The following is an 88,702-nucleotide window of genomic DNA, read 5'->3' as shown; positions in this document are numbered from 1 at the left end:
GGTCGAACACCTGCGTGCGGGCGAACTCCGCCTGCAGGATGGAGAGTTGAAAAGTGTAGCCGGCGGCATGGTCTTCCGCCGTGAAGGGATCCGGGAGCCGTCCCAACCACTTGGCCACCAGCGCGGCGATCGTCTCCTCGGTCAGGTCATCGAGGATGCGTTGCGCGCGGGCCGGATCGGCGCAGGCGAGCAGCCCGTTGTCCAGGGCCTCGAAGGGGATTCCCGCTTTGGCCAACTGGCGTTTGACGTACTCATGACCGTTCAGGCAGACCCGCGCAGTGTAGGGAAAATAGGAACAGAACGTGATGAACAGGGGGCCGAAGTCCGCGTCGACCAAATAAAAGTAGAAATGGTTGCACATCACCGTCCCGCGGGTGAACCAGGGGTACGGCTGGCCGGTGTGGGTGCTGATCTTCTTGATCATGCGGAAACTCGCAAACCGCTCCCGGGCCTTGCCGATGTACAGGACACCTTCCGGTTGATCAACATCGCGGAGCCGCTCGCGGGTGACGTCGTCTTTGCGCTGTCCCTTGGCGAAGGTCACGATCTCCACGCCCTCGCGTTGCGCAAACCCCTCGATCGCCTTGACGAAGGCGCGGCTGATCGGGGCCATCAGCACCGTGGAGGCGACCTTGGCGCCGCGATGGACCTTGAAGAAGTTGGCCACCCCGCCACCGGTCTGCAGCCGCGGCTGATACAGGTTGAGATACAGCCGATCGATTCCTTCCAGGTCCAGCGTGACCCGATCGTTCAGCAACGCTCCGACAGTTTGGTCTAACATGATGGCAGGCCCCGGTTGGCATCTTGGCCACGCGCCACACGCCGCTACGTGCGGCTACCAACGGAAGTTTAGCCTTCCGTCGCTCAACCGGGGCCGCCCGACACCGGAGCTCACCCCATGGCTCGTCGGTCTGAGGCGAAGCCTCGTGAGAAGTAGAAGCCGATCGTGGTGGCGATCGACGAGACGCCGAAGCCGCGTAAGGGTGTGCGCGCATTCGGGCGAAGGGAATGTCTCGCGAGGCGGTGCGCTCCTCGCGCAGCACGGTGGTGACCTGTTTGGGGCTGGAGTGGATCTGCATGGCGTTGTTGGTGCCCGTGCCTTGGAGCACGCGGCCTTGGGCGATGCCCTTTCTCACCCGCTTGGCACCGTCGAAGCGGGCCGACGAGGCGGCCGGGCGGCGCCACCGCGCACGGACGCGGAGCTGACCATCGGGACGGTTTGGCCGGTGGCGCGCTGGCTGAAGCGACGACGCTGGATCCGGCTCGGCGACGGCAGCGACTCCCGCATCCAGGTGGGTTGGGATGCGCTGGCCGCGCAGGCGACCCTGATCACGCGTCTGCGCCTGGACGCACGCCTGTTCGCCTCTCCCGAGCCGGTGCCCGCCGGACGGCGCGATCCCAAGCCGAAGAAGGGCGGATTTCGCCCTAGCGCCTCGATCGCTTGCTCGAACAGCTCGCAGCGAGCGTCTGGATTGGCCAAAGTCGAGCTTTGAACCGCCACGAACCGTGGGTGAGAAGGCGCCATCAGGTCATCCGAACATTAGCCGCGTTTCGTGCAATTGACCGGCTCTTACCCACCGGATGATTGCGGAAATTACGTTCATTGGATCGGCAGTATCCTCATCTCGATACGGCGATTGAGCAAACGCTGCTCAGGCGTCATCGGACTGAGACCTGGAGATATCAGCGGATCGTCTTCGCCCATGCCAATCGCCTCGAAGCGTTCAGGCGCATGGACTCGTTTCGCGATGTATTGTACCAATGCCGTCGCTCGGCTCAACGAAAGCTGACGGTTGTAATCGGCATTCCCGATGTCGTCGGTATGCCCGATGACTTGGATTCGGACCTGTTGATAACGGTCCAGGATATCGGCCAACCGATCGAGCAATGGAATCGAATCGCTCGGAATCTCGGAGCTGTCAAAACCAAACGGAACTAATTCGCGTAAGTTGAGGAGAGATCCCCCGTCAGCTTCGATCGGGGTCAGGCCGAGGTCTGTGATCTCATCCTTTAGGCTGGTCGGCAGCCCCCCGACATCTTGCTCCTCCGTTCCGGATGGGCTCTCCGGGATCCTCTGGGGCACACCGTAATCAACCGAAGCGGGAACCCCTGGTTTCGGATCGATCGTACTGGATGCCTCGCCAGAAACCTCTCGATGGTCAAGGTTTCCGAAATCGTCTCGTTGCCGCGTATCGCGGCCGTCGTCAGGAACGGCGACCGGGTCCGGGAGACCGTTGTTGGACCCATCGAATCGGGGCAAGCCCGAGTCACCTGTCATGACCGATTCGGTTTGTATGGCCCCATGATCATCGGGGTCGAGCGACTGAGGCGCGGGCGTCATCTCCTCGAACGTCGATGTAGGCGGATCATCGTCCACAAGATCAGGAATCCCCACCGACGCTCGCGGCTCAGCACCCGCTGCGCCTGCAAACCCTGATTCTGCACGCGGGTCGATGTCTTTCGGCCAACTCGACTCAGCGTCGGCTAAACGACCCTGTAACCTGCCGTCATCTCCAGAGTTGATCGCATCAATGGAATCCGGCGACGCCTCGTTTCCGAAAGGCCCGAACCGGTTCCCAAACCAGTCCTGCAGAAGCGCGAATCGATCGGAAAAGGACGCTTGGGGTCCGCCGACGCTCAACAGAAGGATGCCGAGCGTCAGGGACAATAGGAGCCCCGAGACGGTGAGCCCAGAGATCCAGCCGATCTTTCGGGATCGCCGTCCCCGAGACCGGATTGCGGCACCCTCGCCCTCGGGATGGACTCCCGACGCTTTCCGCCGATCGGAGTGCCCCATTCTTGACATTCGGGGGCTGCCTCCGAGGTCGGTTTCGGCTCGGTCGGAATGCGCCTCCACGGCCGGCGTCACATCGAACGAAAAAGGCGGTGGTTCGGATCTGGTGTCGACAGGCGCCGATGCCGATCGAGTCTGCCCTTGGAATAGGGCATGCCGATCCGTCAAGCGTGGGTCCGATCCTCCAGGCTCCGAAAAGATGGCTTCCAAGTTCCGGAAACCATCTCCGGCCACGCTGGGTCTGAATAGCACGGCAACGCCGTCGGCCGACCGATCCAAAGCAGGAGACAAAAGATCCGCAAGCTCGGACGTCAGCGGATCACTTCCGCTGTCCTGCTGTTCCGGGCTGGTTCGTTCGCCGGAAGGCTTGTCGATGTCCGTGATCCCGAACGCCGTGATCGGGGCCGGTTGCTCCGACAATCGGCCATGGTCAATGTCCTCGAGGAGAAGCTCGTGACTCAACTCTCGTAGAACGACGTCGGCGTCCAACCCTCCCAGACGATGCAAGCCCTCAAGACACGCGTGGAGCAAGAGGCGATCCATGAACTTGTTGATCAGCCGGGGTACACCGTGACTTGCACGATGGATAGCATGTACCGCAGCTGCATCGATGACCGGGTCACCAGCCCATCCGGCGCGCTCCAGACGGTAGGCGACATAGTCACGGGTGTCGCCCAGCGGCAATGGCTCGAGATGGCAGGCACAGAGGACGCGCTGATGCAACTGCTCGAGCTTGGGCGATCGAATCAGATCCCGCAGCCCATCCTGCCCCACCAGGAAAATCTGAATCAGGCTTCGTCCATAGGGTCTGAGATTGGTCAGTAGACGCAGCTCCTCCAGAGCTTCCGCCGACAGAATCTGTGCCTCGTCGACGATCAGAAGGGCTCGCTCCCCTTCTTGAGCTCGGCTGTCCAGCTGAAGCTCCAGACGGTGAAGAATGGTCGCCTTGTCGAGACCCGTTGGATCCAGCCCAAAGCCGTACGCGATTCGCCGAACCAGATCGTCCGGCTGCATCTGAGCGCTCTCGATCCGAACCGTCAGGAGCCGCGACTCGGCCAACTCGGCAAGCAGATCGTCGATCAGCATGGTCTTGCCAGTCCCGGGACGACCGGTGACGAGCACAAATCCCTCGCCATGTTCCAGCGCGTACTGGAAGTATGCGCGGGCCTTTGCGAAGCTGCGGTGCTGAAAACAAAACCGAGCGTCCGGCGTCAGCCGGAAAGGTTCCTCCGAGAAGCCGTAGAAATCTTTATACATCATGTGGAATGAGGCTGTCTTCTAAGCATTATCGAGCCATCACGGCCGAGGGGGAACCCAGCCCGAAACAAGCTCGCGACTAGCTCGTATGGATAGCCGAACCGCCGGCTGTCGGGACCCCTCACCTTCTTCCTTAGCGGATTACAGCTCGTTCGAACGACAGCGCAACAGGGCGCGCGTTCGGCGGTTGGCGTTCCACTGGGAACGATCGTCCTTAGTTGCAGTCGTCACAAAATCGCCCCCTACCGGATTCTCGGACAAAACGCACGCTTGATCGTGAGGCTTACCGGAGATCACCGCCCCCGGAGCAAACCCCGCTTCACCGCAATTCCTCGTCGCAGCGGGACGGGCCTCACCCACCGCATCATAACGCAGAAATGAATGAGAATCCGCACTGGATAGTTGAGCGGTCGCCGGAGCACCCGACGCATGGTCTCCAATTCGTCGAGGGTCGCATGAGTCACGGGTTACGGCCACCCGTCCACGCGCCTTCATCGCTCCACGCATGCCGTAGTTCAGCCGCAACCCATTGATCATTCCGATGCTTCATGGCGTCTTTCTCAGGTCTTGTCCCGCTTACGGCCCGAGGCGAGCATGTTTCTCAACGGCAGAGTAATCCTAAGACCACTCTGATACACGAAGGGCCTGGCCCCAAAGATCAGAACCATCCTCATCGATGCAGACACCGGGCTGAGCGCATTAAGTAAATCGCGAGCCTCGGACGCTAAGAGAAAAACCGACTGGATCATTCAACGCCGGGAATACGCTCACACGCTTGAGCGGCAGCCACAGGGATTAGGGTATCCCTCGTTGCGCTTCGAGGTCCCAACGAAACGGGGGCCCGAGGACACCCTTGCTCCCTCTCGCTCCCTCGACCAGCAGCGGATAAACCTCCCAATGATAATCGTAGGCATACTCCCAGTCGGATTGGAAGACACCGACATTGACGTAATAGCGACCAGCAACCAGGTCCAGGCGCTTGATCGAGAGGGTCACCCGACCGCACCCCGAGACCTCGGCGCGATCACCGGTTCCCTCGGTGTTGAGGTCCAAACAAGAGAAGCCGTCATCGGCCCGACTGATGCCGACATTGAAGCGGGGCGCGCGGATGGCCTTTGGGGCGTTGAACTCGATCGCGACGACCAATGCCTCGCCCTGCCGAATCTCGTCACCCGGGGTCAAGCGGACATTCAGGATCTCGACTTCGAGCGACCCGAAGCGGTTGCGATTGACGTCGAGCTCAAGCCCGGATGTGGCCAACGTTGTCGGTCGATGCGGTGTCCGTCGCCGGGTCTCGGAGCGCATCTCGACCTCGTATTGCCCGGTCACGACCTCGGGCAGCCCTGAAACGACGACCTCGCCCCGCTTCAACCAGATCGCGCGATCGCAGAGCTCGTTGATCTGCGACGGGCTATGCGAGATCAGCAGGATCGCACAGCCGCTGGACTTGATCTCCTTGATGCGATTCAGACATTTGGTTTGAAAGGCGAGATCCCCGACCGACAGGAACTCGTCGACAAGCAGCACCTGCGGATCCGTGTGCACCGCCACCGAAAAGCCGAGGCGCATCTGCATCCCGCTGCTGTAGGTGCGCACCGGATTGTCGATCGAATCCTCCAACTCGGCGAAGGATACGATGCGGTCGAATCTGCGGCGCACCTCGCGGATCGTCAAACCCGCCGCAACGCCCGTCACGAAAATGTTCTCGCGTCCGGTCAGATCACCCGAGAAGCCGGCACCCAGATCGAGCAAGGCTCCGATGCGGCCTTGGACCCGGACCGTCCCCTCATCGGGCGCACCGACGCCACCCGTCAACTGCAACAGCGTTGACTTGCCGGCCCCGTTCTGACCGACGATGCCCACCATTTCGCCGGGCGCGACATCCAAGTCGACATGTCTCAGTGCCCAGAACTCCTCTCCTTTACCGCGTGGGCGCCAACCCGAGACGAGCATTTCCTTCAGTGTTCGGGGTCGGACCGCGTGATAGCGACGAAACCGCTTTCCGAGGTTCTCGATACGTATGGCCACTGTCATCAGATCTCCTCGACGAATCGGCGGCTCTGATGTCTGAACAAAAGGACACTGATCGGGAACAAGACGAGGAGCACCGCGACAACCATTAACAGCGAGGTCCAGTCGGGTGCATGACCTTCGATGAGGATGCTGCGATAAGCAGTCACGATCGAGACCATCGGGTTCATGACATAGAACGCCTGAAACTGCTCCGGGATCTGCCGAAGAGAGTAAAAGATAGGTGTCAGGAAAAATAAGGCCTGGACAAAAACCGCCCAGGCATTCTGGATATCGCGAAAGACGACATTGATACCCGCCAGCAGATAAGCCAAAGTCGCCGTCAGAAAAAACTGAATCAGCATGACGAGGGGCAACCACGCCACGGCCAGTGTCATCGGCACTCCGTCGAAGAACAAGAAGACCATCAACACCGGCAACGCCAAGGCGAAATGAATCATCCCGGTCGTGACAACCACCGGCGGCAAGACAGCGACCGGAAAACCGGGCTGCCGAATCAAGGGACGGTTACCGATGATGATGCCGGTCGATTGACTTGTGGTCTTGCTGAACCACTGAAAAACCAAGAGTCCGGTGAAGACGTAAGAGGTGAAGTGTGGAATATCGAACTTGAAGACCGCACGCAGAAAAATGAAGATCAAGAGCTGCAGCAAGGGATTCACCAGCGTCCAAAGGACACCAAGCACCGAGCGCTTGTAAAGCAGCTTGATATCGCGTCCCACGAGGACCCGCACTAGATCGAAGTAGCGCGCGATCCCGCAGACGGAGGCAGGCAAGATCGTCAAGTTGCAGCCCCTCTTGCCGCCGGTCAACCGACTCGGTCCGGCGCAGGCACGTCCCGCCGGACGCGAGAATCCGCACCTGACGTCATGCCGGATGCGGTCGCTGCACTGCGTCCCTCCCGCCACACGCGCCGGTAAGATTGCCAAAGCGCCCATGGCCCCACGAGATTGCCGCGGATCTCGAGCAGGACCAATCCAAAGGGATAACGACTCTTGCCGATCGCCGACATGATCAATCGTCGTAGTTGCGCCTTCGGCAGACCCCAGAGGATCCATCTCAGGCCACGCCAATCGCCGTCCTTGAGCAGTGTCGTTAAGTGGTAGGCCACATGCCCCTTGCTGTAGTTGTAGAGTTGGCGCCGCAAGGCCGTATCCTCTCGACGATGCTTGTGCCAGACATAGGCGTCGGGCGTATAGGCGACCGTATAGTCGGCCTTCAACACCTTGTAGAATACATAGGTATCTTCGCCGACGCCGGACGGCATCCCGGGGCCCAGGGTCTCTTCCATCAGGCCGATTCGCGGATCCGCAAAGAGAGATGCGCGGAAGGCAGCATTTGCGGTCGCGCCGAGCGTCCAGGTCCTGACCGGGGCACGCCGTGTCTTCTCGAACCAGGCACCGGAGCGTTCGAAATGGACATAGCCCCGTCCTAGACCACCATAGTCCTCGAAGGCCTGCTGAGAGGGTGTCATCAACTCCAGGGGAAGAACTTGACCGGTCACCACCATGACATCGGGGCGGTTGAAGGGAGCGAGTAGCTTCTCCAGCCAATCGGGCGGCATCGTGACATCGTCGTCGGTGGCGACCAAGATCGCCCCGCTGGCGGCAAGAAATCCCGCATTCCTAGCATAGGCTAGACCTTGCCGAGGCTCCTGCACAAGGACAACGTTCGGGAACTCGGCGACAACCGGACCTGTCTTGCCCGACTCCGGGTGATTGTCGACGACCAGGACCTCGAGACGGCGAGGCGTCCGCTGCAGTTTCAGTGCCTGCAGACAGTTACGCAGATCGTCCGGACGATCGTAGGTTGCGAGGACGACCGATACATCGATCTCGCGTGGAAGAAAGGGCTGAGCTTCCGGGACCGTGCCGCCGAGCCGGGACGCTAAAGAAGCCAATGCCAAGGACCAACGAAACCCCTTGTCCAGCGAGGGATCCGGACCGATAAGCTGCGGCGCCAAGGCCCGAGAAAGGGCGTCGGCCTGCCGCGTCCGGTTCAGCTCCGGGCCGCGATTCCGTATGGTGACTGTCCCCACCGGACGGTCGGACCAGGTCGCGAAAAGCCTGGCTCCATCGTGCTCTGCGAGATCGCGAAGGGGCGTCAAGGGTAGGCTCAACTCCACCTTGCGAACTGCCAGCGAGGACATACGCGCGCGCGAAACGGTTGTCGCGGTCGTGGTGGATGGGACGACCCGCGGGTGCGCCATGATCTCGGGAATCTGCGGACCGAAGTCGCGCTCGATGGCTTGGGCGTCGCGAACGGCTCTGGAATAGGACGTCAGGCCTGCCAGGCCACCTTGGAGCTCCGCCGTCACGAGATCGCGAGGAAACCGCCTGGGATAGAGATACGAGCCTAGCCAACGTCGCAGATTCCAATGCCACATCCACCAAGCGCCAATCCTCAGACAGGTTCCGCGCTGATCGGGATAACGTCGGAAGATCGAAGTCCAGAGGGCGTACAAGGAGCCATTGCTGGCGATCTGGGTTCTCAGACGGGCATAGTCGCTGCGATGACGATGTCTGATCATCGCCTCCGGCTCGTACATCAGGGTGTGGCCGGCCTTGAGAACGCGAAAGAACATCTCGAGATCCCCGCCTCCCCGAGTAACGGTGCCGACATCCAGCGCCGTGTCGAAGTCGCCGACCTCTTCGAACAGGCGTCGGCGAAAGGCCATGTTGGCACCGGTCCCGAATTGACCGGCGCCCAACCAACGCCAAGGGACTGGCCTTCCGATCGGAACTCGCCACCATTTACGCTCGAAGCCGCGGCCGAACCCACCGTAATGCTCGAAAAGGACCTGGGCCTCGGTCTCGAGCTCGAACGGAACCACCAGTCCGGTGACGCCCATGACCTCCGGATGCTCCATGAAGGCCCGTGCCAGTGCTTTCACCCAGCCGGGATCGACCACGACATCATCGTCCGTGTAGGCGATGATCTCTCCGCGGGCCTCCAGGATGGCCCGATTACGCGCCCAGTCCAGGCCCGGTCGGAGCTCGCGTACATATCGAACGCTCGGGAACCGGTCCGCAACCAGGGTCGCGGTCTCCTCGCTCGAGGGGGCATTGTCGACGACCAAGACATCCAGAGAGGGATAGTCCAAGGCCTGCAGCGCGTCCAGGCAGATCGCCAGGTCGGTCGCCCGGTCACGGGTGCAAACGGCGACCGTCACCATGGGCGCCTCGCCAAGATGGTCTCGCCAGAAGCCGTCGCTGGCCGACGGGAGATCCAACAAGACGTCGACATCGAGACGCGGGGGCGCCGGATCGGCGAGCAATCCCTCCCGGACCAGCGCCGTCAAGATCTCCCAGACACGGTTGTCCAGGATCTTCCGGGCGAGCAGGCCAGGATCGCAGCGCCCGCCGACCACCGGGCAGTCGAGATAGGCAACCGGGACCGCGCGAAGACGCAGGATCGCCCGGACGCCGAAGTATCCCTCCAAGCCATCAACGGCCGGCAAAGGCTGCGTAAGCTCGATATCGACGACTTTGATTGGATGCAGCATCGGAAACTCCAGTTCGTTCGCGCCGCCTGAGTCAAGACAAAGTCCTGGGGCACGCTGCCCGGATCCGCCCCGGCGCCCGGCACCGGCGCAACCACCATCGACCCCGCCACAGGTTAAGACAGGGCGGCTGGGTCCTGTCCTCGGTCGGAATCAGACCGAATAGGCCACTTCATTGTTTGCTGGATATCGAAGACCCGGTCTTCCCTGTGTTGCCTGACTCTGTTCCATAGAGCACCCGAGGGCAGAGTGCGGCGCGTCGAAGCTCGGGGCAGATTGCCCCAGACGTCGGTCGTCGATTGAGCATCCCCGCCCTTCCCTCGACGCGTCGGATTCCTCGCCACCAAAACCCGTGACAGGAGTCGCCACAGCTGTCGATCCAAAACCCGGACGATGTCGGTCGATAAGAGCCTCAGCAGCAAGATGATGGTCAAGCCGCGGCGTCGTGCCGCAGCCGCTCGGTTGGCCATGTAGAAAAGATAGTTGGCACGAGACCACCGAGACACCGACGGAGGCACCGGGACGCCCGAGACGCGCACCTTCGACATTACCCGGACGTATGAGCGCATCATTTGCTCCACGTCTATCGACATACTCCCGTGAACCTGGCGATACCCGATCAAACAGTCGGGCTGGCAATGAAACCGGCACACGCCGGCAATCCGAAGATAGAGATCCCAATCCTCGCAGCCTTGTGCTTTCTGCAGGAAATACTCCTCATCATAGAGACCGACGGCCTGCAAACAATCTTTCTTGATCAATGCCGTACTCGCGTTTCCAAGAAAATTCCCCATGACGAGCTGGAGCCAGACAATGCCCTCGAATCGGCCTCGATCCAAGCAGGAAGAGAGTCTGCGCCCGGATTCGTCGATGGTTATCCAAGGTGAATACACAAGACCAACGTCGCTCGGTGAACCGATCAGACGCCGCAGTTGCCGGGACACTCGCTCCGGATGCCAAAGATCATCGGCGTCCAATGGGGCGATGAAATCGCCCGAAGCGGATCGAATCCCGAGATTGCGGGCAGCGGCAACACCTTTATTCGACTGCCGCAAGATCCTTGCGCGTGATTCCTGTTGCACAAACGTGTTTAAGATATCTCCGGTGCCATCCGTCGACCCGTCGTCGACGATGAGAATCTCCAAGTTTCGATGAGATTGTTCGGCGACGGATTGTAAGGTACGGCCGATATATCGTTCACCGTTATAGACCGGAATAACAACGGATACAAGCTGGTTCGAAATTTCGCTCATGGTATTATCGCCAAGCACTTATCGACCTCAACACCCAATGAGAAAGGGCGATACTCGGCCTATTCGGAAGACTCCAGATTACGGCCAGCAGCAAACACAACGAAAGATCCTTTAATAAACTTTCTCGCCTTCTGCCGAGAGGTGAGCCGACGAAATCAATAAAAGAAATCCGACGTCCGCTACCGGAGACCCGGTTCACCGTCATCTCGATCAGGACATCTCGCCATGAGCGTTTTCGCCGCCGCCATTTCAGTCGATTGGTCGGATAACCACGTTCTTCCATAAAATCTGCAAAATTGTCGATGTTGCGATTCACTTTATTGATGTACTCCCGCATGATCGCGGGCGTCAATATCCGACTGCCATGCGAGTCGTTCTTCCCGTGCACTCGGTATTGCACAACGATCTCGCGTACCGATTCGATCCGGCCATAGAGAGGCGCCAAGTCGTGAAGATAGTTGTCGAGCCAACCCACCGTCGGCAAGGGTAGCAGCTGCTGCAAGTATCCCCGCGACCAAGCATTTCCGGACGTAAATGCGAAGGGCATCGGCAACAAACCGTGATTCAGAGTCAGTTCGAAATAGTCACCGGAAGCTGGAAGCAACTTAGGGATGCAGGTCCCTGTGCCGCGACCGTCACGGTCGACCACGGACATGTAACCCTGCACTTTCACAACATCGGTGCGATCGCGAAAGGGGCGAGTCAAGATCTCGACAGCGTCGGGCAGCAGAGCATCATCGGCATCCAGAAAGATCACGATCTCTCCCGAGCTTCGCCTAAGGCCCTCGAGACAAGCGCCGATCTGTCCCTGATGATTGGCCTGTATGAATTCGATGCGGGGCAGGAAACGTGAGATCTCATCGAAGGAACGATCGGTCGATCCATCGTCCACGACAATCACTTCTATCCGTTGGTAAGTCTGCCCCAACGCGCTCGCAATCGCAGTTCCGACAAAATCCGCATAGTTGAAATTCGCGATGATGACGCTGACCAGGAGAGGATCTATTCCAACACCCGAGCAGACCTGCCCGCATGATGCTATGGCGGACTTGAACATTCCCTTGTCGTCGGACCGAAAACCGCCATCATAACCATCAACGATTCCAGTTCCTCGTCCGATGTGCGGCCGGTTCGCCCGGGATGCAGGCACCGTCTGACGCCGATCGGACGTCATACCCGGATCTCTTACTCGGAGGATCCGACTCGACACGCCCATCATCCGAGAATTGCCCTGCCGCAGACTCTTGCGACGGTCGGATCGTCCAGCCGTCCCGTTGCTAGTACCTGATATCCGTTTGATCACGGGTGGCTCCATTACGCTCGAACCTAAAGTCTAGAAACGACATGTCGAGAACAATCCGAAAAACAACGGTCCTGACATCTCGCTCCGGCGCAATACCCATCGGCACATGTGCGCTCACTTTCGATCCTTGATGGATATCCGATCTGCTGAAACGAATAAACCAAATAGGGGATTCGTAAACAAATGCTTTGGCCATCGACGTTTGGATACGCGACTACCCGCCCGCCCGTACCGTGCACATTTGAGTATACTGTCGGAAATCCGCATTCAGGGTTACAGCATTTATCAAGCCATCACCGCCGCCAAGGATCATTTAGAGGCAGAACAGCATGACCTAACCCAAGCCTTTCGAGACGGACCGCAGGGAACGCGGCCGATCAGGACAATAACGTTCGATCCTGACCTAAATCCACGTCTATCGGAGTAAACATCAAATTGCGTCCCAAGTTTTCCGCCGACCGTTCGACCACAGCGTCGGCGCTCATCCTCGCCTGTAAGCACGGCGACGCGGACACGCGACATCTGCAATGGCGTGCGCTTCTCGACCGGGGAATCGACTGGAATCTCTTCTTGATTCTCGGGGAGCAGCACGACCTGTTGCCTTTGCTGTTTCGAGGGCTTGAGGACCCGTCGATCTCGCGAGTGCCGCAGCACTTGGTGTCGCATCTGAGTGATCATTTTCAGGCCAACTGGCTCCGGAATCGCCTGGCACTCCAATCCTTCCTCAACGTGGAGGCGTCGTTGTCGAAGGCGGACATCCCGACGGTCTTGCTCAAGGGGTTGGCGCTCGCAAACACGGTCTATGAGCATCCAGCCCTTCGGCAATTCGGCGACGTCGACTTCTTGATACCCTGGAACCGGGTCAGCCGAGCCCGCGAAATTCTGGAGAGCGCGGATTATCGCCCAATCTATCCGCCCAACATGCTGTGCGACATCAAGTCTCAGCGACTGACCCGGAATCAGGAGGATACCTATTCAGAGTACTATCATGAGATCACAATGCAAAGCCTCGACAAACTGCTGCAGCTTGACCTGCATTGGAATCTTCTCCCCCGACATTACCCCATCGGTCCGGACGTCGGTTCGATTTGGAAATCCTCCCGCACCGCAATGCTCGTCGGGCACCCCATACGAACCCTTTCTACAGAACACCAGCTCCTGCACACCTGCGTCCACGCAACGAAGGATGGCTGGCGCAAGCTGAAATGGGTGGTCGACGTCGACCGAATCGTTCGCTCGGATGGACAGATTGACTGGGATCGTGTTGCGGATTCGGCAAAGGGTTGGCGATGCGAGCGCATGATTGGAACGGGCATTCAACTCGCGCGCGAGTTGCTTGACACACCGATTCCAATAGGTTCCTCGTGGCCTCCAAGCCGCAAGGCATCCGCGCGCGACGTTTCGACGGTGATCAATGTCTTTCTCCGGCCCGAACGACCTCGATCGCGCGTCCTTAGATGCCTCGGCATCAACGCCACTCTGCTGCGTCTTTTAGATACCCATTCCTGCCGCAGACGGTATGTACAGCAAGCCCTGACGATGCCGAGACCGGAAGACGAAGCGCTCTTTGGGACCCAAACACCCAACCGACCGCTCTGGAACCTTCGGCGCCCTTTTTGGGTGCTGGCGCGTTGCATGGGACGCATCGGGAAACCGGGACTCGAAGAGTAACCTCAAACCATCTTTAACCGCGCCGGCACCGACAGTCGTCGGAGCCGGCGCGGCCAAGCCATCCAACAAATGACGCATACCGCACCGGGCGCGATTTAGAAGGGGGTTCGCGACAGCGAGCACAAGAGCCGACTCACTTTCTTGGCAGTCTCCGCAACATCAGCCGAGGCCAAGAAATAGGAGGGCACTGATCGCGCGAACCGAATCGAAACATCGATACCCATGGATTCGTGGGCCAAGGCGTTGAGAACGTTGGGGTAAAGTCGAGATGCCGCCTCGGCCACGGAAAGTTTCGTCAGGCTCGGGCCAGTGTTGCCGGGCTTGTAGTCGACAAAAACCATGGCGCGTAACAGCGAACACTCAACTGCCGGCGTAGATGGCAGAGCCGCAACTGGAATGTAGAGCGCGCGCGATGTCTCAAGTGTGGACGCGGGAAGGGGGCAGCACTCCGGAGGCCGCGACTTTAGGGTGACCGCAAGCAAAAACGGTAAAACGTCCAGCGATTTCGGGTCAATCGGGGCGAGCTCGTCACTCATGAGCCGGAACCCCTCACCCTCATGCAGCATCGCCCAGCATAAGGTTGATTTTCCGCTGCCGGAAGGCGCCGCCAGTACAAACGCGAACCCGTCGCGCTGAAGAACCGCCGCGTGGACGAAAACGAGGTCGTGTCGAAGGCTTTGAACTGATACCACAATGTCCTGCTGAACGGCGAACAGCAGTTGCGAAATGTCGAGACCCTGAGCGATCAGCCCCCCGTTCCGAGACACGCTATACCAGGTTTGCCCCGGCTCCGAAATCAGCCGATATGATAATGCGACAGAATCGCGTGTTGGGGATCGCGCAAAGCCCCCAAAGGCCGCCGCCACAAACGGTGAAAGGCGTGCGTCATCCCACTCGACCCTGACGAGGCACCCCACTACAACCAGCGTCGCAAGGGTCATCGGCGCTCGGACCACGGAGTCTCCGCGCCGATCGACAGGGCCAGCGACGGTCGATCGAGCTGCAGCTCGATCAGGCTCCCGACTTCCACAATCTGCCGAACAGCGCCTTCATGGCAGCGACTTCGGATTCCGACCGAGTTAAGTGCCAAGAGTGCCGACGCTTGACGTCGAAGTCTGACCGCCGCCGCTTTTCGACGCGACACTGCCCTGCTGCGGCAGATCGCGGGGCGCCCCAAAAACCCTGCCTCCACTTGCCCCGCCGATCTCCCCGGCGGTTCTAGCGCGCACATCATTGCTTGGGCTGGCCGGGGGCTCTATCGACCGGACGCCGGAGTCCGGCGGCCTGGTAACAATGCTAGGGCGTGGCGACGGGACCTGTACGGATCCCGGGCGCGCAAATGAGGGCGCTGCATGAAAACTCATCAGTATCGGCGGCACATAAGCGGCCTTCTTTAGGAAACTTCTTCGCGAATTGTCATTTGGCATGTCTTTGCCTCGTATCCTTAGGTCCAAGCGCTCGGGCGTATCCCCGCGGCCAACGACCAGTCATCAGGGATCGGTCACAATACCTGCCGAGCATTCAACTTCAGCCTTGAGCATCCCGGAATGTAGACGTCGGCCGACGGCTCCCTCTGATCCCGATTCCGAACCTTCTCGGTCGAACTAGAGGTACGGGTCTCCAAGTGGAAGCTTAGCATCTCCAAAGAAAAGCATCCGGAGGACGCTTCTGTGCCCGGACCCCTATTCGATCTGACGTCCGGTACGAGCTAGCATTGCGGCTCCAACAAACCTGCACGCTCCAGCTGCTCGACGAAACCCAAAACATCATGCCTGGCCGTCTCGGGATCCAGATCAAACTCGCCCGATACCCGTGCTTCGATGGCATCGAGCGAAACACCCTCGCTCAAGAGGCTCCAGATCAGCGTTCCCGTGTGGTTTAACTGATGAATATAGCCTGTTGCTGAATCCATGACAATCAACTCGCCATCCAGGTCGCGATATGTTAATCCGTCCTTCATGAAAGTTATCCCTCCTCCGAATCAAGCATGCCCGAGCCCTTCACCACCGGCCCGGTCCCACCAACGTCCAACTAGATCGAACCGCTTCGACAGAATCCGCATGACGCCGACATCGACGGCGATTTGGTTCCTACCAGCTAAGATAAGCATAATCGATGCCAGTTCTTACTCACGACAACTTCGACGAATTCATGCCAAGAGCTCGATAGGCTGTAGGCTGCCCGCCTCAGATGATCGAGGTACAGATGTCGCCGGCCTGAATCGGCTGATCTACCGGGACGAGAATGCGCCCGAATCCAGATCGTCCTGCCCCTTCAAAGTACCCGTAAGATGGATACACCAGTGGCATACGATTCCGTCATTCTTCGCAAGTGACACGGACGGCCAGCCAGAAACGGGGCGATAATGACGTTCTGTGACACGGACGCCATTCGGCTTGATCTCGCGCCGACCGAAAACCTAGGCGAGGGGGATGTGCCTGAAGGATAAACCAGACTGATTTGGTGGGCCGTCTAGGATTTGAACCTAGGACCAAGGGATTATGAGTCCCCTGCTCTAACCGCTGAGCTAACGGCCCGTTTTACGATGGCGTGGATGTTGCCAAAACGGCGCCATCCGTGGCGACTGAAGTCCAGGGCTAGTCGGCGTCGAGGAAGCTGCGGAGCTTGTCCGAACGCGTCGGATGGCGGAGCTTACGCAGCGCCTTCGCCTCGATCTGGCGGATGCGCTCGCGCGTCACGTCAAACTGTTTGCCGACCTCTTCGAGTGTGTGGTCGGTGTTCATGTCGATGCCGAAGCGCATGCGCAGCACCTTCGCCTCGCGCGAGGTCAGGCTGGCGAGCATGTTCTGGGTTGCTTCGCGCAGACCTTCGGCGGTGGCGGAATCGACCGGAGAGATGACGCCCGAGTCTTCGATGAAGTCGCCGAGATGCGAGTCTTCGTCGTCGCCGATCGGCGTTTCCATCGAGATCGGCTCTTTGGCGATCTTCAGGACCTTGCGGACCTTGTCTTCCGGCATGTCCATCCGCTGCGCGAGCTCTTCCGGGGTCGCCTCGCGCCCCATCTCCTGGATCATCTGCCGCGAGATCCGATTGAGCTTGTTGATGGTCTCGATCATGTGGACCGGGATGCGAATCGTGCGCGCCTGATCGGCGATGGAGCGCGTGATCGCTTGGCGAATCCACCAGGTCGCATAGGTCGAGAATTTGTAGCCGCGACGGTACTCGAATTTGTCCACGGCCTTCATGAGGCCGATGTTGCCCTCTTGGATCAGATCCAGGAACTGCAGACCGCGGTTCGTGTATTTCTTGGCGATCGAGATCACCAGGCGGAGGTTCGCCTCGACCATCTCCTTCTTGGCGCGGCGTGCCTTGGCCTCGCCGATCGACATCTTGCGGTTGACGTCCTTGACCTCGCTGATGGTCAGGATGTTTTCCTTCTCCAACTCCTGAAGCTTGCGCTGGGCGCGGCGAACGTCCTGAGCGACCTCCGCGAGACGAGCGGCGTAGGGCTTGCCGCTCGCTAGCTGCTGCTCGAGCCACTGCGGATTGGTCTCGTTCTCCGGGAAGGAATCGATGAAGGCCTTGCGCGGCATGCCGGACTGCTCGACGCACAGGCTCATGATCAGCCGCTCTTGGCCGCGAATCCGTTCAATGGTGTGACGCAGGATCTCGGCCAGCTCCTGAAAGACCGGAGCGACCAGCTTGAACTGGAGAAACACCTCGGAGACGCTCGCCATGGCGCCGCGCGAGCGCTCGTCGTCACGCCCGTATTGTTCCAGCGCCGAGCGGAGCACGGCGAAGTACTCACGCAGCAGTCGTGCGCGCCGCGCCGCGTCTTCGGGATCGGGTCCGGTATCCACGACGGCTGCCTCGTCGTCGTCATCGACGTCGGCATCGGTATCGTCCTTCGCCTTCTCGCTGCCGACGACCTGCGGGGTAGCAACCGGCTCGTCGTCGCCGTCGTTGAAGCCCGAGATGACGTCGGTCAGACGCGTCTCCTCGCGCTCGACGCGATCGAAGATCTCGATCAGCTTTTCGACCGAGCGCGGATAAACCGAAAGCGCGGAGAGGACCTGGTTGAGTCCGTCTTCGATCCGCTTTGCGATCACCAACTCGCCTTCGCGCGTGAGCAGCTCGACCGTGCCCATCTCGCGCATGTACATGCGCACGGGGTCCGTGGTACGGCCGAACTCGCTGTCGACCGTCGCCAAGGCCGCCGCGGCGGCCTCCGCGGCCTCGTCGTCGGAGACAGCCGAGTCGCTCAGGGTGTGATCGACGACATCCGGGGCGGTCTCGTGGACCATGATCCCCATGTCGTTGATCATGCGAACGATGTCTTCGATCTGATCGGTTTCCACAATCCCGGGAGGGAGATGATCGTTGACCTCGCTATAGGTCAAGTAACCTTGTTCTTTGCCCTTGGCGATCAGTTGCTTCAGCTGGGACTGTTGCTGTTCTTGATCCATGGGATACCCTGATTGATACGGCGGATGGCCACTGAAAGGCGAACTTCGTAGTTTAGCATGAAAATCGCGCTGGATCCAGGCTAGCGATTGCGCGTTCGGGCTGCAGCCGCATCCCTCTCGAGCTGAGCGCGGACCTCGTCGCTCCACGCACCTGGGCTGCGTTGATTCAACGGCCTGCTGCGCTCGTCCTTGAGAACCTCTTCGCCGATGCGACTTAGGGCCCCGATCAGCTCTGCGGCCATGCCCTCGGGCGGGATGTCCCGAAGAAAGGGATCGACGCTGAGTTGCTGTAGGTATGCGAAGTACTCTAGCCCCCGCCAACGCTCCACTAATGCAGCCTTATTAATAGTTGGGTGTGCTGCAATGGTTTCAAGAAGTTGCACCAAAATCGCGGCGCCGGGGCTCGGCGAGCGCCGCCAGTCGTCCGGGAGCTGGGCCGCCTCGGCGGCAAGCTCGGGATGATCGAGCAAGAGCGCAATCGCTTGGGCAATCCGAGTCGGTCGGCTTGGACGGGCCGTTTGCACTCGCCCCCTCCGCGCAGCGAGCTTGGTTTTCTGTGGTATCCCGGCCAGGGTGCTCAGCCGGTCGGTCAACAGATCGCGGTAGATCCCCTGAGGCACCCCCTGGATCAGAGGCTGAGCCAAGGCGGCGAGACGCGCGCGCCCGTCGATACTAGCCATGTCGACCTGATCGCAGAGCTGCTCGAACAGAAACTCAGACATCGGCTGAGCCTCCGTCATGCGCGCCCGGAAGGCATCGGCGCCCTCGGTACGGATCAAGGTATCGGGATCCTCGCCGTCAGGCAGAAACAAAAAGCGGATCGACTGGCGGCCGGTTGCCGACGGCAGCGCATTCTCCAATGCCTTCCAAGCCGCGGCGCGCCCGGCGGGATCGCCGTCGAAGCAGAACACGACCTCGGGGGTCGTACGCGAAAGCAGCTGGAGATGCTCGGCGGTTGTCGCCGTGCCGAGGGTCGCGACGACGTTGGTCACCCCGAACTGCGACAAGGCGATGACATCCATGTAACCCTCGACGACGAGAACGGAGTCGAGCTTGCGATTGGCCTTCTGCGCCTCGAACAGTCCGTAAAGCTCGCGGCCCTTGTGGAAGATCGCGGTCTCGGGCGAGTTGAGGTATTTCGGCTTGCCCTCGCCGAGCAGCCGCCCTCCGAAACCGATCACACGGCCGCGTCGATCTCGGATCGGGAAGATGATCCGATCTCGGAAGCGGTCGCGTCGTCGCCCCTCCTCGTCGTAGATCAGCCCGCAGGCCAGCAGGCGCTCGCGCTCCGACGGGCTCGCGCCGAGGCGCGACAGAAGCAGGCGACCCTCAGGCGGTGCAAAACCCAGCCCGTAATGCGCCGCCACCTCGCCGGTGAGACCGCGCCCCTTGAGATAGTCGACGGCGCGCCGGGCGTCCGGATGGACCCGCAACTGCTCCCGATAGAGCTCGGCCGCCTGCTCGTGAAGGGCGTACAGGGGTCCGAGATCTGGGCCGGGCCGACCCGTCTCGACCCCATCGGGCACCGCCAATCCGGCACGCTGCGCCAGCTCGTCGATGGCCTCGCGAAAGTCGAGGCGATCAAATTCCATCAGGAAGCCGATCGCCGTGCCGTGCGCGCCGCACCCGAAGCAGTGATAGAACTGCTTGTCCGGGCTAACGGTGAAGGAAGGGGTTCTCTCGTCGTGGAAGGGGCAGCGGGCTTGATAGTCTTTGCCGGCCCTACGCAGCTGAATCCTCGTGCCGACGAGGTCGACGATGTCGGTTCGCGTCAGAAGCTCATCGATAAACTCGGGGGGAATGCGAACGGCCATGTGCGTCGGCGAACCCTTGAGCGACGACGCCGGAGTCAGCCTCCAAGGCGCTGTTTGACAAGGCCGCTAACGCTGCCCACGTCGGCCCGGCCTTGAATCTGAGGCTTCAACAGGCCCATTACTTTGCCCATATCGCTCATCGCGCTCGCCTGTGTGGACTCCATCGCCGCGTCGATCAGGGACGTCAGCTCGTCGTCGGTGAGGGCGCGCGGGAGATACGACTGGATGACCTCGACCTCGAATCGCTCGACCTCCGCAAGATCTTCACGACCGGCGGCGCTGTATTGGCTGATCGAGTCACGACGCTGTTTGAGCATCTTATCGAGAACGGCCAACGCCTGAGCGTCGTCGAGCTCGATGCGCTCGTCGATCTCGCGCTGCTTGATCGCCGCGAGCATCAGCCGGATCACGCCGAGTCTGGTCTTGTCGCCCGCCTTCATGGCGGTCTTCATATCACCCTGGATTTGAAGCTTGAGCATGGTAAGACGTTGGAGCCGCAGCGGTAGGAAAGAAAGACCTGCGAGATCGTCGCAATGCGAGCAGCGGCCCCGGCGATTGCGGGGCCAACATCGGCGATCTCGGGCTAGTACGGACGCTCCCAGCGACGCGACTCGCGTTGCAGCTTTTTCTGATGCCGCTTCACCGCAGCCGCCTTCTTGCGCTTGCGCTCGGACGTCGGCTTTTCGTAAAACTCGCGGCGACGGACCTCGGCGAGCACGCCTGCTTTTTCGCAGGACCGCTTGAAACGCCGCATTGCGACTTCGAAAGGCTCGTTCTCTTTGACACGCACGCTGGGCATGGATAATCCCTAAAGTTGGCTCCGGACAAGGGCGGATGGTCGAAGTTAAGCGCCGGGAGTGTAGCGGAATCCATCCACCGATTGCAAAGTTTTCCGCGTCATGCTCGAAATCGCTCGGGCGGGGTGGAAACGATCCCGCACCCGCCCTATACTTCGCGGCTTGTTGCCGATGTAGCTCAGTCGGTAGAGCAACGCATTCGTAATGCGTAGGTCCGCGGTTCGAATCCGCGCATCGGCTCCAAAACTCTACGACAACAGCAAAAGCCGGCACGATGCCGGCTTTTGCTGTTTCGGCGATGGCCGCGCGCCGATGCACCGAAACGCCGCGCCGGCGCAGGCTTGCCCTCCTCGCGGCTCCCCGCCCGCAGACTGGCCTCGGGCTCAGGGATGTGGCACGCTTGGCTTCGAATCGCTTGGCGTCAAACATTGTCCCGACGGGACGACTCGGAGTCTCGATCCATATCGCCCGAAGTGTCCTTGTTCTCTGCTCGAGGGTCTACCGTGAACCTGCGTTCCGTCGTTACGATTCTTTGTCTGACAACCGTCGGCGTGCTTCAGGTCGGTTGCGCCGGTAGCCCGAGGACCGGTTCTTTCGACGCTCAACCCGGAGGCTTCGAGGTCGGGGACCGTCCGCAGATGGCGTTCCCCGGCGCAACCCGCTCGGAGGTGAAGGCGTTGGCGATGGGTTCGGCGAGGAGCCGGGCCTGGATCATCACGGAAGCGACGGACGATCGCCTCGTCGCTCGGCGGCCACTCGATCCGAGCTCGTCTCTCGCGCGCGACCTCGGCCCGGCTGCGGCCGCGCCCGGCAGTCTCCTCGAGGTCACCTCCTACTTCATCGAGGACCGCAGCAACGTCAAAGTCGCGTTGGACGCGGCGCTCGTCTCGACGGCGCCGGACGGCCAACCCGCGCGCACCGACGTCACCGAGACCTTTCGCTCGTCATTGGACGAATCCCTTCGCTCGCTCCACGCCACCTGGTCGCGCGATCGCGGCCGGATCGCTCGGGCGGCACCACCCTCGGGGGCTGCACGGGCCGACGACGAGCGCGCCTCCGGCGGCGCAGACGGCGTGGCGCTCGCTGACACCGGCGTGAGCGCTCCGACAGCCTGGGGCGACGAGGTGACGGAAACCGCGCCGGTGGATCCGGCGCTGTCCGGTCAAACCCCCGCGGCAGGGGCTCCCGAGCGGACGGCACCGCCGGCACCGGCACCTGTCGCGAGCACACCCGCGACGCCGACCCCCGAGCCGCGCAGGCCCGCCGGCAGCCCTGCCCCGATCGTCGACAGCAGACCGGCCCTGACGCGGACGCAGCCCGGCCCCGACACCCAGCCGATGTCGCTTCCCGAGCCGCTTGCACAGCCGACCGTCGAGACGATTCCGGACAGCGAGAACATGATGGCGCTCGCACCGTCGTCCGGGAGCATCAGTTGGGCCTACTACGCGGAGCAATATGCGCGGCTGCGCGGCTGCAACGTCGAGCCTAGCGGGTCGATCCTCATCGACTCGCGCAGCGACGGGGAGATCCACAAGGTGCCGTGCGCGGGTGCCGACAGCGTCCTGGTGCAATGTCAAAACGGCGAATGCCGCGGTCTTCTGTAGCCGTTCGATGAGAATCGCTCGCTCGCAGGGTACCGACTGACGGCGTCACGATGGATGGCGAGCGCCCATCGCCCGGACCACCGACCGGACTCAGCACCCGAAGACGAATCCTGCGGTGCGCGACACTGCGATCGCTTCCCGCACTGATGGTCCGAATCGGTCCTGTGGCGCTCGGGATCCTCGCGATCGAGCTCGCCGCCGCAGCGCCTGCGCCCGGCGTCCTCTTATACGGGGCAACCCCGGAGCAGGCCAGGGACTTCGCGATAGACTCGGCATACCGGCGTGGATGGAACGTCCCCGTGGTCGGCGAGACGACGGTCGAGATCGAGCAGATCCTCGAGGAGAGCGACCCCGACGACCCCCTCGCCCCGCGGAGACTGATCCGCATCTCGGCCGTCTTTGTCCCCGAAGGAGCTGGAACACGGGTCCTGTTGCGCGCGCGCGAGGTCCAGACATCGGCGACGGGCGAGGAGTGGTCGACGGATGTGACCGAACGCTATGCCGAGAATCTCGGAAACGCCTTGAGCTCACTCAGGAGCAAGTGGGACGGACACCGCGACACCGGCTCACCGAGGACTCGAGAGCCCGCCCGACCAGCGGCGAGCATCGACGAATCGGCCGACGGGGCCACGGAGGCGGACGCCGGACCGGTCGGCACCTGGACCTACTATGCGGAGCGCTACGCCGAGAGCCGCGGTTGCGTGCTGACGGACGCGAAAACCCACCTCGAAGCTTCGGGGCCCGAGTGGGAGCAGCATCGAGTGAATTGCCGAGACGGCCGTGCGATGCATGTTCATTGCCGCCAAGGCGACTGCACCACCCGCCGATGACGATGCTCGTCCCCGCTGCCTTACGCTTGCCATACCGGCTCGAACCGGATCGGCTCAAAGCCGCACTCCGTTCGCCGCGACCCCGGACGCCGACGGTCAGACCGGCGGCGGATCATCGTCGTTGGACGAGGGACTGTCCCTTCCGGCAAGGAAAAGCGCCGCGACGCCGAGTGCGATCAGCAGCAGCAGGGAGATTGCGATGAGGGTGCCCGCGAGATCCATGGTAAGTGTCATTCCTCAGGTGTCGGAGCATCCCTCTCGGCTGAGGTTTGCGACGTGATTGGCGAGCGTGGCCGAACGATGCGCCCGGGTGCGCAATGAAATTTTTCGCCGTCCAAAAGGTCGTCGGCCTGCTTTTAACGCTGTTCAGCTTCACGATGCTTCCGCCTGTCGTGGTCGGGCTAATCTACCGCGACGGGGAGATTTGGCCTTTCCTAGCCGCCTTTCTGCTGATCCTCGTTGTCGGCTTAACGACCTTTCTCCCGGTCATGCGGGTCCATCAAGAGCTACGCATCCGGGACGGATTCCTTGTCGTCGTGCTGTTTTGGACCGGGCTCGGCTTGGCCGGTTCATTGCCTTTCGTGCTGGCCGAGGTGCCCCGACTCTCGGTGACGGATGCGATCTTCGAGTCGATGTCCGGTCTCACCACGACCGGCGCAACCGTGATCGTCGGGCTCGACGACATGCCCAAAGCCATCCTCTTCTACCGTCAACAGCTCCAATGGTTGGGCGGCATGGGGATCATCGTCCTCGCGGTGGCGGTGTTGCCCATGCTCGGAATCGGCGGCATGCAGCTTTTTCGCGCCGAGATGCCCGGCCCGGTCAAGGACGCCAAGCTCACGCCCAGGATTACCGAGACCGCCAAGGCACTCTGGTACATCTACGTCGCGATGACCGTCGCCTGCACGCTCGCCTATTGGGGTGCCGGCATGACCTTTTTCGATGCCATCAGCCACGCCTTCTCCACCGTTGCCATAGGCGGCTTCTCGACCCATGACGCAAGCATGGGTTATTTCAACAGCAGCCTGATCGAGATGATCGCGGTGCTCTTCATGCTCATGGCGGCCATGAGCTTCGCGTTGCATTTCGTCGCCTTTCATCGACTCGATCTCGGCGTCTATCGGCGTGACAGCGAGCTGCGGTTTTTTCTGTTTATTATGGCGTCGGTGACCGCCGTCACGACGCTGGCCCTTTTCTACACCGACACCTATATCACCTGGGACGACGCCTTCACCCATGGCCTGTTCCAGGCGGTCTCGATCGGGACGACGGCCGGATTCACTACCGCGGAGTTCTTTTACTGGCCGCCGTTCATCGAGATCCTGCTGCTGTTTGCGAGCTTCGTCGGCGGCTGTGCCGGCTCGACCGCCGGCGGCATCAAGGTCATCCGCTTTCTCCTGCTCATCAAGCAGGGGATCCGCGAGATCGAGCGCCTCATCCACCCCAACGCCCAAATCCCCGTGCGCGTCGGCGGCAAGAGCGTCAACCACCGCGTCGTCGATGCCGTCTGGGGATTCTTCTCGCTCTATGTCGCGAGCTTCGTCATCATGTACCTTCTGCTCGCCGCAACCGGCCTGGATTTGCTGACGTCCTTCTCCGCGGTCGCGGCCTGCATCAACAATCTCGGGCCCGGGCTGGCCCAGGTCGGTCCCCATTACGCAGACCTGCACGACCCGGCGAAGTGGATCCTCTGCGTGGCCATGCTGCTGGGGCGATTGGAGATTTTTACGCTCCTGGTCCTCTTGACGCCCGCCTTCTGGCAGCGCTGAGCGGACGCGCGGCGCCACCGTGCACGACTCAGGCGCAGATCGGCAGGTACACACCGACACAGCGGAACGACATATCATGAGCATCGTCGACAACCTTGAAGCCATGCTGCAACGCGGCCAGGATTCGGCCCTGCTGCGTTACAGCCTGGGTGCGGAATATCTCAAGACGGACGAGAACGAGCAGGCACTGGGGCATCTCGGCGAGGCCGTGCTCCTCGACCCCGGCTATTCCGCCGCCTGGAAGCTCTACGGCAAAGCGCTCACGGCGCTCGGGCGCCATGCGGAGGCCATCGATGCGCTCGATCGCGGCATCGAGGTCGCCGAGGCTAAAGGCGACATCCAGGCCGCCAAGGAGATGAGGGTCTTTCGAAAGCGTGCCGAGCGTGCGCTCGCGGACGCCGGCTGAATGGCGTCCGGTAGGGCGCTTGCGTGTCCCTCGTGCCGGGATATAATAATCTCCATAAGCATTCATCGATAGACTTCGGAGAAACACGATGCCCACCTATGATTACCGCTGCGAGACCAACGACCGTGTCCTCGAGGTCAACCACCGAATGAGCGAGAGCCTCGCGAGCTGGGGCGAGTTGTGCGCCCGTACGGGCACCGCGCTCGGCGACACCCCGGCCGACGCGCCCGTGCATCGTCTCGCGACCGGCGGGAACGTCATCTCGAGCAGAAGTCTCGGCAGCGGCAACGCCCCTGCCTGCTCGACCGGGGCATGCTGCCCGGGCGGGATGTGCGGTCTCAACTAAAGTGGTTAGTGGTTAGTGGTTAGTGGTTTGAAACAGATCCGTGAACAGCTTGTAGAACATACAAGGGGCGAATTAGGCGAATTCCGGAAACCTTCATGCCAAGGGCGTAGGTTGTGCCGAGCCGTGCGAGGCACAACCAACCGTCGGCGCAAGTTGTGCTTCCTATCGTCAGCACAACCTACGGGTATGGAAGTTTGCGGAAATCGCCTTAAGTCGCCCCTGGAGTCTTCACAGACCTGAACCGCGTTCGCTGCGACACGCGCGGACGCGCAAATGCCAAGCCGACGTAAACCGTAAAACTCGCACCGGTTGCGGTTCAACCGAGCACCACGTCGACCTCGATCAATTGTCCGTCGCGATAGACCCGCAGGACGACCTTGTCCCCGACCCGATAGGCATCGAGCAGCTCGATCAGCCTCTCGACCGAGTCAACATCCTGCCCGTCCACGGCGACGATTAGATCGGCGGCAACCAGATCCCCGTTCTTGCTCATGATTGCCGCGCGCAGCCCGGCTCGCGCGGCGGGCGAGCCGTCCTGAATCTGCAGGATCACCACCCCCGCGACGCCGACGATCTCGGCAAAACGCCGGCTCAAGTCCCCGTCCGTGATCACCCCGAGCGCAGGCCGCACATAGCGGCCGTAGGCGATCAGGCGTGGCACGACGCGGTTGATGGTATCGACCGGCACGGCAAAGCCGATCCCCGCAAAATTTCCGGACGGGCTGAAGATCGCCGTATTCATGCCGATGACGCGCCCGGCGCTGTCGATCAGGGGGCCACCCGAGTTTCCGGGATTGATCGCCGCGTCCGTCTGGATCAGATGTTCAATCTTGCGCCCCTCATCCGACGGAATCGTCCGATCGAGCGCAGAAATCACCCCGCCGGTCAGGGAATAGTCCAACCCGAAGGGATTGCCGATCGCGAAGACCTTCTGTCCGACCTTCAGGTCGTGACTCGAGCCGATCGCGACCGGCGGAGGCCCACCGGCGCCGCTGTCGATCCGCAACACCGCGATGTCGTGCTCCGGGCTGACGCCGACCAATGCCGCCTCGTAGACGCGCTGATTTGCAAGCCTGACATAGGCCGCCTGCACGTCGGCAACCACATGATAATTCGTGACGACATGACCATGTCGATCCCACATGAACCCGGAGCCCGTACCGCGAGGGACCTCCAAGAGATTGCGCGACAAGAGATCCATGACGCGTCCGGATGTGGTGATGTAGACGACCGAAGGACTGATCGACTCGAAGATTGCGATGGTGGTCTGCTCGTCGGCGGCCAACTCGCCGCGCGCCATGATCGCGCGCGGTTCGGCTTGGTAGCGAATGAAGAGATCCTCGATCCATGGCCGGCTCGCCAATGCGATCAGGAAGAAGATGACGAACCAAAAAAGGAAGCGACTGAGGGCGAAGGCGTGCATGGATGCGCCGTGGCATTGGAGACGCCTGGATTGTACCAGTTGCCCGAAAGAGGCTGCGCTCCGCGTGCGAGCCTCAAGCGAGCGCTGCGCTCTGCTCGTCGGGCGGAATCGGCCAGGCCGTGAGGATGGCTTGGACCAGGGTTGCGAGCGGAATCGCAAAAAACACACCCCAGAAACCCCAGATCCCGCCGAACACTAGAATAGCCACGATGATCGCGACCGGATGCAGATTCACCACCTCGGAGAACAGCAACGGCACCAGGACATTGCCGTCGAGGGCTTGGATGATGAAGTAGGCCACCGCAATCCAGATGAAGGTCGGAGTCCAGCCCCACTGGAACCAGGCCACCAACAGCACCGGCACCGTAACCACGGCTGCCCCGATGTAGGGAATGATGACCGAGAAACCGACCAGCAACGACAAGAGCATCGCATATTTGAGCCCGAAGGCGACGAAGGTGGCATAGCTGACCAGCCAGACGATGAGGATCTCCCAAGCCTTGCCCCTGACGTAATTGGAGATTTGGCGATCGACGTCCTTCCAGATTCCGGTCACGATCGTGCGATGCTTCGGCAGGAACCGGTGAAACCAGCCAACAATCAAATGCTTGTCCTTCATGAAGAAAAACACGAGCAGCGGCATGAGGATGAGATACACCAGGAGGGTGATGACCCCGACGACGCTTGCGAGGGACCAGGAAAGTACACGTTGGCCGAACATGACGGTCTCGGCTCGGATCGCCCCGATCAGCTCGGCGACCTGGGCCTCGGTCACTAGATCCGGGTAGTGCTCCGGCAAATCCAGGAGCGCCGTCGTCGCGACCGAGATCATCGACGGCAACTGCTGCACCAGCTCGGTGACCTGACGCGACACCGAGGGCACGACGCCCACCAACACCAGGGCAACAAACAGCAAAAAGGCGAAATACACCACCAAGACGCTCGCCAACCGCGGTAACCCGCGACGCTCAAGCTGCCCAACCAGGCCCTCCAGCAAATAAGCGATGACAATGCTGGCCAACACGGGCATGAGCATTCGGCCCATGGTAATGACCACGGCAAACAGGATCAGCAGCAGGATGGCCAGGAAGATAATCTGGGGATCGGAGAAATAACGCCGAAACCAGTTCGCAACGATCTTCATGTGGACTGAATTACCCTTCCGCGGGATGTTTGGCTCGGTAATCGTGGTAGTGACGGGCGAACAAGGCTTCGAGATCGTCGATGACCTCGTTTGCCGAACGCCCCTGCAGGACGTGCGCGGACATGAGCGCCGAGGTTTCGTTGAGCATCGGGCCGCGATCGAGCATCTGGTAGGTCTTCGACAAACGCTTGATCGCGGCGACCACGCTTTCCGTGGTCGGACGCGGAACCGGAATCGGTTCGCGTGGCCCGCGATGCGGCTCCGGCGCTGCGGCCCCACGCTGCAGCAGAAACTCGGCGAATGCGAGTAGCGTTTCACGCTCTTCGGCAGCGAGCGCGCGAAACGCGCGCACAAGACGGCGCTCCGGCTCCGATCCTTGAGTTCGTCTCATCACGGGAAGATGCTCAGGGGAGATTCGAGGGTCGAGTCCAGGGACAGCCGCAGCGGATCGGCGACGATGAGGTCGCTCGGGGAAAGGGAGTCAAGGCGTCCATCGGGTTTCCGTGTCAGTCGTTGTGCTTACGGCAGTAGGCCCGCGCAAACTCAAGCAGCTCCTCCATGACGCGCAGTCGAAACTTCTGTTTCTGATGGACGAACGAGAAGGGACGATCCAGAGGCGGATCCAGGTTGAGCGCGACCAGCGTACCCAATTTGAGCTCTTTTTGGATCGTCGCCCCGGACACTACCGACACGCCCATACCGGCCTCCACGGCTCCTTTGACGGCCTCGGGGCTGCCGAGCTCCATCGACACCTTGAGCACGGAATGACTATCTTGTTGCAGGTTCAGGTAATCGTTGATCACCTCTCGCGTTCCCGAGCCCTCTTCACGACAGATGAAGGGGTACTCGAGGAGCTGCTCGAAGGCCACCATTCGGGCTCCGGCAAGCGGGTGGCCCGGGGGTACGATCGCGAAGAGCTGATCGCGCTTGCAGTGCTCCACGACGAGATTCTTGTTCCCGACCGGCGCCTCGACCACCCCGAGATCAATCGCGTTGTTCTCCACCATCGAGACGATCCCGTCGCTGTTGGAGACCTTGAGGTGGATGGTCACCTCCGGATAGCGTTCCTTGAAATCGCCAAGGAGGGTCGGGAGCATATACTCGGCGATGGTCGTGCTCGCGCCGATCGCGAGTGCCCCGCTGATCTCGCCGGTGATCTCGCGAACCGCGTTCTCCATCTCGGCATAGAGCACGAAGATGCGATCCGCCGAACCGAACACCGTTTTACCCGCATCGGTCAGGCTGATCCGGTTATGCGTCCGGTCGAACAGGCGCGTGTTGAAGTGCTCCTCCAACTGACGTACCTGAAAGGTAACGGCCGGCTGCGTCATATGCAGCACTTCTGCCGCCTTGGTGAAGCTCAGCAGCCGAGCGACCGTATGGAAAACCTGTAGTCTGCGATCTGCCATCCGGAGGCCACGTCAAGATGACGACAGCGAAATAAGATCGACTTATATCACAATCACGTGACCTGGGGGTAGCGCTGCGGGGTCGTTAGGATGCCAATCGAAAAGAGACCGAAAACGTGGGCATAGGGGTGATCACGGCCACGAATTTCTTCGCAACAACCTCTGGATTAATGTGGCATCTTCGCCTAAAGTTCGGCGCAGAAAAACAACGGACACCGACACGACGAGGAGCCTCCCGCATGAAACAACAGATCGCTCGTGCGATTGCGACCGCCATCGCCGCCGGCGGCTTTCTCGCTGCCGGCCAATCGCTCGCCGCGGGCTTTTCACTCCCGGAGGCGTCGACTGCCGGCATCGGACTGGCCAACGCCTTAGTCGCGAATCCCGAGGAAACCGGCGCCTTTGCCTACAATCCGGCCGCCATGGGATTCCATGACACATCGAGCGTCTCGCTGGGCGCGCTCCTGATCAGTCCCAGCTTCAGTGTCCGAACCGCCTCGGGGCAACACGACAGCCAAGGTGCCGACTGGACAGCAGCCCCGATGATCCAGGCCGCACTGCGAATCAACGAGGATTGGCGTATCGGTCTGGGGATAACGGCCCCTTTCGGGCTCGAGACCCGCTGGGAGGACGGAACCTTTCCGGCCCTGAGCGGCACCGTACGCGTCCCGGTTCCGCCGCCGCTGGATCCAAACGTTCCGCGCGGCCAACCCACCGCAAGCAAGCTCGAGATCCTCGACTTCTCGCCGACGGTCGCCTATCGCGTCAACGCCAATCTCAGCCTGTCCGGCGGCTTGGATATCTACTGGGTGAAAAACGCCCAGCTCGACTCGACCGCGGGACGACTTAGCGGCGACGGAGCCAATCTCGGATTCAACCTGAGCGCACTGTATCGGTACGAGGCATGGAGCTTGGGCGCCGCCTTTCGCTCCGCCACCACCGTCGGACTCGAAGGGAATTACCAACCCTTGAGCCAAACCCTAGTCGCGATCGGCCGGCTCCCGCCCGCGCAGGACGCAGAGGTGGATGTCGACCTGCCCTGGCGCCTGCAGCTTGGCGCCCGCTATGCCTTCACCGAAGCATTAGCCGTCGAAATCGACTGGACGCGTACAGGCTGGAGCTCCTTCAGTAAGCTTGAGGTCGAAGGCACGGATACGGGGGAAACCATCTTCACCGATACGAACGACTGGAACGACAGCAACGCATACCGACTCGGCGTCACCTATCAAATCCGCCCGGACACCCAGCTTCGATTCGGCTACTCCTACGACGAAACCGGACAGGACGACGCCCATTTCAGTGCGCGCGTCCCGGACAACGACCGCCACCTCTTCGGCATCGGCGTCGCGCATCTTTTCGGCGACGGCCTATCGATCGAAGCGGGATACATGTACGTGAAGTCGAACGATCGCACCATCCGCAGCAGCACACCGTATCGCGGCGGAGACGTCAACGGAACGGATGCGCTCGACGGCGATTACGAGATGGACGCCCACCTCATCGGACTCGGGATCGTCAAGGTCTTCTGAACTGCTAAACCGCGTCGGAGCGGCATGCGCAGTTATTGGATTGAATCGGCTACGGCCGGGACCTCGCTTGCCGGAGCTAACGCGGTTTAGGATGATAAAAAAACAAGAACTCTAAACCGCGTCACCACCAAGATTCCGAGGCCACATCCACCGTTTGACTCACTCGGAGCTTAGCATCTCGCTCTGAACGCGGTTTAACCGAATACCGGGGATAACCTTGACGCACTGGCGGACGCGAAACGTCGCGGACATCCAAGGATGCCGCGACGCAGCCTCGCTCGTAACCCCGGCCACGTCGCTGACCGGATCAGTACGGGGGAAAAGCGCAGCGCATCCACCATCACCGTCGGCCGGGGGCGCCTGCGGCCCGATCGGAGGGGCGCATGGTGGATACGGCGCGGCCGATGTTGTCGTTCAAACGCTGAGGCGAATTCCGGAAACCTTCATGCCAAGGGCGTAGGTTGTGCCGAGCCGTGCGAGGCACAACCAACCGTCGGCGCAAGTTGTGCCTCCTATCGTCAGCACAACCTACGGGTATGTAAGTTTGCGGAAATCGCCTGAGATCCGAGCGCGCGCCTTATCCACCCTACCGACCGGTCTTAGGAACAAGGCCCCGCGACGCCGAGTAGATTCTCGAGAGAACATACGAAGAACGCCGCCCCGAGGGCGGCGTTCTTCGTGACTAACCCGGTGCGACGCAACAGCGCCCCGGACACGCGTCAGACAGGCGTCAAGCAAGACCCGCGCGCGGGGCGCGAGGAACGCTTTAGATGTAGAGACAAATGTCGCTTTCGCCCGCAAACTCGAAGAAGGACGAAGCGCCTGCGTACTCCACCCCGTCGATGAACTCGGAAGGATTCATGTCGAACAGGTCGACCGTCATCTGGCAGGCGATCAGCTTGACCTCGGCCTCTTGGCAAAGATCCCGCAGCTCCTCGACACTGGCCACACCCTTGTCCTTCATCTTCTTCTTCATCATCGCGGTCATCATGCCCTGCATACCGGGCAAGGTCAGACCCAGGACCGGGAACCACTTGTCCATGCCCATCGGCATGGGCATTCCGGGGTTGCCCAACGGGGTCACCTCGAGGGCGAGCTTCTTCTTCAGGAGCTGCAGCCCGTAGAAGGTGAAGAAGATCTGTGTCTCGTAGCCGAGCGCGGATGCGGTCGAAGCCAGGATAAAGGGTGGGTAGGCCCAATCGAGAGAGCCCTTAGTGGCGATAATGGCGAGTTTCTTTTCTTCCATCGTGTCCTCCTCGCGGGTCGATCGGCTCGCGGATTGTTTCGGTTTGGCGAGACGGCTCGGGCCGTCAGCCCTTCTTGATCAGGAAGTGGAATTTCCCGCCATCTTCCTTCGACTCCATCAGCTCGTTGCCGGTCTGCTTGGCGAAGGCGTCGAAGTCCTTGACGGAACCTGGGTCGGTGGCGACAACGTGCAGCACCTGGCCGGAGTCCATCGCGTTCAGGGTCTTCTTCGCACGTAGAATCGGGAGCGGGCAATTCAGGCCGCTGGCGTCGAGCTCTTGGTCAAAATCTGCCATGGAGTACCTCCTGTCGGATGCTGTTTTAGAATATCAGTAGACACAAGAATTCGGTTTTATAGGCGAAATAGGCCGAAAAGGCAAGGCGTCGAGAACTGGACTTGGAGCCGATAGCGACCGGTCCCGGCCGATCTCGACGACCGCCCTGCCCGAGCCCGCACGACTCATGCGATCGGGTAGCCGTGACGGGCCCAGGCGATGATACCGCCCCGCAGATTCAGGACGCGGTTGTAGCCCTGCTGCATCATGTAGGCACAGGCCTGATACGACCGCGCACCGCTGCGGCAGTAAAGCACCACATCCCGATCCTTAGGCAACTCGCTGATCCGAATCGGGATCAGATGCATGGGCAGCCGCATGGCGTCGGGGATAGCGCCTTGCGCGATCTCCGCAGGCGTGCGGATATCCACGAGCAGCACATCCTCGCCGCCCATGATCTTGCCGTGCAGAGATTCGGAGTCGATCTCGTTTATCACATCGCTGTCCTACCACAAACCTAAGTATTTAAGTATATTAAGGACTTTTGACGTGCAACTCAACGATCCTTGTGAGCCATACGAACCGAGATGACCATGGAATTCCTTCCGATCTTTCAAGACATCAGGGATAAACCCTGCCTGGTCGTCGGCGGCGGCGCCACCGCGGCCCGCAAGGTAGGCAGCCTCCTCCGTGCCGGCGCTACGCTCACGGTTGTCGCACCCGAGATTGTCGATGCGCTGAACCACCTGGCGGACGCCGGCGCGATTCGTTATCTCGCGCGGCGCTTCGAGTCCGAAGATATCAAAGGCAACCGCCTCGTGATCGCCGCAACGGACGACCGCGGGGTCAACGGCAAGATCGCCGAGCTCGCGCGCGAGTACGACATTCCCGTCAACGTCATCGACGACCCGGACGCCTGTACCTTTCTCCTGCCCTCGATCGTCGATCGCTCGCCCGTCGTGGTGGCAATCTCGACCGGCAAGGCGTCGCCCGTGCTGGCGCGGCTTCTGCGCACCCGACTCGAATCCATCATCCCGGCCGGCTACGGCCGGCTCGGGGAGCTCTGCGCACGTTATCGTGACCGCGTGAAGGAGCGCTTCAGCGCCCTGCCCGATCGGCGTCGATTCTGGGATCGCGTCCTGGAAGGCGCCGTGGCGGAGCGTATCTTCGCGGGGCAATTTGCCGAGGCCGAGGCGGTCATCGAGCGCGAATTGGCCCACGATGCGCTCGAATCCGATATGGGCGAGGTCTATCTCGTCGGCGCCGGACCGGGTGATCCCGATCTGCTGACCTTCCGCGCGCTGCGCCTGATGCAGCAGGCCGATGTCGTCGTCTACGACCGTTTGGTCGCCGAGCCCATCCTCGCGATGACGCGCCGCGACGCCCGCCGCATCTATGTCGGCAAACAGCGCAACCATCACGCCATGCGGCAGGAAGAGATCAACCAACTGCTTGCCGATCTCGCCAAGGATGGTCATCGTGTGTTGCGCCTGAAGGGCGGCGATCCCTTCATCTTCGGGCGCGGCGGCGAGGAGATCGACACCCTCGCCGCGCAGGGCGTGCCCTTCCAGGTCGTGCCCGGCATCACGGCCGCATCAGGCTGCGCCAGCTACACCGGCATCCCGCTGACCCACCGCGACTACGCCCAATCCGTGACCTTCGTGACCGGCCATCTCAAGGACGGCACCATGAACCTCAACTGGAGCGCACTCGCACAGCCGAGCCAAACGGTGGTCTTCTACATGGGCCTTGCGGGCCTGCCGATCATCGTCGACCAGCTGATCGAACACGGCGTCTCGCCGCAGATGCCCATCGCGCTCATCCAGCAGGGGACGACGCACTTGCAGCGCGTCTACTCGGGCACGCTTGAAACCATCGTGGAGATGGTGGAGGCCGATCCTCCGGAGCCGCCGACCCTCATCATCGTCGGCGAGGTCGTGAAGCTGCGCGAAAAGCTGAGCTGGTTCCGGCCGCCGGACGAGCCGCAGCTCGGCGCCACTACGCGTCTGGTCAGCTAAGGCGATTTCCGCAAACTTCCATACCGTAGGTTGTGCTGACGGTAGGAAGCACAACTTGCGCCGACGGTTGGTTGTGCCTCGCAAGGCTCGGCACAACCTACGCGACTGGTATAAAGGTTCCCAGAATTCGCCTAAACCGCGTCGACTCCAACCTTGAGCACATCGTCCGACGTCGACACAACGCGACGAGCGCACAGATGGCACGGGACGCGGTTTAGCAGCGGTTTAGCGGGTGATGCGGTCTTCCGTGCCCGTGATCAGATTGCGGATATTGCTGCGGTGCCGCCAAAAGAGCAGGCCCGTGATGATGAGCTGCATCCCGATCAAGGCATTGTCGGGCCAGAAGAACCACACGATGACGGGGGCGAGGGCCATGGAGATCAAGGCGGATAGGGAGGAGATCTTGAGCACCTTGGCGACAAACAGCCAGATGGCCGCCACCGAAAGACCGATCGGCCAGAAGAGCCCGATCTGCACGCCTAAGGCGGTGGCCACACCCTTGCCGCCGCGGAACCCGAAGAAGACGGGGTAGAGATGACCGATGAAGGCCGCCAAACCGATGCCTGCCAGCACCGCCGGGCCCGCGGCGACAAGATGACCGACCACCATCGGGATGAGACCCTTTAGACTATCGCCGACCAACGTGATCGCGGCGGCCTTCTTGCCGCCGATGCGCAGCACGTTGGTCGCACCGGGATTGTTGGACCCCTGCGTGCGCGGATCGGGCAGCCCCATCAAACGACAGACGATGATGGCGCTGGAAACCGAGCCCAACAGGTAGGCGGAGATGATGAGGAGCGAGGCTGTAATCATGGGGCGCAATTGGACATGGGAAGCCGGTGCAGGTCAAGCGGACGACAGGCCGCTGCGGCGGCCTCGTTCGCGGTCCTGAAGACAACGAAACCTTCGGATGGAGCTGGTTCCGAATGAAGAAAGACAACATCCTAGACCGCGTTCGCGACACCTGCGTCGGACCCCTCAGGCCCCCAGTCCACCGGGAACCACCACATGCCCCGCCAGACGCGTTCTAGCATGGACACCGTGTTCATTCGCGGCCTGAGGATCGACACCACCATCGGCATCCACGACTGGGAGAAGCGCATTCGGCGCCCCGTCGTTCTGGATCTGGAGATGGCAAGCAACATCTCCCGCGGCGCGGCCAGCGATCGCATCGAAGACGCACTGGACTACGAGGCCGTTACGCGGCGCTTGGAGCAATTCGTCTCGGAGAGCCGATTCGAGTTGGTGGAGACGCTTGCCGAGCGCTGCGCGGCCATCCTGCGCGACGAGCTCGGGATCTCTTGGGTGCGGCTCACTCTGAGCAAGCCAGGCGCCGTCGGCGAAGGCGTGGACGTGGGCGTGGTGATCGAGCGCGGCGATCGGTGTTGAACGGCCCCGGGGGGCGTCCCGCGCGGTGTCCGGCAAAGCGCGACGAGGCGTCGTAGCCGTGGGGTGGACAAGCTCATCTAGGTCGGTTGGGCAAAGCGCAGCGTGCCCAACGGCTCCCAGTGATGCCGGCACGGGTTGGGCACGCTGCGCTTTGCACAACGGCTGATAGCGCACGCATCTGTACACGTTTTTGAACCGTCACTCACCCGGCGGCACGCTTGCGAACCGCACCATTCGAGCTCGGTCGGCGCGGTTCGCTCGCCTTACCCCACTTGGACGCCGAGAGCGCCTCGCGCGCTTCAGGGTGTCTCGACGTCGATGAGGACCTCGTTGCGGCGCAGAAAACCGGGCGTGAAGGGGTCGTTGTAATAGGCATAGACGGCAGGGCCCGCGGCCGTCAGGCCGCGTGCGGCTATCCAGGCGCGCAGCGCCGCCTCCTGCTCCGCGAGCGCGGCATCGGTCGTCGAGCCGCTGAAGCGAACCGTCGCGCGTCGCTGCGCCGGGATCTCGCGCAGACGAACCTCGGAGGTGGCCGGCGCGGGGAGTGCATCCAGGCTGTAGCCCGAGGGCATGATGAAGCGAACCGACCAGGCGTTCTCCCCCGTCGGCGACTGGATCACCGGGGCGGTCATCGCGATCCTTTCCGCCGGAGCATCGGGACGCTGCTGGATGACGGGTGCGGTCATCGCGATCTTCTCCCCCTCACGCTCCTTGGCGAAGATGTAGCGTGCGAGCGGCCCGAACCCGGCGCCGAGCGCTTCGCGACGCGCACCGCTGCGCGTCGTCTCGGCGACCACAAGGGGCGGATAGTCCCGGATCTCAAAGGCGCCGTCGCTCTCCACCGCGACATACTCGGGCGTCTCGACGTTCTGAACCACGAAGACGAAGACAGCCATGGCGACGATGCCGAGCACCGCCACCGCACCGACGATCAAGAGAAGCGTCTTCATCCCTCGCCTCGCGAAGCCAGACCGCCAATGCGCAGTAGTTGAGTAACCAGCTCGCCGGTATCGTCCGCCTGATCGGCTCGGTCGGCCGGTGTCCAGGAATAATCCGTCTCGAGCCGATAGGATCCCAAAAACTCATAAGGGACCGCGCCGCCCCACTCGGCCGGCGCGAGCATCGAGAAGAAGGGCCCGCCGACCGCCTTGCGATACAGGTGATAGGTTCGGCCCGGGATGCGTTTGAAGGCACAGTGCGCGCGGGTCAGCGCCTGCTCTTCCTTGGCATCCGCAAGGACCTTACGCGCCTCTTGTTGAAGCAGCTTGATCTGGTCGGCGATGACCCGAAGCTTCGCACCCGTGCGGGCACTCAACATGGACTCCGCCCGCGCGACCTCGCTCGCCAGCTCGCCGGAATCGAAGGCCGGGGCCAAACGGCTCACCGGATAGGGTGAACCGTGTGCAGCGCCGCGGTGAAGCACGCCTTTCTCATCGTTGCTCATCTGCCTGTCTCTCTCGCTTTGTCGTCCGTCCGAGGATCGACGGGATGCCCGGTATATAGTGTCGGCGAGCCAAAAGCACGAACGGGGATTTCACGATGGATGATACGACCGACAGGAGCGGCGCGACCGAGATCTCGGCCCGACTCGCCGAGCAGATCCGCGCCGAGATCGCGGCCGCCGGAGGTCTGCTGCCCTTCGACCGCTTCATGGAGCTGGCACTCTACGCACCGGGCCTCGGCTACTATGTCGGCGGCGCGGTGAAGCTCGGACGTGACGGCGACTTCGTGACCGCGCCAGAGGTCTCGCCGCTCTTCGGGCGCTGTCTCGCCGCCCAGTGTGCCGAGGTCATGGCCCAGCTCGGGGGCGGCGATCTGCTCGAGCTCGGCGCCGGCACCGGCAGGCTCGCCGTCGAGGTACTCCAAGCCCTGGAGCATCTCGACGCCCTGCCCGGCCGTTACCTGATCCTGGAGCCGAGCCCGGATCTTCAAGAGCGCCAGCGCACGCTGATCCAAGAGCGGATACCGCATCTGGCGGAACGCTGCGCATGGCTGACCGGACTGCCGGATACGCTGCGCGGAGTCGTTCTCGCCAACGAGGTGGTGGACGCCATGCCGGTCCATCGCTTCAACATCCGCGACGACGGCGGAATCGACGAGGTCTTTGTCACCCAGCATGCCGGCGCCTTCCTCGAGATCACCGCGCCGGTGCGTTCGCCCGGACTCGCCGACGCCGTGGCCGCGCTGCAGGGCGAGGGCTATGCGCGAGCGCCGGGCTACGGCTCGGAGATCAACCTGCGCCTGCCGCCCTGGATGAAGGCGTTGGGGCTCACGCTGGATGCCGGCCTCGTCCTGCTGGTCGATTACGGCTATCCGCGCCCGGCCTACTACCAGCCAGACCGCACCATGGGGACACTCATGTGCCACCTGCGCCACCAGGCCCACGGCGACCCCTACACCCATATCGGGCTACAGGACATCACGGCGCATGTGGATTTCACCGCGGTCGCCGAAGCCGGTGTCGCCGCCGGTTTCGATCTCGCCGGCTTCACCACCCAGGCGAACTTTCTGATCGGATGCGGGATCGACCGGATCCTCTCCGAGTCGCCCGATGCCTTCGACCTGACCCCCGGCGCGAAGCAATTGCTCCTGCCGACAATCATGGGGGAGCGGTTCAAGGTCATGGGGCTGACGAAGGAGATCGAAGATGAGCTGTGCGGATTCTCGATCCGAGACCTGAGTCAACGGCTCTGAACCGCGTCCGGTATCCTATGCACGCTCGTCGACCGGGCTCGGACCCGTACCCATCCATTGCGTCGGCGTCAACGCGGTTCAGGATAAAAAACCAATCATGTACTGCTTGAATCGCGTCCGTACCGTTGTCGCTGGTCTCTCGAACCAAGCATTCGGGCTTGACATCTCATATCCCACCGAGACGCGATTCAAGCATGCCCGAACTGGATGACGGCGAAGATGGCGCCCTGCGGATCGCCGAGGAAGGCGAATCGCCCGACATTCTCGACCTCCATCGGGTCCATGACGATGCTGCCGCCGAGGCGCTTGGTCGTGGCGACGGCGTGATCGCAATCCTCGACGCCGAAATAGATCGACCAGTTCGGCGGCATCGAGCCCCATTCGGCATCGAGCTCGATCATCCCGCCGACCTCCTTGCCGTCAAGCTCGAACAGCGTATAACGCCCGTCCATCAGGCTCTTGCTGGTGCGTGCGCTCCAGCCGAAAAGATCTTGGTAAAAGTGCGCGGCGGCCTTGGTGTTGCGAGTCTGCAGCTCGCTCCAGCTGCGTGCGCCGTAGGTGTTGTCGAGCTCGGCGCCGAAGAGCGAGCCCGGCTCCCAAAGGCCGAGCACGGCGCCGGTGGGATCCTGAATGAAGGCCATGCGTCCAAGCTGCATCACATCGACCGCGGGCATCACCAGACGTCCACCCAGCTCGACGGCCTGCTCGGCGCTCGCCTGAACGTCCATCACCCGGACATAGGTCGCCCAATAGGGGAAGGCGCCTTGCTCTGGCGCCATTTCGTAGAGTGCGGCGGCTCGCTTACCGTCGCGCCTCAAAATGCTGTAGGGCACCTCGTAGTCGGTCGCGAGGTCATCGGAGGTCCAGCCGAAGATCTCGCCGTAGAAGGTCTTCGCGGCCTCGGGCGCATTGGTCGCCAGGTCGACCCAGCAAAAGGTCCCGACTGGATAGCTTGTCATCTCGGCCATGGGGCGTTCCTCGTTTCGGATCCTTGATTCGGATCCATCAGGTTGAATCCTGTCGGCTCAATCGACTTCCGGATCGGCGCGCCTGCCTTTGCGACCCGTCAAACGGCGCTGCGGCGGATCGCCGTCCATCATCATAAGCATGCGCTCCTCCTCGGCGAGACGCTTGGACGCGAGATGCTTCTCCTGGCGCACCCGGGCGGCGTAGCCGAGCGCGGCACCTCCGGCCGTCGTCAGGGTGAGCAGCCCGAGGGTGACGAACTGGGCCAGCATCATGGCCACGCCGAGACCGACCGCACCGCCGACGACGACGCCGGTCTTGAGGTTGGCTCCCATCGAGCCCCGATGCCGGACCTTGGCCTGGAGGACCGCGTTGTCGCGTCCGACCTTGGCACGGATCTGCTCGGCCTTGACGCGGATCTTCTCGCGTTCCTTGGAAAAGCGCTCGCTCACGCGCGAGACGGTGCGATGGCGATCCGCCGCAACGATGGTGTTGAACCAAAAGGCGACGAGTGTCCCGATCGAGCCGCCCAACAGCAGAAAGAGCGGCCAGGTCGTTTGCCAATCGGTGCTCAAGGCCGTATAGACCAGGAGCCCCGTGACACCCTGGAGTAGAAAGATCCCGATCAGAAAGCGGACCAAGCTGCCCAGACCGGTTGGAATGATATTCATAGTCTCAGTCTGCACTCCCTGGCGTCGAGCGGGTCAGGCACTCGGCGGCTCGTACTTCAAGAGGTCTGCAACGCCGAGCATCAAACGACCGATCACCGCCGCGGCTCCGGCGCCGGATTCGTCTGTACCCCCCAGCATGAAAAACCAGACGGATTCTGTAGTCGCCACTGTTTCCGCATCGCCTGATTGTCGCGCCCATACGTCGCGGAGTCGATCGCGGATCGCTGCCAAGCTCTCCGGGCGCCCGCCGAGCTCGGGGCCGATACCGCGATCGAAGGCATCGACAACCGCGTAGAGGTGCTCGATCCCAAGGCCGGAGAGATCCGCAACAAGCCGATAAGCGCCGGCCCCTCCAGGGAGGAGATCCGGCTCGAGACCGGCAACGAGGAAGGGGCCGGAACCCTTCTGCAGTCGCACGGCGAGACCCGCATCGCCCCGTTCACGCAGGTCCGCAACCAGCTTCATGCGCATCCCGTCGGAGAGATCCGCGGCGACTTGGTTGAACAAAGGCATCCCGCCGAGCTCCGCATCGACCGGAATCAGGAAGACGTGGGCGTCGGGGCGCGGCGCGGCTTCGGCATCCCCGCCGACCGCGGCATAGGTTTCGATGAGCCGAAACAGCTCGCGGTGACGCGCCTGATCCGCCTCCGCGAGTCGCTCGACATTCGGTCCGACCATCACGAAGGTATAGACGCCGAAACCCGGCACCGCGCGCCGATACAGGCGATCGAGGCGGCTCGGTGTCTCGATACGCACCGCCGACCCCGCCGACGGGAAATAGGCCATGGCGTGGTCGCGTGCAAGACGCGTCGGAGCGCTGCCCAAGCCGTTCAACTCGAGCCGCCGCGTAAGCCCGTCGGCTGCAGACGTCTCGATCTCCCGTCGCGCCTGAGGCGCGCTCAGTGCGCGCGCACGCTCCACAACGGGGGCCAGGACCTGCTCGCCCCCCTTTGCAACCATCTCGCGCACGATGTCCGCCGTCGGCGCACAGTTGCCGAGGATCAGCGCCTCGGTGCCTTCGGCGGGATCGATCACGGACGAGTAGAGACTCGCCACCAAGGCATCGAGCCCGTCCCGCGTCGTGATCGACATGGATCGTGCAGACAGACACTCGGCCGCCACCTCGGCCCGAAGAATCTCGGGATCCTGGCTGAACAGCACCGGGGGCGCGCCGGGATCATTGAACAATACGCCCTCGGACGGACGGGTCTCGACCGGAAGCACGTCGGCCGGAAGCACGTCGTTTGGCCCCCTTTCGGACGCCGGGGCATCGCCCAAACCCGTCCATCGTGGAGGCTCCGTCACCTGTGCGATATCAGGGACCGCTGTCGACTCGGCGTTGAACGGGAGATTCGGTCGAACACCGGCACAACCGCTCACCGAGACGGCGAGCCCGAGCAACCCGCAAGCAGCGATGGCGCGCACCTGCGCGGCAGCGCGAAAGCGGCGAGGCCGCTGCACGGGCCCGGCAAGGGTGTGGCGCAAGGGTGTCTCCACGATGTGACCGTCTCCCGGTATCGGGTCAGTAGATGTCGATTCGGCGCCGACCTGCGCGCCGGCGGCGCCCGTTCAGAGGTCTGCGTCGCGGTATCGGCGCGGTGTCCAGGATAACGGATCGCGCTGACCGATCCGATGCCATTTCGATCCGCTACGTCGCCGAGCCGGTTGTCGATCGACCCACACGCCCCTACGTCCCGCGTGACACGACGGCCGATGCAGCGTCGAACGTGGTCGGAACATGCGAGCGTGCCGGCCCCAATTCATCCCCGATCCGACCTATTCCCGACGGCGAATACCATGTATCCGATCGACAAACCCTACTCGGAAGCCTGCGAAGAAAACAAGCGCCCGATTCTCGACGTGATCGGCCCGCTCTTTCAAGAGGCACGACAGCTGCTCGAGATCGGGAGCGGCACCGGTCAGCACGCGGTCTTCTTCGCTGCCGCCCTGCCCCACCTGGTGTGGCACACCAGTGACTGCGCCCACTATCTTCCCGGAATCCGGGCCTGGATGGACGATGCGGACCTGCCCAACCTGCCGCCCACCCGCGTGCTCGACGTCACCGGCACTTGGCCCGAGGAACGCTTCGATGGCGTGTTCAGTGCCAACACCGCCCACATCATGTCCGAGCCGGAGGTCGAGGCCATGTTCGACGGGGTCGGGCGAGTCTTGGTCGATGGCGGTTGTTTCGCGCTCTACGGGCCCTTCAACATCGGCGGTCGCTACACCAGCGAGAGCAACGCGCGCTTCGACGCCATGCTGCGCTCGCGCGACCCCGCGATGGGCATCCGCGATCTCGACCTCCTGATCCGCATGGCCCGCGACAACGGCATGGAGTTGATCGCGGATCACCCGATGCCGGTCAACAACCGTACGCTGGTGTGGCAGCGTATCCCTTAAGGACACCCCATGCCCGAGACCCCGAAAGACGCCCACCGGATCGCACGTGCTCGCGCGGCTTGGCGGTTTCGCGGGCAGAAGCGACCCGACTTCGCGGTCGAGCCCGGTCCCGATCAAGAGTCCGCGTGGGACTACCCTCGCCCGCCCGCGATCGTCCCTGAGCCGCGCCCCGTCCGGGTTCTGGCCGGCACGGTGACGCTGGCCGACTCGAGCCGTGCGGTTCGGGTCTGCGAGACCGGGAGCCCGCCGACACTCTATGTCCCGCAGGAGGACGTCGCGATGGACCTTTTGACGGTCACCCCGACGCGCAGCTTCTGCGAATGGAAAGGCCAGGCACGCTATTTCCGGCTCACGGGTGCCACCGGTCCCGCAACCGACGTCGCCTGGTGCTATCCGGACCCGCTCCAGGGTTTCGAACCCCACGCCGGCTGGATCTGCTTCTATCCCGGTCGCGTCGCCTGTTTTCTCGACGGGGAGCGCGTGATCGCGCAGCCCGGCGGCTATTACGGCGGATGGATCACCGCCGACGTCGTCGGTCCCTTCAAAGGCGATCCAGGGACATCTCACTGGTAACGAAACCGGCATCGCGACATTCGGGGTCCCGGCACAAGAAGCTGTAGGGGCGACTTAAGTCGCCCCTACAGCTTGGCCGATGCCTTTGCGGAAATGACCCCAACGTCTGAATCAATCGGCTGAACCGCGTTGACGCCGATATGCTTGGTGCGCTCGACAGACTGGGCTACCTTAAGCGAATTCTGGGAACCCTTATACCAGTGGCGTAGGTTGTGCCGAGCCGTGCGAGGCACAACCAACCGTCGGCGCAAGTTGTGCTTCCTGACGTCAGCACAACCTACGGTAGGGAATTTTGCGGAAATCGCCTTAGTGAGCGATATTGACTCTGAACGCGTTTCAGCATGAAAGGCTCGAAAGTACCCGTCACGCAAGCAATACGCGCACTGCGCGCCGCCAAGGTGGCCTTCGAAGACCACCCCTACAGCTACATCGACGGCGGCGGAACGGCACAGTTCGCGCGCGAGCACGACGTGGACGAGCACCTAGTCGTCAAGACCCTGATCATGGAGGACGAGCAGGGCAACCCCATGATCGTCCTGATGCACGGCGACCGGCAGGTCTCGACCCAGGCGCTGGCACGCGCGATCGGGGTGAAACGCGTCCAGCCCTGCGCGCCTGCGATCGCGGACAAGCATTCGGGTTATCAGGTCGGCGGCACCTCACCTTTCGGCACACGGCGCGCGATGCCGGTCTACTGCGAAAGCGGGGTCGCCGCGCTGCCTCGGATCTACATCAACGGGGGCAAGCGCGGCTACATCATCTCGCTCGCGACCGCCGATGCCCTGGCCCTCCTCAAACCCACACTGGTCGCGATGGCGACCTGAACGGAGTCTACCGGTTTCCCGTGCGATGGCGCCCGATGCCCCGGACAGCGCCTTCGCCGATCCCGACGATATCGCCGAGTCGGTGTTCTTTCTGGCACGCCAGCCCAGATCGGCCTGGACCTTCGAGCTGGATCTGCGGCCGTTCCGCGAACCCTGGTAGTGCATGATGCCCGCCGGGACGGGTCGCAGACGGACTGACCTACCCGCACGGGGCCTGCGTCGCTTGAAACCCTGACGCTCACGCGCGCTGAACCAGGCCCTCGACCAACCTACCGCGACGCCAGAAGCGCCGAGACGCCGATCGCGTCAGCCGATAAGCGATGCCCTCGCAGGGGTCGAGCAGGACCTGGTCGAGACCCCCGCGTTTGATCCGCGCTTCGAGCACGGCGAGCGTTGCATCCAACGCGAGCAACGCCGTCGACCAGGCATCGAGATCCCGCTCAAGCAGCGCCGCACCAAGCCGGCCCCAGAGCACGAGATGACGGCGTCCGGGCAGCGACTCCTGCGGCGACCACCCCTCGAGCGAGCGATGCGCAACCCCGCACCAACGCGCTAGACCCGCGGTCAGCGGATCATCCCCGACCACCGCGTCCGGCGGTGCGCCCGAGCGCGCCGGCAGCACACCGCCGCCCCAGGTCCAGATGCCGTTGATTGCCGGACGCCGGGCCTGCTCGCGGAGACGATTGACCTCGCTGTCGTAGAAGAGCATCTGCACCTCGTTCATCAGACCGCGCCAGCGCCGGGCATCCGCACCGCTCGGGACATCAAGCGGGACAGGCACGCCGATGACGCACTCGAGGGGCTCCGTGCGCAGGTCCAAGGCCCGGTCCGCTCCCAGATACCAGCGGTTCGGGTGCGGCGCCGTAAGCCTCAGCCCTTCGGCGGCGAAATGGCCGTTGAAGAGCGCGACCAAGGCATCCGCCTCCGCCCGGTCTGGCGTGACACCGGCGCCGGCGAAGAGCAGCAGACGGTCGCGATCCGGGCGCAGATGTACCGGATCGGCATGCATCCAATAGCCGGCGCACCGCGTGTCCGGTGACTCGCCCAGGAGACTGATCGCAGCCGTCGGGGCATCGCGTTCGGGGTCGGTCGAGACGCCGACGTGCCTCAGAAGAGCCGTCGCAGCGTCGTGCCCGCCGGTCGGGATACGATCCGCGCGCGCGAGCAGCCGATCGATGGCCGGAACCTTCGGGAGTGTCTCCGCAGCGACCGGGATGGGGCCGAGCAGGCCGGGGCAGATGAGGGTCAGCATAATGATTCCGGGACAGCGGAGACAGCGATGGCGTGTCCCTCAGCGACGGCCCGAGAGCCTCACGGACACCCAACCGAGGCCGAGCAAAATGACGGCCAGCACCACCGGAAGCGGTCGTTCCAGCGCGAGAAACAGCAGACTCGCCAGACTGACCAGAATAAACACCAGCGGCGGCAGCGGATACCAGGGCACCCGAAAGGGTCGCGGCAGGTCCGGCTCGCGCCGACGCAGACGGATGACACCGGCGACGGTGACGACCGCGAAGAGTGTGAGCGTGAAGCCCGCAAAGCTCAAGACATCCTCGAACGAGCCGGTCAGGATCATCGCGAGCGCCAGACCCTGTTGCAGCAGCACGGCACGCGTCGGCGCACCGCGACGGTTGCGGACACTGAGCGGCCGGAAAAACGGCAGGTCCTCGCCGATACGCTCCAAGACACGCGGTCCTGCGAGCACCATGGCGCTGACGGTCGAGACCAACAAGAGGGTCAGTACCAGGCTCATGAGATGCCCGCCGACGGCGCCGAAGATGGTCCCGGCGGAGAGCGCACCGACCTCGACGCGACCGACCAAGGCATCGTATTCAACGGTGCGCAGGAAGGTCAGATTGAGCAGAAGATACAGCAGCGTGACGATCAGCGTGCCCAGCAGCAGCGCGCGCGGAACCGCACGACCTGGATCCTGGACCTCGTCCACCACATAGGCGGCGGCGTTCCACCCCGAGTAGGCATAGGCGACATAGATCAAAGACACGGCGAACGGCGCGCTCCAGACCGCCTCGAGCGTCTTTGCGGAGGGCACGACCGAGAGGCTGCCCGAGGTCGCCGGTAGAGCGAGCCCCACGGCGCAGAACAGCAGGATGACGGCGATCTTCAACCAGGTCGCGACGACCTGCACGCGCCGCCCCAGATCCAGGTCGAAGGCATGCACGGCGGTGACCATGATCAAGGCCGTCACCGCGATCGCCGTGGGTGGCGCCGGGAGGACGGTCGCGGCATAGTACCCCATCGCCATCGCCGCCAAGGCCACCGGGGCCGCGAACCCGACGGTCACCGAGACCCAGCCGGCCAACTGGCCCAACAGGGGATGGAAGATCCGCGACAGGAAATGGTATTCCCCGCCCGAGCGCGGCAAGGCAGCGACCAGCTCCGCGTAGGAGAGTGCGCCGCAGAGCGCGATCAGACCGCCGATCAGCCACAGCAAGAGCAAGGCCGAGCCGTCCGAGATTCCGGCCGCTTGGAGGCCGAGCGTCGTGAACACGCCCGTGCCGATCATGTTGGCGACCACGATGAGGATCGCGGTGCGTTGGTCGATGAAGCGAGGTCTGCTCATCGTGTCGGCATCCGATGTCGTGTCTCGATCGACGTCCAGCCGTTTCCAATCGGATCAACGGACAAGACGCGGATCGAGATCGAAGGGTTGCAGGGTCGCCGTCGTGAACACCCCACCGGCCCTCCCGTGAGCGGGATTCAACAGCAGATTACGTTGCTGCGGGATCAGCACACTCGGAACCGAGAGTGCGAGCGATTGGCCGCCGGTCAGCCAGTACCGTAGGTTGTGCTGACGATAGGAAGCACAACTTCCGCCAGCTCAGCGATCACCCCGAGGCCGACCCCACTTGGGCCCGCGTGCAAAGGGGGACTCGCCGCTCGGTTGTTTGGACTGCCAAGGTTTTGACCCCGGGCGGACCTGCCGGCGCTTGGGCACCGGCGGTGTCAGACCCGCCAGCGCCATCAAGGTCTTTTGTTCATCCTCGAACAAGGGTCGCCAGTTCCCGGTATAGAGGCGTCGTCCGAGCTCGATGTTGCCGTACCGGATGCGGATCAGGCGACTCACCTGGCAGCCGGCGGCCTCCCAGAGCCGGCGCACCTCGCGGTTGCGACCCTCGCGCAGGACGACATGAAACCAGCGATTCGCACCCGTGCCGCCGCGCTCGGTGACCGCATCGAACTTGGCGAGCCCGTCTTCCAGCTCGATGCCGACGGCGAGACGCTCGAGCGTTCCCTCGGGGACATCGCCGAGGATGCGCACGGCGTACTCGCGCTCCACCTCGCGCGAAGGATGCATGAGCCGGTTTGCCAGCTCGCCGTCGGTGGTGAAGAGGATGAGCCCGGATGTATTGATATCGAGCCGGCCGACCGCAATCCAGCGGCCTTCTTTGGGTTTGGGCAGACGACGAAACACCGTCGGGCGCTCCTCGGGATCGCGCCGCGTGACCAGCTCGCCCTCGGGCTTGTGATAGGCGATGACTTGCGGAAGCTTGTCTCGCCGCCCCTTGAGCTTGACGTCTTGCCCGTCGACGCGGATCCGATCACGGCTGGTCACTCGATCGCCGAGCTTGGCGAGATCGCCGTTGACCCGGATCCGCCCCTCGCTGATCCAGCCCTCGATGGTGCGACGCGAGCCCAGACCCGAGTCCGCAAGGGCCTTTTGCAGGCGCACGGGCTCCTCGGCGGGAGGCGGTGGCGGGGGCAAGCGTCGGTCGGTTTTCATATCGGGGTCTCGGGTTTATCGTTTTAGGCCGTCAGCCTCCTGCCTCCTGCTTCCGGCTATTAGTTATTAGTTACTAGCGATTAGCTTTTAGGCGAATTCCGGAAACCACCATGCCAAGGGCGTAGGTTGTGCCGAGCCGTGCGAGGCACAACCAACCATAGGCGCAAGTTGTGCTTCCTATCGTCAGCACAACCTACGGGTATGGAAGTTTGCAGAAATCGCCTTAGCTATCACCCTTCATCAAATCCCTGATGGCTAATGGCTAATGGCCGGCGGCCGGCGGCCGGCGGCTGATAGCTGATAGCTGATAGCTGATAGCTGATAGCTGATAGCTGATAGCTGATAGCTGATAGCTGATAGCTGATAGCTGATAGCTGATAGCTGATAGCTGATAGCTGATAGCTGATAGCTGAAGGCTGGCGGCGATCCTACGATCATACACCAGAGTCGTCTCGGGGCTTTTTATCCGCGGCATCCTGGGCTGGCTCCTCGAGCCTCAACTCCTCGTCGATCAGGAAATCCGGGGCGCGGATCTCGGCGAGGGTCGGCAGCTCGTTGAGGGAGCGCAGGCCAAAATAATCCAGGAACTTGCGCGTGGTGGCGAAGAGCGCCGGCCGGCCGGGGACGTCGCGATGGCCGACCACACGGATCCACTCGCGCTCGGTCAGGGTCTTGACGATCTGGGTGCTCACGGCGACCCCGCGGATGTCTTCGATCTCGCCGCGGGTGATCGGCTGGCGATAGGCGATCAACGAGAGCGTTTCGAGCAAGGCACGCGAATAGCGCGGCGGGCGCTCGTCCCAGAGGCGTGCGACCCATGGGGCGATGCTCGCGCGGACTTGGGTGCGCCAGCCGCCGGCGACCTCGACGATCTCCAGACCGCGCTCGGCATAGTCATCCTGAAGCGCGGCGATGGCCCCGAGCAGATCGGCACGCGACGGGCGTTCGTCGTCCAGAAAAAGCGCAAGGAGCTGATCCAGCGTCAGTGGCCCGCCCGCGGCGACCAGCGCGGCTTCTACGATCCGTTTAAGCAAGTTCCGCCTCGTCGAGGATCTCGCCCGCCGCCGTCTCGCGCAGGCGCACATGGATCGGCGCGAACGGCTCGGCCTGGACCAGCTCCAAGGTCGCTGCCTTGATCAGCTCCAAGAGGGCGAGAAAGCTCACCACGACACCGGGGCGCCCCTCGGTGACATCGAAGAGATCCGTGAAGGCGAGAAATCCTCCGTCGCTCAAACGCTCGAGCACCCACGACATACGCTCGCGCAACGACAAAGATTCGCGCTCGACCCGATGGCGGGTGAAGAGATCCGCGCGCGCCATGACGTCGCGCATGGCCAGGAGCAGCTCACGGAAATCGACATCCGGCGGGACGCGCTGAACATGGCCGGGCGGCACCTCGGCGCGGACGGCAAAGACGTCGCGCTCGAGCCTGGGAAGTGCATCCAGATCCTGCGCCGCCTGCTTGAACCGCTCGTACTCTTGGAGTCGACGCACCAGCTCGGCACGCGGATCATCGCCCTCCTCCTCCACGGCCTGCACACGCGGCAGGAGCATCCGGGATTTGATCTCGGCCAGCATCGCGGCCATCACCAGGTACTCCGCCGCCAGCTCCAGGCGCAGCTCGGTCATCAGGTCGACATATTCGATGTACTGGGCGGTGATGGCCGCGATCGGGATATCCAGGATGTCGAGATTCTGTCGCTTGATCAGATAGAGCAGCAGATCCAGCGGTCCCTCGAAGGCATCCAGAAAGATCTCGAGCGCATCCGGCGGGATATAGAGATCCACAGGCAAGGTCATGAAGGGCAAACCCCGCACCATCGCGAAGGGCGCCACCTCGAGTGGCATCTCCTGCTGTTGCCCCGGCGGCGGCTGACGGTCTGCGCCCTCGTCCGCCATACTCAAGTCCCTAAAAAAGTGAAGGCTCTCAACCACGCAACAACGGCGCAGCGCTTTGCTTCGAGGCTCTAGGTCACGCGTCGGGAATAAATCGAGCACCGAATTCAATCGTTGTCGCTGTCGTAATCGGAAACGACAACGACAATTGTGGCAGAGGTAGCCTTATTGTCCCATCGCCTGACTTAGTGACGATTCAGAAATAAAGTGAACACCTTGATGAACCGGGCGCAGTTTAGGCGAATTACGGAAACCTTCATGCCAAGGGCGTAGGTTGTGCCGAGCCGTGCGAGGCACAACCAAACGCCGGCGCAAGTTGTGCTTCCTATCGTCAGCACAACCTACGGGTATGGAAGTTTGCGGAAATCGCCTTAGCTCATGACCAACGACATCGCGTGCCGAACCTCTTCAAGCGTCTCGTGCGCGACGTCGCGTGCACGCTCGCAGCCGTCGTTGATGACGTTGCGCAGCAGCTCAGGCTGAGCGGCATATTCCCGGGCACGTTGCTGCATCGGCATCAGCTCGGCGAGCACTCCGTCGATCACCGGCTGCTTGCATTCCAGACAGCCGATGCCGGCCGAACGGCAGCCCTGCTGCGCCCAATCGCGCACCTGATCGTTCGAATAGACCAAGTGGAACTGCCAGACCGGGCACTTTTCCGGATCGCCCGGATCGGTCCGGCGCACGCGGGCCGGATCTGTCGGCATGGTCCTCAGCGCCTTCTCGACATCGGCCGGCTCGTCGCGCAGGGCGATGGTGTTGCCGTAGGATTTGGACATCTTCTGCCCGTCCAGACCCGGCATCTTGGACGCCTTGGTCAGCAGCGGCATCGGCTCGGGCAGGATGACGCGCCCGCCGCCTTCAAGATAGCCGAGCAGTCGCTCGCGATCGGCCAGGGTGATGTTGCCCTGACCTTCCAAAAGCGCATGGGCAACGCTCAATGCCTCTTGATCGCCCTGCTCCTGATAGCGGCGCCTCAGCCCGTCGAAGAGTTTGGCGTTCTTCTTGCCCATCTTGCGCTTGGCCTCTTCCGCCTTCTCCTCGAAGCCGGCCTCGCGACCGTAGATGTGATTGAAGCGCCGCGCGACCTCGCGTGTCAGCTCGACGTGGGCGACCTGGTCCTCGCCGACCGGGACCTGCCCGGCCTTGTACATGAGGATGTCCGCGCTCTGGAGCAGCGGATAGCCGAGAAATCCGTAGGTCGCAAGATCGCGCTCCTTGAGCTTCTCCTGCTGGTCCTTGTAGCTCGGCACCCGCTCCAGCCAGCCCAACGGCGTGATCATAGAGAGCAGCAGATGCAGCTCGGCATGCTCCGGGACGCGCGACTGAATGAAGAGTGTCGCCGAGCCGGGATTGATCCCGGCGGCCAACCAGTCGATCACCATCTCGCGAGTACTCGTCGGGATGATCGAGGGATCCTCGTAGTGCGTCGTCAAGGCATGCCAATCGGCGACAAAGAAGAAACACTCGAATTCGTGCTGAAGCTCCAGCCAGTTCTTCAGGACACCGTGATAGTGCCCGAGATGGAGACGGCCCGTAGGACGCATCCCGGAGAGAACGCGCGAGTGGTGTGCTGAGACGGAAGTCAAGGTTTGGCAGCCTCGTAATCAGACGAAGAAGAGCTCTATCACGATCGCCGAGCCGGGGAGCAGGCCCACGATCCCGATCACGATCGGAAGCAGGACGGCGCCCAAGAGCCCGGTGATCAACAACGCCAACAGGATGATGAGACCGAAGGGTTCCAGTCGGGAGAACTGCACTGCCACCTTCGGCGGAAGCAAGGCGTTCAGCACGCGCCCGCCGTCGAGCGGCAGCAGAGGGACCAGGTTCAGGACCATCAGGAAGACGTTGATCAGAATTCCGGCGGAGCCCATATAGATCAACGGCAGCGCAATCCATTCGCTGGCCGGCAGCAGCAGCACACCCAGTTTGATCATTCCACCCCAGAAGAGCGCCATCAGCAGATTTGCGCCGGGACCCGCGACCGCCACCAGGGCCATGTCGCGACGCGGATGATGTAGGTTGCGCCAGTTGACGGGCACCGGCTTGGCCCATCCGAACAGGAATCCCACCAGAAAGAAGGTCACGAGCGGAACCAGGATGGTGCCGATCGGATCGATATGCTTGATCGGATTGAAGGTCACGCGACCGAGCATCAGCGCGGTCCGATCACCGAGCCGACTCGCGACCCAGCCGTGCGCGGCCTCGTGGACCGTGATCGCGAACAGCACCGGGATGACGAGGACGGCCAGCAGTTGGTAAGGGTTCAGGGCTTCCATCGCGGCATTATACCCACCGCGCGCCGGTACCGCGGGTCATTCATCGAACAAGGTCGCATCGCCCTTGCCGAGCCGCACGAGGCTCGGCGGATCCGCCGTCATGTCGACCACGGTGGTGGGCTCCAAACCGCAGAACCCCCCGTCGATGATGAGATCGACCTGCTTGTCGAGTAGCTCGCGCATCTCCTCGGGATCGGTCAGGGGTCGATCGTCGCCCGGCATGATCAGCGTGGTGCTGAGGATCGGCTGGTCGAGCTCGCCGAGCAGTGCGCGGCAGATCTCGTTGTCCGGCACCCGGATGCCGATCGCCTTGCGCTTGGGATGAAGCAGCCGCCGCGGGACCTGCTTGGTCGCTTCGTGGATGAAGGTGTAGGGGCCGGGCGTGAGACTCTTGAGCAACCGAAACGCCTGATTGTCGATCTTCGCATAGGTCGTGATCTCGGACAGATCGCGACAGACCAGGGTGAAGTTGTGCTTGTCGTCGAGCTTGCGGATGCGCCGGATCCGCTCCATCGCGAACTTCTCGCCGATCTGGCAGCCGAGCGCGTAGGAGGAGTCGGTCGGATAGAGAATAACACCGCCTTCGAGCAGGATTTCGACCGAGCGACGAATCAGACGCGTCTGCGGATTCGCGGGATGGATCTGAAAAAACTGCGCCATGGCCCGAGATCAACCGACAGCGACGCGACGGAGACTCGGCTCCTCGTCGAGCTCGGGCCAGTCGTGCCAGATCGGCGTACAGACCGGCGGCAGGGCAGGCAAACGCCCCAGATCGATCCAGGGATTCTCAGGGCCATGGTAGTCGGAACCGGCAGAGGCAAGCATGCGCTGGTCGCGCGCAAGGCAACCGAAATCGGAGACCTCGTCCCGGCTGTGGCTCCCGGAGACCACCTCCAGCCCCACTCCGCCGCACTCGCGAAACTCGCCGAGCAGCTTCAGCAGGCGGGTGCGCGTGAGCTTGTAGCGCGCCGGATGCGCGATGACGGCCTGACCGCCCGCACCCGTAATCCATCGCGTCGCCTCTTCGAGCGTCGCCCACTCGCCGCTGACATGACCGGGCTTGCCGTTGACCAAATAACGGTTGAAGACATCCCGCAGGTCGAGCGCGTGGCCCTGCCCGACCAGAAAGCGGGCAAAATGGGTGCGTCCGATCAGACGACCGTTCGAGAATGCCTTCGCGCCGTCGTAGGCGCCCTCGATGCCCTTTTTGGCTAGACGGCGCCCGATCTCCTCGGCACGCCAGCCGCGATAGGCGAGGAGCCGAGTCAGGCCCGCCTGAAGCTCGACGTGGTCGCGATCGACATTGAGCCCGACCAGATGGACGGTGCGGCCGCCCCAGGTGACCGAGATCTCCACCCCCGGGATAAACCGAAGGCCGAGCGCATCGGCCGCAGCTTTCGCCTCGGCCAAGCCCTCGGTGGTATCGTGATCGGTGAGGGCGATGACACGTACGCCGGCCGCGCACGCCCGCTGCATCAGCGCGTCGGGGGTGAGGGTGCCGTCGGAAGCTGTCGAATGACTGTGAAGATCGGGGCTTTTTATCATCGCTCTAGTCTAACCGATCCCGCGGGTGCTTGCCTCGAGCCGACGAGAGGCCGCGCGCGAGACGGGGATGATCGTGCTTGCTATATTTCCAGGTAAGGCGGTCGGAGTCCGCTTGCAACGGACCGATGCCGCACTGCTCCAGGATGCAGGCCGGATCGGTCGATCCGACCTCGGTTTCTTCAAGTTGCCAGGATGATCAGCCCATGCTCCCGAAGGTCGACCTCAGCGATATTGCGGACGAGCTCGTGCGACTCGGCGACGAGATCCAGCGCGTCTACGACGACTCGGAGCAAGCGGTCGAGCCCGCACCCCAGGTGTTGCTGAGCGGACTCGCGCAACTGCTCGACGCCGTTCGCGCCGGCGAGGCCGAGTCGCGCGGCGAGTCGGCACAGGTGTTGCGCACGGTCACCGGCGTGGAACCCGACGCCCTGCTCGAGCATGGGCTGGGCCTGCTGCGTCAGCTCCGCGAGGTCGCGAGCCGCCTGAACCTTGAGTCGCAGGCACAAGCCATCGCGATCCTCTCTGTCCCTTTCGCGTGCTGGATGCTGCGCCGGGGCTGCGAGCTGCAACACCCCGAGGAGGTGGTCAATGCTCTGGCCACCCTCGCAAACCACTTGAAACAACCTGATGAATTGGCCGAGCTCTATGGTCTGATGGGCGAGATTGCAGAGGGCATCGGGGCGGACCGCATCCAAGGCATGGACCCGAGTGACCCGACCGATCCCTGGCTCGTGCTCCTGATCAATCGCGGGATCGTCGCTACGCGCAGCCATCAGCCCGCCCTGATGGAAGAGGCGTTCGACGCCATCGGAGAGCAACTGCCCGATCATGCCCCCTACTTCTTCCGCGAGGGTATGGGACAAATGGAGGCGCTCAACTACCCCGCGCACGTCCGCGAGGTGATGCAACGTTACTTCGACACATGGTGCAGCGGTCAGCGGCTACACTGAACCGTACTGAACCGCGTCGGCGGTCCATGCATCCTTTCGAGCAACCTCTCGGCGTGGCGCATTCCAGCGCCGCCGGTCGAGACGCGGTTCAGGAATATCTATTTTCCTATTTTCCTATTTCCTAAACCGCGTCCAGTGCCGACTGTCGGGAACCGCTCCAACCTATCGCCACATCGCAACATCGCCGGACAACTCCGGGGCGCGGTTTAGCTGATGAGGTGTTTTTGGAGCCGATACAACAGCGTATCCCGGGTCAACCCGAGCAGACGCGCGGCCCGACTCTTGTTCCCGCCGGCCAGCGAGAGGGCTTGGCGGATCAGCTCCGCCTCCAGGTCGTTGAGATCGATCCCGTGCGGCGGGAGCGAGAAACCGATGTCGGTCTCCGACTGCGGCGCCCCTCGCACCACCTCCCCGGGTAGGTTCTCGGGACCCACCTCGGTGCCGGGCAGGAGGATGACCAAACGCTCGCACAGGTTGGCAAGCTCGCGCAGATTGCCCGGCCAGGTGTAGCGGCGCAGCAGGCGCTCCGCACCGGACTTCAGCCGTGGCGGATCGAGACGATGTCGCGCCGCCGCCGTCGCGATGAAGTGTTGCGTCAGCGCCGGAATATCGAGCGCCCGTGCACGCAACGGCGGCACCTCCAGCGGAACGACGCAGAGCCGCAGATACAGATCGCGCCGAAACGCCCCCTGCAGGACCAGCCGATCGAGGTCCAAGGCCGAGGCCGCGATGATCCTCAGCTTTGATCCGAAAGGAGACCCGTCGCGGGCGGCGTCTTGCTCGACGATGAGGTGCAGCAGGCGCGCCTGATCCGCCGCATTCAGATCACCGACCTCATCCAGATAGAAGGTCCCCGGTGCGTCCTGCGCAAACGTCGATAAGCATCGATCGAGCGCGTCGGGCGGTGCCCCGGTGCAGGCGAGCATGCCGAACCGGCCATCGCGACGGGCGCTGCTCGCATGGATCTCGCGCGCCAGGGTCTCTTTTCCGGTGCCGGGCTCGCCCAACAGGAGAACGCCCACATCCGTCGCGGCAACCATCGCCAGGGCATTGCGGAGTCGATTAAAGTCGGGAGACCGGCCAATCAGAGTCGTCATGACACCCCATCCGAAATCGTTTGCTTTGTGCTCGTATAGGTTCGACTGCGCTCGCGGCGCCCTCTCGGGTACGTCCGGCTCTATCCGTTGACGATGAAGGTCAAGAGCCCAAGCAGGATCACGCCGATACCGGCCATGGCCTGAAAGCGTCGATCCTGACCGAGCCGAAAGAGCTGTCCGGCAAAGAGGCCCCCCAGTACCAAGATCGGCAAGGTCCCCGCACCGAACAGGGCCATGTAGAGCGCCCCGGCCAGAACACCGCCTTGCGCGGGCGTGCTCAGAAGCATGCTGTAGACCAGCCCGCAAGGCAACCACCCCCAGACTATGCCGAACAGGACGGAACGCGGCAGCGTGGTCACCGGCAAAAGGCGTCGGCCGAGCGGCTCGAGCCGCCGCCAAAGAGGCAGTCCGAGCCGTTCGATCCTCGCGAACCGGGGGAACCAACCCCCGATATAGAGCCCGATGCCGATCATGATGGCGGCGGCCAACCAGCGCACGCACTCGAACAGCCAGGCTGGTGCGCCCGAGCCGAGCAGCGCGGCCCCGAATGCACCCGAGACGGCCCCGGCCGCGGCATAGCTGGCGATCCGCCCCAGGTTGAAGGCCAGCACGAACAGACCGAGCCGTCCGCGATCATTGCGCGTCTGCGCCGGCAGCGAGTAGCTCAAGGCACCGCTGATCCCGCCGCACATGCCGATACAGTGCATGGCACTCAGCAGCCCGACGACGAACGCGAGCGCGTAAGCGGAGCCCGTCATCCCGCGAAAAACCGTCCGACCCGATCATCCGTCATCCTGCCCGACTCCATCGCGACACGTCTCGCCGGGATCGCATCCCGGCCCGAGACCAGGCTAATCGGAAGATTCCCCGCCCGCGATGACATCGATCAGGCACTCATCGCCTCGTACTGGAGATTTCTAGCCGGAACGCCTTATATTGTCGATTCAGTGTCGACTGAAATACTGAAATAACGAGGACGGGACTCATGGCATCACTGAACCTGGACCACATCCGGCCCCTGCAGGAACAGCTCAACGCACATCCGATCTACGGCGCCATCGAGCGTATCGAGGACCTCCAGGTCTTCATGAGTCACCATATCTTCTCGGTCTGGGACTTCATGTCCTTGATCAAGTACCTGCAGGCCCGAATCGCACCCGTCACGGTGCCATGGATGCCGCATGGTGACGCGGGTGTGCGCTATTTCATCAACCAGCTTGTGCTCGAAGAGGAATCCGACAGCGTGCCGCTCCCCGGTGGCGGCATCGAGCACGCCAGCCATTTCGAGCTGTACTGTCGCGCCATGACCGAGATCGGCGCCGACGGCGAGATGCCGAGACGCTTCCTCGATCTGGTCGCCGAGCAGGGTGTCGACAAGGCACTTTACGCATCGATGGTCCCGCTGCCGTCGCGCTATTTCTCCGAGACCACCTTCTGCTTCATCCGCGAAGACAAACCCCATCTGGTCGCGGCCGCACTGGCCCTCGGACGCGAGAAGCTGATTCCCGGCATGTTCAGGCAGTTCCTCGAGCAGATGCGGATCACCGAGGCGCAGGCGCCCATTTTCCATCATTACCTGAACCGGCATATCCACCTCGACGAGGACTTCCACGGCCCCCTGTCGATGAAACTGCTCGAGCAGCTCTGCGGCGATGACCCAAAACGGATCGACGAGGCCGAAACCGCGGCCGAGGAGGCGATCTGCGCACGCATCCGATTCTGGGACGGTGTGCTGGAGGCGATCCAGGCCGGCCGGGCGAGCTGACGCGCGGACGGGCCGGCAAGTCACGAACGACTTGTATCGGCACGCCTCGCCACCACCATTGGCGTGAATCGTAAATCTTCGCTGGAACACAATCCTGGAGCCGTACCCATGACCGAAGCACTGAGCGTCCCTCTCGACAACGAAGGCTTTCTCCTCAATCGCGATGACTGGAGCGAAGAGATCGCCATCGAGCTGGCCAAGTCGGATGAATTCGAGATGACCGAGCAGGTGATGGGATTCATCCGTGAGGCAAGGACCATGTACGAGGCCGACGGCGTCGTCCCGCCGATCCGCATCTTCGCCAAGAAGCAGAAGGTCTCGACCAAAGACCTCTACGACATCTTCAGGAAGGGGCCGATGAAGCTGATCTGCAAGTGGGGTGGATTGCCGAAGCCGACCGGGTGCGTTTAAAGCAAGTTCCGGCAGTTTCCCCACCCGTAGACCCGTAGGTTGTGCTGACGATAGGAAGCACAACTTGCGCCGACGGTTGGTTGTGCCTCGCACGGCTCGGCACAACCTACTACCTTGATAGAAGGATTTCCGGATTTCGCCTAAGCGCTCATGGCAAGCCGAAGATCCCCTTAGGCATCATTCCCGCTCAAACGAAGATCAAATCGTTCCTGCAAGATCGCAAAGACGTTCGGCGAAACGAAGGCCGGCGCGTTCGGACCCAGGGTGATCCCCTTGACTCCGAGGCTCAGCAAGGTCAGCAGAACAGCGACCGCCTTCTGCTCGAACCAACTGATGACCAGGGTCAGCGGCAGCTCGTTGACGCTGCACTCGAATGCCTCGGCCAAGGCGGATGCGACCGCGATGGCGCCGTAGGCGTCGTTGCATTGGCCCATGTCCATTAGACGCGGGAAGCCGAGGTGCTCGCCGTATTCATGATCGCGGATCCGGTACTTGCCGCAGCCCAAGGTCAGAATGAACGAATCATCCGGTGTGCCCTGCGCATAGTCGCTGAAATAGTTGCGACCCGGATCCGCCCCGTCGCATCCGCCGATCACGAAGAACCGGCTGATCTGCCCCGCCTTCACCGCGTCGACGATCGTCTGTGCATGATCCAAGAGCACCGTGCGATGAAAACCGACGGTCGACTCACCCGTCATCCGTTCCTCGCAGGGCTCGCAACGCATGGCCTCGGCGATCACCTCGGAATAATCCCCGCCGAGCACCCGCTGGCCATCGGGAACCGCCGTCCCGCGGGTCGTGAAGAGCCGACCCTTGTAGCTCGCAGGCGGGATCAGAACACAGTTGGTCGTCGCCACCACCGGACCCGGGAAGGCCGCAAACTCGCGCTTCTGGTTCTGCCAAGCACCGCCGTAATGCCCGACCAGGTTCGGGTGGTTCTGAAAGAAGGGATACATGTGCGCGGGCAGCATCTCGCCGTGCGTGTAGACCTTGATGTCGGTCCCTTCGACCTGCCCGAGCAGATCCCGCAGGTCCGCCAGATCATGACCGGTCACCAGGATGCCGCGGCCCGCTTGCGTCCCCTCCTTCACCTTGATCGGTGCCGGCTTGCCGAAGGCATCGATATGACCTTCATCGAGCATCTGCATGACGCGCAGATTCATCCGTCCGCATTCCAGACAATATTCGAGCAGACTCTTCACGTCGAAATTAACGTTGGTCATGGTCGCAAAGAGCGCCTCCTCGATGAAGGCCGACACCCTCTCGTCGGACTTGCCCAAACGCCGCGCATGGTGGGCGTAAGCAGCCATCCCCTTCAGACCGTAGAGCAGCATCTCCTGCAGGGACTGGACATCGGCGTCCTTGCCGCACATCCCGGGGGAGGTGACGCAGCCGGTCTTATGGTAGGTCTGTTCGCATTGGTTGCAGTGCATGGGTGCCTCTGAATCGGATCGGGATCAAGGTGCCCTTGTCGCTCCCCCGGATCGGTGTCGATCGTTGGGGTCGATGAAGGGGCGCCCAGTCTGGAGAGGGCACACCCCGGTATCCTTGACTTAGATCAAAACGGGTGGACCCAAGGAGCCCCGGACACGGACTGGCACCCATCACGATCGCGTTGACGCTCGCGGGCGTCGATGCCGTGGGCAAGACAGCCAGCTTCAACATGGATCGACCGCTCTGGTTCAACGGCATGACCCAGGGATTCGGTCTGGCGAGCGTCCTGCTGCTGTTCTGGAAGCGCATCAACCCCGCCATCCTCATCCTGGCCTGCGGGGCGATCGGCTGGTTTGTGCTGCGCTGAGTGGATTTGCCGAAAATTCGATCCCGATCGCTTGTGCTGACGATCGGTGACGTTGTCGTTGTCGTGTTCGTCCGGAATCCGATTACGACAACGACAACGACAACGAGTAGAGCCCTCGACCACTTGTTCGCTCGTGACACCCGCTCTGCGGTGTCACGCATGCCCGTGGCGCTCTGCGCCAGGTGCCACGATGGCCGGGGTTACGAGCAAGGCCGGCTGAGGTCATGGAAAATCATCGATTGATGGCTTTGCTCTACTCCCCGTCGCGGCCATCGAGGCGCACAATCGCCATGCATGTCAGGCACACACTCAAGGAGCAAGGAGCATGAGCAGCAGTCAATCCCGCCTGGACGGTACCGCGCGCGACGTGATCGTCGTTCGCCTCGATTCCCGAGGCCAGCTTCATCATCCCGTGTGCGTCGGCACCGCATCAACCTACGCCGCTGCCCGCCTGCTGGTGCGAGAGGCCGGCTATCCGGTCGCACCCGCCGAAGTCGGCGATTGCGGGAGCGTAGCCAACCCCGACGGCATGGATGCGTTCGGGGTCGCGGTCCCGGACTGATCCTCAACGCACCCGCAGCGCCTCCCAGAGTTGTCCGGGGCCGAGTAGTACCCGCTTGATTCCCTCGCGCACCTGCTCGGAATTGAGCGCCTGCTGGCCCATGGCGGTATGCGCGTCGAGGGCGTCGATGATGGCGTTGGTCAGTTCGTCGTCCAGATTCGGCGAGGCGGCGAACTGCTCCTTGCTGTTGTTCAGCGCCTGCTGCACCAGGATCCCCGACTCCAAGAGCTTGGTCTTTAGAACCTCATTAACATACAAGAGCTTATCCTCGTCGGTGAGCACGCCCTCGAAGAGGTCGTTGAGGGCCTTGATGATCTCGGCCAGCCGGACCTTCTCGGGGTCCTGCACCTCGCCCGACCCGGTCGCGCTCATCGGCTTGAGCAGATAGTCCGCCGGGTCGTCCCCGTCTCCGATACCCAAGGCGAGATTCCGCTGGGACTTGCCGCGCAGCGCATGGTGCGTGAGCCGGACCTTCGACAGATCGACCGTCTCGCGCTCGCGCCCGAAGTCCAAGAGCGGCAACAGCCGGAGAAAGAAGATCGCCCGCTTCTCGATGTCGGTGATGCCGTAGTCGAAGATCTGCGACAGGAAGGTGTAGACCCGCAGGTAGGTGCCGATGTCGCGCTTGAAGAGCACCAGGGCGTCCATGGTCTCGCGGGCCTCCTGCTCGGCTTTGGCATCCTGCTGTGCCTTGGCCGCCGTCCGCGCCTTCTTGGCGGCGGCGTACTGTTTGACGAGACGATCGGCCACGGGCTCCACGGCGGCACTGAGTTGCTTCTGTGTCGCCTTGGGGTCCAGCTCGACCGCGACCACGCGCGCAACCTCGTAGTCGTCGTAGTGGCCCGCGGCGTCGAGCTTGGCGCGCAGATCAAACACCAGGTCGGGATTCGTGACGTCCGAGAGCGCCGCGGTCTCGTAGTAGGGCTGGAAGGCCGCCAAGACCTCGGCGGGGTCGTTGACGAAGTCCAGGACGTAGGTGATGTCCTTGCCCGGATGGGCACGGTTCAGCCGCGAGAGGGTCTGAACCGCCTGCACCCCGGCCAGGCGTTTGTCCACGTACATCCCACAGAGGAGCGGCTGGTCGAAGCCGGTCTGGAACTTGTTCGCCACCAGGAGCAGTTGGTAGTCGCCACTCTTGAAGCCGTCGCGGATGTCGCGCCCGTTGAGCCCGGGGTTGAGGGCCTTGCCGCGCTCGGTGAAGGGATCCGGGCCTGACTCCGGGTCGTTCACCTCCCCGGAGAAGGCCACCAGCACCCCCAGGGGATAGCGCTGCTCAGCGATGTACTTGGTCATCGCGATCTGCCAGCGCACCGCCTCCACGCGGCTGCCGAGTACGACCATGGCCTTGGCTTGCCCGTCCAGCAGCGGGGCCACGACGGACCAGTAGTGCTCCACCACCACCTGGACCTTTTGGGCAATGTTGTAGGGATGCAGGCGCACCCAGCGCATCAGACCCTGCATGGCCGCAGCGCGCTCGACCGCCCGCGCGTCCAGTTCCTTCCCCCCGGTGGCGAGCTTGAACGCCAGGCTGTAGGGGGTGTAGTTGCGCAACACGTCGAGAATGAAGCCCTCCTCGATCGCCTGGCGCATGGAGTAGACATGGAAGGCTTCCGGCAGATTGTCTTCCCCCGCAGGCTTGCTCGGGTCCGGCAATCGGCCGAAGAGTTCGAGGGTCTTCGCCTTCGGCGTCGCGGTCAGGGCCACGAAGGTGATGCCGGAGTCGCTGGCGCGGGCCGCCATCTGGGCGGCCAGGATGTCCTCGCTGCTGACCTCGCCGCCGTCGGCGAGGTCAGCAATGTCCTCGGGGGAGAGAATTTCCTTCAGTTTAGCCGCCGACTCGCCGCTCTGAGAGCTGTGCGCCTCGTCGGCAATCACCGCGAAGCGTTTGCCTTGTGTCGCCGTCAGCTCCCGCACCGCCGCAAGCGCGCAGGGGAAGGTCTGGATGGTACAGACGATGATCTTCTTGCCCGCCGCCAGTGCCTCCGCCAGGGCGCTGCTCTTGCTGCCCTGCTTGTCGGTAATCACCGCCACCACGCCGGTGGTGCGCTGGAAGTCGAAGATCGCCTCTTGGAGCTGGTCATCAAGGACCGTGCGGTCGGAGACCACGATCACCGAATCGAAGATCTTGTGGTCGTTCGCATCGTGGAGGTCTGCGAAAAAATGGGCTGTCCAGGCGATGGTGTTGGTCTTGCCCGAGCCGGCCGAGTGCTGGATCAGGTAGCGTCCGCCCGCACCCTCGGCCACCACGGCGGCCACCAGTTTGCGGGTCGCATCGAGCTGGTGATAGCGCGGGAAGATGACCCGCTCGATCTGCTTCTTGGCGCTGCGTCGGGCGATCACATAGCGCCCGAGGATCTCCAGCCAGGAATCCCGCTGCCAAACTTGCTCCCAGAGATAGGCGGTGCGATGGCCGGCCGAATTCACTGGGTTGCCTGCAGCGCCGCCGTCGCCCTGGTCGAACGGCAGGAAGTGCGTCTCGGTACCTGCAAGGCGCGTGGTCGTCCGGACGTAGGAGTTGCTGACCGCGAAGTGGATCAGGGCGCCGTTGGGGAAGGACAGCAGGGGCTCGGCCTTGGACCCGCTGCCATCGGGGCCTTTCGGCTTGGGGTTCCGGTCGAAGCGGTACTGGTTCACCGCGTCCTCGACCGACTGGGTGAAGTCTGTCTTGAGTTCCGCGGTGGCGACCGGGATGCCGTTCAGGAACAGCCCCAGGTCCAGGCTGTTCTCGTGGTGGACGGAGTAGCGCAGTTGTCGCACCACCCGCAGACGGTTGGCGGCGTAGCGGGCCTGAAGCTCGGGATTCACCCCGAAGGCCGGCTTGAACTGGGCGAGCGCGATCGGCTTCTTCACCCCCAGGATCGACACCCCGTAACGCAGGGCATCCAGGGTGCCGCGGGCGTCGATCTCGGCGCGCACGCGCGTGAGCAGCGTATCCGCTGCGGCGGCACCGTGGCGCTTCTCCAGGGACTCCCATGCCTCGGGCTGGCTCGCCTTCACCCAGGCGATGAGGTCGGCCGGATACAGAGCGCGTTTGCGATCGTAATTCTGGTGATCCTGCGGGCCATCGTAGAGCCAGCCGTGATCGTGCAGGTGGTCGCAGATGTCGTTCTCGAAGGCGATCTCGTGGTGAGTGGCCATGGCTCAGTACACCGTCTCGTGGTCGCCCACGTTGACCAGGATGATCCGTTGGTCTTCGACCAGCAGCTCCAGGGTGATGCGATAGGACAGGTTGATGGAGGCCGAGTGCAGATCGCGGAGACGTCCCTCAAGTCGATGCAGTCGCAGCGACGGGTGATGCGGATTGGCCTCCAGCAGCCGCAATGCCTTGCCGTAGAGCGGCCGCAGATCCGGGTGACGGCGCAGGAACTTGGCCTCGATCTTCTCGTAGCGCGCTGTGAAGACCAGGCGGTAGCTCACCCATCGCCCTCCACCGGGGCCGCGATGCGCCGCAGGTGCGCATCCGCCGACTCTTCGACGAAGCGCCCGCTGGTCAGGTCCGCCCGGGTCTGGGCCAGCGCGGCTTCCAGCTCGCATTCCCGGAGGTAGCGGTAGTGGTCGAGGTCCATCACCACGAACCGTTCCTTGCCCCGCACCGAGACGACCGCCTCGGGTTGGCCCGCCAAGGCCGCTTCGATGGCGGCGATGCCCTTAGTCTTGAGGTCGTTGGCGCTGATGGTGCCCATGGCGGTCTCGGTCGGAAGAGGAATCGTGCCCTGGATCATGCCGTCAACCGCACGATCGGACAAGGTCAGTCTCGGGTATGGCCACCAGGCCGCGCACGTCGATCTTGCCGGTGACGGCGGCGGAGATCAGCGCGGTGCGGCGTTCTTGGAGGAGGGAGATGGCTTCTTCGGCGTCGGAGATGAGGCCCTCGAATTTCGCTGTCTGGTCTAGGACCAACCGCATGGTTTCGGCTTGCTCCTCTAGCGGAGGCATTCCTACTCTGATATCCCTGAACTCTTGCCAATATAGGCGCAAGCGGAAGTCGGTTACGCCATGAGAGCGTCTGCGCATTTCTTCTACGGCTGTAGGACACCGCAGAACTTGCTCAATGAACGACGTGCTAACCGGCACTATCGGGCGCGCCACCACATAGGCGGGGCTGACAAGACCGTTAACAACAACTGCACCAAATCCGCCTTGCCACGCGCGCATCATGTTGTACACGAGATCGCCTGGGCGAACGGTCTTGTACTTCGAGCGATCATCACTCCGGGTGACTTTTCGCTCCAACTCGTCCTCCTCGTACTCCTTGTCTGAGACGCCGTGATGGATCGAAACTGTAAGGATCGGAAGATCCTCTTCGCCCGAGTCGTTGGCCTCGCGAAATAGTTCAGCGAGTCGGACAACCCTCCAATGCTCCGGCAACTCCCCCAACCACTCCACCCCGGAGTCCTTCATCGGCACCGTCGGGTCCAGGCCCTTGGTGACAGCATGGGAGATCGCCGCCTGGCGCTTCTCCTGGAGAAGCTCTATCAGGGTGCGGTAGTCGGCCACCAGGGCGTCGATCTTTGCGGTTTCGCGGTCGAGGAAGGTGGCGATGGTGGTTTGGTCGGACTTCGGAGGAAAAGCAAATCGATATCGCCGAAAGGCTTCCGCAGTGAGGTGTGCGATGGTCGACTTCCCTCCTGACTCCGCAAAGATCGAACGAGAAGCGGCAGCAGCCAAGATGTAGTACAGAAACGCCGGATTGTCGGTCCGCTTGTTTTTGGGCCGTACCCGATGCAAGGCTTTTTGGTAGTAACACTCTGGCATTGCGCCTCGCCACATTGCAGCTCGGCCGACTTCGCCTCCTTCACAAACGAGCAGATCCCCTGCATCCAGCCGGTATCGGGCAATGTCGTTGCCGCTGAAGTCCATTTCCGGCAGATCGTCGATGTTAATCCGGCCCCATTGCACATCCACGTTTCGCAAGTACGGCGCTAAGTGATTTCCTGTTATGCGCTTTTCATCGAGCATCTTTCCCAGCGCCACATCGTATCGATAGTTGAGCGCGCAAACCGCCCACCCTTCCGGCACCTCCCCCAACCACTCCACCCCGGAGTCCTTGTAGGCCGGATAGCGCGGGAAGCTCACCGGTCGCTCCAGGGGTTGTGCAGGGCGACGCCGGTGCCGTCGAAATCGCGGACATTGCGCGTAACCACGGTCAGACCATGTACCAGGGCGGTAGCCGCGATCAGTGCGTCGCGGTCCGGGCGCCGGTTCGGCACATGCAGTCCGGCGCAGCGGCGGGCGATGTCGGTGTCGATGGGCAGGATGCGGCCGGCTAAGCCGACGAGGACCTGTCGCTCCAACCAGGCGCGCAGGATCTCGCCCTGGCTCGGATCGCGTCGCTCACGGAGTTGGACGCCCAGTTCGAGCTCCAGAACGGTGATGACGCTCAGGTGCTGGTCCTCGCCCCCGACGCTCGCGGCCCAGGCTACAACGCCGGGGTCAGCCCTGCCCGTGCGCGCCTTGCGCAACTCGGAAACCAGATTCGTATCGAGCAGATACATCAGTCGAGATCTGCCGCCCTGACCAGCGCGCCGTCCAGACGCGGGGGCTCGAAATCGATGTCCCCGGCGTCAGCGGGCATCGCGAGCAGTTCCAACAAGTTCCGGGTCGCCCCGGTCAGCCTCCGGTACTCCTCGATGCTGAGCAGGACGTAGGACGGCTTGCCCCGGTCCGTGACGATGACAGGGCCGCTCTGGGCGGCCTTCTTGGCCCGGCCGGTGTCCTGGTTGAACTCGCGACTGGTGAGCGTGGTCATGGTCATCGCGATGCCTCCGCGGGAGATGTAGATACGTTCCTATTATGAGTGGCGAACGCGTGAATGTCAGCCGGACAGCCCCTCGATCCTGGCCTTGATCCGATCGGTGACCCGAGCGAGATCGGTGTCGATGGCATCCAGCGGACGCGGCGGCTCGAAGACGTAGAAGTGGCGGTTGAAGGGGATCTCGTAGCCGACCTTGGTCTTGTCGTGGTCGATCCAGGCGTCCGGGGCATGCGGCAGGACCTCACGGGCGAAGTAAGCCTCCACATCCTCGGCGAGAGGCACGTTCTCGGTGTCGCGCAGCTTGGGGTCCGGCTGGGGCTTGCCCTTCTGTTTGCCCTTCTGTCCGATCACGATCTCGCCCGCCTCGTCGCGCAACGGGCGCTCCACGGTGATGGTTCGGTAACCGAAGTCTTGGGTCCGGAAGATGCGCGAGATCGGCACCACCCGGACCTTGGCGCGACCGGTCCCGTCGTCGGGGGCAACCGGCGGGCTGTCGCCGGGCATCAGCACGCGCCGGTCGACCTCTTTGCCGCGGCCATCGAGCACCAGGGCGAGGCTCGCCTCCGTGCAATCGCCGAAGAGGCGGGTGATCAGGGCGATGTGCTCCTCGTTCATCTCCTTGCGCTTGCTCCCCAGACTCTTGCGCATCTTCTGCCAGAAGTGACCGGCATCGATCAGTTGGACCTTGCCCTGGCGGTGCGCTGGCTTGCGGTTGGAGAGAATCCAGACGTAGGTGGCGATGCCGGTGTTGTAGAACATGTCCGTGGGCAGGGCGACGATGGCTTCGAGCAGATCGTTCTCCAGCACGTGACGGCGGATCTCGCTCTCGCCGGAGCCGGCACCGCCGGTGAAGAGCGGCGAGCCGTTGAGCACGATGCCGATCCGGCTGCCCCCGTCCACCGCCGGGCGCATCTTGGAAAGAAGATGCAGGAGGAACAGCAGCGATCCGTCCGAGACCCGCGGCAACCCCGGACCGAAGCGTCCCGCATACCCCTTCTCGGTGTGCTCTTTGCGCACCAACGCCTCGATCTTCTTCCACTCTACGCCGAAGGGCGGATTGGAGAGCATGTAGTCGAAGAGCTTACCGAGCAGCCCGTCGGCGGACAGGGTGTTGCCAAAAACGATGTTGCTGATGTCCTGCCCCTTGATGAGCATGTCCGCCTTGCAGATGGCGTAGGACTCGGCATTGAGTTCCTGACCAAAGAGGGTCAGGCGGGCGTCGGGGTTGAGTTCGGCAACGTACTCCTCGCCGATAGAGATCATGCCGCCGGTGCCGGCCGTCGGATCGTAGAGTGTGCGCACCACGCCGGGACGGGTCAGGATCGCGTCGTCTTCGATGAAGAGCAGATTGACCATCAGCCGGATGGCGTCGCGCGGGGTGAAATGCTCACCGGCGGTCTCGTTGGAGATCTCGGCGAAGCGGCGGATCAGTTCCTCGAAGACCAGGCCCATCCGGTGGTTGTCCACCCTGTCCGGGTGCAGATCGATGGCCGCGAAGCGTTCGGTGACTTGGTAGAGCAGCCCGGCGCGCTGGAGCCGGTCCACCTGGGTGACGAAGTCGAAGCGCTCGAAGATCTCACGCACCTCGGGAGAGAATCCGTCGATGTAGCGCTCAAGGTTGGCGGCGATGTGGTCCTGATCGCCCATCAGGCGTTTCATGTCCAACCGCGATACGTTGTAGAAACCGCGCTGGGTGATCCTGAGCAGGAATGGCCTGGGGTTGAGCTTGGCCTCGACGCGCGCGGCAAACTCCGCCAGCGCCGCATCCTTGGTGTCCGCGAGCACGCAGTCCAGGCGCCGCAGCACCGTAAAGATCAGGATCACGCGCCCGTATTCAGACTGCTTGTAGTCCCCTCGCAGCAGATCCGCGACGGACCAGATGAAGGACGACAGTGATTGGTGGTTCACGGGTCCAGTGCTCCTACTTCTCCAAAGCCAACGTATTGAAGCCTGCCGTGTTATGGAAAAGAGAGTTTCGCTCGATCCCGCCGGCCTCGGCCGAGGTTCTCCTCGACATGGCAAAAACCCGGTCGAGCTGGCCCTTGGCTGAGGGCGTTCGCCGACCGACCGATGTCGATGAGGTGCTCTTGAACCGAGGCGCTCGGTGAGTGTGACGCCTTGCCATTTGGCGTTGAAGTCGTCCGAGGATATGGGTTCCTCTCCCTTGTTGCCGCACTGGCATCAGTCCGGGTCGAGCTGGCCCCTAAGCCGGTCGGGGCGACCTGATCGCATCGGGTCGCCTCGCCAACCGGCCGTACACGAAGGTACCACCAGGTACCAAACCCGACTGTAACCCAAGACCGCTCTGGGCCGAGCCGACGCGCCGACAACGGGCTGAATAGGCTCCGACCCGTGCCGAGCATCAAGGTAACGGCAAATCGCAGCATGGGTCGCCAAGCGAGACGTGGCGCGAATTTGCGCCGATCGCTCAGGTACCACAAAGGAACACGAAAGAGGCGGAAGGAGGCGAAACCAGGCTAACCTAAGTCTCTGAATTTTGGTGGCTACGCCCTGACTCGAACAGGGGACCCTCGCATTATGAGTGCGATGCTCTAACCAACTGAGCTACGTAGCCAAACAAGACGCGGAATCATACGTTTCGGGCTCGACGCCGTCAACCTCAAGAGATGCGATGACGATTCCGCAGTGCGCCCACCATTGGCCATACGGCGACCCCGACGCTTCGGGACGCCTTGCTGCCGGCTTCTCTGTCGCGCGTTCCGCCTTACGCGGGTGAATTGGAGTCGATGCGACGATTGCGCGAAGATGCTCGTCTATCCATCCATTGCCGGAGCCGAACCTTGGAGGCGCTCAAGCTTAAGACCCTCGATGACCTCCTTCTGTCGCCGGAAGAGCGTGTAGAGCTGATCGGCGGAGAGATCGTGCGCCGACCGATGGCGCGTTTTGCCCACGGTGCCGCTCAGGGCAACCTGCGCGTCGAGCTGAACCCGTTCAGCCGCGGCGCAGTCCCGGGCGGCGGCTGGTGGTTCGCCACCGAGATCAGCGTTGCCTACGAGGCCCATGAGTGTCCGTCGCACGACCTCGCCGGCTGGCGGCGGGAATGGCTACCGAGGCCGCCAAACGGGATTGTCGACCTGCCTCCGGACTGGGTCTGCGAGATCGTTTCGCCCGGGCACGAAAGAAAGGATACGTTGGCCCTGCCGCTCCTGCTGAAACGTCATCGCGTACCCCATTACTGGCTGATTTGGCCCGAGGAGCGCATCTTGTCCGCCCACGCGCTGACGGACGGCGACTGGCGCACGATCGCGACGCTGAAGGATCGGGGCCGCGCCCGTATCCCGCCCTTCGAGGCGATCGAGCTGGACCTCGACGCCCTGCTCGGAGGCGAATGACGCGAAAGGTCATTCCAGACATCATGCTCCGGGTTGTCCCGGATCGCCGCGAGCACCGCCGTCCGGGCACTCATCGGATCGTTCCACTCCGCCCGGTTGCCTTTCTCCTTCGGGGCGGAACCAGGGACGGGTTCCGATCGCTACGGCAGATCGTCGACCGCTAACCGACGATGTCCCTCAAAGACCGTCAGGATCTCTATCTGGCCTTCCCCCAGCCGATCGCTCGAAGGGCGGATGCTCGATAGGGCGATCAGCCATTCGGCCGGCCACCTCGATGCCGGAGCCTCTCGGTAGACGACAGAACACCCAGCCACCTCCGTGGCTTCAGGCAAGTGGCGGAACCGCTATCGCGTTCTGCCCGAAGCGGGCGATCGGAGTTCCGCCTTACGCGGGGTCGCCGTGCGCCGCATGGCCTTGATCATCGTTTCGGCCACATCGGCGGTGACCAGGTTGCCGACCGCGACCGCCCGGGTACGCCGGATTCATCCGGCACCCGGGGACGGGCGACTTCAGTCGCCCGAGCGCGCCCGCGCGGCGGACTGAAGTCAGCCGTCCCTGGGTGCCGACTGAAGTCGGCGTACCAGGGGGTGCGGCCGGAGTCTCGCGTCCGGTCGGGGAACCCAAGAGGCCTGGACGAAAGGATGACCAAAGCCCGCCGCATGGATCACGAGAGCAGCTGGAGGCAAAAAGAAAGACCCGACCCCGTTTTGTTCCCTCTCGGTAGATGCCAGAACACCCAGCCGCCTCCGTGCCTTCCGGCAAGTGGCGGAACCGCGATTGCGTTCCGCCTTACGCGGGCTCCACGGGATCGTGTGTTCCCTTCGCGTCGCCTGTGCAGGACAGCAGCCAAAGCGCTGCCGGATGTTGACACGGCCGGCTCAATCCGTACAGTAGTTCTGTACAAGCAAGGGTGAGATTCATGACCATCGAGACAACCTACACGCAGGCTCGCGAGCAGTTGAAGACACTGATGGATCGCGCGGTTGACGACCGTGAGGTGATCTTGGTGCGCCGCCGCTCCGGGGGTGCGGTCGCCATGATCGCGGCCGACGAGCTGCAGAGCCTATTAGAAACGGCCCACCTGCTCCGATCCCCCAAAAACGCCGAGCGACTCCTCGCGGCACTGGCCAGGGCTCGCTCGCAGGACCTGGCACCGATGACGGTAAAGGCGCTTGAGGAGCGAGTCGGTCTTGGAGGGTGAAGGAAAGCGCGTCGCGGTCTTTCACCCGGAGTTTATCGAAGACCTCTCCTACTGGGTTGGCACCGAGCGGCGCACGGCCAAGCGCCTGCTCGATCTGGTGGCAGCCATTCTGCGAGATCCCTTCAAGGGAATCGGTCATCCCGAGCCATTGAGATACCTGGGCCCGGACATCTGGTCCCGACGCATTACCCAAGAGCACCGCTGCATCTATCTGGTAAAGGCGGATCGAATCGAATTCCTGCAGGGACGCTACCACTACTGACACCGCCATCGACGATACGTCGTAGTGGCGGAGGGCGGATGCCCGCCAGGGCGATCCGCCATTCCGGCGACCATTCCGATGCCGGAGCCTCCCGGCAGACGCCAGATCAGCCGGCCGGCGCCGTGGCTTGCGGCAGGTGGCGGAACCGCTATCCCGTTCCGCCTTACGCGGGTTCCGCCCTCCGCGGGCTAGATTAGAGCGATGGAACTTTACGGCAATCTGCCGTACTTTAGGACAAGGAGGAACATGTTATGCCATCAGCGACTTCAACCGCCCGCCTTGAGGCCCGAATCAGCACCGAGCTGCACGCGATGCTTAGGCGAATTCCGGAAACCTTCATGCCAAGGGCGTAGGTTGTGCCGAGCCGTGCGAGGCACAACCAACCGTCGGCGCAAGTTGTGCTTCCTATCGTCAGCACAACCTACGGGTATGGAAGTTTGCGGAAATTACCTTAAGCGTGCCGCGGAGATCCAGGGTCGCACCATGACCGACTTCGTGGTTTCGGCCGTCCAAGAGGCCGCCCAGCGCGCTATCGAGCAGGCCGAGGTCATCCGGCTATCGCAGGCCGATTCCCAACGCTTTGCAGAGGCCCTGTTGTCACCGCCACCGCCCACCCCTTCCCTGGAGCGTGCTTTCGAGCGTCGCCGTAGGTTGGTGGCCACCCAGTGAGCGGCGCGGCGTTTCGCATCGTACCGATCGAAGCCGCACATGACCGCACGACCTTCGAAATCGCCTCGGCGATGCTGGATCGCTATTTTCGCCACCAGATCACCCGGGATATTCGCCGCAGGGTGACCGCCTCCTTCGTGGCCCTCACCCAAGAGGGGCGCATTGCGGGGTACTACACCCTGGCATCCGCGAGCATCTTGCTGGCCGACCTCCCGGCCACGACATCCAAGAAGCTGCCGCGCTATCCTTCGGTACCGGCCGTGCGCATGGGGCGCTTGGCAGTCGATCGGAGCTTCCAGGGGCAGGGCCTCGGCGGCGCGCTGCTGGCCGACGCGCTCGAACGTGTCGCCCGCTCCGAGATCGCCGCCTTCAGTCTGGTGGTGGACGCGAAGGACGAATCGGCAGCAGCCTTCTACCGTCACCACAGCTTCATCGCCTTGCCCGACTCGCCGCTGACGCTCTTCCTGCCGTTGGCGACGATACCACCGTCGTTCCGCGGTCTCGGGGCGAACGAGCTGCCGCTTACAATTCGTGGTACGTCCCCTATTTCCCCGTCCCCTATTGCCCCCTATCTCCTCTCGCCTCGGCGAAGACATGCGCGTCGGCCAAGTCTTTTGTTATCCTTCGCGGGTCAAGGCCAGACGCGCCCCAAGCCGCACTCGATGCCGCGTTGAGCACCGACCCACCTCCCGAGGAGCCAGCATGTCCGATAGAACCCCAGCAAGGCGATCGGCATGGGTCCTCGCATCGATCGTTCTCGGTGTCGCAGTTTTTGCCGGTCTCCTGATGTCCGTCGGCCGAGATACGGACACACCGGCAATCCCTGTGGTTTCCGAGGAGACCGACGAAACCGCCGACATCCCCGTCACGAACGCAATCGACGTGGTTTCCGAGGAGCCCGACGAGACAGCCGACATCCCCGTCACGAACGCAATCGACGTGGTTTCCGAGGAGCCCGGCGAAACCGCCAACATCCCCGTCACGAGCGCGATCGATGTGGTTTCCGGGGAGCCCGACGAAACCACCAACATCCCCGTCACGAGCGCGGTCGAGACGCCTCCTGACTCTATCGACAAACAGGCGGATCGAGTGGCGATGGACGCCGCGCTGACTGAATTGCAGAAGAAGATCCAGCGGCTTGAAGAAGACGTCGCGACCCTACAAGAGCATCGCAAGCGGATCGACGATGTCCTAATCCAGCAGGCGAATCGCAGCACAGAGGAGCCTGTGACAGCGACAACGCCTCCCGCACCCGTCGAAGCGGTTCCGGCTGTCAATCGCGCCGGGTTGGACGAGGCACTCGCGCTCCTTGGCGCCCTTGCGGCCGAGCAGGGTCATCTGATCACGCTCGGTGAACCCGAGCTTTCGTTCAAGGTTGACGGGGCCGACTTCGCCTCCGAGCCACCGAGCGTCCTCGGGGAGATCGCCAAGGTCCTCATACGCTACGAGCACATGCTCGCACGGATCGAGGGACATTCCGACAGCAAGGGAAACACACAGCGCAACCAACAGATGACCCAAAACCGAGCGCAATCGGTGCGAGAGGCTTTATTGGACAAGGGCATCGATCCCGACCGCATTCAGGCCACGGGATTCGGCGGAATCCGCCCCGTCACCGACAATCGAACAATCGCTGCGCGGGAGCGCAACCGGCGGATCGAGATCTATCTGATCGAGCCATGAAGGTGATTCGCCAGGTCGCGGCTGATCTGCCGTCGGCGATAGGAATTCTCTCGGCGGGTTGTTTTGCTTGTTTTTGAACCGTCTTTAAACCGCGCCGGCTCCAACAGCCGACCAGTCTGCCGGGGCCGATCCCATCCAAGAACATCGCATCGAGCGATGGGCGCGGTTTAAACGTTGAATCTGAAGTGGACCACGTCACCGTCCTTGACGATGTATTCCTTGCCCTCGGAGCGCAGCTTACCGGCCTCTTTGGCGCCCTGCTCGCCCTTGCAGGCGACGAAGTCGTCGTAGGCGATGACCTCGGCGCGGATGAAGCCGCGCTCGAAATCGGTGTGGATGACGGCGGCGGCCTGCGGGGCGCGCACGCCGGACGGGATGGTCCAGGCGCGAACCTCCTTCTCGCCGGCGGTGAAATAGGTGTCCAGACCCAGCAAGCGATAGCCGGCGCGCACGACGCGGTTCAGACCCGGCTCGGTTAGCCCCAGCTCGGCGAGGAACTCATCGCGCTCTTGGTCCTCAAGGTCGAAGATCTCGGCCTCGATGGCGGCGCAGACGGGCACCACCTCGGCGTCCTCCGACGCGGCAAGCGCGACGACCTTGTCCAGGATCGGATTGTCGACGAAGCCGTCTTCGGCCACGTTGGCGATGTAGAGGGTCGGCTTGGCCGTCAGCAGGAAGAGATCGCGGACCTCGCGCAGCGCCTCGGCATCCAAGCCCATCGCGCGGACCGGCTTGCCCGCGTCGAGCTGATCGCGGATCTGCTCAAGTAGGGTCTTGCGCGCCAGGATCTTCTTGTCGCCCGTCTTCACCATGCGCTCGGCGCGATCGAGTGCCTTGGTCACCGACTCCAGATCCGCGAGGGCGAGCTCCGTGTTGATGACCTCAATGTCGTCCAGCGGATCGACCCGTCCGGCGACATGCACCACATCGTCGTTTTCGAAACAGCGCACCACGTGGGCGATGGCATCGGTCTCGCGGATGTTGGCGAGGAACTTGTTGCCGAGCCCCTCGCCCTTGGACGCGCCGGCGACCAAGCCGGCGATGTCCACGAACTGCATGGTCGTCGGGATCACCCGCTGGGGCTTGACGATGGCGGCGAGGACATCGAGGCGCGGATCCGGCAGAGGCACCACGCCGACGTTCGGATCGATCGTGCAGAAGGGGTAATTCTCCGCCGCGATCGTCGCCTTGGTCAGGGCATTGAAGAGGGTCGACTTGCCGACGTTGGGCAGGCCGACGATCCCGCATTTGAATCCCATGGCTGTTAGGGTCCGCTCGGAAAGACCCACGATTCTACAGGAGCCGGGGCGTCCTCGCCCCGGTTTTCAGAGATAGTGGTTAGTGGTTAGTGGTTAGAAACGAACTCATGAGTGACTTAGCGACCGTAAAGCCGTAGAACCGAGGCGTAACGGGTATAGCTGTTTTGGCCTTGCTCGTAACTCCGGCCATCGTGGCGCGTGGCACAGAGCGCCACGGGGTATGCGCGACACCGCAGGGCGGGTGTCACAAGCTACCGAGGCTTTGCCTGCCGCAACGGTCTTACGAGCGCGGCCGATCAGTGCGTCTCCTTCGCCCCGCGGTTGTAGCGATCCTCGAAGCGCACGATGTCGTCCTCGCCCAGATAGCCGCCGGACTGGACCTCGATCAGCTCCAGCATGATGGAGCCCGGATTCTCCAAGCGGTGCGACGAGCCGACCGGGATGTAGGTCGATTGATTCTCGGTGAGCAGAAAAGACTTGTCCTCGCAGGTCACGCGCGCGGTCCCCGAGACGACGATCCAATGCTCGGCGCGATGGTGGTGCATCTGCAGCGACAGTGATTCGCCGGGCTTCACGATCAGTCGCTTGACCTGATAGCGCGGCCCCTGCCCGATCGCCTCGTACGACCCCCAGGGACGATGGACCCGTTGGTGGTGGCGATACTCGTTGCGCTGCTCGTGCTGCAGGAACTGGGTCACCGCCTTGACGTCCTGCGCATGCTCTTTGGACACGACCAGGACCGCGTCCGGGGTCTCGACCACGATCAGGTCCTCGACCCCGACGGCGGCCAGCATCCGGTGATGGGCGATCAGCAGATTGTTGCGGGCGTCGTGCACGAAGGCATCGCCGTCGAGCACGTTGCCGGCGGCGTCCTGATCGCGAACCTCCCAGAGTGCCGACCAGGCGCCGACGTCGGACCAGCCGACATCCAAGGGCACCACGACCGCGGGCGGATTGGCACCCCCGGTATCCCGGGCCAAGGGCTCCATCACCGCATAGTCGATGGAGTCGCTCGGACAGGCGCCGAAGTGCTCGGCATCCAGACGGAGAAAATCCCCGTCGTGCGTGGCCGCCTCGAAGGCACTCGCCACGGCTTGCGCGATATCCGGACGGAACCGCTCGATCAACCCGAGCCAGAGCGATGCACGCAGGACGAAGATGCCACTGTTCCAAAGGTACTGGCCGGACTCCAAATAACCCGCGGCGGTCTCGGCATCCGGCTTCTCGACGAAGCCATTGAGCAGATAGGCGTTCCCGGACAGCCCCTCGATCCGATAGGCATGACCCTGCCGGATATAGCCATAACCCGTCTCGGGCTTGCTCGGAACGATTCCGAAGGTCACCACTGCGCCTTCGCGCGCGATCACGCAGGCATCGGCCACGGCCGCTCGGAAACCGACCTCGTTGCGGATGGTATGGTCGGCCGGCATCACCAGCAGGACCGGATCGCTCCCGCCTCGGATCGCCGAAAGGGCCGCCAAGGTCAGCGCCGGTGCGGTATTGCGACCCTTGGGCTCGAGGATGATCTCGGTCGGACGCCGCCCCATCACGCGGAATTGCTCGGCGACCAGAAAGCGGTGGGCCTCGTTGCAGACCACGATGGGATCGATCTGGCCGACGGCTTGGCGTGGATGCTCCTCGTCGAGACCGTCGAGCCGACGCACCGTCTCCTGCAGCATGGTGTGCTCGCTGGTGAGCGCCAGAAACTGCTTCGGGTAGGCTTCGCGCGAGAGCGGCCAAAGGCGCGTTCCCGAGCCGCCGGAGAGGATGACGGGCTGTAGTGGCATCGACGCACTCCTGGTCAAAGATTCCGGATCGTTTACAAGCCTGCAAGATTAACGCAATTCGGCCGATTCGACCTCCGTAGACGTCTGCTCGACCTCGATCGTCAGGCCGCCCCGTCGCGCCGGCGTGCGCTCGCGCGGTTGCATCTTCCCCGCGACCGCCTCACCTCTACCGCCAGGGAGCGCCTCGGGCAAACTGCCCTCGGACGTACGCATCAACACCGAGCCAACCAGAGATCCCAGATGACACCCGACCCGAATCTGATCGGCGACATCCTGCGCGAAGCCGCAGCCACCGAGATCATGCCGCGCTTTCACAGCATCGTCGCCGAGCGGAAGACCGATGGTAGTCTGGTCACCGAGGCGGATTTCGCAACCCAGGCACGGATCGTCGAGGCCATCGCACGGGAGTTTCCGAGCACACCGCTGTTGGGCGAAGAGATGACGGCGGAGGATCAACGCCGCCTCCTCGCCGAGGCCGACGCCGGGGTTTGGATCCTGGATCCGCTCGACGGCACCGGCAACTACGCCAGCGGATTCCCCGGCTTTTCGATCTCATTGGCCTTCGTCGAGCACGGACAGGCGACACTGGGCGTCATCTACGACCCGGTCCGCGACGAATGTTTCTCTGCCGTGCGTGGAGGCGGTGCGGTGCTCAACGGCGAGCCCATCCGCCCCTTCGCGCCCGGCCCGAAACTCGGCGACTGCCTGGCGATGATCGACATGAAACGTCTCCCGCCCGAACGCATCCCGGCGCTGTTTCGGCCCGGCGGCTTCCGCTCCCAGAGAAACCTCGGCTCGGTCGCTCTGGACTGGTGCTGGTTGGCCGCGGGCCGCTACCAGCTCTATCTGCACGGCGGGCAGAAACTCTGGGACTATGCCGCGGGCCACCTGATTGCCTCCGAGGCCGGCGCCGCGTCACGGCTCTACGCCGATCGAGGCGCCACGGAAGCGACCGACATCAGCCTGGCCCCGAGGCTCGCGGTCGCGGCGTCCGACGACGCGCTGCTGCAACGCTGGCTCGACTTCGTCGGCCTGCCGATGCACACGGCCTGAGCGGAACACAGCATCGCGCAGCCGCGCCCGCATCCACCGATCCCATCACGACGAGGAATCCTCCATGACCGAAGAGATCAGCGACCTTGACATGGCCCTGTCGAGCGGCATTACCGCCTTCGAATACAAACAATTCTCGCGCGCGGCGGGCCTCCTCTCCCCACTCGCCGAGCAGGGCATCCCGGACGCCCAATACCGCATCGCCATCATGGCCCAGAACGGCCTCGGCATGCTGCCCAACCCGCTGCTCGCCTACACCTCCATGAAGCGCGCAGCCGAGTCCGGCCTCGCCCTCGCCCAACACGGGCTCGCCTTCATGTACATGGAAGGCGAATGCACCGACAAAAATCCGGAAAAGGCCGTGCATTGGTTCAAAAAGGCCGCCGAGCAGGGTTTGGTCGGTTCCCTGACCACGCTCGCCATGATGTACGAGCAAGGTCACGGCGTGGAGAAGGATCTCGACGAGGCCAATCGGCTCTACCGGCTTGCCGGTTTCGACGAACGTTGATCCGGGCAGAGGAGCTCGCACCGCTCGACGCCTGCGCGAGCGCCAGGCCCGACCGCAGAGCATCCACGCGCTTCGCCGCTTCGCCGACGGGGTACCCATGATGACGGACAGCGGGTATACTGCGCAGCTGCGTTGCCGGGGTGGCGAAATTGGTAGACGCATCAGACTCAAAATCTGACGGTGGTGACACCATGCCGGTTCGACTCCGGCCCTCGGTACCAATACAAGACAAGGGGTTAGGCCAAAAGCCTAGCCCCTTTTTCGTTGCGTTTCGGGCTCGATAGCACACCGATCGCAGCCGGTTCGTAGTTGGTGATAGCCGGGATTAGTCCGATCCTCCTACGCAGGCTTTCAGTTGCCTGAGCAAAGGCGGCAAGGCAATCTGCACTGTGTCCCAAAGAATCGTTCGGTTGATGTCGAAGTAGGCATGCACGAGGCGATTGCGCATGCCGACGATCTGCGCCCAAGGCACTTCGGGAAGCTCCTGCCGTCCCGCCGGACTCACCTGGGCGGCGGCCTCGCCGACGATCTCGACCGCGCGAGTCAGGGCCATCACCAGCATCGAATCACTATCGAGGTCTGCCCGGGTCCGCCCCCGCGAGAAGCTCAGCGCCTGCTCGGCCGCCTCGATCATGTGTCCGACGCGCCAGCGATCATCGGGCGACATACTGCACCTCGGCCGTGCGGATGACCTCCTGGCGAAAAAAATGACTCAGATCCTCCGGCGTGCGCAGATCGACCTTGCGCCCATCCATAGCTTGGGATAGCTCGATCTCGATCTGCGCCATGTCAAGCAAGGTCGGGTGGGCGTCGGGCTCGAACTCGACCAGCAGATCAATGTCGCTGTCCGGCCGTGCCGTTCCCTTCAGTTGCGAGCCGAACAAGGACAGACGGCGTATCCGGTGTTTCTTGCACAACCGGGCGAGGACACTCTCATCCAGACTCAAGATCTGATCCATAGGGGGCTCTCTTATAGCAACCGAAACCGCGGCGGCGTCGCAAGCCGGGGTTCGCAAACCCACGCCGCCGACCGAGCGACGACAGAGGATCGGCGCGGTATCAACCCCTCGAAAGGTTGTGGATGGCAGCGACGGCCGCTTTCCCGGCGGCATCGATATCGGCCTCGCGCCCGGCCAAGGTCAGACGTCCGAAAGCGCCGACCGCACGCACGTCGATGAGCGTCACGTTCGACGCCTTCTCCGCCTCGTTGGCGGCGTACACGACATAGCCGGCGGGCTCGGTCTCCAGGAAGAACATGCTTTGCCCGGGAAGGATCATGGATCCGCGCCGATCCTGGCGATTGATCAGGACCGCGTGGTCCGGCGTGATCGAGCGGATCGTCTCCTTCCAGGCGATGCGGCAGCTCTTGCGGGCGCCCTCGGTCGTATCGAGTGCATTCAAGACCGCTCGACCGGCGTCCATGACGTCGCTCTGATCGCGATGGTGGATGACCATCGATCCAAAGGCGCGCTCGACCACCTGCTGCCCCAAATGCACCCGCGTCGCCTTCAGCGCGATATCCGTCAGACGGTGCACCGCCATCCCGGGCGCGACCTCGATCCAGAGACAGGCATCGCCCGGCACCGGCAGGAAGCCCTGCGAGACGGTGCCTAAATACTCGGCGAGCTGCGGCTGAAGCGAATCGATGAAGACGTAGGTCCGAAGCTCGATCATGGGGTCTCTTCTGATGCTGTTGTCCCGCGCCGACGCTGCTGCGCCGTGCGCGATGAAGTGGATGAATCCGAGGGACTCGCCACTGCCGCGGCGCAGGTCCGGCGCAGTGCACAACGCTCACATGCGGGACGCGTCCGACAGATCTCTTTGCCCTGCGACACGATGAGCGCATGGTACTCCTTGAGCATCGGCACGTCAGGACCGAGTGCCTGCTCGAAGGCGCGACGAATGCCCTCGTAGGGCTCCCCGACGGCGAGCAGACCCAGTCGTTCGAAGATCCGGCGCGTATAGGCATCGACGACGAAGACGGGGCGGTCGAAGGCGTACAGGAGGATATCGTCCGCGGTCTCGGGGCCGATGCCATTGATCGCCAGGAGCCGAGCGCGCAGCTCGGGCGTCGCGAGCACATCAAGCCCGCGCTGGCCGCCGGCCTGCAGATACGCCTCGCAAAACGCCCGGACCCGCTGCGACTTGACGTTGAAATACCCGGAGGGTCGCAGCGCATCGGCAAGCTCCAGCGGATCCAGGGCGAGGATCGACTCGGCGTCGAGCGGAATGCGCGATTGCAAACGCTCCAATGCGCGCTCGACGTTCGTCCAGGCGGTATTTTGCGTCAGGATCGCACCGATCATCACCTCGAACGCGGTCTGCGCAGGCCACCAGTCCTGCTCGCCGAAGACGTCGAGCAGCCTCGCATAGACACCTCGCAGCGCATCGGCGTCCACTCAGGGAATCTTGGTGACCACCACCACGCCCTTCTCGGAGACGGTGAAGCGCTCGCGGTCGGCCTTCAGGTCGTGACCGATCTGCATCCGCGGCGGGATCTCCACATCCTTCTCGACGATGCAGTTGCGCAGGTGCGCGCCCTGCCCGACCGTCACCCCGTTGAAGAGGATGGATGCCTCCACGATGGCGCCGTCCTGCACCCGCACCTTCGGAAAGAGGACCGAATGATTGACCCCGCCGCCGCTGATCACGGTGCCCGCAGCCAACATGGAGTTGACGAAGATGCCCTCGTTCCCGCTCGTCGCACCCGGAACCGTGCGGGCCGGCGGATACTGTCCCTGATAGGTATGGATGTTCCAGTCGGCCTGATAAAGATCCAGAGGCGGCTCGGCGCGCAAAAGGGCCATATTCGCCTGGTAATAGGCGTCGATCGAGGAGAGGTCGCACCAGTAGCGATCCGGGGTCACGCGCCCGCGGTCTTGGCCGAAACGATAGGCGACGACACGGTGATCGGCGACGACGCGTGCGACGATATCCAGGGCCAGATCCGTGTCGGCAACCGCGCCTTGATCACGGCGCGCCTGATCCAGACGCGCCATCTCTTCGAGCAGAAAACCACGGTCGAAGACATAGACGCCCATGGTCTCCAATCGCTCGGTCTCGTCCGGAATCGGCGCGGCGAGCAGATTCTCGAGCGGCGCCGGCGCCGGTGGACTGAACCCGGCGATACGCTCGCCCGCGGTCAGCTCGACCCGCGCCTGAGTCCCGGAACCGCGCCCGTTGACCGCGCGAACCGCGACCGTGATCTCGGCCTTGGACTCCGCATGAGCGCGCACCAGCTCGGCGTAATCCATGCGGTAGACGGCGCCCCCGTCCAGGACCAGGATCTGCCGAGCATGGCTGCGCTCGATCAGATAGCGATTCTGACGGATGGCGTCGAAGGGACCGGCGTACCACTCCTGACTCTCGCGCATCTGCGGCGGGACCGGGGTGATGAACTCGCGCAGCTCCGGATTGAAGATCGACCAGCCGTCGCGCAGATGTTTGTGAAGCGAGTGACTCTTGTACTGGGTCAGCACCAAGACCTGTCGCAAGCCGGAATGCAGACAGTTGGCCAAGGTGAAGTCGATGACACGGAACTTGCCCCCGAAGGGCACCGCCGCCTTCGTGCGGTGCTCCGTCAGCGGAGCGGGACCCGCGCCACGATCGATGGCAAGGACAAGGATGAGCGTCTCTGTAGACATAGCGGAACGGAATCGCCGACGGGACCCCTCGTCCCGAGGCACAGTCTAGCGGGGTTGCTGTCGGAAAGGCCAGTCGGACGAGGCAGCCCGGCGAGGTACGGCCCTTCACCCATCAGTTTCAAAATCTCTCACGGAGAAACGGAAATTAAAGTGATTTCCGGGAAAGAAAGGACCGCAGTGTAGGTGCGAGTTTATTCGCACGCACAGCCCTTCAGGTCTTCCGGGCATGCGCAGTAGGGATGCTTAGGCGAATTCCGGAAACCTTCATACCAAGGGCGTAGGTTGTGCCGAGCCGTGCGAGGCACAACCAACCGTCGGCGCAAGTTGTGCTTCCTATCGTCAGCACAACCTACGGGTATGGAAATTTGCGGAAATCACCTAAGACGGCTGACGGACACACATCAGATTCACGCCGCCACCGCCGCATCGATCACGTCCTTCATGTCCCGAACGGCTTGATCGAGGCCAGAGAAAATGGCGCGGGCGATGATGGCATGTCCGATGTTGAGCTCGCGCACGCCCTGAATCGCCGCAATCGCCTTCACGTTGTGGTAGTCGAGGCCGTGTCCGGCGTTGACCTGCAAGCCGAGCGAAAGCCCGAGGTTCACCGCGTGCCGAATGCGGGCCAGCTCCTCAGCGCGCGCAGCGGCGGTTTCGGCGTCGGCATAGTGCCCCGTGTGGATCTCGATTACGGGCGCGCCGACGGCGTGCGCTGCCTCGATCTGGTCCGGGTCGGCGTCGATGAACAGCGAGACACGGATCCCTGCGTCGGCCAAGCGTGCGCAAAAATCCCGCAGGTGGGGCCGATTCGCACGAACGTCCAAACCGCCTTCCGTGGTGAGCTCCTCGCGACGCTCCGGGACCAGGCAGCAATCGGCCGGTTTCAGCCGACAGGCGATGTCTCCCATCTCGGCGGTCGCCGCCATCTCGAGATTCATGCGGGTTTGCAGGATGCCGCAGAGTAGCTCGACATCGCGCTCCTGGATGTGGCGACGATCCTCGCGCAGATGCAGCGTAATCGAGTCCGCGCCCGCCTGCTCGGCCACCAAGGCGGCCTGGATCGGCTCCGGATAACGCGTCCCGCGCGCCCGGCGAATGGTCGCGACATGATCGATGTTGACGCCGAGCAGGACCCCGGCAGCGGTTTGACTGGTCAAGATTCAAGACTCCGATTCGTAATTCCGACATGCATTGAGTCGCGAGAGGTGCCCGGCCCCTGTTCCGGTCCCGATCCCGGGCTCGGGGCGGACGCGACGGCAAAGCGCCGAAAGAGCTCACGGCTTTTCAGCGGACGCCCTCCGAGGTGGGGCTCCAGAAGGCGTCGCAGAAGTACCCGCGCCTCGCGCAGCTGATGCGGGGCCAACCGATCGCCCTGCGCCAAGGCGAGCAAGGTCGCGCCGGAGACGCGGTCGGCGCACTCATCCGCCTGCACCTGCCGCATGCCCTGTCCAGGGACGAGCACATAGGCCCCGTCGGGTACGACCGGCTGATTGCAGCCAGCTACGACATCCAAAGCGAGCGCATAGCCCAGCTCGTCGAGCAGCCGAATCTCGAACTGCCGGAGCAAGGTTTCAAGGTCTTCGCCGCTCGCCAAGCCCGTCAGCGCAGCATGATAGAAGGCGAATAGCGGGTCGTGCGGATCATCGCGACCGAGCAGGCGAACCAACAGCTCGTTGAGATAAAAACCGCACAGCAGCGGGCGCCCGAGCAGACCGATCGCCGGCCCGGCGGCCTCGACCCGGGTCAGGGTCAAGACCTCGCCGCGGCCGACCGCATCCAACCAGAGGGGTTGGAACGGCTGGAGCAAGGCACTGGTCGGCTGGCGCGCTCGGCGGGCACCCTTGGCGATCGCAGGGAATCGCCCTCGCCCGGCGGCGAAGACCTCGAGCAGGAGACTGGTGTTGCCGTAATCGCGCCGATGCAGCACGAAGGCCTGAAACAGAGACCCGCGAGCGTTCACGGCACAGGCTCAACTGCCCCCGCGCCCGTCCAGGGGTCCATCTCCGTAGCCGAGACGCCCCAAGGCGGCCTCGTCGCTCGACCAGCTCTTCTTCACCTTCACCCAGACCTCCAGGTGTACCGGGCAGCCGAACACCTTCTGCATCTCCAGGCGTGCCTGCGTCGCGGCGGCCTTCAGGGCCTCGCCCTGCCGACCGATAATGATGGCCTTCTGGCTCTGGCGCTCGACCCAGATCAGGGCGTTGATCTTGTAGCGCCCGCCGGCCTCCTCGAAGCGCTCGATCTCCACCGTCGTGCGATAGGGCAGCTCCTCGCCGTAACGCTGCACCAGTTGCTCGCGCACCAGCTCGGCGGCAAAGAAGCGCTCGGAGCGGTCGGTGATTTGATCCTCGGGAAAAACCGGCTCGCCCTCGGGCAGGCCGCGCAGCAGGGCGAGCTCGAGCACCTCGACCTGATCCCCGTTCGCCGCGGAGACCGGGATCAGGTTCACGAAGGCGTGACGCTGACCGAGATCCTGCAGATAGGGCAGCAGATCCTCCTTGTTCGAGATACGGTCGACCTTGTTGACGGCCGCAATCACGGGCACGCCCGCGGTTGCGATGGCCTCGAGGGCCGCTGCGTCCTCGTCGGTCCAGCGCAGCGCCTCGACCACGAAGAGTGCCAAGTCGGTATCGCTGATCGCCGTGCGGGCCGCGCGATTCAGATAGCGATTGAGTGCGTTCGCCCCGCGCTGATGGATGCCCGGCGTGTCGACGAAGAGGATCTGTCCCTCGGGGCGTGTCTTGATGCCGAGGATCGAGTGGCGCGTGGTCTGCGCCTTGTGCGAGGTGATGGCGAGCTTCTGCCCCATCAGACGGTTGAGCAAGGTTGACTTGCCGACGTTCGGCCGCCCGATGATGGCCACGGTCCCGCAACGACCGGCGATGATTTCAGACATTCTTGAGCTGCTCCAGCATGGCATGTGCCGCCGCTTGCTCTGCGCCGCGTCGGGTGCCGCCCTCGGCGCGGGTGCCGAGATCCGCGTCGGCGAGCGCGCAACTGACGACAAAGGTTTGGGCATGTTGATCGCCGCCGGTGGCCACGACCGTATATTCGGGGAGCGGCCGGCGCTGCGCCTGGAGCCATTCCTGCAGTTGGGTTTTGGGGTCCTTTCCGGCATGAGTCGCGCTGGTCTGCGCCAAGCGCGTTCCGAACAGACGCAGAACCAGCTCGCGGGCGGACGCGAATCCTGCATCCAGATAGACAGCCCCCCAGAGTGCCTCGAAGGCATCGGCGAGGATCGAGTCGCGCGTATAACCGCCGGTGCGCAGCTCCCCGGCGCCCAGATGCAGGTAATCTCCGAGATCGAGCCCGCGGGCGAGCGCTGCCAGGGTCTCGCGCTTGACCAGGGACGCACGCATGCGACTCAAGGTCCCCTCGTCCGCTTCGGGAAAGCGCTGCCAGAGTGCCTCGGCGATCACGAAACCGATCAAGGCATCGCCGAGAAACTCCAAGCGCTCGTTGTTGGCGGATCCTGCGCTGCGGTGGGTCAACGCCTGCAGGAGGAGCTTCTCGCGCACGAACTTGTGTCCGATAAGCCGAGCAAGCCTGAGCGGATCCGCGTTCACGGACCGACCTTCGCAAGATCGCCCATCATTGGCCCTTCACCTCCACCTGATAGGCGAAGGTCAAGACCGCATCGATATTGAAAAAGAGGTGCAGACGCTGCTCATAGTCGAGGGTCACCTCGTAGAGGTTCTCGCCGGTACGCCGAATTTTGAAATCCTTGGCAGTCACCTGATCCACGCTGTTGATGTCGAGGCGCTTGCCGATCTGATTGGCGATCTCGCGCGCGCCGCCGGTGATCGGTGTCGATTGCTCGGCGACGTTGTCCATAACCGATTTGATTGTCCAGAAACCCATGTATGCCGGACCTAGCTTGAACGCAAGGGTCACGAAAAAGATCACCAGCGAAAGGATGACGAGGATAGACAACATCCCCGCCCCGCTTTGACGGCCGTGTGGTCGCGCTCTCATCAGCACCTCCTCGGGAACCGGATGTCATGATCCGGCGGCCCATTGCGATCCAATCAATCGATTCCGTTGCCGAGACGGCCCCACGCAATCGGGGAACCGTCGCGACGCCCGTCCCAATGCATCCAAATACCGAATGCCTTGCCGACTAGGTTGTCCTCCGGCACGAAGCCCCAACAGCGACTGTCGTTGCTGTTGTCGCGGTTGTCGCCCATCACGAAAAACTGACCTTCCGGGACCTTGATCGGACCATAGGCCAGGACCCGACACCCTGGCGGCAGGTCGGGGGCGTTCTGTCGGGTCAGGATCCGATGTTCGACCTCGCCGAGCTTCTCGAGGGCCTCGCGCGCCCCGGTCATCTCCGCCCCCGACCCGACACCCGTATAGCGCCCGATCGGTAACTGCGCGACCGGCTCGCCGTTGCGATAGAGCGTCTTGTTTCGGTAAGCGATCTCGTCGCCCGGCACACCGACCACACGCTTGATGTAGTCCACCGAGGTGTCCTGCGGGAACTTGAACACCACCACGTCGCCGACCTCGGGGTCGCCGATCTCGAGAAATCGGGAGTTGAGCACCGGCCACCGCAGCCCGTAGGCGAACTTGTTGACCAGGATAAAGTCCCCGGTCAGAAGCGTCGGCATCATGGAGTTCGACGGGATCCGAAACGGCTCGACCAAAAAGGATCGCAGCACCAAAACGGCAAAGATGACCGGAAAGAAAGAGCGCGCATACTCGACCAAAACCGGTTCCTTGTAAGCCGGTCTTGTCTGATCGGAGAGCGCGCCTCCGCCGACCGCAGCCTCGGCCAAGCGACGCCGACGCGGCGCGAACATCACCGCATCGATCAGCCAGATCCCGCCGGTCACGACGGACGCCAACACCAAAAAGGCAGGGAAGTCGAAATTCATGGGTAGGTTTATGAGGTCTCTCGGTGATCCATGGATGGCGATACGATTGGGTATTGGTTATCGGTTATCAGCTCTCAGCTCTCAGCGTTGAGAATACCGGCCGATCTTGCAATGACGCATCAAAAATTCTTCATGACTTGAACCGCGTCGACTCAAACGTTCATTGGCCCCCGCAAAGCCGACCCAACGCAAAACAGCGCATATCACTCCATACGCGCTTCAATTATCTTTGCCGACCTGGAGCACCGCAAGAAACGCCTCCTGGGGGATCTCCACACGCCCGACCTGCTTCATGCGTTTCTTGCCGGCCTTTTGCTTTTCCAACAGCTTCCGCTTGCGGCTCACGTCGCCGCCGTAACACTTGGCCGTCACGTTCTTACGCAGTGGCTTGACCGTGGTGCGTGCGATGACCTTGGTGCCGATCGCGGCTTGAATCGCCACCTCGAACATCTGGCGCGGGATCAGATCCTTCATGCGCACGGTGATGTCGTGACCACGGGTCTGCGAGAGTGCGCGGTGTACGATCGAGGAGAGCGAGTCCACCTTATCGCCGTTGATCAAGACGTCGAGCTTGACCAGGTCGGCGGCCTGGAAGCGCTTGAACTCGTATTCGAACGACGCGTAGCCGCGACTGACCGATTTCAGTCGATCGAAGAAATCCAGCACCACCTCGCTCAACGGCAGCTCGTAGCTCACCTGCACCTGACCGCCGAGGTATTGGAGCTGCTTTTGAACCCCGCGCTTATCGATACAAAGATTGATCACCGAGCCGAGATAATCCTGCGGCACTAGGATGTGCGCCTCGATGATGGGTTCCCGAACCTCGCGGATCTGGCCGGGGTCCGGCAGGTTGGCCGGATTGTCGATCTTGATGATCTCCCCGTCCGAGCGCAGCACCTCGTAAACCACCGTCGGCGCGGTCGTGATCAGGTCTAGGTCATACTCGCGCTCGAGTCGTTCCTGGATGATCTCCATGTGCAGCATCCCGAGGAAGCCGCAGCGAAAGCCAAAACCCAGCGCCTGCGACACCTCGGGCTCGTAGTTCAGCGCCGCATCGTTGAGTCGCAGCTTGCCCAGGGCCTCGCGCAAGTCCTCGTAGTCGTCCGAAATCACGGTGTAGAGCCCGGCGAAGACCCGCGGGCGCACCTCTTTGAAGCCCGGCAGCTTGGGGGCCGGCGAGTCGGGACGGGTGATGGTGTCGCCGACCGGCGCGCCGTCGATCTCCTTGATGCCCGCGATCATGAACCCGACCTCGCCCGCGCCCAAGCGGTCGCGCTCGGTCTTCTTCGGCGTGAAGACGCCGACCGCATCGACCTGTTGCGTGCGTCCGGTCGACATGATCAGAATCTTGTCGCGACGACGCATCTCGCCGTTGACCACACGCACCAGCGAGACCACCCCGACATAGGGGTCAAACCAAGAATCGATGATCAGCGCCTGCAGGGGTGCGTTCACGTCTCCGCGCGGCGGCGGGATGCGCTGGACCAGGGCCTCGAGCAGCTCCGGGATCCCCTCGCCCGTCTTGGCGCTGACCCGCAGCGCATCCTCGGCATCGAGACCGATGATCTCCTCGATCTCCTTGATGACGCGCTCCGGATCGGCCGAAGGCAGATCGATCTTGTTGAGCACCGGCAGGACCTCGAGCCCCTGCTCGATGGCGGTGTAGCAATTGGCGACGCTCTGCGCCTCCACACCTTGGGCGGCATCCACGACCAGCAGCGCACCCTCGCAGGCGGCCAGCGAGCGCGAGACCTCGTAGGAGAAGTCGACATGCCCGGGCGTGTCGATGAAGTTCAGCTGATAGATCTCGCCGTTGCGCGCCTTGAAGTCGAGCGTGACACTCTGCGCCTTGATGGTAATCCCGCGCTCGCGCTCCAGATCCATCGAATCGAGCACCTGACTCGACATCTCCCGATCGGTCAAGGCGCCGCTGAACTGGATGAAGCGGTCGGCGATGGTCGACTTGCCGTGATCGATATGGGCGATGATCGAGAAGTTTCGGATATGACTGAGGTCTGTCATGAAGCTGAGGGTCGCCCGGGGATAGGGTGAAGAGCGCGCGGCAGGCGTACACGCAAGCCGATTCGGTCGGCCGGGCGCGCGAGCGTGTGTCTGAAATGAGGGCGAATCATAGCAGACACGGGCGCGCCGGGCATGCGCCGCAGAGTACCGGTCAAGACGAAGAGCGCGCAGCCTCCGGGATCCTCGACCTGCTTATGCCTCTAGCCCACCCACC

88 protein-coding genes, 4 tRNA genes and 2 pseudogenes are annotated in these 88,702 nt (G+C 62.9%); 31 read left to right on the top strand and 63 right to left on the bottom strand.

Annotated features, from left to right (window positions below; genetic code table 11):
- A pseudogene (locus AADX97_RS20375) lies at window positions 1-781 on the bottom strand (hypothetical protein); the annotation flags it as partial.
- A 202-nt stretch (window positions 782-983) separates the two neighbouring features.
- Between AADX97_RS20375 and AADX97_RS20370 the strand changes: the two are divergent.
- Window positions 984-1,493: a hypothetical protein gene (locus AADX97_RS20370; RefSeq protein ID WP_374235790.1), complete on the top strand. Its 510-nt coding sequence runs from the start codon at window positions 984-986 to the stop codon at window positions 1,491-1,493.
- 107 nt (window positions 1,494-1,600) lie between these two features.
- Here the strand turns inward: AADX97_RS20370 and AADX97_RS20365 are convergent, their stop codons facing one another.
- Window positions 1,601-2,668, bottom strand: coding sequence for an OmpA family protein (locus AADX97_RS20365; RefSeq protein ID WP_374235913.1), 1,068 nt, complete (start codon window positions 2,666-2,668; stop codon window positions 1,601-1,603).
- Window positions 2,669-3,295: 627 nt separating this feature from the next.
- On the opposite strand from AADX97_RS20365, the gene AADX97_RS20360 reads away from it, so the two are divergent.
- The gene (locus AADX97_RS20360) at window positions 3,296-3,619 is read left to right on the top strand and encodes a hypothetical protein (RefSeq protein ID WP_374235914.1); all 324 of its coding nucleotides are present in this window, start codon (window positions 3,296-3,298) and stop codon (window positions 3,617-3,619) included.
- On the opposite strand, the pseudogene AADX97_RS20355 reads toward AADX97_RS20360, so the two are convergent.
- The 6 genes and pseudogenes from AADX97_RS20355 to AADX97_RS20330 all read right to left on the bottom strand — a co-directional run.
- Window positions 3,602-4,051: pseudogene (locus tag AADX97_RS20355) on the bottom strand (ExeA family protein); the annotation flags it as partial. The gene AADX97_RS20360 and the pseudogene AADX97_RS20355 overlap by 18 nt on opposite strands.
- Before the next feature lie 795 nt (window positions 4,052-4,846).
- On the bottom strand, window positions 4,847-6,085 hold the full coding sequence (locus AADX97_RS20350) for an ABC transporter ATP-binding protein (RefSeq protein WP_374235792.1): 1,239 nt from the start codon (window positions 6,083-6,085) through the stop codon (window positions 4,847-4,849).
- A complete protein-coding gene (locus AADX97_RS20345; RefSeq protein ID WP_374235794.1) occupies window positions 6,085-6,867 on the bottom strand; it encodes an ABC transporter permease in 783 nt (260 codons plus the stop codon). Before AADX97_RS20345 ends, AADX97_RS20350 begins: the two co-directional genes overlap by 1 nt.
- A gap of 23 nt (window positions 6,868-6,890) precedes the next feature.
- Window positions 6,891-9,587 (bottom strand): glycosyltransferase, encoded by a 2,697-nt coding sequence (locus AADX97_RS20340; RefSeq protein ID WP_374235795.1) that lies wholly within the window; start codon window positions 9,585-9,587, stop codon window positions 6,891-6,893.
- Window positions 9,588-9,700: 113 nt separating this feature from the next.
- Window positions 9,701-10,837, bottom strand: a complete 1,137-nt coding sequence (locus AADX97_RS20335; protein WP_374235797.1) for a glycosyltransferase family 2 protein — start codon at window positions 10,835-10,837, stop codon at window positions 9,701-9,703.
- A gap of 4 nt (window positions 10,838-10,841) precedes the next feature.
- Complete coding sequence (locus AADX97_RS20330) at window positions 10,842-11,894, bottom strand: glycosyltransferase family 2 protein (protein ID WP_374235800.1); 1,053 nt, start codon at window positions 11,892-11,894, stop codon at window positions 10,842-10,844.
- Window positions 11,895-12,575: 681 nt separating this feature from the next.
- Here AADX97_RS20330 and AADX97_RS20325 point away from each other — a divergent pair.
- Entirely contained in the window at window positions 12,576-13,811 is a 1,236-nt protein-coding gene (locus AADX97_RS20325; RefSeq protein WP_374235801.1) for a nucleotidyltransferase family protein, read from the top strand.
- A gap of 95 nt (window positions 13,812-13,906) precedes the next feature.
- Here AADX97_RS20325 and AADX97_RS20320 read toward each other — a convergent pair whose 3' ends face one another.
- The 7 genes from AADX97_RS20320 to rpsU all read right to left on the bottom strand — a co-directional run bounded on the left by AADX97_RS20320 (window position 13,907) and on the right by rpsU (window position 20,851).
- Window positions 13,907-14,752: a hypothetical protein gene (locus tag AADX97_RS20320; protein ID WP_374235803.1), complete on the bottom strand. Its 846-nt coding sequence runs from the start codon at window positions 14,750-14,752 to the stop codon at window positions 13,907-13,909.
- 767 nt (window positions 14,753-15,519) lie between these two features.
- Window positions 15,520-15,771: an HPr-rel-A system PqqD family peptide chaperone gene (locus AADX97_RS20315; protein ID WP_374235805.1), complete on the bottom strand. Its 252-nt coding sequence runs from the start codon at window positions 15,769-15,771 to the stop codon at window positions 15,520-15,522.
- A 501-nt stretch (window positions 15,772-16,272) separates the two neighbouring features.
- A tRNA-Ile gene (locus AADX97_RS20310) sits at window positions 16,273-16,348 on the bottom strand.
- Window positions 16,349-16,408: 60 nt separating this feature from the next.
- Window positions 16,409-18,238, bottom strand: coding sequence for an RNA polymerase sigma factor RpoD (gene rpoD / locus AADX97_RS20305; protein ID WP_374235807.1), 1,830 nt, complete (start codon window positions 18,236-18,238; stop codon window positions 16,409-16,411).
- A gap of 80 nt (window positions 18,239-18,318) precedes the next feature.
- Complete coding sequence (gene dnaG / locus AADX97_RS20300; RefSeq protein ID WP_374235809.1) at window positions 18,319-20,052, bottom strand: DNA primase; 1,734 nt, start codon at window positions 20,050-20,052, stop codon at window positions 18,319-18,321.
- Window positions 20,053-20,087: 35 nt separating this feature from the next.
- Window positions 20,088-20,531, bottom strand: coding sequence for a GatB/YqeY domain-containing protein (locus AADX97_RS20295; RefSeq protein ID WP_374235811.1), 444 nt, complete (start codon window positions 20,529-20,531; stop codon window positions 20,088-20,090).
- Between the two features lie 104 nt (window positions 20,532-20,635).
- The gene (rpsU, locus tag AADX97_RS20290; RefSeq protein ID WP_007041206.1) at window positions 20,636-20,851 is read right to left on the bottom strand and encodes a 30S ribosomal protein S21; all 216 of its coding nucleotides are present in this window, start codon (window positions 20,849-20,851) and stop codon (window positions 20,636-20,638) included.
- Between the two features lie 165 nt (window positions 20,852-21,016).
- Between rpsU and AADX97_RS20285 the strand changes: the two genes are divergently transcribed.
- The 3 genes from AADX97_RS20285 to AADX97_RS20275 all read left to right on the top strand — a co-directional run bounded on the left by AADX97_RS20285 (window position 21,017) and on the right by AADX97_RS20275 (window position 23,283).
- Window positions 21,017-21,092 (top strand) — tRNA-Thr (locus AADX97_RS20285).
- Between the two features lie 395 nt (window positions 21,093-21,487).
- Window positions 21,488-22,453, top strand: coding sequence for a hypothetical protein (locus AADX97_RS20280; RefSeq protein WP_374235813.1), 966 nt, complete (start codon window positions 21,488-21,490; stop codon window positions 22,451-22,453).
- A gap of 146 nt (window positions 22,454-22,599) precedes the next feature.
- Window positions 22,600-23,283, top strand: coding sequence for a hypothetical protein (locus tag AADX97_RS20275; RefSeq protein WP_374235815.1), 684 nt, complete (start codon window positions 22,600-22,602; stop codon window positions 23,281-23,283).
- 96 nt (window positions 23,284-23,379) lie between these two features.
- Here the strand turns inward: AADX97_RS20275 and AADX97_RS20270 are convergent, their stop codons facing one another.
- Window positions 23,380-23,517 (bottom strand): single-stranded DNA-binding protein, encoded by a 138-nt coding sequence (locus tag AADX97_RS20270; protein ID WP_374235817.1) that lies wholly within the window; start codon window positions 23,515-23,517, stop codon window positions 23,380-23,382.
- 83 nt (window positions 23,518-23,600) lie between these two features.
- On the opposite strand from AADX97_RS20270, the gene AADX97_RS20265 reads away from it, so the two are divergent.
- The 3 genes from AADX97_RS20265 (at window position 23,601) to AADX97_RS20255 (ending at window position 25,804) form a co-directional block, all read left to right on the top strand.
- Complete coding sequence (locus AADX97_RS20265; RefSeq protein ID WP_374235819.1) at window positions 23,601-25,052, top strand: TrkH family potassium uptake protein; 1,452 nt, start codon at window positions 23,601-23,603, stop codon at window positions 25,050-25,052.
- Window positions 25,053-25,128: 76 nt separating this feature from the next.
- On the top strand, window positions 25,129-25,458 hold the full coding sequence (locus tag AADX97_RS20260) for a tetratricopeptide repeat protein (RefSeq protein WP_374235820.1): 330 nt from the start codon (window positions 25,129-25,131) through the stop codon (window positions 25,456-25,458).
- 88 nt (window positions 25,459-25,546) lie between these two features.
- Complete coding sequence (locus tag AADX97_RS20255; RefSeq protein WP_374235822.1) at window positions 25,547-25,804, top strand: zinc ribbon domain-containing protein; 258 nt, start codon at window positions 25,547-25,549, stop codon at window positions 25,802-25,804.
- 316 nt (window positions 25,805-26,120) lie between these two features.
- On the opposite strand, the gene AADX97_RS20250 is transcribed toward AADX97_RS20255, so the two are convergent.
- From AADX97_RS20250 to AADX97_RS20235, 4 genes are all read right to left on the bottom strand, one after another.
- A complete protein-coding gene (locus AADX97_RS20250; RefSeq protein ID WP_374235823.1) occupies window positions 26,121-27,227 on the bottom strand; it encodes a S1C family serine protease in 1,107 nt (368 codons plus the stop codon).
- Window positions 27,228-27,300: 73 nt separating this feature from the next.
- Window positions 27,301-28,371 (bottom strand): AI-2E family transporter, encoded by a 1,071-nt coding sequence (locus AADX97_RS20245; RefSeq protein ID WP_374235825.1) that lies wholly within the window; start codon window positions 28,369-28,371, stop codon window positions 27,301-27,303.
- A gap of 10 nt (window positions 28,372-28,381) precedes the next feature.
- A complete protein-coding gene (locus AADX97_RS20240; RefSeq protein WP_374235827.1) occupies window positions 28,382-28,762 on the bottom strand; it encodes a hypothetical protein in 381 nt (126 codons plus the stop codon).
- A 115-nt stretch (window positions 28,763-28,877) separates the two neighbouring features.
- Window positions 28,878-29,780 carry a LysR family transcriptional regulator gene (locus tag AADX97_RS20235; RefSeq protein WP_374235828.1) on the bottom strand — a complete coding sequence of 301 codons (903 nt, stop codon included), beginning with the start codon at window positions 29,778-29,780 and terminating at the stop codon, window positions 28,878-28,880.
- A 239-nt stretch (window positions 29,781-30,019) separates the two neighbouring features.
- Here AADX97_RS20235 and AADX97_RS20230 point away from each other — a divergent pair, with 239 nt between their 5' ends.
- Window positions 30,020-31,309, top strand: a complete 1,290-nt coding sequence (locus AADX97_RS20230; protein WP_374235830.1) for an OmpP1/FadL family transporter — start codon at window positions 30,020-30,022, stop codon at window positions 31,307-31,309.
- 766 nt (window positions 31,310-32,075) lie between these two features.
- Here AADX97_RS20230 and AADX97_RS20225 read toward each other — a convergent pair.
- The 3 genes from AADX97_RS20225 to AADX97_RS20215 form a co-directional block, all read right to left on the bottom strand.
- A complete protein-coding gene (locus AADX97_RS20225) occupies window positions 32,076-32,555 on the bottom strand; it encodes a DsrE/DsrF/DrsH-like family protein (RefSeq protein WP_374235832.1) in 480 nt (159 codons plus the stop codon).
- Window positions 32,556-32,619: 64 nt separating this feature from the next.
- Window positions 32,620-32,850: a sulfurtransferase TusA family protein gene (locus AADX97_RS20220; protein ID WP_120799473.1), complete on the bottom strand. Its 231-nt coding sequence runs from the start codon at window positions 32,848-32,850 to the stop codon at window positions 32,620-32,622.
- A gap of 164 nt (window positions 32,851-33,014) precedes the next feature.
- A complete protein-coding gene (locus AADX97_RS20215; RefSeq protein ID WP_374235834.1) occupies window positions 33,015-33,326 on the bottom strand; it encodes a rhd_2599 family sulfurtransferase in 312 nt (103 codons plus the stop codon).
- Between the two features lie 96 nt (window positions 33,327-33,422).
- Between AADX97_RS20215 and cysG the strand changes: the two genes are divergently transcribed.
- On the top strand, window positions 33,423-34,847 hold the full coding sequence (cysG, locus tag AADX97_RS20210; RefSeq protein WP_374235837.1) for a siroheme synthase CysG: 1,425 nt from the start codon (window positions 33,423-33,425) through the stop codon (window positions 34,845-34,847).
- Between the two features lie 225 nt (window positions 34,848-35,072).
- Here the strand turns inward: cysG and plsY are convergent, their stop codons facing one another.
- Window positions 35,073-35,660 carry a glycerol-3-phosphate 1-O-acyltransferase PlsY gene (gene plsY / locus AADX97_RS20205; protein WP_374235839.1) on the bottom strand — a complete coding sequence of 196 codons (588 nt, stop codon included), beginning with the start codon at window positions 35,658-35,660 and terminating at the stop codon, window positions 35,073-35,075.
- A gap of 219 nt (window positions 35,661-35,879) precedes the next feature.
- Between plsY and folB the strand changes: the two genes are divergently transcribed.
- Window positions 35,880-36,236 carry a dihydroneopterin aldolase gene (folB, locus tag AADX97_RS20200; protein WP_374235841.1) on the top strand — a complete coding sequence of 119 codons (357 nt, stop codon included), beginning with the start codon at window positions 35,880-35,882 and terminating at the stop codon, window positions 36,234-36,236.
- Window positions 36,237-36,535: 299 nt separating this feature from the next.
- Here the strand turns inward: folB and AADX97_RS20195 are convergent, their stop codons facing one another.
- The gene (locus AADX97_RS20195; protein WP_374235844.1) at window positions 36,536-37,186 is read right to left on the bottom strand and encodes a heme-binding protein; all 651 of its coding nucleotides are present in this window, start codon (window positions 37,184-37,186) and stop codon (window positions 36,536-36,538) included.
- A complete protein-coding gene (locus AADX97_RS20190; protein ID WP_374235846.1) occupies window positions 37,183-37,680 on the bottom strand; it encodes a DUF2452 domain-containing protein in 498 nt (165 codons plus the stop codon). Before AADX97_RS20190 ends, AADX97_RS20195 begins: the two co-directional genes overlap by 4 nt.
- A 95-nt stretch (window positions 37,681-37,775) precedes the next feature.
- Here AADX97_RS20190 and AADX97_RS20185 point away from each other — a divergent pair, with 95 nt between their 5' ends.
- Window positions 37,776-38,930, top strand: coding sequence for a class I SAM-dependent methyltransferase (locus AADX97_RS20185; protein WP_374235847.1), 1,155 nt, complete (start codon window positions 37,776-37,778; stop codon window positions 38,928-38,930).
- 188 nt (window positions 38,931-39,118) lie between these two features.
- Here the strand turns inward: AADX97_RS20185 and AADX97_RS20180 are convergent, their stop codons facing one another.
- The 3 genes from AADX97_RS20180 to AADX97_RS20170 are packed head-to-tail and all read right to left on the bottom strand — an operon-like array spanning window position 39,119 to window position 42,064.
- Window positions 39,119-39,898 carry a VOC family protein gene (locus tag AADX97_RS20180; RefSeq protein ID WP_374235849.1) on the bottom strand — a complete coding sequence of 260 codons (780 nt, stop codon included), beginning with the start codon at window positions 39,896-39,898 and terminating at the stop codon, window positions 39,119-39,121.
- A gap of 57 nt (window positions 39,899-39,955) precedes the next feature.
- A complete protein-coding gene (locus AADX97_RS20175; RefSeq protein ID WP_374235851.1) occupies window positions 39,956-40,567 on the bottom strand; it encodes a hypothetical protein in 612 nt (203 codons plus the stop codon).
- A 33-nt stretch (window positions 40,568-40,600) separates the two neighbouring features.
- Window positions 40,601-42,064 carry a hypothetical protein gene (locus AADX97_RS20170; RefSeq protein WP_374235853.1) on the bottom strand — a complete coding sequence of 488 codons (1,464 nt, stop codon included), beginning with the start codon at window positions 42,062-42,064 and terminating at the stop codon, window positions 40,601-40,603.
- A gap of 300 nt (window positions 42,065-42,364) precedes the next feature.
- On the opposite strand from AADX97_RS20170, the gene AADX97_RS20165 reads away from it, so the two are divergent.
- The 4 genes from AADX97_RS20165 to AADX97_RS20150 all read left to right on the top strand — a co-directional run bounded on the left by AADX97_RS20165 (window position 42,365) and on the right by AADX97_RS20150 (window position 44,524).
- A complete protein-coding gene (locus AADX97_RS20165) occupies window positions 42,365-42,967 on the top strand; it encodes a DUF938 domain-containing protein (RefSeq protein ID WP_374235855.1) in 603 nt (200 codons plus the stop codon).
- Between the two features lie 9 nt (window positions 42,968-42,976).
- Window positions 42,977-43,540, top strand: coding sequence for a DUF427 domain-containing protein (locus tag AADX97_RS20160; protein WP_374235856.1), 564 nt, complete (start codon window positions 42,977-42,979; stop codon window positions 43,538-43,540).
- A 341-nt stretch (window positions 43,541-43,881) separates the two neighbouring features.
- Entirely contained in the window at window positions 43,882-44,364 is a 483-nt protein-coding gene (locus tag AADX97_RS20155) for a YbaK/EbsC family protein (protein ID WP_374235858.1), read from the top strand.
- A gap of 25 nt (window positions 44,365-44,389) precedes the next feature.
- Window positions 44,390-44,524 carry a hypothetical protein gene (locus AADX97_RS20150; protein WP_374235860.1) on the top strand — a complete coding sequence of 45 codons (135 nt, stop codon included), beginning with the start codon at window positions 44,390-44,392 and terminating at the stop codon, window positions 44,522-44,524.
- Between the two features lie 78 nt (window positions 44,525-44,602).
- Here the strand turns inward: AADX97_RS20150 and AADX97_RS20145 are convergent, their stop codons facing one another.
- The 9 genes from AADX97_RS20145 to AADX97_RS20105 form a co-directional block, all read right to left on the bottom strand.
- On the bottom strand, window positions 44,603-45,616 hold the full coding sequence (locus tag AADX97_RS20145; RefSeq protein ID WP_374235862.1) for a phosphoglycerate mutase: 1,014 nt from the start codon (window positions 45,614-45,616) through the stop codon (window positions 44,603-44,605).
- Between the two features lie 39 nt (window positions 45,617-45,655).
- Window positions 45,656-46,945 carry an APC family permease gene (locus AADX97_RS20140; RefSeq protein ID WP_374235863.1) on the bottom strand — a complete coding sequence of 430 codons (1,290 nt, stop codon included), beginning with the start codon at window positions 46,943-46,945 and terminating at the stop codon, window positions 45,656-45,658.
- A gap of 258 nt (window positions 46,946-47,203) precedes the next feature.
- On the bottom strand, window positions 47,204-48,106 hold the full coding sequence (gene rluB / locus AADX97_RS20135; protein WP_374235865.1) for a 23S rRNA pseudouridine(2605) synthase RluB: 903 nt from the start codon (window positions 48,104-48,106) through the stop codon (window positions 47,204-47,206).
- Between the two features lie 434 nt (window positions 48,107-48,540).
- Window positions 48,541-49,191 carry an SMC-Scp complex subunit ScpB gene (scpB, locus tag AADX97_RS20130; RefSeq protein ID WP_374238956.1) on the bottom strand — a complete coding sequence of 217 codons (651 nt, stop codon included), beginning with the start codon at window positions 49,189-49,191 and terminating at the stop codon, window positions 48,541-48,543.
- Entirely contained in the window at window positions 49,133-50,005 is an 873-nt protein-coding gene (locus AADX97_RS20125; RefSeq protein ID WP_374235869.1) for a ScpA family protein, read from the bottom strand. Before AADX97_RS20125 ends, scpB begins: the two co-directional genes overlap by 59 nt.
- Window positions 50,006-50,373: 368 nt before the next feature.
- Window positions 50,374-51,591, bottom strand: a complete 1,218-nt coding sequence (locus AADX97_RS20120; RefSeq protein ID WP_374235870.1) for a tryptophan--tRNA ligase — start codon at window positions 51,589-51,591, stop codon at window positions 50,374-50,376.
- Between the two features lie 18 nt (window positions 51,592-51,609).
- Window positions 51,610-52,281 carry a site-2 protease family protein gene (locus tag AADX97_RS20115; RefSeq protein ID WP_374235871.1) on the bottom strand — a complete coding sequence of 224 codons (672 nt, stop codon included), beginning with the start codon at window positions 52,279-52,281 and terminating at the stop codon, window positions 51,610-51,612.
- Between the two features lie 36 nt (window positions 52,282-52,317).
- The gene (locus tag AADX97_RS20110) at window positions 52,318-52,941 is read right to left on the bottom strand and encodes an L-threonylcarbamoyladenylate synthase (RefSeq protein WP_374235872.1); all 624 of its coding nucleotides are present in this window, start codon (window positions 52,939-52,941) and stop codon (window positions 52,318-52,320) included.
- Between the two features lie 9 nt (window positions 52,942-52,950).
- A complete protein-coding gene (locus tag AADX97_RS20105; protein ID WP_374235873.1) occupies window positions 52,951-53,826 on the bottom strand; it encodes a PHP domain-containing protein in 876 nt (291 codons plus the stop codon).
- 203 nt (window positions 53,827-54,029) lie between these two features.
- On the opposite strand from AADX97_RS20105, the gene AADX97_RS20100 reads away from it, so the two are divergent.
- Window positions 54,030-54,776: a hypothetical protein gene (locus tag AADX97_RS20100; protein ID WP_374235874.1), complete on the top strand. Its 747-nt coding sequence runs from the start codon at window positions 54,030-54,032 to the stop codon at window positions 54,774-54,776.
- A 206-nt stretch (window positions 54,777-54,982) separates the two neighbouring features.
- On the opposite strand, the gene AADX97_RS20095 is transcribed toward AADX97_RS20100, so the two are convergent.
- Entirely contained in the window at window positions 54,983-55,873 is an 891-nt protein-coding gene (locus AADX97_RS20095) for a sigma 54-interacting transcriptional regulator (RefSeq protein WP_374235876.1), read from the bottom strand.
- A gap of 80 nt (window positions 55,874-55,953) precedes the next feature.
- On the bottom strand, window positions 55,954-56,631 hold the full coding sequence (locus AADX97_RS20090; RefSeq protein WP_374235877.1) for a sulfite exporter TauE/SafE family protein: 678 nt from the start codon (window positions 56,629-56,631) through the stop codon (window positions 55,954-55,956).
- A 227-nt stretch (window positions 56,632-56,858) separates the two neighbouring features.
- Here AADX97_RS20090 and AADX97_RS20085 point away from each other — a divergent pair, with 227 nt between their 5' ends.
- Window positions 56,859-57,638 (top strand): DUF3050 domain-containing protein, encoded by a 780-nt coding sequence (locus AADX97_RS20085; protein ID WP_374235878.1) that lies wholly within the window; start codon window positions 56,859-56,861, stop codon window positions 57,636-57,638.
- A 108-nt stretch (window positions 57,639-57,746) separates the two neighbouring features.
- Window positions 57,747-58,049, top strand: coding sequence for a TusE/DsrC/DsvC family sulfur relay protein (locus AADX97_RS20080; RefSeq protein WP_374235879.1), 303 nt, complete (start codon window positions 57,747-57,749; stop codon window positions 58,047-58,049).
- A 170-nt stretch (window positions 58,050-58,219) separates the two neighbouring features.
- Here the strand turns inward: AADX97_RS20080 and hcp are convergent, their stop codons facing one another.
- The gene (hcp, locus tag AADX97_RS20075) at window positions 58,220-59,482 is read right to left on the bottom strand and encodes a hydroxylamine reductase (RefSeq protein ID WP_374235880.1); all 1,263 of its coding nucleotides are present in this window, start codon (window positions 59,480-59,482) and stop codon (window positions 58,220-58,222) included.
- Between the two features lie 134 nt (window positions 59,483-59,616).
- Between hcp and AADX97_RS20070 the strand changes: the two genes are divergently transcribed.
- Window positions 59,617-59,850: a hypothetical protein gene (locus AADX97_RS20070; RefSeq protein ID WP_374235881.1), complete on the top strand. Its 234-nt coding sequence runs from the start codon at window positions 59,617-59,619 to the stop codon at window positions 59,848-59,850.
- 325 nt (window positions 59,851-60,175) lie between these two features.
- The gene (locus AADX97_RS20065; protein ID WP_374235883.1) at window positions 60,176-60,412 is read left to right on the top strand and encodes a hypothetical protein; all 237 of its coding nucleotides are present in this window, start codon (window positions 60,176-60,178) and stop codon (window positions 60,410-60,412) included.
- A 3-nt stretch (window positions 60,413-60,415) separates the two neighbouring features.
- Here AADX97_RS20065 and AADX97_RS20060 read toward each other — a convergent pair whose 3' ends face one another.
- The 8 genes from AADX97_RS20060 to AADX97_RS20025 form a co-directional block, all read right to left on the bottom strand.
- On the bottom strand, window positions 60,416-63,550 hold the full coding sequence (locus AADX97_RS20060; protein ID WP_374235884.1) for a type I restriction endonuclease subunit R: 3,135 nt from the start codon (window positions 63,548-63,550) through the stop codon (window positions 60,416-60,418).
- A 3-nt stretch (window positions 63,551-63,553) separates the two neighbouring features.
- Entirely contained in the window at window positions 63,554-63,829 is a 276-nt protein-coding gene (locus tag AADX97_RS20055; RefSeq protein ID WP_374235885.1) for a type II toxin-antitoxin system YafQ family toxin, read from the bottom strand.
- Window positions 63,826-64,158, bottom strand: coding sequence for a hypothetical protein (locus tag AADX97_RS20050; protein ID WP_374235886.1), 333 nt, complete (start codon window positions 64,156-64,158; stop codon window positions 63,826-63,828). Before AADX97_RS20050 ends, AADX97_RS20055 begins: the two co-directional genes overlap by 4 nt.
- Window positions 64,139-65,488 carry a restriction endonuclease subunit S gene (locus AADX97_RS20045; RefSeq protein WP_374235887.1) on the bottom strand — a complete coding sequence of 450 codons (1,350 nt, stop codon included), beginning with the start codon at window positions 65,486-65,488 and terminating at the stop codon, window positions 64,139-64,141. The genes AADX97_RS20050 and AADX97_RS20045 overlap by 20 nt, the downstream gene beginning before the upstream one ends.
- On the bottom strand, window positions 65,485-65,907 hold the full coding sequence (locus AADX97_RS20040) for a type II toxin-antitoxin system VapC family toxin (protein WP_374235888.1): 423 nt from the start codon (window positions 65,905-65,907) through the stop codon (window positions 65,485-65,487). The genes AADX97_RS20045 and AADX97_RS20040 overlap by 4 nt, the downstream gene beginning before the upstream one ends.
- Complete coding sequence (locus tag AADX97_RS20035; RefSeq protein WP_374235889.1) at window positions 65,907-66,167, bottom strand: type II toxin-antitoxin system Phd/YefM family antitoxin; 261 nt, start codon at window positions 66,165-66,167, stop codon at window positions 65,907-65,909. The genes AADX97_RS20040 and AADX97_RS20035 overlap by 1 nt, the downstream gene beginning before the upstream one ends.
- Before the next feature lie 60 nt (window positions 66,168-66,227).
- Window positions 66,228-68,075 (bottom strand): N-6 DNA methylase, encoded by a 1,848-nt coding sequence (locus AADX97_RS20030; protein ID WP_374235890.1) that lies wholly within the window; start codon window positions 68,073-68,075, stop codon window positions 66,228-66,230.
- A gap of 590 nt (window positions 68,076-68,665) precedes the next feature.
- Window positions 68,666-68,742 (bottom strand) — tRNA-Met (locus AADX97_RS20025).
- Window positions 68,743-68,968: 226 nt separating this feature from the next.
- Between AADX97_RS20025 and AADX97_RS20020 the strand changes: the two genes are divergently transcribed.
- The 6 genes from AADX97_RS20020 (at window position 68,969) to AADX97_RS19995 (ending at window position 73,335) form a co-directional block, all read left to right on the top strand.
- The gene (locus AADX97_RS20020) at window positions 68,969-69,520 is read left to right on the top strand and encodes a Uma2 family endonuclease (protein ID WP_374235891.1); all 552 of its coding nucleotides are present in this window, start codon (window positions 68,969-68,971) and stop codon (window positions 69,518-69,520) included.
- Window positions 69,521-70,439: 919 nt separating this feature from the next.
- Window positions 70,440-70,721, top strand: a complete 282-nt coding sequence (locus AADX97_RS20015) for a type II toxin-antitoxin system Phd/YefM family antitoxin (RefSeq protein WP_374235892.1) — start codon at window positions 70,440-70,442, stop codon at window positions 70,719-70,721.
- Window positions 70,711-70,983 (top strand): Txe/YoeB family addiction module toxin, encoded by a 273-nt coding sequence (locus tag AADX97_RS20010; RefSeq protein WP_374235893.1) that lies wholly within the window; start codon window positions 70,711-70,713, stop codon window positions 70,981-70,983. Before AADX97_RS20015 ends, AADX97_RS20010 begins: the two co-directional genes overlap by 11 nt.
- Before the next feature lie 201 nt (window positions 70,984-71,184).
- Window positions 71,185-71,652: a DUF1778 domain-containing protein gene (locus AADX97_RS20005; RefSeq protein WP_374238955.1), complete on the top strand. Its 468-nt coding sequence runs from the start codon at window positions 71,185-71,187 to the stop codon at window positions 71,650-71,652.
- The gene (locus tag AADX97_RS20000; RefSeq protein ID WP_374235895.1) at window positions 71,649-72,326 is read left to right on the top strand and encodes a GNAT family N-acetyltransferase; all 678 of its coding nucleotides are present in this window, start codon (window positions 71,649-71,651) and stop codon (window positions 72,324-72,326) included. Before AADX97_RS20005 ends, AADX97_RS20000 begins: the two co-directional genes overlap by 4 nt.
- Window positions 72,327-72,354: 28 nt before the next feature.
- Window positions 72,355-73,335, top strand: coding sequence for an OmpA family protein (locus AADX97_RS19995; RefSeq protein WP_374235896.1), 981 nt, complete (start codon window positions 72,355-72,357; stop codon window positions 73,333-73,335).
- A gap of 167 nt (window positions 73,336-73,502) precedes the next feature.
- Here AADX97_RS19995 and ychF read toward each other — a convergent pair whose 3' ends face one another.
- Together ychF and AADX97_RS19985 are read right to left on the bottom strand one after the other, a co-directional pair.
- Window positions 73,503-74,594 carry a redox-regulated ATPase YchF gene (ychF, locus tag AADX97_RS19990; RefSeq protein WP_374235897.1) on the bottom strand — a complete coding sequence of 364 codons (1,092 nt, stop codon included), beginning with the start codon at window positions 74,592-74,594 and terminating at the stop codon, window positions 73,503-73,505.
- Between the two features lie 296 nt (window positions 74,595-74,890).
- Window positions 74,891-76,381 (bottom strand): mannose-1-phosphate guanylyltransferase/mannose-6-phosphate isomerase, encoded by a 1,491-nt coding sequence (locus tag AADX97_RS19985; RefSeq protein WP_374235898.1) that lies wholly within the window; start codon window positions 76,379-76,381, stop codon window positions 74,891-74,893.
- A gap of 240 nt (window positions 76,382-76,621) precedes the next feature.
- Here AADX97_RS19985 and AADX97_RS19980 point away from each other — a divergent pair, with 240 nt between their 5' ends.
- The 3 genes from AADX97_RS19980 (at window position 76,622) to AADX97_RS19970 (ending at window position 78,163) form a co-directional block, all read left to right on the top strand.
- Entirely contained in the window at window positions 76,622-77,434 is an 813-nt protein-coding gene (locus AADX97_RS19980) for an inositol monophosphatase (protein WP_374235899.1), read from the top strand.
- A 64-nt stretch (window positions 77,435-77,498) separates the two neighbouring features.
- A complete protein-coding gene (locus AADX97_RS19975; RefSeq protein WP_374235900.1) occupies window positions 77,499-77,942 on the top strand; it encodes a tetratricopeptide repeat protein in 444 nt (147 codons plus the stop codon).
- Between the two features lie 134 nt (window positions 77,943-78,076).
- Window positions 78,077-78,163: transfer RNA gene (locus AADX97_RS19970), tRNA-Leu, on the top strand.
- Window positions 78,164-78,267: 104 nt separating this feature from the next.
- Here the strand turns inward: AADX97_RS19970 and AADX97_RS19965 are convergent.
- The 12 genes from AADX97_RS19965 to lepA all read right to left on the bottom strand — a co-directional run bounded on the left by AADX97_RS19965 (window position 78,268) and on the right by lepA (window position 88,488).
- On the bottom strand, window positions 78,268-78,609 hold the full coding sequence (locus tag AADX97_RS19965; RefSeq protein WP_374235901.1) for a DUF86 domain-containing protein: 342 nt from the start codon (window positions 78,607-78,609) through the stop codon (window positions 78,268-78,270).
- Complete coding sequence (locus AADX97_RS19960) at window positions 78,596-78,901, bottom strand: nucleotidyltransferase family protein (protein ID WP_374235902.1); 306 nt, start codon at window positions 78,899-78,901, stop codon at window positions 78,596-78,598. Before AADX97_RS19960 ends, AADX97_RS19965 begins: the two co-directional genes overlap by 14 nt.
- A gap of 100 nt (window positions 78,902-79,001) precedes the next feature.
- Window positions 79,002-79,616, bottom strand: a complete 615-nt coding sequence (locus tag AADX97_RS19955; RefSeq protein WP_374235903.1) for a BMC domain-containing protein — start codon at window positions 79,614-79,616, stop codon at window positions 79,002-79,004.
- The gene (locus AADX97_RS19950; RefSeq protein ID WP_374235904.1) at window positions 79,613-80,341 is read right to left on the bottom strand and encodes an endonuclease III domain-containing protein; all 729 of its coding nucleotides are present in this window, start codon (window positions 80,339-80,341) and stop codon (window positions 79,613-79,615) included. The genes AADX97_RS19955 and AADX97_RS19950 overlap by 4 nt, the downstream gene beginning before the upstream one ends.
- Window positions 80,342-81,586, bottom strand: coding sequence for a sugar phosphate nucleotidyltransferase (locus AADX97_RS19945; protein ID WP_374235905.1), 1,245 nt, complete (start codon window positions 81,584-81,586; stop codon window positions 80,342-80,344). It abuts the gene before it with no gap.
- 407 nt (window positions 81,587-81,993) lie between these two features.
- Complete coding sequence (gene pdxJ, locus AADX97_RS19940; protein ID WP_374235906.1) at window positions 81,994-82,743, bottom strand: pyridoxine 5'-phosphate synthase; 750 nt, start codon at window positions 82,741-82,743, stop codon at window positions 81,994-81,996.
- Complete coding sequence (gene recO, locus AADX97_RS19935; RefSeq protein WP_374235907.1) at window positions 82,740-83,546, bottom strand: DNA repair protein RecO; 807 nt, start codon at window positions 83,544-83,546, stop codon at window positions 82,740-82,742. The genes pdxJ and recO overlap by 4 nt, the downstream gene beginning before the upstream one ends.
- Before the next feature lie 9 nt (window positions 83,547-83,555).
- Complete coding sequence (gene era, locus AADX97_RS19930) at window positions 83,556-84,482, bottom strand: GTPase Era (RefSeq protein WP_374235908.1); 927 nt, start codon at window positions 84,480-84,482, stop codon at window positions 83,556-83,558.
- Window positions 84,475-85,152 (bottom strand): ribonuclease III, encoded by a 678-nt coding sequence (gene rnc / locus AADX97_RS19925; RefSeq protein WP_374235909.1) that lies wholly within the window; start codon window positions 85,150-85,152, stop codon window positions 84,475-84,477. The genes era and rnc overlap by 8 nt, the downstream gene beginning before the upstream one ends.
- A 25-nt stretch (window positions 85,153-85,177) precedes the next feature.
- The gene (locus tag AADX97_RS19920) at window positions 85,178-85,561 is read right to left on the bottom strand and encodes a DUF4845 domain-containing protein (RefSeq protein ID WP_374235910.1); all 384 of its coding nucleotides are present in this window, start codon (window positions 85,559-85,561) and stop codon (window positions 85,178-85,180) included.
- 53 nt (window positions 85,562-85,614) lie between these two features.
- Window positions 85,615-86,466 carry a signal peptidase I gene (gene lepB / locus AADX97_RS19915; RefSeq protein WP_374235911.1) on the bottom strand — a complete coding sequence of 284 codons (852 nt, stop codon included), beginning with the start codon at window positions 86,464-86,466 and terminating at the stop codon, window positions 85,615-85,617.
- A gap of 219 nt (window positions 86,467-86,685) precedes the next feature.
- A complete protein-coding gene (lepA, locus tag AADX97_RS19910; RefSeq protein ID WP_374235912.1) occupies window positions 86,686-88,488 on the bottom strand; it encodes a translation elongation factor 4 in 1,803 nt (600 codons plus the stop codon).
- Between the last annotated feature and the right edge of the window lie 214 nt (window positions 88,489-88,702).

This window comes from Thiocapsa sp. C2-2m (assembly GCF_041903745.1).
GTDB lineage: Bacteria > Pseudomonadota > Gammaproteobacteria > Chromatiales > Chromatiaceae > Thiocapsa > Thiocapsa roseilacustris.
This window is presented reverse-complemented; position numbering and strand designations above follow the sequence as displayed.

What these genes read in the sequence shown, in the direction of transcription:
- AADX97_RS20360 (WP_374235914.1), top strand. Translation starts at nt 3,296, where the DNA reads ATGCAAGCCCTCAAGACACGCGTGGAGCAAGAGGCGATCCATGAACTT.
- AADX97_RS20350 (WP_374235792.1), bottom strand. Translation starts at nt 6,085, where the DNA reads ATGACAGTGGCCATACGTATCGAGAACCTCGGAAAGCGGTTTCGTCGC.
- AADX97_RS20340 (WP_374235795.1), bottom strand. Translation starts at nt 9,587, where the DNA reads ATGCTGCATCCAATCAAAGTCGTCGATATCGAGCTTACGCAGCCTTTG.
- AADX97_RS20335 (WP_374235797.1), bottom strand. Translation starts at nt 10,837, where the DNA reads ATGAGCGAAATTTCGAACCAGCTTGTATCCGTTGTTATTCCGGTCTAT.
- AADX97_RS20330 (WP_374235800.1), bottom strand. Translation starts at nt 11,894, where the DNA reads ATGTTCAAGTCCGCCATAGCATCATGCGGGCAGGTCTGCTCGGGTGTT.
- AADX97_RS20320 (WP_374235803.1), bottom strand. Translation starts at nt 14,752, where the DNA reads ATGACCCTTGCGACGCTGGTTGTAGTGGGGTGCCTCGTCAGGGTCGAG.
- AADX97_RS20315 (WP_374235805.1), bottom strand. Translation starts at nt 15,771, where the DNA reads ATGAAGGACGGATTAACATATCGCGACCTGGATGGCGAGTTGATTGTC.
- rpoD (WP_374235807.1), bottom strand. Translation starts at nt 18,238, where the DNA reads ATGGATCAAGAACAGCAACAGTCCCAGCTGAAGCAACTGATCGCCAAG.
- dnaG (WP_374235809.1), bottom strand. Translation starts at nt 20,052, where the DNA reads ATGGCCGTTCGCATTCCCCCCGAGTTTATCGATGAGCTTCTGACGCGA.
- AADX97_RS20295 (WP_374235811.1), bottom strand. Translation starts at nt 20,531, where the DNA reads ATGCTCAAGCTTCAAATCCAGGGTGATATGAAGACCGCCATGAAGGCG.
- rpsU (WP_007041206.1), bottom strand. Translation starts at nt 20,851, where the DNA reads ATGCCCAGCGTGCGTGTCAAAGAGAACGAGCCTTTCGAAGTCGCAATG.
- AADX97_RS20280 (WP_374235813.1), top strand. Translation starts at nt 21,488, where the DNA reads ATGGCGTTCCCCGGCGCAACCCGCTCGGAGGTGAAGGCGTTGGCGATG.
- AADX97_RS20275 (WP_374235815.1), top strand. Translation starts at nt 22,600, where the DNA reads ATGGTCCGAATCGGTCCTGTGGCGCTCGGGATCCTCGCGATCGAGCTC.
- AADX97_RS20270 (WP_374235817.1), bottom strand. Translation starts at nt 23,517, where the DNA reads ATGACACTTACCATGGATCTCGCGGGCACCCTCATCGCAATCTCCCTG.
- AADX97_RS20265 (WP_374235819.1), top strand. Translation starts at nt 23,601, where the DNA reads ATGAAATTTTTCGCCGTCCAAAAGGTCGTCGGCCTGCTTTTAACGCTG.
- AADX97_RS20260 (WP_374235820.1), top strand. Translation starts at nt 25,129, where the DNA reads ATGAGCATCGTCGACAACCTTGAAGCCATGCTGCAACGCGGCCAGGAT.
- AADX97_RS20255 (WP_374235822.1), top strand. Translation starts at nt 25,547, where the DNA reads ATGCCCACCTATGATTACCGCTGCGAGACCAACGACCGTGTCCTCGAG.
- AADX97_RS20250 (WP_374235823.1), bottom strand. Translation starts at nt 27,227, where the DNA reads ATGCACGCCTTCGCCCTCAGTCGCTTCCTTTTTTGGTTCGTCATCTTC.
- AADX97_RS20245 (WP_374235825.1), bottom strand. Translation starts at nt 28,371, where the DNA reads ATGAAGATCGTTGCGAACTGGTTTCGGCGTTATTTCTCCGATCCCCAG.
- AADX97_RS20240 (WP_374235827.1), bottom strand. Translation starts at nt 28,762, where the DNA reads ATGAGACGAACTCAAGGATCGGAGCCGGAGCGCCGTCTTGTGCGCGCG.
- AADX97_RS20235 (WP_374235828.1), bottom strand. Translation starts at nt 29,780, where the DNA reads ATGGCAGATCGCAGACTACAGGTTTTCCATACGGTCGCTCGGCTGCTG.
- AADX97_RS20230 (WP_374235830.1), top strand. Translation starts at nt 30,020, where the DNA reads ATGAAACAACAGATCGCTCGTGCGATTGCGACCGCCATCGCCGCCGGC.
- AADX97_RS20225 (WP_374235832.1), bottom strand. Translation starts at nt 32,555, where the DNA reads ATGGAAGAAAAGAAACTCGCCATTATCGCCACTAAGGGCTCTCTCGAT.
- AADX97_RS20220 (WP_120799473.1), bottom strand. Translation starts at nt 32,850, where the DNA reads ATGGCAGATTTTGACCAAGAGCTCGACGCCAGCGGCCTGAATTGCCCG.
- cysG (WP_374235837.1), top strand. Translation starts at nt 33,423, where the DNA reads ATGGAATTCCTTCCGATCTTTCAAGACATCAGGGATAAACCCTGCCTG.
- plsY (WP_374235839.1), bottom strand. Translation starts at nt 35,660, where the DNA reads ATGATTACAGCCTCGCTCCTCATCATCTCCGCCTACCTGTTGGGCTCG.
- folB (WP_374235841.1), top strand. Translation starts at nt 35,880, where the DNA reads ATGGACACCGTGTTCATTCGCGGCCTGAGGATCGACACCACCATCGGC.
- AADX97_RS20195 (WP_374235844.1), bottom strand. Translation starts at nt 37,186, where the DNA reads ATGAAGACGCTTCTCTTGATCGTCGGTGCGGTGGCGGTGCTCGGCATC.
- AADX97_RS20190 (WP_374235846.1), bottom strand. Translation starts at nt 37,680, where the DNA reads ATGAGCAACGATGAGAAAGGCGTGCTTCACCGCGGCGCTGCACACGGT.
- AADX97_RS20185 (WP_374235847.1), top strand. Translation starts at nt 37,776, where the DNA reads ATGGATGATACGACCGACAGGAGCGGCGCGACCGAGATCTCGGCCCGA.
- AADX97_RS20180 (WP_374235849.1), bottom strand. Translation starts at nt 39,898, where the DNA reads ATGGCCGAGATGACAAGCTATCCAGTCGGGACCTTTTGCTGGGTCGAC.
- AADX97_RS20175 (WP_374235851.1), bottom strand. Translation starts at nt 40,567, where the DNA reads ATGAATATCATTCCAACCGGTCTGGGCAGCTTGGTCCGCTTTCTGATC.
- AADX97_RS20165 (WP_374235855.1), top strand. Translation starts at nt 42,365, where the DNA reads ATGTATCCGATCGACAAACCCTACTCGGAAGCCTGCGAAGAAAACAAG.
- AADX97_RS20160 (WP_374235856.1), top strand. Translation starts at nt 42,977, where the DNA reads ATGCCCGAGACCCCGAAAGACGCCCACCGGATCGCACGTGCTCGCGCG.
- AADX97_RS20155 (WP_374235858.1), top strand. Translation starts at nt 43,882, where the DNA reads ATGAAAGGCTCGAAAGTACCCGTCACGCAAGCAATACGCGCACTGCGC.
- AADX97_RS20150 (WP_374235860.1), top strand. Translation starts at nt 44,390, where the DNA reads ATGGCGCCCGATGCCCCGGACAGCGCCTTCGCCGATCCCGACGATATC.
- AADX97_RS20145 (WP_374235862.1), bottom strand. Translation starts at nt 45,616, where the DNA reads ATGCTGACCCTCATCTGCCCCGGCCTGCTCGGCCCCATCCCGGTCGCT.
- AADX97_RS20140 (WP_374235863.1), bottom strand. Translation starts at nt 46,945, where the DNA reads ATGAGCAGACCTCGCTTCATCGACCAACGCACCGCGATCCTCATCGTG.
- rluB (WP_374235865.1), bottom strand. Translation starts at nt 48,106, where the DNA reads ATGAAAACCGACCGACGCTTGCCCCCGCCACCGCCTCCCGCCGAGGAG.
- scpB (WP_374238956.1), bottom strand. Translation starts at nt 49,191, where the DNA reads ATGTGCGCCTGCGCGAGACGGCGGCGGGCGAGATCCTCGACGAGGCGG.
- AADX97_RS20125 (WP_374235869.1), bottom strand. Translation starts at nt 50,005, where the DNA reads ATGGCGGACGAGGGCGCAGACCGTCAGCCGCCGCCGGGGCAACAGCAG.
- AADX97_RS20115 (WP_374235871.1), bottom strand. Translation starts at nt 52,281, where the DNA reads ATGGAAGCCCTGAACCCTTACCAACTGCTGGCCGTCCTCGTCATCCCG.
- AADX97_RS20110 (WP_374235872.1), bottom strand. Translation starts at nt 52,941, where the DNA reads ATGGCGCAGTTTTTTCAGATCCATCCCGCGAATCCGCAGACGCGTCTG.
- AADX97_RS20105 (WP_374235873.1), bottom strand. Translation starts at nt 53,826, where the DNA reads ATGATAAAAAGCCCCGATCTTCACAGTCATTCGACAGCTTCCGACGGC.
- AADX97_RS20100 (WP_374235874.1), top strand. Translation starts at nt 54,030, where the DNA reads ATGCTCCCGAAGGTCGACCTCAGCGATATTGCGGACGAGCTCGTGCGA.
- AADX97_RS20095 (WP_374235876.1), bottom strand. Translation starts at nt 55,873, where the DNA reads ATGACGACTCTGATTGGCCGGTCTCCCGACTTTAATCGACTCCGCAAT.
- AADX97_RS20090 (WP_374235877.1), bottom strand. Translation starts at nt 56,631, where the DNA reads ATGACGGGCTCCGCTTACGCGCTCGCGTTCGTCGTCGGGCTGCTGAGT.
- AADX97_RS20085 (WP_374235878.1), top strand. Translation starts at nt 56,859, where the DNA reads ATGGCATCACTGAACCTGGACCACATCCGGCCCCTGCAGGAACAGCTC.
- AADX97_RS20080 (WP_374235879.1), top strand. Translation starts at nt 57,747, where the DNA reads ATGACCGAAGCACTGAGCGTCCCTCTCGACAACGAAGGCTTTCTCCTC.
- hcp (WP_374235880.1), bottom strand. Translation starts at nt 59,482, where the DNA reads ATGCACTGCAACCAATGCGAACAGACCTACCATAAGACCGGCTGCGTC.
- AADX97_RS20065 (WP_374235883.1), top strand. Translation starts at nt 60,176, where the DNA reads ATGAGCAGCAGTCAATCCCGCCTGGACGGTACCGCGCGCGACGTGATC.
- AADX97_RS20060 (WP_374235884.1), bottom strand. Translation starts at nt 63,550, where the DNA reads ATGGCCACTCACCACGAGATCGCCTTCGAGAACGACATCTGCGACCAC.
- AADX97_RS20040 (WP_374235888.1), bottom strand. Translation starts at nt 65,907, where the DNA reads ATGTATCTGCTCGATACGAATCTGGTTTCCGAGTTGCGCAAGGCGCGC.
- AADX97_RS20035 (WP_374235889.1), bottom strand. Translation starts at nt 66,167, where the DNA reads ATGACCATGACCACGCTCACCAGTCGCGAGTTCAACCAGGACACCGGC.
- AADX97_RS20015 (WP_374235892.1), top strand. Translation starts at nt 70,440, where the DNA reads ATGACCATCGAGACAACCTACACGCAGGCTCGCGAGCAGTTGAAGACA.
- AADX97_RS20005 (WP_374238955.1), top strand. Translation starts at nt 71,185, where the DNA reads ATGGAACTTTACGGCAATCTGCCGTACTTTAGGACAAGGAGGAACATG.
- AADX97_RS19995 (WP_374235896.1), top strand. Translation starts at nt 72,355, where the DNA reads ATGTCCGATAGAACCCCAGCAAGGCGATCGGCATGGGTCCTCGCATCG.
- ychF (WP_374235897.1), bottom strand. Translation starts at nt 74,594, where the DNA reads ATGGGATTCAAATGCGGGATCGTCGGCCTGCCCAACGTCGGCAAGTCG.
- AADX97_RS19985 (WP_374235898.1), bottom strand. Translation starts at nt 76,381, where the DNA reads ATGCCACTACAGCCCGTCATCCTCTCCGGCGGCTCGGGAACGCGCCTT.
- AADX97_RS19980 (WP_374235899.1), top strand. Translation starts at nt 76,622, where the DNA reads ATGACACCCGACCCGAATCTGATCGGCGACATCCTGCGCGAAGCCGCA.
- AADX97_RS19975 (WP_374235900.1), top strand. Translation starts at nt 77,499, where the DNA reads ATGACCGAAGAGATCAGCGACCTTGACATGGCCCTGTCGAGCGGCATT.
- AADX97_RS19965 (WP_374235901.1), bottom strand. Translation starts at nt 78,609, where the DNA reads ATGTCGCCCGATGATCGCTGGCGCGTCGGACACATGATCGAGGCGGCC.
- AADX97_RS19960 (WP_374235902.1), bottom strand. Translation starts at nt 78,901, where the DNA reads ATGGATCAGATCTTGAGTCTGGATGAGAGTGTCCTCGCCCGGTTGTGC.
- AADX97_RS19955 (WP_374235903.1), bottom strand. Translation starts at nt 79,616, where the DNA reads ATGATCGAGCTTCGGACCTACGTCTTCATCGATTCGCTTCAGCCGCAG.
- AADX97_RS19945 (WP_374235905.1), bottom strand. Translation starts at nt 81,586, where the DNA reads ATGTCTACAGAGACGCTCATCCTTGTCCTTGCCATCGATCGTGGCGCG.
- era (WP_374235908.1), bottom strand. Translation starts at nt 84,482, where the DNA reads ATGTCTGAAATCATCGCCGGTCGTTGCGGGACCGTGGCCATCATCGGG.
- AADX97_RS19920 (WP_374235910.1), bottom strand. Translation starts at nt 85,561, where the DNA reads ATGAGAGCGCGACCACACGGCCGTCAAAGCGGGGCGGGGATGTTGTCT.
- lepB (WP_374235911.1), bottom strand. Translation starts at nt 86,466, where the DNA reads ATGAATTTCGACTTCCCTGCCTTTTTGGTGTTGGCGTCCGTCGTGACC.
- lepA (WP_374235912.1), bottom strand. Translation starts at nt 88,488, where the DNA reads ATGACAGACCTCAGTCATATCCGAAACTTCTCGATCATCGCCCATATC.